Source organism: Pectinatus sottacetonis, from assembly GCF_015732155.1.
GTDB classification, from domain to species: domain Bacteria; phylum Bacillota; class Negativicutes; order Selenomonadales; family Selenomonadaceae; genus Pectinatus; species Pectinatus sottacetonis.
Genome location: NZ_WIQK01000001.1, coordinates 173,015 through 280,000, shown reverse-complemented (window position 1 = coordinate 280,000; position 106,986 = coordinate 173,015). Strand labels below are relative to the sequence as shown.

General features: G+C 35.3%; 92 protein-coding genes, 1 pseudogene and 5 riboswitches (2 of these 98 only partly in view). Of the genes and pseudogenes, 42 read left to right on the top strand and 51 right to left on the bottom strand.

Features of this window, described 5'->3' with window-relative positions:
* A protein-coding gene (locus I6760_RS01195) for a DUF1847 domain-containing protein (RefSeq protein ID WP_196592715.1) crosses the window boundary here: on the top strand, nucleotides 1-219 show its 3' portion. Its footprint begins 387 nt before the window's first position; only the last 219 of its 606 coding nucleotides appear in the window; its start codon lies beyond the left edge, outside the window; its stop codon occupies nucleotides 217-219.
* A gap of 7 nt (nucleotides 220-226) precedes the next feature.
* On the opposite strand, the gene I6760_RS01190 is transcribed toward I6760_RS01195, so the two are convergent.
* The 16 genes from I6760_RS01190 to ileS all read right to left on the bottom strand — a co-directional run bounded on the left by I6760_RS01190 (nucleotide 227) and on the right by ileS (nucleotide 20,487).
* Nucleotides 227-1,393: a YibE/F family protein gene (locus I6760_RS01190; protein WP_196592713.1), complete on the bottom strand. Its 1,167-nt coding sequence runs from the start codon at nucleotides 1,391-1,393 to the stop codon at nucleotides 227-229.
* A 93-nt stretch (nucleotides 1,394-1,486) separates the two neighbouring features.
* A complete protein-coding gene (locus tag I6760_RS01185; RefSeq protein WP_196592712.1) occupies nucleotides 1,487-3,040 on the bottom strand; it encodes a purple acid phosphatase family protein in 1,554 nt (517 codons plus the stop codon).
* A 91-nt stretch (nucleotides 3,041-3,131) separates the two neighbouring features.
* Nucleotides 3,132-3,629: a folate family ECF transporter S component gene (locus tag I6760_RS01180; protein WP_196592711.1), complete on the bottom strand. Its 498-nt coding sequence runs from the start codon at nucleotides 3,627-3,629 to the stop codon at nucleotides 3,132-3,134.
* A 63-nt stretch (nucleotides 3,630-3,692) separates the two neighbouring features.
* Nucleotides 3,693-3,794, bottom strand: a riboswitch (THF riboswitch).
* A 51-nt stretch (nucleotides 3,795-3,845) separates the two neighbouring features.
* The gene (locus tag I6760_RS01175; protein ID WP_196592710.1) at nucleotides 3,846-4,328 is read right to left on the bottom strand and encodes a Mini-ribonuclease 3; all 483 of its coding nucleotides are present in this window, start codon (nucleotides 4,326-4,328) and stop codon (nucleotides 3,846-3,848) included.
* A complete protein-coding gene (gene cysS, locus I6760_RS01170; protein WP_196592709.1) occupies nucleotides 4,328-5,761 on the bottom strand; it encodes a cysteine--tRNA ligase in 1,434 nt (477 codons plus the stop codon). The genes I6760_RS01175 and cysS overlap by 1 nt, the downstream gene beginning before the upstream one ends.
* Nucleotides 5,762-5,768: 7 nt before the next feature.
* Nucleotides 5,769-6,494, bottom strand: a complete 726-nt coding sequence (gene cysE / locus I6760_RS01165) for a serine O-acetyltransferase (RefSeq protein WP_196592708.1) — start codon at nucleotides 6,492-6,494, stop codon at nucleotides 5,769-5,771.
* 86 nt (nucleotides 6,495-6,580) lie between these two features.
* A complete protein-coding gene (gltX, locus tag I6760_RS01160; RefSeq protein WP_196592707.1) occupies nucleotides 6,581-8,044 on the bottom strand; it encodes a glutamate--tRNA ligase in 1,464 nt (487 codons plus the stop codon).
* Between the two features lie 87 nt (nucleotides 8,045-8,131).
* Nucleotides 8,132-8,605, bottom strand: a complete 474-nt coding sequence (ispF, locus tag I6760_RS01155; RefSeq protein WP_196594708.1) for a 2-C-methyl-D-erythritol 2,4-cyclodiphosphate synthase — start codon at nucleotides 8,603-8,605, stop codon at nucleotides 8,132-8,134.
* A complete protein-coding gene (gene ispD / locus I6760_RS01150; protein ID WP_196592706.1) occupies nucleotides 8,605-9,372 on the bottom strand; it encodes a 2-C-methyl-D-erythritol 4-phosphate cytidylyltransferase in 768 nt (255 codons plus the stop codon). Before ispD ends, ispF begins: the two co-directional genes overlap by 1 nt.
* Before the next feature lie 224 nt (nucleotides 9,373-9,596).
* Nucleotides 9,597-10,712, bottom strand: a complete 1,116-nt coding sequence (locus I6760_RS01145; protein ID WP_196592704.1) for a PIN/TRAM domain-containing protein — start codon at nucleotides 10,710-10,712, stop codon at nucleotides 9,597-9,599.
* A gap of 313 nt (nucleotides 10,713-11,025) precedes the next feature.
* Nucleotides 11,026-12,393, bottom strand: a complete 1,368-nt coding sequence (gene radA, locus I6760_RS01140; RefSeq protein WP_196592703.1) for a DNA repair protein RadA — start codon at nucleotides 12,391-12,393, stop codon at nucleotides 11,026-11,028.
* A gap of 150 nt (nucleotides 12,394-12,543) precedes the next feature.
* Entirely contained in the window at nucleotides 12,544-15,087 is a 2,544-nt protein-coding gene (locus I6760_RS01135; RefSeq protein ID WP_196592702.1) for an ATP-dependent Clp protease ATP-binding subunit, read from the bottom strand.
* Nucleotides 15,088-15,092: 5 nt separating this feature from the next.
* The gene (locus I6760_RS01130) at nucleotides 15,093-16,166 is read right to left on the bottom strand and encodes a protein arginine kinase (RefSeq protein WP_231036025.1); all 1,074 of its coding nucleotides are present in this window, start codon (nucleotides 16,164-16,166) and stop codon (nucleotides 15,093-15,095) included.
* Nucleotides 16,166-16,714 carry a UvrB/UvrC motif-containing protein gene (locus I6760_RS01125; RefSeq protein WP_196592701.1) on the bottom strand — a complete coding sequence of 183 codons (549 nt, stop codon included), beginning with the start codon at nucleotides 16,712-16,714 and terminating at the stop codon, nucleotides 16,166-16,168. Before I6760_RS01125 ends, I6760_RS01130 begins: the two co-directional genes overlap by 1 nt.
* A 2-nt stretch (nucleotides 16,715-16,716) precedes the next feature.
* Nucleotides 16,717-17,172: a CtsR family transcriptional regulator gene (locus tag I6760_RS01120; protein ID WP_196592700.1), complete on the bottom strand. Its 456-nt coding sequence runs from the start codon at nucleotides 17,170-17,172 to the stop codon at nucleotides 16,717-16,719.
* 204 nt (nucleotides 17,173-17,376) lie between these two features.
* Nucleotides 17,377-20,487 carry an isoleucine--tRNA ligase gene (ileS, locus tag I6760_RS01115; RefSeq protein ID WP_196592698.1) on the bottom strand — a complete coding sequence of 1,037 codons (3,111 nt, stop codon included), beginning with the start codon at nucleotides 20,485-20,487 and terminating at the stop codon, nucleotides 17,377-17,379.
* A gap of 583 nt (nucleotides 20,488-21,070) precedes the next feature.
* Nucleotides 21,071-21,203: riboswitch (cyclic di-AMP (ydaO/yuaA leader) on the top strand.
* A gap of 44 nt (nucleotides 21,204-21,247) precedes the next feature.
* On the opposite strand from ileS, the gene I6760_RS01110 reads away from it, so the two are divergent.
* The 4 genes from I6760_RS01110 to I6760_RS01095 all read left to right on the top strand — a co-directional run bounded on the left by I6760_RS01110 (nucleotide 21,248) and on the right by I6760_RS01095 (nucleotide 26,199).
* Nucleotides 21,248-21,877, top strand: a complete 630-nt coding sequence (locus I6760_RS01110; RefSeq protein WP_407947304.1) for a C40 family peptidase — start codon at nucleotides 21,248-21,250, stop codon at nucleotides 21,875-21,877.
* Nucleotides 21,878-22,147: 270 nt separating this feature from the next.
* Complete coding sequence (locus I6760_RS01105; RefSeq protein WP_196592696.1) at nucleotides 22,148-23,566, top strand: sensor histidine kinase; 1,419 nt, start codon at nucleotides 22,148-22,150, stop codon at nucleotides 23,564-23,566.
* 6 nt (nucleotides 23,567-23,572) lie between these two features.
* Complete coding sequence (locus tag I6760_RS01100) at nucleotides 23,573-24,157, top strand: ANTAR domain-containing response regulator (RefSeq protein ID WP_196592694.1); 585 nt, start codon at nucleotides 23,573-23,575, stop codon at nucleotides 24,155-24,157.
* Between the two features lie 581 nt (nucleotides 24,158-24,738).
* A complete protein-coding gene (locus I6760_RS01095; RefSeq protein WP_196594706.1) occupies nucleotides 24,739-26,199 on the top strand; it encodes a pyruvate carboxylase subunit B in 1,461 nt (486 codons plus the stop codon).
* Nucleotides 26,200-26,580: 381 nt separating this feature from the next.
* On the opposite strand, the gene ltrA is transcribed toward I6760_RS01095, so the two are convergent.
* The 7 genes from ltrA to I6760_RS01060 form a co-directional block, all read right to left on the bottom strand.
* On the bottom strand, nucleotides 26,581-27,963 hold the full coding sequence (ltrA, locus tag I6760_RS01090) for a group II intron reverse transcriptase/maturase (RefSeq protein WP_231036020.1): 1,383 nt from the start codon (nucleotides 27,961-27,963) through the stop codon (nucleotides 26,581-26,583).
* A 456-nt stretch (nucleotides 27,964-28,419) separates the two neighbouring features.
* The gene (ftsH, locus tag I6760_RS01085) at nucleotides 28,420-30,387 is read right to left on the bottom strand and encodes an ATP-dependent zinc metalloprotease FtsH (protein WP_196592693.1); all 1,968 of its coding nucleotides are present in this window, start codon (nucleotides 30,385-30,387) and stop codon (nucleotides 28,420-28,422) included.
* Between the two features lie 97 nt (nucleotides 30,388-30,484).
* Entirely contained in the window at nucleotides 30,485-31,021 is a 537-nt protein-coding gene (gene hpt, locus I6760_RS01080) for a hypoxanthine phosphoribosyltransferase (RefSeq protein WP_196592691.1), read from the bottom strand.
* 22 nt (nucleotides 31,022-31,043) lie between these two features.
* Complete coding sequence (tilS, locus tag I6760_RS01075; RefSeq protein ID WP_196592689.1) at nucleotides 31,044-32,429, bottom strand: tRNA lysidine(34) synthetase TilS; 1,386 nt, start codon at nucleotides 32,427-32,429, stop codon at nucleotides 31,044-31,046.
* A 69-nt stretch (nucleotides 32,430-32,498) separates the two neighbouring features.
* Nucleotides 32,499-32,954, bottom strand: a complete 456-nt coding sequence (locus I6760_RS01070) for a S1 RNA-binding domain-containing protein (RefSeq protein WP_196592684.1) — start codon at nucleotides 32,952-32,954, stop codon at nucleotides 32,499-32,501.
* A 93-nt stretch (nucleotides 32,955-33,047) separates the two neighbouring features.
* Nucleotides 33,048-33,326, bottom strand: coding sequence for an FtsB family cell division protein (locus I6760_RS01065; protein WP_196592683.1), 279 nt, complete (start codon nucleotides 33,324-33,326; stop codon nucleotides 33,048-33,050).
* Between the two features lie 304 nt (nucleotides 33,327-33,630).
* Nucleotides 33,631-34,752: an MGDG synthase family glycosyltransferase gene (locus I6760_RS01060; RefSeq protein WP_196592682.1), complete on the bottom strand. Its 1,122-nt coding sequence runs from the start codon at nucleotides 34,750-34,752 to the stop codon at nucleotides 33,631-33,633.
* Nucleotides 34,753-35,093: 341 nt separating this feature from the next.
* Here I6760_RS01060 and recJ point away from each other — a divergent pair, with 341 nt between their 5' ends.
* The 9 genes from recJ (at nucleotide 35,094) to I6760_RS01015 (ending at nucleotide 42,321) form a co-directional block, all read left to right on the top strand.
* Entirely contained in the window at nucleotides 35,094-37,067 is a 1,974-nt protein-coding gene (gene recJ / locus I6760_RS01055) for a single-stranded-DNA-specific exonuclease RecJ (RefSeq protein ID WP_196592681.1), read from the top strand.
* Nucleotides 37,068-37,241: 174 nt separating this feature from the next.
* Complete coding sequence (locus tag I6760_RS01050) at nucleotides 37,242-37,544, top strand: FeoA family protein (RefSeq protein WP_231036278.1); 303 nt, start codon at nucleotides 37,242-37,244, stop codon at nucleotides 37,542-37,544.
* A gap of 16 nt (nucleotides 37,545-37,560) precedes the next feature.
* Nucleotides 37,561-37,782 (top strand): FeoA family protein, encoded by a 222-nt coding sequence (locus I6760_RS01045; RefSeq protein WP_196592680.1) that lies wholly within the window; start codon nucleotides 37,561-37,563, stop codon nucleotides 37,780-37,782.
* A 36-nt stretch (nucleotides 37,783-37,818) separates the two neighbouring features.
* Nucleotides 37,819-39,963, top strand: a complete 2,145-nt coding sequence (gene feoB / locus I6760_RS01040) for a ferrous iron transport protein B (RefSeq protein ID WP_196592679.1) — start codon at nucleotides 37,819-37,821, stop codon at nucleotides 39,961-39,963.
* A gap of 19 nt (nucleotides 39,964-39,982) precedes the next feature.
* Nucleotides 39,983-40,159 carry a hypothetical protein gene (locus tag I6760_RS01035; RefSeq protein ID WP_196592678.1) on the top strand — a complete coding sequence of 59 codons (177 nt, stop codon included), beginning with the start codon at nucleotides 39,983-39,985 and terminating at the stop codon, nucleotides 40,157-40,159.
* A gap of 233 nt (nucleotides 40,160-40,392) precedes the next feature.
* Nucleotides 40,393-40,773 carry a universal stress protein gene (locus tag I6760_RS01030; RefSeq protein WP_196592677.1) on the top strand — a complete coding sequence of 127 codons (381 nt, stop codon included), beginning with the start codon at nucleotides 40,393-40,395 and terminating at the stop codon, nucleotides 40,771-40,773.
* A gap of 12 nt (nucleotides 40,774-40,785) precedes the next feature.
* Nucleotides 40,786-41,352: a gamma carbonic anhydrase family protein gene (locus I6760_RS01025; RefSeq protein WP_231036023.1), complete on the top strand. Its 567-nt coding sequence runs from the start codon at nucleotides 40,786-40,788 to the stop codon at nucleotides 41,350-41,352.
* Nucleotides 41,318-41,740 carry a nucleoside-diphosphate kinase gene (ndk, locus tag I6760_RS01020; protein ID WP_196592676.1) on the top strand — a complete coding sequence of 141 codons (423 nt, stop codon included), beginning with the start codon at nucleotides 41,318-41,320 and terminating at the stop codon, nucleotides 41,738-41,740. The genes I6760_RS01025 and ndk overlap by 35 nt, the downstream gene beginning before the upstream one ends.
* An 86-nt stretch (nucleotides 41,741-41,826) precedes the next feature.
* On the top strand, nucleotides 41,827-42,321 hold the full coding sequence (locus tag I6760_RS01015) for a cob(I)yrinic acid a,c-diamide adenosyltransferase (RefSeq protein ID WP_196592675.1): 495 nt from the start codon (nucleotides 41,827-41,829) through the stop codon (nucleotides 42,319-42,321).
* Nucleotides 42,322-42,389: 68 nt separating this feature from the next.
* On the opposite strand, the gene I6760_RS01010 is transcribed toward I6760_RS01015, so the two are convergent.
* A complete protein-coding gene (locus I6760_RS01010; RefSeq protein ID WP_196592674.1) occupies nucleotides 42,390-43,145 on the bottom strand; it encodes a tRNA threonylcarbamoyladenosine dehydratase in 756 nt (251 codons plus the stop codon).
* Nucleotides 43,146-43,425: 280 nt separating this feature from the next.
* Here I6760_RS01010 and trhA point away from each other — a divergent pair, with 280 nt between their 5' ends.
* Nucleotides 43,426-44,079 (top strand): PAQR family membrane homeostasis protein TrhA, encoded by a 654-nt coding sequence (trhA, locus tag I6760_RS01005; RefSeq protein WP_196592673.1) that lies wholly within the window; start codon nucleotides 43,426-43,428, stop codon nucleotides 44,077-44,079.
* 113 nt (nucleotides 44,080-44,192) lie between these two features.
* On the opposite strand, the gene I6760_RS01000 is transcribed toward trhA, so the two are convergent.
* From I6760_RS01000 to I6760_RS00975, 6 genes are all read right to left on the bottom strand, one after another.
* Nucleotides 44,193-47,861, bottom strand: coding sequence for a dynamin family protein (locus I6760_RS01000; protein ID WP_196592672.1), 3,669 nt, complete (start codon nucleotides 47,859-47,861; stop codon nucleotides 44,193-44,195).
* A 261-nt stretch (nucleotides 47,862-48,122) separates the two neighbouring features.
* Nucleotides 48,123-48,329 (bottom strand): hypothetical protein, encoded by a 207-nt coding sequence (locus I6760_RS00995; RefSeq protein ID WP_196592671.1) that lies wholly within the window; start codon nucleotides 48,327-48,329, stop codon nucleotides 48,123-48,125.
* 417 nt (nucleotides 48,330-48,746) lie between these two features.
* Nucleotides 48,747-49,964, bottom strand: coding sequence for an ABC transporter permease (locus I6760_RS00990; protein WP_196592670.1), 1,218 nt, complete (start codon nucleotides 49,962-49,964; stop codon nucleotides 48,747-48,749).
* Nucleotides 49,954-50,652, bottom strand: a complete 699-nt coding sequence (locus tag I6760_RS00985; protein ID WP_196592669.1) for an ABC transporter ATP-binding protein — start codon at nucleotides 50,650-50,652, stop codon at nucleotides 49,954-49,956. The genes I6760_RS00990 and I6760_RS00985 overlap by 11 nt, the downstream gene beginning before the upstream one ends.
* A gap of 77 nt (nucleotides 50,653-50,729) precedes the next feature.
* Complete coding sequence (locus tag I6760_RS00980; protein ID WP_196594703.1) at nucleotides 50,730-51,860, bottom strand: efflux RND transporter periplasmic adaptor subunit; 1,131 nt, start codon at nucleotides 51,858-51,860, stop codon at nucleotides 50,730-50,732.
* A 36-nt stretch (nucleotides 51,861-51,896) separates the two neighbouring features.
* Nucleotides 51,897-53,183, bottom strand: a complete 1,287-nt coding sequence (locus I6760_RS00975; protein WP_196592668.1) for a TolC family protein — start codon at nucleotides 53,181-53,183, stop codon at nucleotides 51,897-51,899.
* Nucleotides 53,184-53,612: 429 nt separating this feature from the next.
* Here I6760_RS00975 and I6760_RS00970 point away from each other — a divergent pair, with 429 nt between their 5' ends.
* Together I6760_RS00970 and thiT are read left to right on the top strand one after the other, a co-directional pair.
* Nucleotides 53,613-55,574 carry a methyl-accepting chemotaxis protein gene (locus I6760_RS00970; protein WP_196592667.1) on the top strand — a complete coding sequence of 654 codons (1,962 nt, stop codon included), beginning with the start codon at nucleotides 53,613-53,615 and terminating at the stop codon, nucleotides 55,572-55,574.
* A 141-nt stretch (nucleotides 55,575-55,715) separates the two neighbouring features.
* A riboswitch (TPP riboswitch) is annotated at nucleotides 55,716-55,819 on the top strand.
* 53 nt (nucleotides 55,820-55,872) lie between these two features.
* Nucleotides 55,873-56,493 (top strand): energy-coupled thiamine transporter ThiT, encoded by a 621-nt coding sequence (gene thiT / locus I6760_RS00965; protein ID WP_196592666.1) that lies wholly within the window; start codon nucleotides 55,873-55,875, stop codon nucleotides 56,491-56,493.
* 69 nt (nucleotides 56,494-56,562) lie between these two features.
* Here thiT and I6760_RS00960 read toward each other — a convergent pair whose 3' ends face one another.
* Entirely contained in the window at nucleotides 56,563-57,036 is a 474-nt protein-coding gene (locus tag I6760_RS00960; RefSeq protein ID WP_196592665.1) for a DUF4870 family protein, read from the bottom strand.
* 267 nt (nucleotides 57,037-57,303) lie between these two features.
* On the opposite strand from I6760_RS00960, the gene I6760_RS00955 reads away from it, so the two are divergent.
* Nucleotides 57,304-58,035: a gamma-glutamyl-gamma-aminobutyrate hydrolase family protein gene (locus I6760_RS00955; protein ID WP_196592664.1), complete on the top strand. Its 732-nt coding sequence runs from the start codon at nucleotides 57,304-57,306 to the stop codon at nucleotides 58,033-58,035.
* Nucleotides 58,036-58,040: 5 nt separating this feature from the next.
* Nucleotides 58,041-59,354 (top strand): APC family permease, encoded by a 1,314-nt coding sequence (locus I6760_RS00950; protein WP_196592663.1) that lies wholly within the window; start codon nucleotides 58,041-58,043, stop codon nucleotides 59,352-59,354.
* Nucleotides 59,355-59,453: 99 nt separating this feature from the next.
* On the opposite strand, the gene I6760_RS00945 is transcribed toward I6760_RS00950, so the two are convergent.
* Nucleotides 59,454-60,701, bottom strand: a complete 1,248-nt coding sequence (locus I6760_RS00945; RefSeq protein WP_196592662.1) for an aminotransferase class I/II-fold pyridoxal phosphate-dependent enzyme — start codon at nucleotides 60,699-60,701, stop codon at nucleotides 59,454-59,456.
* Between the two features lie 25 nt (nucleotides 60,702-60,726).
* Complete coding sequence (locus I6760_RS00940) at nucleotides 60,727-61,041, bottom strand: DMT family transporter (RefSeq protein ID WP_196592661.1); 315 nt, start codon at nucleotides 61,039-61,041, stop codon at nucleotides 60,727-60,729.
* 561 nt (nucleotides 61,042-61,602) lie between these two features.
* Here I6760_RS00940 and brnQ point away from each other — a divergent pair.
* The 6 genes from brnQ (at nucleotide 61,603) to I6760_RS00910 (ending at nucleotide 71,435) form a co-directional block, all read left to right on the top strand.
* Nucleotides 61,603-62,952: a branched-chain amino acid transport system II carrier protein gene (gene brnQ / locus I6760_RS00935; protein WP_330997976.1), complete on the top strand. Its 1,350-nt coding sequence runs from the start codon at nucleotides 61,603-61,605 to the stop codon at nucleotides 62,950-62,952.
* 445 nt (nucleotides 62,953-63,397) lie between these two features.
* Nucleotides 63,398-63,572: riboswitch (cobalamin riboswitch) on the top strand.
* On the top strand, nucleotides 63,532-63,714 hold the full coding sequence (locus I6760_RS00930) for a hypothetical protein (protein ID WP_196592659.1): 183 nt from the start codon (nucleotides 63,532-63,534) through the stop codon (nucleotides 63,712-63,714). Its footprint overlaps the riboswitch before it by 41 nt.
* Nucleotides 63,715-63,880: 166 nt before the next feature.
* A riboswitch (cobalamin riboswitch) is annotated at nucleotides 63,881-64,062 on the top strand.
* Between the two features lie 197 nt (nucleotides 64,063-64,259).
* A complete protein-coding gene (locus I6760_RS00925; protein ID WP_196592658.1) occupies nucleotides 64,260-64,694 on the top strand; it encodes a hypothetical protein in 435 nt (144 codons plus the stop codon).
* A 268-nt stretch (nucleotides 64,695-64,962) separates the two neighbouring features.
* Entirely contained in the window at nucleotides 64,963-66,360 is a 1,398-nt protein-coding gene (locus I6760_RS00920; protein ID WP_196592657.1) for a hypothetical protein, read from the top strand.
* A gap of 79 nt (nucleotides 66,361-66,439) precedes the next feature.
* Nucleotides 66,440-70,810 carry a TonB-dependent receptor domain-containing protein gene (locus I6760_RS00915; RefSeq protein WP_196592656.1) on the top strand — a complete coding sequence of 1,457 codons (4,371 nt, stop codon included), beginning with the start codon at nucleotides 66,440-66,442 and terminating at the stop codon, nucleotides 70,808-70,810.
* Between the two features lie 37 nt (nucleotides 70,811-70,847).
* Nucleotides 70,848-71,435: a hypothetical protein gene (locus I6760_RS00910; protein WP_196592655.1), complete on the top strand. Its 588-nt coding sequence runs from the start codon at nucleotides 70,848-70,850 to the stop codon at nucleotides 71,433-71,435.
* Between the two features lie 95 nt (nucleotides 71,436-71,530).
* Here the strand turns inward: I6760_RS00910 and I6760_RS00905 are convergent, their stop codons facing one another.
* From I6760_RS00905 to I6760_RS00895, 3 genes are all read right to left on the bottom strand, one after another.
* Nucleotides 71,531-73,009 (bottom strand): family 1 glycosylhydrolase, encoded by a 1,479-nt coding sequence (locus I6760_RS00905; protein ID WP_196592654.1) that lies wholly within the window; start codon nucleotides 73,007-73,009, stop codon nucleotides 71,531-71,533.
* A gap of 20 nt (nucleotides 73,010-73,029) precedes the next feature.
* Complete coding sequence (locus I6760_RS00900) at nucleotides 73,030-74,850, bottom strand: beta-glucoside-specific PTS transporter subunit IIABC (RefSeq protein ID WP_196592653.1); 1,821 nt, start codon at nucleotides 74,848-74,850, stop codon at nucleotides 73,030-73,032.
* A gap of 90 nt (nucleotides 74,851-74,940) precedes the next feature.
* Nucleotides 74,941-75,906: a LacI family DNA-binding transcriptional regulator gene (locus I6760_RS00895; RefSeq protein WP_196592652.1), complete on the bottom strand. Its 966-nt coding sequence runs from the start codon at nucleotides 75,904-75,906 to the stop codon at nucleotides 74,941-74,943.
* A gap of 103 nt (nucleotides 75,907-76,009) precedes the next feature.
* Here I6760_RS00895 and I6760_RS00890 point away from each other — a divergent pair, with 103 nt between their 5' ends.
* From I6760_RS00890 to I6760_RS00875, 4 genes are all read left to right on the top strand, one after another.
* Complete coding sequence (locus tag I6760_RS00890; protein ID WP_196592651.1) at nucleotides 76,010-76,567, top strand: TetR/AcrR family transcriptional regulator; 558 nt, start codon at nucleotides 76,010-76,012, stop codon at nucleotides 76,565-76,567.
* Nucleotides 76,564-76,890 (top strand): DMT family transporter, encoded by a 327-nt coding sequence (locus I6760_RS00885; protein ID WP_196592650.1) that lies wholly within the window; start codon nucleotides 76,564-76,566, stop codon nucleotides 76,888-76,890. Before I6760_RS00890 ends, I6760_RS00885 begins: the two co-directional genes overlap by 4 nt.
* Before the next feature lie 545 nt (nucleotides 76,891-77,435).
* On the top strand, nucleotides 77,436-78,023 hold the full coding sequence (locus tag I6760_RS00880; RefSeq protein WP_196592649.1) for a helix-turn-helix domain-containing protein: 588 nt from the start codon (nucleotides 77,436-77,438) through the stop codon (nucleotides 78,021-78,023).
* Between the two features lie 224 nt (nucleotides 78,024-78,247).
* Nucleotides 78,248-78,490: a hypothetical protein gene (locus tag I6760_RS00875; RefSeq protein WP_196592648.1), complete on the top strand. Its 243-nt coding sequence runs from the start codon at nucleotides 78,248-78,250 to the stop codon at nucleotides 78,488-78,490.
* A gap of 493 nt (nucleotides 78,491-78,983) precedes the next feature.
* Here the strand turns inward: I6760_RS00875 and I6760_RS00870 are convergent, their stop codons facing one another.
* The 3 genes from I6760_RS00870 to I6760_RS00860 are packed head-to-tail and all read right to left on the bottom strand — an operon-like array spanning nucleotide 78,984 to nucleotide 82,461.
* Nucleotides 78,984-80,279: a hybrid sensor histidine kinase/response regulator gene (locus tag I6760_RS00870; protein WP_196592647.1), complete on the bottom strand. Its 1,296-nt coding sequence runs from the start codon at nucleotides 80,277-80,279 to the stop codon at nucleotides 78,984-78,986.
* Nucleotides 80,276-81,328, bottom strand: a complete 1,053-nt coding sequence (locus I6760_RS00865; RefSeq protein ID WP_196592646.1) for a sensor histidine kinase — start codon at nucleotides 81,326-81,328, stop codon at nucleotides 80,276-80,278. The genes I6760_RS00870 and I6760_RS00865 overlap by 4 nt, the downstream gene beginning before the upstream one ends.
* Nucleotides 81,325-82,461, bottom strand: coding sequence for an FIST signal transduction protein (locus tag I6760_RS00860; protein ID WP_196592645.1), 1,137 nt, complete (start codon nucleotides 82,459-82,461; stop codon nucleotides 81,325-81,327). Before I6760_RS00860 ends, I6760_RS00865 begins: the two co-directional genes overlap by 4 nt.
* Nucleotides 82,462-82,654: 193 nt before the next feature.
* On the opposite strand from I6760_RS00860, the gene I6760_RS00855 reads away from it, so the two are divergent.
* From I6760_RS00855 to I6760_RS00845, 3 genes are all read left to right on the top strand, one after another.
* Nucleotides 82,655-83,023 carry a response regulator gene (locus I6760_RS00855; protein ID WP_196592644.1) on the top strand — a complete coding sequence of 123 codons (369 nt, stop codon included), beginning with the start codon at nucleotides 82,655-82,657 and terminating at the stop codon, nucleotides 83,021-83,023.
* A gap of 571 nt (nucleotides 83,024-83,594) precedes the next feature.
* Entirely contained in the window at nucleotides 83,595-84,704 is a 1,110-nt protein-coding gene (gene tnpB / locus I6760_RS00850; protein WP_196592643.1) for an IS200/IS605 family element RNA-guided endonuclease TnpB, read from the top strand.
* Nucleotides 84,705-84,853: 149 nt separating this feature from the next.
* On the top strand, nucleotides 84,854-85,510 hold the full coding sequence (locus tag I6760_RS00845) for a hypothetical protein (RefSeq protein ID WP_196592642.1): 657 nt from the start codon (nucleotides 84,854-84,856) through the stop codon (nucleotides 85,508-85,510).
* A 169-nt stretch (nucleotides 85,511-85,679) separates the two neighbouring features.
* On the opposite strand, the gene I6760_RS00840 is transcribed toward I6760_RS00845, so the two are convergent.
* Nucleotides 85,680-88,016, bottom strand: a complete 2,337-nt coding sequence (locus tag I6760_RS00840; RefSeq protein ID WP_196592641.1) for a phospholipase C — start codon at nucleotides 88,014-88,016, stop codon at nucleotides 85,680-85,682.
* A gap of 329 nt (nucleotides 88,017-88,345) precedes the next feature.
* On the opposite strand from I6760_RS00840, the gene I6760_RS00835 reads away from it, so the two are divergent.
* A complete protein-coding gene (locus I6760_RS00835; RefSeq protein ID WP_196592640.1) occupies nucleotides 88,346-89,494 on the top strand; it encodes a TAT (twin-arginine translocation) pathway signal sequence in 1,149 nt (382 codons plus the stop codon).
* Here I6760_RS00835 and I6760_RS00830 read toward each other — a convergent pair.
* Nucleotides 89,455-89,757: a helix-turn-helix domain-containing protein gene (locus tag I6760_RS00830; protein ID WP_196592639.1), complete on the bottom strand. Its 303-nt coding sequence runs from the start codon at nucleotides 89,755-89,757 to the stop codon at nucleotides 89,455-89,457. The two genes, I6760_RS00835 and I6760_RS00830, sit on opposite strands and share 40 nt — an antisense overlap.
* Nucleotides 89,758-90,119: 362 nt before the next feature.
* Here I6760_RS00830 and I6760_RS00825 point away from each other — a divergent pair, with 362 nt between their 5' ends.
* Nucleotides 90,120-91,028, top strand: coding sequence for a carbon-nitrogen hydrolase family protein (locus I6760_RS00825; protein ID WP_196592638.1), 909 nt, complete (start codon nucleotides 90,120-90,122; stop codon nucleotides 91,026-91,028).
* A 288-nt stretch (nucleotides 91,029-91,316) separates the two neighbouring features.
* On the opposite strand, the gene I6760_RS00820 is transcribed toward I6760_RS00825, so the two are convergent.
* Complete coding sequence (locus I6760_RS00820; protein WP_196592637.1) at nucleotides 91,317-91,856, bottom strand: HipA domain-containing protein; 540 nt, start codon at nucleotides 91,854-91,856, stop codon at nucleotides 91,317-91,319.
* A 420-nt stretch (nucleotides 91,857-92,276) separates the two neighbouring features.
* On the opposite strand from I6760_RS00820, the gene I6760_RS13010 reads away from it, so the two are divergent.
* Both I6760_RS13010 and I6760_RS00815 read left to right on the top strand, forming a co-directional pair.
* Nucleotides 92,277-92,396: a putative holin-like toxin gene (locus I6760_RS13010; protein WP_407947288.1), complete on the top strand. Its 120-nt coding sequence runs from the start codon at nucleotides 92,277-92,279 to the stop codon at nucleotides 92,394-92,396.
* A gap of 245 nt (nucleotides 92,397-92,641) precedes the next feature.
* Entirely contained in the window at nucleotides 92,642-92,980 is a 339-nt protein-coding gene (locus I6760_RS00815) for a helix-turn-helix domain-containing protein (protein ID WP_196592636.1), read from the top strand.
* Between the two features lie 383 nt (nucleotides 92,981-93,363).
* On the opposite strand, the gene I6760_RS00810 is transcribed toward I6760_RS00815, so the two are convergent.
* Nucleotides 93,364-93,906, bottom strand: a complete 543-nt coding sequence (locus tag I6760_RS00810; protein WP_196592635.1) for a DUF4865 family protein — start codon at nucleotides 93,904-93,906, stop codon at nucleotides 93,364-93,366.
* Between the two features lie 114 nt (nucleotides 93,907-94,020).
* Between I6760_RS00810 and I6760_RS00805 the strand changes: the two genes are divergently transcribed.
* Nucleotides 94,021-94,863, top strand: a complete 843-nt coding sequence (locus I6760_RS00805) for a LysR family transcriptional regulator (protein WP_196592634.1) — start codon at nucleotides 94,021-94,023, stop codon at nucleotides 94,861-94,863.
* A 154-nt stretch (nucleotides 94,864-95,017) separates the two neighbouring features.
* On the opposite strand, the pseudogene I6760_RS12650 reads toward I6760_RS00805, so the two are convergent.
* A pseudogene (locus tag I6760_RS12650) lies at nucleotides 95,018-95,314 on the bottom strand (IS66 family transposase).
* A 72-nt stretch (nucleotides 95,315-95,386) separates the two neighbouring features.
* Here I6760_RS12650 and I6760_RS13005 point away from each other — a divergent pair.
* Genes I6760_RS13005 through I6760_RS13000 form a run of 3 tightly spaced genes read left to right on the top strand, consistent with a single transcriptional unit; the run spans nucleotide 95,387 to nucleotide 95,868 of the window.
* Complete coding sequence (locus I6760_RS13005) at nucleotides 95,387-95,530, top strand: transposase (RefSeq protein ID WP_196592633.1); 144 nt, start codon at nucleotides 95,387-95,389, stop codon at nucleotides 95,528-95,530.
* Between the two features lie 14 nt (nucleotides 95,531-95,544).
* Nucleotides 95,545-95,673 (top strand): hypothetical protein, encoded by a 129-nt coding sequence (locus I6760_RS12800; RefSeq protein WP_269140267.1) that lies wholly within the window; start codon nucleotides 95,545-95,547, stop codon nucleotides 95,671-95,673.
* Nucleotides 95,674-95,691: 18 nt separating this feature from the next.
* A complete protein-coding gene (locus tag I6760_RS13000) occupies nucleotides 95,692-95,868 on the top strand; it encodes a transposase (protein ID WP_196594700.1) in 177 nt (58 codons plus the stop codon).
* Nucleotides 95,869-96,608: 740 nt separating this feature from the next.
* Here I6760_RS13000 and I6760_RS00780 read toward each other — a convergent pair.
* On the bottom strand, nucleotides 96,609-100,553 hold the full coding sequence (locus I6760_RS00780) for a P-loop NTPase (protein WP_196592632.1): 3,945 nt from the start codon (nucleotides 100,551-100,553) through the stop codon (nucleotides 96,609-96,611).
* Between the two features lie 352 nt (nucleotides 100,554-100,905).
* On the opposite strand from I6760_RS00780, the gene I6760_RS00775 reads away from it, so the two are divergent.
* Entirely contained in the window at nucleotides 100,906-102,189 is a 1,284-nt protein-coding gene (locus tag I6760_RS00775; protein ID WP_231036021.1) for an IS110 family RNA-guided transposase, read from the top strand.
* Nucleotides 102,190-102,291: 102 nt separating this feature from the next.
* On the opposite strand, the gene I6760_RS00770 is transcribed toward I6760_RS00775, so the two are convergent.
* The 3 genes from I6760_RS00770 to I6760_RS00760 form a co-directional block, all read right to left on the bottom strand.
* Nucleotides 102,292-102,489 carry a hypothetical protein gene (locus tag I6760_RS00770; protein ID WP_196592631.1) on the bottom strand — a complete coding sequence of 66 codons (198 nt, stop codon included), beginning with the start codon at nucleotides 102,487-102,489 and terminating at the stop codon, nucleotides 102,292-102,294.
* A gap of 10 nt (nucleotides 102,490-102,499) precedes the next feature.
* The gene (locus I6760_RS00765) at nucleotides 102,500-103,669 is read right to left on the bottom strand and encodes an SIR2 family protein (RefSeq protein ID WP_196592630.1); all 1,170 of its coding nucleotides are present in this window, start codon (nucleotides 103,667-103,669) and stop codon (nucleotides 102,500-102,502) included.
* Between the two features lie 66 nt (nucleotides 103,670-103,735).
* Nucleotides 103,736-104,791, bottom strand: coding sequence for a hypothetical protein (locus I6760_RS00760; RefSeq protein WP_196592629.1), 1,056 nt, complete (start codon nucleotides 104,789-104,791; stop codon nucleotides 103,736-103,738).
* Between the two features lie 179 nt (nucleotides 104,792-104,970).
* Between I6760_RS00760 and I6760_RS00755 the strand changes: the two genes are divergently transcribed.
* The gene (locus I6760_RS00755; protein WP_196592628.1) at nucleotides 104,971-105,537 is read left to right on the top strand and encodes a hypothetical protein; all 567 of its coding nucleotides are present in this window, start codon (nucleotides 104,971-104,973) and stop codon (nucleotides 105,535-105,537) included.
* Nucleotides 105,538-105,554: 17 nt separating this feature from the next.
* Here I6760_RS00755 and I6760_RS00750 read toward each other — a convergent pair whose 3' ends face one another.
* The 3 genes from I6760_RS00750 to I6760_RS00740 all read right to left on the bottom strand — a co-directional run.
* On the bottom strand, nucleotides 105,555-106,376 hold the full coding sequence (locus tag I6760_RS00750) for an IS3 family transposase (protein ID WP_196592627.1): 822 nt from the start codon (nucleotides 106,374-106,376) through the stop codon (nucleotides 105,555-105,557).
* Nucleotides 106,366-106,713 (bottom strand): transposase, encoded by a 348-nt coding sequence (locus I6760_RS00745; protein WP_196592626.1) that lies wholly within the window; start codon nucleotides 106,711-106,713, stop codon nucleotides 106,366-106,368. The genes I6760_RS00750 and I6760_RS00745 overlap by 11 nt, the downstream gene beginning before the upstream one ends.
* Before the next feature lie 248 nt (nucleotides 106,714-106,961).
* Nucleotides 106,962-106,986 carry the final stretch of a KAP family P-loop NTPase fold protein gene (locus tag I6760_RS00740; protein WP_196592625.1) on the bottom strand. It continues 1,487 nt past the right edge of the window, so only the last 25 of its 1,512 coding nucleotides appear in the window; its start codon lies off the right edge, out of view; its stop codon occupies nucleotides 106,962-106,964.

Genomic DNA, 106,986 nt, shown 5'->3' with positions numbered 1-106,986 from the left:
CCTAAATTTCAAGCTAAATTTTTAGCGGAAAATAATGTGGAACTTTATATTTCATGTGGATTATGTGTAGGTCATGATACAATTTTTAATAAAAATTGTCCAGGACCTGTTACTACACTGGTGGTAAAAGATCGATTATTAGCCCATAATCCATTAGGTGCTATTTATTCACGTTATTGGAAAAGAAAATTAGGTATTATGGATGATGGTGAGGTTTAAAATAAATTTATTTATGCCGTAATATAGAGAAAATTTTTATATTAAAAAAATTTTTAGTCTGCCATTGTTTGATATAAACAGGAAACCAAGCTGAAAAAACTGCTGTTATTGGTACTGTTAAAATAACACCAAAGCTTCCTGACAAGCCCTGCATCAGTTCAATTCCTATGGCATTGGAATTGATTAATTGCAAATAGGGAAGGGCATATACATAGTCAAGTACCCACATACCTAATGAGCTGCCAAAAAATGCCAGAATCAGGGTTGAAGACATTGTTCCCATTACATCCCTGCCTACATTCATGCCACTGGTAAAAAGCGTATACGGAGTCATTCCTTTATTATGACGGCTTAATTCAAAGACTGCAGAAGATATGTCCATGGCTATATCCATGACGGCTCCCAAACTAGCGAATAATATTCCAGCAAATAATAATTCACCTACATTTATAGGTGTGTTTTGCTCAATAAAAAGCAGTGATTCTATATTTGAAACATTGTAACCTGATAAAGAAGCACTCCAGCCGAACAATAAAGCGGCTATGCATGCTGTTGAAATACCACAGAAAGAAGCTGCTACAGCTACCAGAGATTTTATAGTAGGACCATTTATTAAGTAAATGGTCGAAATAAGAATGATAAAAGAAGTTAGCACTGCTGCCATAATGGGGCGTACTCCATGCATTAGCATGGGAAAAAATAAGAATATAAAACAGGTAAAGGTAAAAATCAAGGCAATAGATGATTTGATTCCCTTTCTTCCGCCGATAAGGCAGAGCAATAGTAAGAATACACCAATAAATAAAAATAATGGTTTAGATCTATCCATACTATAAACTGTATGAATAGCAGTATTTCCGATATAGCTGGAAATTACCACTACTTCCATATTGGGGTGACAGATTGTACCAAATAACATTCCATTGGGACAGTTAGCTTTAATAATGTTACCGTTATTTAATTTTAAAAGTACAATTTGATCACCAATGCGGCTGCCATTTTCCTGAATATTATCACGCAGGATTTTTATTACAGAAGCTTTTTCAAAAGTTCTTCCGTTGGTATTTACTAAGTGCGGTCTTTTAACCTGACCATAAGTGTATATATTTAAAGCTGTTATTGCTAATAAAATTATTAGCAGAAAGCGATATAAGAATTTACGGTTTTTTTTCATAAATAAACTTGTTATCCTTTACCAGATTATTTTTTGTAAAAGTAAATACGGAAAGAAATTATTTTCTTTCCGTATTTTAAAATGGAGCTTTGTTCAATCTTTGATAATGCTGTATGTTTTGTCAATCGGAGTGCCGGTCATGGCATCATAAGTATTGATGGTGAATTTATCTGCAGTTACATTAATTACAGAATAAGTTGGACGCCAGGTCTGGCTGCGGGCAGCTATATAGTCCTGCTGTAATGGCAGGAGATTATAGTATTTTGATCCTGTAGCTGAGTTTGAAGACATATAAAAAGTTCCCTTAGGGTTAACTAACGTACCCTGTTGCATATCTTTTATAGTATAGCATTTATTTTCTGCCAGATAATTTTGTTTTATATTTTTATCTTTTAAGGCTTCATTTAATATTTCGTGGCTTTGTCCGCTTTGACCCATTTTAAATTTTGCGAAATCAGGAATCTGTTGTCCATTGCTGCTGAGTTGGTATGTTCTGGCATAGGTATGATCATGCCCCTGGAGAACAACATCAATATGGTTGGCATCATAGATCGGGGTTAATTGGGTACGCAGAAGCATTCCGTCTGAATCAGAGTGATCAAGGCCGCTTCCGTATATATCCTGATGCATAACAACGATGCGCCATTTTTTATTTGGGTATGCAGCAATAGCTTTTTTAATAAGGGCTTCATGGTCGGCAGCATTGTAATTATTAGCGTTAATAACCATAAACAAGACATTTCCATATGTATAATAATATCCATGGCCTGCTTTTGTGGGACTGCTTTCTTCCATAAAAGGATTTGGGACATTAAAGTGATTTTTATAACCAGTGGTCATGCTGTCGTGGTTGCCAATGCTTGTTGCTTCTGGTAAATTACGTAAAACAGCAGCCGATAAATAACCAGCATATTGATATTCCTGTAGTTGAATTTTTTTAGGGTCATTATCAGCTGCAGGTTCATTTATCTGGTCACCGGGAGAAACTAGAAAGTTTATTTCAGGGTGCTGTCTTATAGCAGAATTCAGAGTTTTATTCCAATTGTAAGAATCATTTCTTGCGGCCAGATCCTGTGTCTGGAAGGTGCCTTCAGCTGAAGTCTGTTTTTTAGAGGCACCTATTTGCGGATCACCGACATACATGAAGGAAAAATTATTGGGATTACCGGTTTTGTATTCTTGGGGAGATTTCCACTGATCATCAATTTTTACTTGATACCAGTACTTCTGTTCTGGTTTAAGTCCGGTGACTTCAACTTTGTTAGTATAATATTGCTGATCATTTATTATAGTACCTTTTTCGCAGGTACCATAAAAATTTTTAGCATCAGCCATGTTTTTATTTTTGCTGACACGTACTTGAGCAGTATTTGTACTATTCTTGGAATACCAGCCAAAGTTTAGACGTGATGCATCTGCACCTGGAGCAAAAGATACTTGTTCATAATCTGTTTTGATCTTGTCCCAGTTATTTTTCCACAGCTGCCAGTCTGTTTTATTACTCAGCTGGGTTTTTACTATCTGGGCGGGAGTCAGAGAGGCATCATTCCAGTGGTTTGTTGCAGCAAGACCTATACCAGTTGAAGTAACGCATAGAGCAGCCAGAGAATATGCTAAGAGCATGTTCTTTTTTCCCATAATTTTCATAAAAAAACTCCTTATATAATATATTATGATAATCTCAAGTTTAATATATCATATAAGGAATTTTTTTTGTTAGTGTTTTATTAAGGTTATGTTATTTTATATATGGCTTCATAGTTTTATATATAAGGTAACATAGGAAACTGTGGATTGGTAAAAATATAATACTTTTAATAAGGCGCCCCCAGATAAATGCAGAAGCAGCCTTGTTGTAAAGTATAGACAGCCACAATGTATTAAGGATAGTGTCTATAAGAAGAAAAGTAATAAAAAAACATAAGAATATTTTTTTTAAGGTAAGGTTTTTTTTGTGTAGGAAAAAACCTAGTATTAAACCGTTAAAGAAACTGCTTATAGTGAATCCTGGGAAATATAATCCTGGAACTAATAGTATACAGCCTAATATATCAGCGACAGCTGCCATTAATGCACAATGTATTGGACCAAGAATCATAGCGTATACTGCAATGGGAAGGAAACCAAAATCAATACGGATAAAAGGAGTCTGAATAGCAAAAATATGCGTAAAAATAATTGTTAGCGCAATAAAAACACCAGTTAAAACAAGTGTTTTTGTTGAAAAATGACGCATAAAAAACACCTCCATATGCTTAGCAATACGTTGCTACATATGGAGAGGTATTCTCTTATATGCAGCAGCGGGATGCAGTGGCTGTATCGCAAACTTTTTAAGTTTTTCGTTCAGATGTCAACTCCCCGTACATCTGACACTTAACGCACAGTCACTTACTCTGCTAAATATTATATTTTATTTTATTTAATAACACAGCTGGAACATGATATAAAATCATATTTTTTGTTCATCATGAATTATTTTTATGATGATTTGAAAAGTTTTTTCACATATTTCATTTAAGCGTGTCGTATTTTCATTCAACTGCAGATGACCGATGATTGCTTCAAATCCGGTACTTGTATGATAGTCAGCTACACTTGATGCACGTGGGGCATGAGATTTTGCATTATAGCCGCGGTGAAATATTTTTTGTTCCTCTGGTGTCAAATATTTTTTCAAAGATTTATAAGCTTTTGCCTGATAAGTGGCAGAAACTATCTTTGCACTGAAATCATTTAACACTTGCACTTTGTTTTGTTCAAAAGAAAGCAACCGTGTACGCACAAATAAATGGAAATATGCATCACCGATATAAGCCAATATTAACAAGGGTAGTTTATCGGTGATAATTTTATCATAATGTGGTTTGATATTGCCGGTAGCATCTGTTTCAAATATATGACTGCATAGGTATTGATAATGAGCAAAACGCATTAATTTTTCCACCTGGCACCAGTAGGTGAATCTTCTATTGTTATGCCGATATTTTTTAATTCGTCTCGTATTTTATCAGAAATATTCCAGTTTTTATTTTCCCGAGCATCCTGTCTGACTGATATTATTATGTCCATTAGTTTATTAATAAGTTGGGAATTTTCCTGTTGTCTGGAAGGGGAATTTTGTAAAATACCGAGAATATCTGTCATTTCATTAAAAATAGTGATTATTTTAGTAATATTAGCCTTATCAGGTGTAATTTCTCCAGTAACTACGGCTTGATAATATATATTTATTTTTTTTGTCAGGTCAAACATATTAGCAAGAGCCAGAGCTGTATTGAAATCATCATTCATGGCATCATAAAAGTTTTTCTTTGCTTCACAGGCGTAGGAAAATAATGATGCCGCAGTGTTATTGTTTTCTTGTGCAGTTTTGCTGAGCTCATCTAATGTTTCCCTAGCATTATTTAATCGCGCTAAGCTTGTTTGGGCTTCGTTTAAACGTTCATCACTGAAGTCAAGCGGACTGCGGTAATGAGTGGCTACGAGAAAATAACGTAATACTTCAGCAGGATATTTTTTCAAAATATCTTTGACAGTGAAAAAATTATTTAAGGATTTACTCATTTTTTCCTGATTTATCGTTATGAAACCGTTATGAAGCCAGTATTGCGCAAAAGAATGATCATCACAGCAGTAAGCCTGTGACTGGGCTATTTCATTTTCATGGTGTGGAAATATAAGGTCACTGCCGCCACCGTGAAAATCAAATTTTTTGCCTAGATATTTTAAGGACATAGTAGAACATTCTATATGCCAGCCAGGGCGACCTTTACCCCAGGGACTGTCCCATGAAGGTTCGTCTGGTTTAGCACTTTTCCATAAGGCAAAATCCATTGGATGATGTTTGCGTTTATCTACTTCAATCCTAGCACCGGCCTGCATATCGTCCAGTTTACGACCACTGAGTTTGCCATAACCGGGAAATTTTTCTACACTGAAGTATACATCACCGTCTATTGTATAAGCAAATCCTTTATCAATAAGACCTTTAACCATATTAATAATATCGGGCATAGTTTCAGATACGCGCGGATATATATCAGCATGTATGATATTGAGTTTGTCCATCACTTCAAAATATCCTTTAATATACTTATCAGAAATATCTTTCCATGTTAAGTGTTTTTGGTTGGCTGTACGGATTATTTTATCATCAATATCTGTGAAATTTTGGACGTGTTTGACTTTGTAACCAAGTTTACGCAAAAAGCGTTTAATGACATCCCAGGTGACGAAAGGTCTAGCATTACCTATATGAGGGTCATTATATGGAGTTATGCCGCAGACGTAAATACTAGCTTGTCCAGGAATAACAGGATGGAATTCTTCCTTTTTTTTAGTTAGAGTATTATAAACTTTAAGCATTGTATCCTCATTTCTTTTCTAAATTTGCTACTTTTTCTTCTAAGTCCTTAACTTTTGTTAGAAGACCCTTTATCATATCAAGTTCTGGATCGGGAAGTTTATCATGAGCCAAATCAACATCAAGCTCTTCAGCCAGTTCTTTTTTTAAAGCATCAGAATAAACTTTATTTTTTAATGTTTCATCGGGAATAGAAGGTTTATTTATCCGCTTGCCTTTCATTAGAACAACTCGGCCCGGAATACCTACGACAGTAGCATAAGCAGGTACTTCTTTTAAAACTACGGAACCAGCACCTATTTTGGCGTGGTTGCCCACGCTGAATGATCCAAGGATCTTAGCTCCAGAGGAAACGACGACATTGTTGCCAATAGTAGGATGCCGTTTGCCTTTTTCTTTACCGGTGCCGCCTAAAGTTACACCCTGGTATAAAGTTACATTACATCCCAGCTCAGCTGTTTCTCCGATAACAATACCAGTGCCGTGGTCTATAAATAAACCTGGGCCGATTTTAGCACCAGGATGGATTTCTATTCCTGTTAAAAAGCGGGCAAAGTTGGATATTAAACGGGGCAGCAAAATAAATTTATGCTGGTAAAACCAATGGGCAATGCGATATAACCATATAGCATGCAGCCCTTGATAACAGAGAATGACTTCCAAAATGCTTCTGGCGGCAGGATCACGCTCAAAAACTACTCGGATATCTTTTTTTAACATATGTAATAATTTCATAGCATTCTCCTAAAGAAAAAGATGTGTAAAAAAACATTATAAATTGTTTTAAAACACACCTTTAATTTCCAGTAAATAATTCTTAATTATAGTGTGGGCATGGTTTTTTGGATACGTTTTAAAACACGATCATGTCCGAGAACTTCTATTATTCCAGCAAGATCAGGTCCGTGCATTTGTCCGGTTATAGTAATACGGAGAGGCATATAGACCTTTTTTCCGCTAATTTTAAGTTCTTTGGTTATTTGTTTAAATATGGGCTGGATGTGTACAGCATCAAATCCGTCGATAGTATCAAGTTTCTGTTTGAAAAGTTCTATTACAGATGGTACGGTTTCGTCATTTAGTGTTTTTTTCATTTCATCATCAGTAACCAGAATATTATCATTAAAATATAAATCCGCAAAATCAAGAAATTGGGCACCATAACTTAAATGGTCACGGATAATTTCCGTAAAACGTACTAATTTCGCCATTTCTTCAGTTGGCACGGCAGTTTTTAAATAACCTTTTTCAACGAGATGGGGAATAGCCATCATAGTAATTTTTTCCGGGCTGAGTTTTTTCATATATTGTGCATTAAGCCAGTTTAATTTATCAATATCAAATACAGCTGGATTTTTAGCTACATGATCCATTGAAAAAACTTTAATTAGTTCATCTAAAGAAAAAATTTCTTTTTCGTCTTGTGGCGACCAACCTAGCAGAGCTAAAAAGTTGACAAGTGCTTCCGGCAGATATCCTAAATTTTTATATTGTTCGACTGAAGTAGCACCGTGGCGTTTGCTCATTTTAGAATGGTCTTTCCCTAGAATAAGTGATATGTGGGCAAAGATAGGAACTTTAAAACCCAGTGCATGATAGATTACGACTTGACGTGGTGTATTGGAAAGATGTTCTTCCGCCCGTACAACATGCGATATTTTCATGAGAGCATCATCTATAACTACGGCAAAATTATATACAGGTATGCCATCGGCTTTTACTATAACGAAATCCCCAATGCCATTGGAATCAAATTCCATATGACCGCGAACCATATCATCAAATTCCACCGTTTGATTTTCTGGTGTGCGAAAACGTATGGTAGGTTTTCGTCCTTCTGCCTTGTATTTTGCTATTTGTTCCTGAGTTAGGTTACGACAATGACCTTGATAAATGGGCATTTTATTTTCCTTCATCAAAGTTTCGCGTTCTTTTGCTATTTCTTCTTCTGTACAGTAACAGTAGTAAGCTTTTCCCTCATCGAGCAGTTTTTGGGCATATTTTTTATAAATATCAAGGCGTTCCATTTGATGATATGGACCATATTCGCCTCCGACATCGACACCCTCATCCCAAGTTAAACCAAGCCATTTCAGAGCCTCCTTGATGTTTTCCTCCGATTCCTTACTGGATCTTACTCTATCGGTGTCCTCTATGCGTAAAATAAATTTACCTTCTGGATATTTTCTGGCAAGCAGCCAATTAAAAAGAGCGCTGCGGGCTCCACCGATGTGGAATGGACCGGTTGGGCTGGGAGCGAAACGAACTCTGATTTGTTCTGACATTTATTTATTACCTCCAATAATACGTGTAAAGTATATTTTATCAGAAATAGACTTATACTACAATGATTAATCATATATATAACCGTTTTAGTTGTCAATAAGTGCCACTGCTTTAGCAGCGATGCCTTCACCTCGGCCAGTGAAACCCAGACTTTCCTCGGTAGTAGCCTTTATATTTATCTGTTCTATATTTATGGATAAAGCCATGGCAGTATTTTCCCGCATAGCCATGATATAAGGTGCCATTTTTGGCTTTTGGGCAATTATGGTAGCATCAATATTAATTATTTTATAATTATGTTGCTGTAGTTGTTCATTTACTTTTGTTAAAAGAATCATACTGGAAATATCTTTGTATTTATCATCTGTATCGGGAAAATGCTGCCCTATATCGCCTAAAGCTGCTGCTCCCAGGAGAGCGTCAGCTATAGCGTGTAATAGTACATCAGCATCAGAGTGTCCCAGAAGTCCCTGGGAAAAAGGAATATCGACACCGCCAATTATTAATCTGCGGTTAAAAGCTAATTTATGAACATCATAACCTGAACCTATTCTCATTATTACAGCCTCGTTCTTAATAATTTTGTTTTCATATCTTCAAAAGCATTAGATATAGCACTGGAAAGTTCGGATTTTACCTTGGATACGGCTTTTTTACCTAAAATAGCCTCAGCAAATATTAAATCATCTGGAGAAGTAATTTTTATATTTTTATAATCACCCATGACAATTTTTACAGGATGATGAATATGTTCTATTAGACTGGCATCATCTGTTCCTAAAAAATTATCACTGCGAGCCTGTTCATATGCTTTCATAAGCAAATCTTTAGAAAATCCCTGTGGGGTTTGCATCATCCATAAAGTTTTGCGGTCAGGTGTATTAATAACGAAATTTTCGTTGTTAATTACTTTTATCGTATTTGTAACTGGGACAGCAGCTACAGCTGCTTCAGAACGTTTAACTTCATCAATGACATTCTTTATAACGGCAGGACTGATGAGCGGGCGGGCAGCGTCGTGGACTAAGATAATGTCAGCAGCAGCAGGAACGGACATAAGTCCGTTATATACAGAGTACTGTCGTTCTGTGCCACCGATAACAACTTTACAGGGCTTAATGCCTGGAATGGCTTTTAATACTTTACTGACTGCTTCTGCTTCCTCAGGAGCAGCTACTACAACAAAGTTATCAACAAGACTGCAACGGGAAAAACTTACCAGCGTGTGAATTAAAATAGGTTTATCAGATAAGGCGGCAAAAACTTTATTAAAAGAAGCGCCCATGCGCTTGCCTTTTCCAGCAGCCGGGAAAATAGCTGTAATCAATTTATAATGTTCCTCCGTGTATTTTCAAAAAGCTGCGATATCAACTATCGCAGCATATTAGTTTCTTGATAAAACTTTTATTAAAATCAAGAAATTTTAATAAAAGTTTTATTTGTCAGTTTTATAATAATATTTGCAGCAAAATATCATCGCTTATTTTAGATAATTCATTTTATTATATCGTGTAGAGAACAAACTATATAAATGGTATATTAAAAATATTATTATTTAGGTTTAGCAAAAATCATACGTCCGGCTGCCGTCTGTAACACAGAAGTAACGGCAACCGGCAGAGTTGTATTAATGAATTTTCTGCCACCCTCAACGACAATCATTGTTCCATCATCAAGATAAGCTACACCTTGGCCTTGCTCCTTACCATCTTTTACGATAGTAACAGTCATTGTTTCTCCCGGAATAACAACTGGTTTTAATGCATTAGCAAGTTCGTTTATATTTAAGACAGGAACACCTTGTAAATCAGCTACTTTATTCAGATTATAATCATTAGTTATAATTTTTCCATTAACTACCTGAGCCAGCTTGATAAGTTTAGAATCGACTTCTGTAATATCATCAAAGTCACGTTCATCAATTTGTACAAACATGTCAAATTCAGTTTGAATCCTTTTTAATACATCAAGTCCGCGGCGTCCTCGGGTTCGTTTTAATAAATCAGATGAATCAGCTATATGCTGCAGTTCCTCCAGGACAAAAACCGGGATTAGTAAAATCCCCTCAATAAAGCCACTTTGGCATATATCAGCTATGCGTCCATCGATTATTACGCTGGTATCAAGCAGCTTATAAGCCTTTTTTTCTGTTATGCTTTCTGGAATATTTTTTTTCTCACGTGATTGTTCACGAAAAAGGCGGGGAAATAAAGCTACTATTTCATCACGTTTTTTTATTGTTATATGAATACCGAGATAACCAAGTACGATACTGAACACAATAGGCAGATAACTGCCTACTATAGGAACACCGGAAAAAGCAGCTCCCAGCAGATTAGCGATTATAAGTCCTATTGCCAGGCCGCATACTCCGGCAATGACATCATGAATTTTCATTTTGTTAAGCTGGATCTCTACCCAGTTAGAGAATTTTTTTAATAAAATTATAAGATACGGAGAAACTATATAACCGATGATTGCACCAATGATAATACCCAATAAACCAATTATAAGGTGGGCAAGCGTAATACCAAAAATGCTTAAATCGATGTTAAGGTATTCTGTACTTATAACAAGGGCAATTAAAGGACTTATTAATTGGACAATAGCCAGTCCAAAAATAGCAGCTAGAATTATTATAGAAACGCGTAATATTTTTTCTAACACAGACTCATCTCCAAAGTTAAATAATATAGGATAAATATAATATAATTGCGTATAATAAAAATGATTTAATATATTCCACCTTTAGCATTATAAAGATAAAACATAGAAATACATAGAAATACATAGAAATACATAGAAATATAATACTAAATGGGAAGTGTTTTGTCAAAAAAGAAAAGAAACTGTCACACTAAGTTTTATACTTTTAACAAGTAGAGGATGATATTTTCCTGACAGCATATACTTGAATAAATATAATGCTGTTACATTAGCTGTGACAGTTTTTATTACTTTTTATGATAAAATTTATTCATTATTGAAAAACTATTTTTAAAGCTTCCTTTATGTTTTTTACGCCATAAATAGCTACATGGGGGATTTTTCCAATAGTCATAAGATTTTTCTGGGGAACGATAACATTTGTAAATCCTAATTTGCAGGCTTCTTTTACGCGGATATCAGCGCTATTTACAGCTCTTATTTCACCGGATAAGCCAACTTCACCAAATACTATTGTTTTGGGTTTTACTATTTTATTAGTAAAACTTGATGTAAGAGCTATACATAATGCTAGGTCACATGCTGGTTCATCAATTTTTATCCCACCGGCTATTTTCACATAAACATCACATGCTCCCATACTGAGATTAACTCTTTTTTCCAATACAGCCAATAATAGCTGTATTTTTTTTATGTCAACTGAATCTGAAGTCCGTCGTGGTGGGATATAAGGAGTAGCAGTGACCAGAGCCTGAATTTCTACAAGCAGAGGACGTGTACCTTCTACAGTAGGAGTTATGATGATACCCGAATCAAGGATTGTTTCTGATAGGAATAATTTGGAAGCATCAGGAACATCAATAAGGCCAATATCACGCATTTCAAACAGACCTATTTCATTGGTGCTGCCAAAGCGATTTTTGATTGCCCGTAGAATGCGGAACTGAGCATTGCGTTCTCCCTCAAAATAAAGAACTGTATCAACGATATGTTCCAGAACACGTGGCCCGGCCAGAGTACCATCTTTAGTAACATGTCCGATTATAAATACTGCAACCCCATTTGTTTTGGCTATTCGTAAAAGTTCAACAGCACATTCGCGTACCTGACTGACACTGCCAGGAGCACTTTGGATATCAGGTCGGAATATAGTTTGGATGGAGTCAATGACCAGCAGATCAGGCTTATTGGTTGTTACATTATCATTAATGTATTCCATATTGGTTTCGCTCAAAACCATCATTGTATCGGAAAGTGCATGTATTCTGTCTGCCCGCATACGGATCTGCTGTAAGCTTTCTTCTCCAGTAATATAAAGAACTTTTTTCCCTTGAGATACATATGAACATACCCGCAGGTTTAGGCTTGATTTACCAACACCGGGATCTCCTACCATTAATACCATACTACCGGGAATAATTCCCCCCCCGAGTACTCGGTCAAGTTCGCTTGAACCAGTGGTGAAACGAGGTGATTTTGCCAAAGAGATTGCTGATAAAAGCTGGGGCTTTTGCATTTCTCCCTTGTTCAGTCCTAGCGATAAGCCATGTTTTGCCGTAGTTTTTGCAGTTTCTTCGACCATAGTGTTCCAGGCACCGCAGCCGGGACATTTTCCCATCCATTTAGGAGCATTATAACCGCATTCCTGACACACAAAAAGGGTTTTCTTTTTTACTGGCAATACAATCATCGCTCCTTATTTTTCTGGATAAATTGAAAAAATAGTTTATAAAAAGAACGTATCAACCAAAATGCAGCTGCAAAAAAATTGAGAAAAAAATTGAGAAGTTTTTTTAATACTGAATCATTGCGTGATAACAGATCTTTTTGGTTATTCATTGTTTTTTAAATCAACAGCAGGTTTATTAGCTGTTGTTTCTGCATCAGGTTGATTTTTGCTGGAAGCATTGGTATTGATTGTTTTTTCCTTATGAAGAGAAAAAGTTAAATTATCATTTTTCTTATTATAAGATATATCTATTGTATTTCCTGCTGTGAAATTTTTATTTAAAATATTTTCTGCCAATTCATCTTCTAAATATTTTTGTATGGACCGTTTCAGTGGCCTTGCGCCAAATTTAGTATCAGTTCCCTTATTTAATAAATATTGTTTTGCCGTTTTATCAACAATAATTTTAATGCCAATATTTTCGATACGCTTTTTGACATCCAGCAATAAAATATCCACTATTTTCAATAGACTGTCTTTATCCAGCGGTTTGAATACGATAAGTTCATCAATACGATTTAAAAATTCTGGTTTAAATAATTTTTTCACTTCTTCCATTATTTTCTTAGAACCGGATGAAAAATCGTTATCTTTGTCATTACCAGTATTAAAGCCCATTGTGGAAGAATTTCTTAAAAATTGAGCGCCAACATTTGAAGTCATTATGATAACAGTATTTTTGAAATTAACAGTACGGCCTTGTCCATCAGTTAATCGTCCGTCTTCCAATATTTGCAGAAGAAGATTAAAAACATCAGGATGAGCTTTTTCTATTTCATCCAGTAATATTACTGAATATGGTTTTCTTCTGACAATATCAGTAAGCTGTCCGCCTTCTTCATAGCCTACATATCCCGGAGGTGCTCCAACCATGCGTGAAACAGTATATTTTTCCATATACTCCGACATATCAAAACGTATCATGGCATTTTCATCACCAAACAATACTTCAGCTAATGAACGTGCCAGTTCTGTTTTTCCTACCCCTGTGGGGCCGAGAAACATGAATGAGCCTATAGGCCTTTTAGGATCTTTCAGACCGGCCCGTGCCCGGCGGATTGCCTTAGATACAGCAGTGACAGCTGTATCTTGTCCAACAATACGTTTGTGGATAATATCTTCCATGTGCAAAAGGCGCTTTGCTTCTTTATCAGCCAGGCGTTTTGCCGGAATGCCAGTCCAAGATGCCACAACGTCAGCTATATCATCAGCAGTTACTACAATTTCTTTTTCCTCCTTTTTTTTAAGTTCTTCTAACGCTGATTTTAATGATTGTTTTATTTTGCTTTCTGTGTCGCGAATACTGGCTGCATGTTCAAAGTCCTGGGAATTAATAGCATTTTTTTTATCGACATTAAGTTTATCAAGCTGTTCCTTAAGTTGTTTTAATTCAGTAGGATAAGAAATAGTAGATAATCTGACCTTAGAAGCCGCTTCATCCATAAGATCAATGGCCTTGTCGGGTAAATAGCGGTCAGTTATATAGCGTACTGATAATTTTACAGCTGCTTTTATGGCATCATCAGTTATTTTTGCCTGATGGAATTGTTCATATTTGCTGCGGATACCAAATAAAATATTTATCGCATCTTCTTCATTAGGTTCATCAAGCAAAATTGGTTGGAAACGTCTTTCTAAGGCAGAGTCTTTTTCGATGTATTTTTTATATTCATTTAAAGTCGTTGCTCCGATTACTTGAATTTCTCCGCGCGATAAAGCTGGTTTTAAAATATTGGCAGCATCAATCGAGCCTTCCGCGGCTCCTGCGCCGATCAGCGTATGCAGCTCATCTATAAATAAAATAATGTTGCCTGCCTGTGTAATTTCATCAATGATATTTTTCAGCCGTTCTTCAAATTCACCCCGATATTTGGCACCAGCAACGATTGAAGTCATACTTAGACTCATTATACGCTTGCTTGCCAGTGATTTAGGCATTATACCTTCAAGCATGCGCTGGGCCAGCCCTTCAGCTACAGCTGTTTTTCCTACGCCGGGTTCACCAATCAGCACAGGATTATTTTTAGTACGCCGTAGCAGTATTTGAATGACACGTTCTATTTCCTTGTTACGCCCGATTACAGGATCAATTTTATTTTTTAGTACAAGATCTTTTAGATCACGGCAGTAACGATTTAAAAAGGGAGTCTTTTTTACCGATGATGTATTACTGTCAGGAGTAAGTTCCTCATTAGAATTCAAATCATGCAGGCCATCACCAATCATATCCATAATTGTTGCGCGGATTACATCCAGTTCTGCTCCAAGAGAAATAAGCACCTTGGCAGCAATAGCATCTTTTTGTCCGACGATCCCTAGTAGGATATGTTCCGTTCCTATATAATCTTGTCCCAGTGTATGGGATTCTTCTTCGGCTAGACTCATGACAAGTTTGGCAAGCGGTGTATATGTTAAAGGGGAGCTTGATAATATAGGCGGAATGATAATAATATTATTGAGGCGGCTTTTTACCATATCACGTGTTATGCCTAAAGATGCTAATGCCTTGGCAGCTACTCCTTTATTTTCTTTGGTAAGTCCGAGTAGTATATGTTCAGTACCAATATAGCCGCATCTTTGTTTATTAGCTTCATAGCTAGCTAGTTCAAGTACCTTCTCAGCACTGAATGTTAATTTGTTATTCATAAAAATCACTCCCTTATAGAGTTACTTGATATTATCTCACGGGTTATGTCAGCTCTTTTTTTATCAAGTTCACGTTGTGACATAGTTTCTTTTTCTTGTAAATTGGCAAGATAATTATTTCGTCCCGCAATAATTAATTTATTAAAAACAGCTGCGTCGACATTAGTGATTATTTTTTCATCTATGCCAATACGCACATTGCTTGCCAAAGATAGTAATTCTCTAGCAGAAAGACTGCGGGCATATTTTAATATACCTAGAGCCCGCCATGCTTGGTCACATACCTTATCTTCAGCATAAGATAAAAGAGCCTTTCGTGCTTCCCGTTCATGGGAAACAATTTCCTGCACAGTTCTTGTCAGATTTTCGATTAATTCCTTTTCACTAAATCCCAGTGTTAATTGGTTGGAAACCTGAAATAAATTTCCATAAGCAGTATTGCCAAATAAACCGCGTACTGCTAACCCCAGCTGAGGTGAAATATTGATTATTTTGCCAATTTGGTTAGTAGTAGTAAGTCCGGGGAGATGCAGTGTTACAGAAGCCCGGAGTCCTGTGCCAAGATTAGTAGGATAAGCTGTGAGATAGCCCATATTATCATCAAAAGCGATATCATATTTTTTTTCAATGGCGTCATCTATATTAAACACAAGCTTAAGTGAATCAGTAAGATCAAGGCCGCTTTTCATAGATTGTATACGCAGGTGATCATCATCATTGATGGCTATAGCAACATTATTGTCAGCACTAACAATAAGAGATCTTGCCTCATTATGTTTTATAAAATTACTGCTTATGAATTGTTTTTCTACAAGAACATTTTTTTTCAAATTTGTAATCTTATCCATATCTATACAGACAAAATTTGTTTTTGCTGCAGCAGAAATATCGTCAAGAGTATTAAGAACTCTTGTTTTAGCTTCTGTCAATTGGGTACTAGAGGCTCTATTGGGAAATGGGAGATTTTTAAAATTACGGGAAAGACGTATGCGGCTTGATAAAATAATATCACTGTCAAGGCCATGACCGTCCATCCAGGATACATTATTATCGGTAAAAATATTTTGTAGCAGCATCATTAAGCCCCCTGTTTGTTTTTAAGTTCTTTTTCTAAGCGGTGTATGCAGTCACGCACCTGAGCTGCTTTTTCATACTCTTCATTGGCAATATACTGCTGTATCTGTTTACGTAGTAAAGACAGTTCCTGCTGCATATTCAAGGTCTTACCGGCCCGATGAGGAATTTTGCCCGTATGTTTGCTTGAACCGTGAATACGGCGAAGCAATGGTTCTAATCTGGCCCTAAAAGTATCATAGCATACACTACAGCCAATTTTTCCGGTTTGGGCAAAATCAGCGTAAGTCATGCCACAGGCAGGACAGGCATATTCTTCATTGTCAGCAGTTTCCTGTTCATTTTCAGCAGCAGGAGGTGTATTGTGGAAAATTCCTGAAAGAAAATCATTGATGGAGAAAAATTCAGGTTGATTTTCTGATTCTTCCTGCATGATGAAATCACCATAGCGGGCTGCACATTCTTCACAAAGATAATGATCTATTTTTTTATTGCCGTTTATTTGCGTGATATGGATACAAGCTTCATTCTTTTTACAGTTATCACATAACATTGTTATTCCTCCTCCGCGAAGTCAGCCAGAGTCACAAATATAGAGCGTAATAGTTCAACTCTGTCTGGTGGTGAAAATTTATCATAAATATTATCAAAAAATTGGAGGAGCAAAGCCGCTTCCCGATTTTTTATCATACTATGTCTTAACATATAATCTATCATATTATGCAAGTCTTTTACAGTAGTATCAGTATTTATTTTATCAATCAGATTACTGTAGACTAAATCCTGCAATGGTACACGTGTGATTCTTATAAATCCTCCTAGTCCTCTTCGTGATTCAACTGTGAATCCTTTGTCTGAAGTAAAGCGGGTATTTAATACATAACTAATTTGCGAAGGAGCACATTCTATATCATTGGCAATATCGGCACGTTTTAAAATTATATTGCGGTTTTGCTGTGCGGCTAAACGCTGTAATATATAGCTTTCAATTAGATCGGCTATGTTACTCATACAAATCACCTTCATATCATACTTTTATTATATTATATTTGACTTTTTGACTTTTTTCAAGTAATTTATAATAAATAATAAAAAACTATTGCAAAATGAAAATTTATTTATGGCAGGATTTTGTAAAATCTGTAATATTATAAATAAAAAATAAAACTGTCGTAGTAAATTTTTTACCACGACAGTTTATTCACATGAAGATAGTTATTTTATTCCAAGAGTGACTCTTTCACCATTTATATTCCATTCTTTAGTAAAACCATCGATTTCATTTATTTTTATAGAATTGGCAAGAACGATTTTACCTATTTCAGTCTTATTGTTAGCTGCTATATCAGCGAGTTTATTATTACCATTAACATAGACTGTTATGCGGTCGGTTACTTCAAAACCATTTTCTTTACGCATAGTTTGAATTTTACTGATTATTTCTCGAACAAATCCTTCCTCGATAAGTTCAGCAGAAAGTGTTGTCTGTAAGGCTACAGTCACGTTATTGTAACTTTCTGTAGCAAAACCTTCAGTTTGAGTTACTGATATTTCCACATCTTCACGTGCCAGAGTAAAATCACCGGAAGACAGTGTTATCTTTAAGGTGCCATTTTTATCAAGTTCATCTTTAGCAGCATGTCCATTGAGGCTGCCAAGGACTTTTTTTATTTCATTTATTTTTCGGCCGGCTTTTGGTCCTAAAATTTTAAACTGGGGTTTAAAGCTATATGATAGATATTGTTCCATATCATCCTGGAAATCAACATTTTTTATGTTAAGTTCATCAGCAACAATAGCTTTATAAAAATCATTTAATACAAAAGGTGCTTTTACAAACATCTGTCCAATAGGCTGACGATTTTTGATATTAGCTGTATTGCGTGCGGCTCGTCCCAGAGATACTATTTCTAATACCAATTCCATGTTTGTTTCCAGTTCTTTATCGATATATTCTTCCTTAGCAGCAGGAAAATCACATAGATGGACACTTTCCTTGGCATCAGGATAAGAATTTCTTACCAGATTTTGGTAAATAGTATCCGTGATAAAAGGAATCATAGGTGCAGCGAGCTTAATAAATGTAGCCAATGCCGTATAAAGTGTCATGTAGGCATTTATTTTATCCTGAGTCATATCTTTGCCCCAAAAGCGTTCGCGACTGCGGCGTACATACCAGTTAGAAAGCTCATCAACAAATTTCTGTAATGCCTTAGCTGTTTCTGTTACGCGATAAGCAGATAAATCATCATCAACGATTTTAATAAGGCTGTTTAGTCTTGACAAGAGCCATTTGTCCATGACGGAAAGCTTTTTATATTCCAATGTATAGTCAGCCGGATTGAATTTATCAATATTGGCATACAAAATGAAGAAAGCATATGTATTCCACAATGTTCCTAAAAATTTACGCTGACCTTCCTGGACAGCGTCATCGTGGAAACGGTTAGGCAGCCAGGGAGCACTATTTTCATAAAAATACCAGCGGATAGCATCTGCTCCATGTTTTTGTAATGCTTCCATTGGTTCTACAGCATTTCCCTTTGATTTACTCATTTTTTGGCCATTTTTATCTTGCACATGGCCAAGAACGATTACATTTTTATAAGCAGGTTTATCAAATAACAACGTAGAAATTGCGATTAGAGAATAGAACCAGCCGCGTGTTTGATCTACTGCCTCTGATATAAAATCAGCGGGAAAAGTTTTTTCAAATATAGCCTTGTTTTCAAAAGGATAATGCCATTGGGCAAATGGCATAGCACCAGAATCAAACCAGCAGTCGATAACTTCTGGTACACGATGCATCTGTTTACCACAGTGAGGGCATTTTATAGTAACACTGTCAAGAAACGGGCGGTGCAATTCAATATCATCAGGACAATTGTCAGACATTTGTTTTAATTCTTCGATAGAGCCTATAGAATGCTGATGTCCACATTCACATTCCCAGATATTAAGCGGTGTACCCCAATAACGATTACGGCTGATACCCCAGTCCTGGACATGTTCTATCCAGTCGCCGAAACGTCCCTTGCCGATTGTTGGGGGAATCCAGTTGACCATATTGTTATTTTTTATTAATTTGTCACGCACAGCAGTCATTTTAATAAACCACGATTCACGGGCGTAATAAATAAGCGGGGTGTCACAGCGCCAGCAGTGGGGGTAACTATGTTCAAAGACAGGGGCATCAAATAAAAGCCCTTTTTCTTTGAGATCCTTTAAAATAAGAGGATCGGCTTTTTTTACAAAAACTCCAGGCCAGTCAGTATCTGCTGTTAAGCAGCCTTTAGAATCAACAAACTGGACAAAATCAATACCATATTTGTGGCATACACGGGAGTCATCTTCACCAAAAGCAGGAGCCATATGAACTATGCCGGTACCATCTTCAGTTGTAACATAATCATCACAAGTAACATAAAAACATTTTTTTGTTACTTTACCGACAGCATAGGGATATAGAGGTTCATATTCCCTGTATTCCAGATCTTTACCAGTAAAATGATCTAAAATGACAGCATCTTCGCCTAAGACTTTTGTTACTAATGGCTCCGCCATATAATATGTATATTCGTCATGCTTTACCTTTACATAAGAAACACTAGGATTAACACATAAAGCCAGGTTCGAAGGCAGTGTCCAGGGAGTTGTAGTCCAAGCAAGAAAATAGGCATTTTCTCCTTTGACTTTAAAACGGACGATGGCAGAACGTTCTTTTACATCCTTATAGCCTTGTGCTACTTCATGGGAAGACAATGGTGTGCCACAGCGCGGGCAGTAGGGTACGATTTTATGGCCTTCATATAGCAATCCCTTTTCCCAGATCGTTTTCAGTGCCCACCACACAGATTCTATGTATTTATTGTCATAAGTTACATATGGGTTATCCATATCTGCCCAGTAGCCTACAGTGCGGGAAAACTGTTCCCACATACCTTTATATTTCCAGACACTTTCCTTGCATTTTTCTACAAAAGGTTCAATACCATATTTTTCTATTTGGTCTTTACCATCAAGACCGAGGGCCTTTTCTACTTCTAGTTCTACGGGCAGACCATGCGTATCCCAGCCAGCTTTACGTATAGTTTTATGTCCCTTCATTGCCTGAAAACGGGGTATCATATCCTTGATTACACGTGTCAGGACATGTCCGATATGGGGTTTGCCATTTGCTGTAGGCGGGCCGTCATAAAATGTAAATATATCAGATGTATCACGCTGATCGATGCTTTTTTGGAAAATTTTATTATCATTCCAAAATTTTTCAATATTTTTTTCACGTTGTACAAAATTTAAACTGGTTTCTACCTTTTCGTACATAATTAGTCCCCCAATTAAAAATTACCTGCAGTTTTGTGGAAATAAAAAAGCCCTCATCCAAAACAGGATGAAAGCTTAGCTTGTCATTGACCACCTATTTCACATACTAACATATGCAACCCATTTAACGGTGGGAACCGATCCAGCTTACTAAAACCATAAGTGCAGTTGATTCAGCCGACAGCTCAGAAGTGATTTAAAAAAATATATACTGGCACCGATCTCACACTATCATCGGCTCGCTGGAGCGTTCTATTATTTCTTTTGTCTTCGTCAAAGCATTTCATTTTTTAAACTATGATTGATATAATAACACAAAATTATTTTAAATTCAAACAAAATTCATGTTATCATTGTAGGAATGTCAAGGATATTCCTACTTATGTTTAAAATAAATAAAGCAGCTAATTTATGAAATTTTCTAAAATTAAAATTATGGAAGAAAATATTTTTCGATGATATTGGATATAGCTTAGTACAGCATAATTAATTTTTATAATAAAATTAAATAATCAGATAAATTAATAAATTTGAAAATTCAGCTTGATTTTTCTTCTTTTTCCTAGTAAAATATAGAGCATGAGTAAATTAAAAACCGAATCCAACTCAGGAACGGGGGAACCAATTTAGGGGTGAATGTTGTTTTTTACAAGGGCCGGTTTCTTCTTCTGTCCCTAATCCGACAGCTAACCTCGTAGGTAATAAAAAAAAAGAGAGGAGTGACCTTTTGAGTAAGATAATACGCTTAGTAGCATTATCTATGCTGTTTATGTGCTGGTTTTCCGTTGCCAGTGCGGATGCTTTCCGTACAGGTGATCAGGGAAATCAGGTAGCAGAGATTCAAGGGGAACTTGCAAATTTAGGTTATGATGTTGTAGCGGATGGTGATTTTGGTCCAGCTACGAAAGAAGCAGTAAGGGAATTTCAAATTTCGGCAGGATTACCTGCAGATGGATTGGTAGGCCCTCAAACTTATCAGGCATTAATGGGAAGAACTATGCCGGAAGTAAGTCGTGGCTCGAATTATTATGCACGCCGGATAATTCAGACTTCACTTCAGTACATAGGAGTTCCGTATGTATTTGGCGGAACCACGCCGAATGGTTTTGACTGCTCTGGATTTACTCGTTATGTATTTGCTAATGCCGGTATTTCCTTGCCGCGCACTGCTGATGCACAGTATGAAATGGGGTCACCGGTATCGTATGATGACTTAATTGCTGGCGATTTAGTATTTTTCTCCACATATGCTTATGGTGCATCTCATGTAGGTATATATATGGGTGAGGGTAAATTTATTGATGCGTCCACTAGCCGTGGTGTAACGATTGACAGATTGGGCAGCGGATATTGGAGTGCTCACTATATAGGAGCTCGCAGAATTATATAATATGTTTTGTTGTACAGGGGGAAACGCAGTGTTTCCTCTTTTTTTATTTGCTATAAGTGGAATGTTTTTGTTATAATATGTAAAATAAATTAAATTAATACTTAATATATATAATAAAAGTTATCTGATAATGATATATGCTGATAATGGAATGTTTATATTAGTGTAAATTAATTTCATTATTGGATTTAAACTAATAATAATGGTGTACAGCAGGTGAATGCACTTTGTTTTGTGGAAATAGGATAATTTTGTGGAGTTGGGGGCAATATGGAGAATAATATATTAGATCTATGCCGTAGTAATACGAATCTCACAGCAATGCGTATAAACCTTCTGCAGCGGATAAGTACGACACTGCCATTTATAGCAGATTTAATAATGGCTAATATAGGCTTATATGTGCCGGCAAAAGAAAAAGATAAATTTTTAATAGTAGACTATGTCAAGCCACATACAGCATATACTCCTTTTCATCGCAACAGAACTGGGGTGATGCGAAAAAGTCAGGAAGAACCCTTGATAAAGTATACAATGAGTACAGGTAGGAGTATGAGCGGCAGGCGGGAATGGAGTTGGGGGAAATTTATTGAAATGCATACAGAACCAATTTTGGATTCATTAGGTGTTGCTGCAGTCGTAAGCTTTGAAATGGAACCTTCTGTTACAAAAATAGATGGATATTCTTATTTATACCGTACAGCCTGTTCTTTGCTTTCCTATTCGCATAGGGAATTGGACAGTTATATGTTTAGGCCACTTGCAGCCAGCGATGGTATTATAATTGCGGATAAGAATAACCGGATAGTTTTTGCTAATGCAGCAGCTATACGTATTTATAATATACTCGGCGTTATAAATCTTATCGGGTATCATTTATTTGACCATCAACTGTCAAGCCGGATAATAAAAGAAACAATTTCTAGTAATAAACCTTATGAAAAAGAACTTACTTCAGACAGTATAACAATAGTAAGAAGAGATATCCCTATAAAGCAAGGGGGAAGTTTATTGTGTCGTATAGTTATAGTGTCTGATGTTACTGAAGTCAGGAAAAAAGATAAGGAAATATTGATAAAATCTGCAGTTATACAGGAAATACATCATCGGGTAAAAAATAATCTTCAAACAATTGCCAGTCTGCTGCGCTTGCAGGCCAGAAGAAGCCAGTCTCAGGAAGTAAAAGATGCTTTAAGAGAAAGTGTCAATAGAATTTTAAGCATTTCAGTTGTACATGAATTTCTGTCACAGCAACAGGAAGAAATGATAGATGTCACCAAGGTGACACGTAATATATTGAATCTTATTGCCCAGAATATGCTGCGGCCTGGTTTCAAGCTGACTACAGAATTTTCGGGAGGAACAGTAATATTACCATCACAACAGGCTAGCAATCTGGCACTTATTGTAAATGAGCTGATCTTAAATTCTCTGGAACATGCTTTTGTAAACAAGGATGAAGGGCTGATAGGCCTTAATATTATTCATACAGAAGCAGATTATATTATTGAGTTATATGATGATGGATCAGGCCTGCCCAAAGGATTTGAAACAAAAAAATCTAAATCATTGGGATTGCAGATAGTAAAAACATTAATAGAAGATGATATGAATGGTAGATTTGAATTGTATAATAATAAAGGGACACATGCCAGAATAACTATTCCACGTAATATTAGAGGTGAATAAAAATTTATGGATAAATTGAAAATAATTATAGCTGATAATGAATCAATTATAAGAATGGATCTTAAAGAAATTCTGGAAGAGGCAGGCCATGAAGTGGTAGGAGAGGCAGTTAATGGTAAAAAGGCTGTTGATCTGACCCGAAAGTGTCAGCCTGACTTGGTTATTATGGACATAAAAATGCCAGAAATGGACGGCATAACTGCAGCTAAAATAATAGGTGATGAAAAAATAGCGCCGGTCCTTTTATTGACAGCCTTTAGCCAGTCTGATATTGTGGAAAAAGCAAAACATTCAGGTGTATTGGCATATCTTGTAAAACCAGTGCGGGAAGATAATTTATTTCCTGCTATAGAAATTGCTTTGACTCGATTTAAAGAAATTCAAACACTGGAATTAGAATTAAGTGATGTCAAAAATTCATTGGAAATGCGAAAAATATTAGACAGGGCAAAGGGAATTTTGATGGATGCATATAATTTGAATGAATCAGAAGCTTATCGTCGTATTCAGCAGTATAGCATGGCTAAACGTCGGACAATAAAAGATGTTGCTGAAGCCATAATTCGTTCTGCTTTGAAAAATAAACCATGAATATTGGTTTAAGTTATCTTTTAAAGGAAAATAATAAACAATATTTATTATAACAATAAATATTGTTAAAAAATATTGTTAACCAATTGACAATACAAATAATAAAATTTATACTATAATTATATTGGTTCATGAAAATGCATAGGGTTATAGTAGCGATATTTTTGCGGATAGATAAAAATGTAGCATTACTAAATTACCCATAAAACTGTTGCCTTTAGCATGGTAATAGCGGGTAAATGATTGTATCTTTTCGCATAAACTAAATATATGGGCAGGGCATTGTCCATTGCAGAGAGAGCTTGTAAAACCTGCTATTTAGAGGGTATAGCTCATTAATATCTCAGAATCCTTAGGGAATATGTCAAATTTTTATGATACGGCGGTATTGTTCAGTTGTTTTTAGGTAAGGGACAATCGCTACAAAATATCTACCGTAGAAACTACGGAATGTTACGCCTATGGAGAGAACCAGACAAACTTTGTTAAAACAAAGACAATGTGATCTCAATGAATTAGGAATCCCACACTTGTGTGGGAGGTTTTCAATGCATATCATAAAAGGAGTTGTTTTATTAATTATGGCAAAGGTTAAGATTACTGAAACAGTACTACGTGATGGTCATCAATCTCTTTTAGCTACAAGGATGAGGCTTTCACAGATGCTCCCCCAGTTGGAAGCACTTGATGCAATTGGCTATAAATCTCTTGAAGCATGGGGCGGGGCAACTTTTGACAGCTGTCTGCGTTTTCTTGATGAAGATCCATGGGAACGTCTTGATACTCTAAAAGCACATTTGAAAACTCCTATTCAAATGTTGCTGCGCGGTCAGAATATTTTAGGTTATAATCATTATCCCGATGATGTTGTTCGTGCTTTTGTAAAAAAAGCAGCTCAGCATGGTATTGGTGTATTTCGTATTTTTGATGCGCTGAATGATACACGCAATCTTAAAACAGCTATTGATGCAGCTAAAAAGGCAAAAGATGAAGTTGAACATTCTGTAGAAGTACAAGGCTGCCTTGTTTATACAATTGGCGGACCGCATACAACTAAAGAATTTGCTAAGCTGGCTAAGGAACTTGATAAAATGGGTGTAGACTCTATCTGTATTAAAGATATGTCAGGTCTCTTAAAACCATTTACAGCTACTGAACTGGTAAAAGAACTCAAAGCTGCCACTAAGTTGCCGATCCAGCTGCATACACATTGTACAAGCGGTTTTGGTTGCATGACTTATTTAAAAGCAATTGAAGCTGGTGTAGATGTTGTTGACTGTGCATTGTCACCATTCTCAATGGATACTTCACAGCCTTGTACAGAAACAATGGTTGCTACTTTAGAAGATACCGAATATGATACAGGTCTTGATCGTAAGGCTATGACTCCTATTGCTAAATATTTCCTTGGAGTTAAGAAAGACATAATAAAAGAATTTGGTCTTAAAGGCTATTTTGATGTTAACCCGAATGTTCTTGATTTCCAGATTCCAGGTGGTATGCTTTCAAATCTTGTAAATCAGCTTAAAGAACAAGGCATGGAAGATAAATATCAGGATTTGCTTGATGAAATGCCACGTGTGCGTGCTGATGCCGGATATCCGCCGCTTGTTACTCCGTCCAGTCAAATTGTTGGCACTATGGCAACGATGAATGTTATGACTGGAGAACGTTATAAAATGGTTCCAAAAGAATTTAAAGATCTTATCAGAGGTAAATTTGGTCGTACACCAGCTCCTGTAAGCGAAGAATTGCTGAAAAAGATTGGTATCAAGAAAGAAGATATGATTACTGATCGCCCTGCAGATCATCTTGAACCAGGCATGGAAAAGTTCAAAAAAGAACTTGCTGAAAAAGGTTATCCTAATGCCAGTGAAGAAGATGTTTTGTCTTATGCATTGTTCCCACAGGTTGCAGAAGAATTTTTCAAAAAACGTACTATTAAGAAACTGGCAGCTCTTGGTCGTGCAAACGCTAGTGATGAAGATGTACTTTTGTATAACCTTAATAATACAATCGCAGAAAAGTTTTTTAAAGGTTAATAATATTATAATATAAGCGAGAATTTTTCCACATCTTATGTTGTATTGAATTGCCGTAGAAAAAGACTAACCAACGTATTCACGGGGTTAGTCTTTTTTCGTATAAGTATAAAGTTATATTGAAACAAGAAGCACTTTAAAAGAATTGGTTCTCGACAGTATAAGATATAACACAATGTATTGACAGGCATATCAACATAGGAGAAAAATCATAAGACTTGAATTGATGTAACATTCGTTATATTTTTTGTACCATTAGCACAATGCGAATGGTATATTAAAATATTAATAGATAAAATCGAGTAGGAGGTCACTCATTAATTGAATGACCGACCTCTCACACCACCGTACTTACTGTTCAGTATACGGCGGTTCAATAATTTAACGTGAATGAAACATCTCATATTTCTTGGCTATATTCATATAACCAAGCGACTCAAGATATTTATCTGTTAGTGTTTTGCCTAATATTGGACTGTTTGCGATGCGCCAGTACCCCAGTCTTGTATTGGCATACTCCCACGCCTTGCCTTTGTACAATCCTAATCGATTCAGATTTTTAAATCTCGCGGAAATTTTCTTCCACTGTTTCCACAGATACATTCTCAATCTACGCCTAATCCACTGGTTTAAATCTTGTATTCTGCTGCGCATATCGCTTATGGAAAAGTAATTAAGCCAGCCTATTGTATAATTTTTTAATTCAAGCAAGATGCTTTCTATTGACCGGCCGCGACTGCGGCCGGTTATTTCTTTCACCTTTTGCTTGAATTTCCGGATTACATTTTGGTGTGGCCTGATTCCTATTTTCCCTACTACTTTGTGCAGAGAAAATCCTAAAAACTTTTCCCGCAATGGGCTGCCTATTTTACTTTTCTTCCGGTTGACTTTTAGTTTCAGTTTTCCTTCAAGATAGTTTATACAGCTCTCCATTACACGTTTTGCCGCTCTTGGCGTTTTTACATAGATGTTACAGTCATCGGCGTATCTTACAAATTTATGTCCCCTGCTTTCTAGCAGTTTGTCAAATTTTGTAAGATAGATGTTAGACAGTAATGGTGACAGGTTTCCTCCCTGCGGCGTTCCTGCCATTGTCGGGCTTATTATTCCGCCTTCCATTACTCCGCTCTTTAAATATTTTCGGATGAGTGCTATTGCGCGCTCATCCTGTATTTCTTCTCGGAGCATGTTTATGAGCATGTCATGATTTACCGTGTCAAAGTACTGTGCAAGGTCAAGGTCCACTATTTTAGTGTATCCTTCTTTATAATAGGCTTCCGCCTGTTTTATGGCCAGGTGCGCACTCTTTCCCGGTCTGAATCCATAACTGTTGTCTGAGAATGTCTGTTCGAAAATTGGCTGTAGTACCTGCATTATTGCTTGTTGTATTACTCTGTCCAGTACTGTTGGTATGCCAAGCTTTCTTTTCCCTCCGTCTGGCTTAGGTATTTCTACCCGCCGTACCGGCTGTGGTTTATATTTCCCGTTCTTTAGCGATTCAAGGAATTCTTCCTTATGTTCTTTTAACCATCCGTACATTTCGTCAACTTTCATGCCATCTACTCCGGCTGCGCCTTTCTTTCGCTTTACCCTGAGATAGGCTTCATTGAGATTTGCCGGACTTAGGATTATTTCTAACAGGTTCACACGGTTCTTTGTTGCAGTTCCCAGCGATGTCATGCTCTGCGCTCCCTTGCTACTATCTGTTTCCAACATACCCTTACAAGGGCAGTCCATTTTATTGGTTTTCTGCTTTCTTTGCATGACTTCTCCTCCCTCTGCCCAAGAACGCTATTATTGTTCGGTCCTTCCTGGATTTCTTCCAGTACTATGACCTCAGCTGACTTCTCACGATAAATCTTATTTCAACCATGTTTCAATTTTATTTCTGCATGTCCGCGAGACCTCCCCGGGTAAGAACGCAGTCTTTCTCTCCATCCATCTGCCACATTTACAGGATTGGCCTCGAATAGTTTTGGGCTTTGGTTTGTCTAGCAACCTTACCCGGTTACTCCTGCCTTATATGTGATTTCTGTTCGTCAGACCAGAGATTTGCCGCTGGCTTCCTTTAGATTCCACCTCGCGATGGACACCCTTGCCTTAAGCTATGTGCTTGGCACTATTAACCTGCACTCGGGACTTTCACCCGTTAGACTGCGCCCATGCCGGGCACACTAGAAAAATGACCCTGCTGTTATTTTATCAGCAGGGTCATAACTTTTATTTATTATTTACTGTAAGATTATAATCAAATTTAGGCTTATTGTTGATAGTAGTATCTTTTGATTCATTAGACTTATCCGAAGTAGTAGTTTCTTTTGGTGATTCAGGTGTAAAAGTATCTGCTCCATGACTGTTAGAATCATTATTATCATCATCTTCACGAAGTCTGCCGGTTTCCATAAGTTCTTTTAATTGTTCAGCTGATAATGTTTCATGTTCAATAAGTTTTGCTGCGAGTAAATGAAGCTTATCTATATTTTCTACGATAAGAGTGCGACATTCTTCGTAGGCTTCTTCAATGTAATGGCGTACTTCCTTATCAATTTCACAAGCAATTTCTTCACTATAATTGCGTTGATTATTAAAATCACGTCCTAAAAAGACTTGATGATCATTGCCCTCACCAAATGATATAGGACCAAGAACATCACTCATGCCATATTGCATAATCATGTCACGAACAATACGGGAAGCTTGTTTAATATCATTTTGTGCGCCTGTACTGATTTCTTTCAAGATTACTTCTTCAGCCACGCGCCCGCCTAATGTAACTTTTAATTGATCCATAAGTTCACTGCGTGTATGATAGGAACGATCTTCTTTAGGAAGACTTAATGTATACCCGCCGGCACGGCCACGAGGAATAATAGTTACCTTATGCACCGGGTCCGCCTTTGGCAGCAATAGTCCAGCTAATGCATGTCCGCCTTCGTGATAGGCCGTAAGGCGTTTGTCTTCATCACTTATCACTTTAGATTTCCTTTCAGGTCCAACCATAACACGTTCTATGGATTCTTCAAGTTCATTCATGCCAATGGTTTTCTTATTGCGTCGGGCTGATAACAAAGCTCCTTCATTTATCAGGTTGCTTAAATCCGCTCCGGTAAAACCGGGTGTTTGTCGGGCAAGAATACCTAAATCTACATTTTTGTCTATAGGTTTATTTCTTGCATGTACTTCTAATATAGCTGTACGGCCCTTTATATCTGGGCGGTCAACTACTATTTGCCGGTCAAAACGACCTGGACGCAAAAGCGCCGGGTCAAGAATATCAGGACGATTAGTGGCAGCTATTATAATGATACCTTCATTAGCAGCAAATCCATCCATTTCAACCAAAAGCTGGTTTAATGTTTGTTCACGTTCGTCGTGTCCACCGCCAAGACCAGCACCACGCTGACGGCCGACAGCATCAATTTCATCAATAAATACTATGCATGGGGCATTCTTTTTTGCCTGGTCAAATAAATCACGTACACGCGAAGCACCAACGCCCACAAACATTTCCACGAAGTCAGAACCACTTATAGTAAAGAAAGGAACACCTGCTTCACCGGCTACAGCTTTTGCCAGTAAAGTTTTACCTGTACCTGGAGGGCCAAATAATAGTACACCCTTTGGAATACGTGCTCCCAGATCATTGAATTTTTTAGGATGTTTCAAAAATTCAACAACTTCTTCCAGATCCTGCTTTGCCTCATCTGCGCCTGCAACATCGTTGAAAGTAACCTTTACTTTATTACTGTTCATTTTGGCCCGGCTTTTACCAAAGGACATTACACGATTGCCGCCGCCCTGTGTCTGCTGCATGATAAAAAACCATACACCGATAAGCAGAAGAATAGGTAAAATAGACGTAAAGATTGTTGTCCACCATGGTGGATCGGGTGGATTTTCAGCTTTTATTTCTACACCATTTGCCTGTAATTTTTCCAATAACAAATTATCGCTGTTGGGATAAGTAGGAGCAATAGTAGTAAACTTTGTTCCATCAGTTAATGTGCCGCTTATGGTATTCTCAACAATAGTAATTCTCGAAACTCTTTTTTCATTTACTTGCTGCAGAAATTGCGTATAATTAATTTCTGGCTTTTTGGTCGAAGTAGTATGAAAATAATCTATTAACGAAACTGCTATTAATATAATTAGTACATAAAAACCGGCATTTCGCAGAAACTTATTCAATATTTAATCCTCCTTAATGTAGCTTATTATATATAAAGCTTACGAAACAACATTATATCATTAATTCCTGAATTTCTCAATTGCCAGAAATCTGAACTCAGGAATAGATTTCTTTTTTCAAGACACCAATGTATGGCAGATTACGATATTTGCTGGCATAATCCAGACCATATCCGACGATGAATTCATCTGGAACATCAAAGCCAATATAGTCTCCTTTTATATCCGTTCTTCTACCATCAGGTTTATTAAGCATGGCACATAATTTTACACTGGCAGCCTTTCTATGTTCAAAATTTTCTTTTAAATATTTTAAAGTAAGACCGGAATCAATAATATCTTCAACAATTATTACATGTTTATTCTCTATATCTGTATCAATATCCTTTAATATTCTTACAGTTCCACTTGTCTTCGTGCTGGCACCATAACTGGAAGCTGCCATAAAATCGAATTTTACGGGAATTTTGATTTCACGTATCAAATCAGAGAAAAATACAATTGCACCTTTTAAAATTCCAACTGTTACTATTTCTTTGCCAGCATAGTCTTTTGTGATTTGTTTTCCTAATTCTTTGACACGTATTGATATTTGCTTTTCGGTAAATAAAATTTTTTCTAAATCGCTGTGCATAAGGAACCGCCTTTCGTTTAATTCATTTGCTGTTTTGGGTGTTAAGAGTTAGCTGAATAATGTTAGTGCTACTAGATTGAGGAAAATAGCGTTGATCCTGTTGGATACCGACTACCCATATAATGCCCTTTTGATCACATAGAAGAGGAATTTTGCTGCGTTGTTCACGGGGTATTTTATTATCAATCAATAAATTTTTGATTTTTTTACGACCATTTAGGCCTTTAGGATAAAAAAAATCGCCATTTTTTCGTGACCGTATAATGAGTTTGCCACATATTTTATCAGTATCTATATAGCAAAGCCGACGGTCTTTTTGCCCTTCATATGAATTAACTGTTATAGCCGATATACTGCCCAGTAGAAAAGGTAGAGTTGTTGTCCCAGCAGTATTTATGGATATAGGTTCTATTTCCATTTTCTGAGAAGATTTTTCCGCAATTGTCAAGACTAAATTATTATATTCGATAATAACAATTATGTTATGGGGCAGATTTAAGGAGGAACCAGTTTTAGCTTTTGCAGCTAGGGATAATATGTTGTCAATATGAATATTTTCTATATCAATTGTATTATTGCATAAATCACTTATGGCTGCACGCAGCGTCTGGCGCTTTATAGCTATATGCTGTTTGGTAAATTCAGGCAATGGCAGGAGTAATCTATTATTTTTTTTTATAACAATAGATTTATAAACATCGTCAGCATAAGTTGTAATAAAGTCATTTTCTTCCGCAATGAGGGAAGCAGTTCGGCATAATGTTTCTTCTATATTAGGATTATATTTATGTAAAAAAGGAAGTAGTTTCAAACGAATACTGTTACGTGTATAGTTAGTATCATAATTTGTAGTATCTGTCCGAAAAACTAAATTATATTGACTACAATATGATTTAATCTGGCTGCGGGTACAATTGAGTAAAGGACGTATGATATTATTTGTGCGGGGATTTATACCGGAAAGTCCTTTGGTGCCGGCTCCCCGTATCATATGCATCAAAATTGTTTCAGCCTGGTCTCCGCGGTGATGAGCTATTGCTATCGATGTACAGTGCAGTACTGTTGCTGTTTGTTGTAAAAATGAATAACGCAAAATACGGGCCGCAGCTTCAACAGAAAGCTTATTTTTCTCTGCATAAGAAATAGCATTAACTTTTTTCAAATAAAATGGAAGATTATTTTTTTGACAGAAATCCTTAACAAATGCAGCATCCTGAACAGATGCCCGGCCGCGTATGCCATGTTCAACATGAGCAACAGATACTGTTAGATTATAAGCAGCTGCCAGTCTTATAAATATATGAACCATGCACAAAGAGTCAGGACCGCCTGAACATGCTAAAAGAATATGATCATTATAAGAAAAAAGTCTATGTTTTTGGCAAAAAGCAACTATCTGTTTTAACATATTTACCTCTAATATATAGATACATACAAAAAGCACCCTTTTCATAGAGTGCTTTTGGAAAATTATAAATTATTCATAATGGCGTGAACCGCGGCCGCCACGCTTTGAATCAGTTTTTTTCCGCAAGTCCGTTAGTTTTTCGTCACTGTCTTTTAAAAACTTGGAAAGCTTATCTTCAAAAGAAGCAGGTCCTGGATTGTTTTGTCTGCGACGGTCATTAGTAAATGATTTCCGTGGAACAAATTTAGGAGCAACAGCATTATTTTTTGGTGTAATGGCCTGGGGAGGTTTTTTTTCTTGAAGTTGCTTTATAGAAAGTCCAATTTTATTGCCGTCTATTGTTAAAACTTTAACTTTTACTTTATCGCGTTCTTTAAGAAAATCTTTTACGTCCTTAACATATACATCGGCAACTTCCGATATATGAACCAGACCTACTTTACCTCCGGGCAATTCGATAAATGCACCAAAATTCGTTATTCCCGTTACTGTACCTTCAAGTATACTGCCAACTTCAATTGACATAAAATTACTGAATCCTCCTTAAAATAAAGCCATTTTAATGGTATTATAACCTTAGAATATTAATAGTGTCAAGATAATAAAAGATAAATATACCTATTTCTTGCTAGATGCTATATATGGAATTTCCCCCTTTTTTGTCATACCCAGTTCATTGCGGGCAATTTTTTCGATATATTTCGGATCCTGTAATGACTTTTTTTCAGCAGAAAGTTTACGATTTTCAGCCAAAACAGTATCTAACTGTTGTTGTATCATAGACTGTTCAGAAGAAATATTATTTATATAGATTTGCTGTTTTATGGCAATATATGAAAAATAACCAATAACAGCTGCAAAAATAAGAATAAAAAAATTAAAATGACGTTTTTTCATAATAGTCACTTCCCAATATACAATAATACAATTATAAAATAGATTACCATAATATATTTCTACCACTTAATATCTATGTATCTGAAGTGGCAGTTTAGTTGATATAACTAATATTATAAGTGTAAGTTAGTCTAGACCTGGCTTTACCATTCATCGGTCACTTGTAATATCATTTAGGCAAGGAAGTTATACCCTGTTAGTTAAAGTATACCAAATATATATACTACTATAATTATAGCAGGAAAAGAGAAATAAATGCATATTAAAAAATAATTTTAGTAGATTTTAATAAAATAATTCACTTTTACATAAAACTATTGCTGATTATATTTACAATATCTGCTGCGGCATGAGGTTTTTTTATACATTGGGCTTTTTTCTTCATCCACATCAAGCGTTCTTTATCCGTTAAAAGGTTTTTGACAGTTTCACTGAGATATTCCGGTTTTTGGATTGATATTGCAGCACCGTTATCAGATAAATATGCCGCATTTTGGGCTTCCGGTCCAGGAATAGGGGCATGCAGTATCATTGGCAGTTCCATAGCCATAGCTTCACTAATAGTTAAGGCGCCTGGTTTACTTATAAGCAGAGAAGAAACAGACATAAGTTCATTTATAGTGTGGGAATAGCCCCACACCCTTATTAAATGACGTGAGTGGATAAGGTAATTGTTTACTTCTGACCATAAAGAAACATTAGCTCCGGCTACTACGAGAATTTGAATTGGCATTGTTAAAGTTTCTAAAGCTTCCAAGGCATATTTAACGCCGCCTAATCCTAGACCACCCCCCATTATAAGGATGATAGGCATATTATTTTTTAGTTCAAATTTTTTAAGCAAAGCTTTTTTATCATAGACTTCACTAAAACATTTATTAATCGGAATACCAGTAACGGCAATATGGTCATTGTTTATACCACGTTCATTAAGTTCTTCCCGCATTTTTTCATGGGCAACGAAATACATATCGACATTTTTATATATCCAGATTTGGTGCAGACAAAAGTCCGTAATTATTGTAAACAATCGGGTATTTATTTTTTGTTTTTCCTTTAAATAAGAAGCAGCTGCACAAGGAAAAGGATGGGTACAAATAATAATGTCTGGTTGATATTTTTTTACAATAGATGTCATATTGCGTTTCATAAAATGAGCCAGCAGCACTTGTACAGAAGAACCTTTTAAACGTCCGGCTGTAAAATTATAAAGAAATTTATACAATGTTGGGACAAAATCAAGCATCTTCAAGTATATTTCCTTTAACAAATCGTTTAAATATGCTGTTTCTGGTGACATAAAATCAACGATATTGACATTTATTTCGGGATATTTCGCTTTTAATTCGTTGCTTACAGCCGCTGCAGCTTTATTATGCCCTGATCCAATAGATGCCGTAATAATAAGAACATTTTTTTGTGTCATGGATGACTTTTCCTCCAACCTGCTGATATTGAAAAGCAGAATTGACGTTATATTATAATATCTAAAAATTGAAAATAAAATTTTTCAAAAACATATTAATAAAGCGAAGATTTTCTTCGCTGTTATTCTCTGCTAATGAATTAAACAAGAATAATAGAATGCATCGAACCATATTATTCTAATACGTAGTTTGTATTTTATCATATAGTTTTGTTCATGTAAAATATTTATGGTATAAATTAATATGTTATAATAGTTATACTACAAAGATATAAATAAAATCAGCAGAATAGTGAGAGATTTTCCTGATAATATTGTGCTTGAGGAGATTAATTGATTAAATGGTTAAAAGATGGCATATTGTAAGTAATAATCAACAAAGTTGTGGTGAATTTGCTAAAGTGTTGAATATATCACCTATTATAGCAGCAATTCTGTTGAATAAAAATTTAACACAGGAAGAAGCAGAGATTTTTCTACATACAGAACAGCAGAAATTTTATGATCCTTTGCTTTTACCTAACATGCGGGCAGCTGTGGCTCGTATAATAGCTGCCATTTATAAAAAAGAACATATAACGATATTTGGTGATTATGATGTTGATGGAATAACGGCTACTACATTACTATATAAGACGCTAAAAAAGTTAGGAGCAGATGCAGCATATTATCTGCCAGACCGGCAGACAGAAGGATATGGAGTGCATAAGGAAGCTGTAGATAAATTCATTGGGAAAACCAATCTGCTTATAACAGTGGATTGTGGCATAAGATCAATAGATGAATTGAGATATGCGGGAGATTATATGGATGTAATTGTTACAGACCATCATTTACCAGGTGAAACATTGCCAGAAGCAGTAGCTGTTATTGATCCCCAAAGAGCTGATAGTGATTATCCAGATAAAAATTTGGCTGGTGTCGGAGTAGCTTTTAAACTTTGTCAGGCATTATGGCAGTCGATAAAAAAGGAACCATTTGAACAGTATCTTGATGTTGCTGCTTTGGGAACAGTCGCAGATATTGTACCGCTTATCGGGGAGAACAGGAAAATTGTAAAAATGGGCTTGGCATCCATAACTAATATGGGAATATTAAAATTAATTGAAGTATGCAATTTGTCCAGGGATAAAATAACAGCCGGACATATTGGATTTGTATTAGGTCCCAGGCTTAATGCAGCAGGAAGGCTCAAACATGCGAGTATGGGAGTGGAACTGTTACTGAGTGAAGATGCAGATGAAGCATATAAATTGGCACTTGAGCTTGACAAGGAAAACAAAATACGGCAAGAGCTTGTTGAAACTGCTTTTAAAGAAGCGGTAAAAATAATAGAAAAAAATAAATACCAAAATGAAGCAGCAATAGTTGTAGCAGCCAGAAATTGGCACCAGGGAATAATCGGTATAGCAGCGTCACGTATAGTTGATGCATATTACCGACCGACAGTTGTGATAAGCCTGGATGAAGATGGTATGGGAAAGGGATCATGCAGAAGCATAAAGGAATTTAATATTTGTGAGGCCTTAGAAAAATGCAGTGACTGCTTAGCAGCTTTCGGCGGCCATGCAATGGCTGCCGGATTGTCGCTTAAAGAAGAAAACATAAATGAATTTCGCAGAACTTTTACCCATTACGCAGAAATGATATTAACAAATGATGATATGCAGCCAATTGTGGAGATCGCTCAGGTAGTGCAGCCGGAATTAATTAATAAAAAAATGATAGCAGATTTATCTTTATTAGAACCTTTTGGCATGGGAAATCCGGCTCCCAGCTTTTTATGTGGTGGAATACAGCCTTATAATGTAAAAAAGATAGGAAAAACGAAACAGCATTTAAAATTTAATTTCACGGCGCAGAATAAACAGTATACTGCTCTTGGCTGGAATATAGGAGAATATGCGGACATTATAGAAACAAAAAAAGTTGACTTAGTGTTTCAGCCGGAAATTAACGTATGGAATGATAGAGAATACATACAATTAAAAATAAAGGATATAAAAATAAGTGCAGCTGGGAAAAAATATCCGTCCCATGATATGATAGCAGCAGTTTATCTTTTTCTTAAAAAAAAGATAAACGAAAATGGCGGAAAATGGTTTTTTAATGAGCAAAAAATGATTAGTACTTATTTGAATGAAGAAATATATAATATTAGTGAAGAAAATATTATATATTGTCTTAAAGTTTTATGTGAAATTCAGGTAATATTGTTTGATAAAAAGAATATGGCATGCACTTTGCCAGTAGGTCTGAAAGAAAAAAAAGATATTAATACATCGGTAACTTTTTTGGAGCGGTATACAAATTAAGAAGTTGGAAACTCATGCTGCTGCGGCAATAAAAATAAATATAGTAAGAGATAAAAAAACTGTATTTAGAAAAAAAAATACAGTTTTTTGTTGAAATGTTATTGACAATCATTATCATTATCGGTATTATATTAATGTAATGATAATAAATATCAATAATAAAACACAGAGGTGATGATGATGGCGATTGCTGTTAGAGAAGAAAGTTTACAGCTTAATAGAACATCATGTGACGAGTGTGAAAATTTTACAAAAAAGGAGCAGACCATGCCACTACTAATGGTAGATCGGGGCAAACCTGTAATTATCCGCAAAATAACAGGACGTGATAATGTAAGGCAACATTTAGCTGAACTGGGACTCACAGTTGATAGTAAAGTAACTGTAATGAATTCTATAGGGGGAAACCTTATATTACAGGTAAAGGACAGCCGTATTGCTTTAGACAGAAAAATGGCTGGACATATTATGGTATGAATAGGGAGGCTAATATATGAAATGTCTTAGTGATGCAAAAGTAGGCGAAACTGTAAAAGTTGTTAAATTAGAAGGCAAAGGACCTACTAAAAGAAGAATTATGGATATGGGAATAACTAAAGGAACGTCCATATATATACGTAAGGTAGCTCCTCTGGGAGATCCAGTTGAACTCAATGTGCGCGGTTATGAACTTTCAGTACGCAAAACAGAAGCAGATACTATTCAGGTAGAATAGGCATTATCGTAAATACAGAGGAGGAAGATGCATATCATGGGAATTACTATTGCCCTTGCCGGCAATCCCAACTGCGGAAAAACTACTTTATTTAATACTTTGACTGGCGGAACCGAATATGTCGGAAACTGGCCGGGGGTTACAGTAGAAAAGAAAGATGGTATATTAAAGAATCATCGTGATGTTATAATTCAGGATCTTCCAGGTATTTATTCCTTATCTCCATATAGTTTAGAAGAAACTGTTACGAGAAATTATTTAGTAAAACAGCGCCCGGATGTTATTATTAATATTGTTGACGGGACTAATATAGAAAGAAATTTATATCTTACAACACAGCTTATTGAGCTGGGAATACCCGTAATAGTAGCAATAAATATGGTTGATGTTGTAAGGAAAAAGGGCGATAAAATTGATATTGGCAGGCTTAGTGAAGCACTTAACTGTGAAGTCGTGACTATTAGCGCCTTGAAAAAAGAAGGCTGTCCGGAACTTACGGAAAAAGCAATTGCTCTGGCTGGAAAAACTGATCATATGGAGCTGCCGCATGTATATACGGGTAGTGTAGAACATGCGTTGGCACATATTGAAGAATCTATTGCAAATTATGTTTATAAGAACAGTCTGCGCTGGTATGCAATCAAAGTTTTTGAACGTGACGAAAAAGTCAGGAAAGCCTTAAATTTAAAACCAGAACTACTGGAACATTTGGAATTGCATATTACTGATTGTGAAAAGGAATTAGATGATGATGCTGAAAGCATTATCGTAAATCAGCGCTATGCATATATTGCAAAAGTTGTGGATACAGCCGTACAAAGAAAAGCACCTCAGGGCAGCCTTACTGTTTCAGATAAAATTGACCGAATTGTCACAAACAGAATTTTAGCACTGCCTATTTTTGCTGTTGTTATGACATTAATGTATTATATTTCTATTACTACTGTTGGTGCTGCTGCCACTGATTGGGTTAATGATACGTTTTTTGGTGATATTGTTACAAACGCAGCAACTGCCGGGCTGAATTCTATAGCTGCACCGGCATGGCTTTCCAGTCTGATAATCGATGGTATTATCGGTGGTGTCGGTACGGTACTGGGATTCGTTCCGCAGATTGTGCTTATTTTCCTATTCCTGTCCATATTGGAGGATTCAGGGTATATGGCACGTGTCGCTTTTATCATGGATCGTATTTTCCGCAGGTTTGGTTTATCGGGAAAATCATTTATTCCTGTTTTGATAGGTACTGGATGTGGTGTTCCGGCTATTATGGCAGCCCGTACGATTGAAGATGAAAAAGACAGGCGTATGACAATCATGCTGAGTACATTTATTCCCTGTACAGCTAAAACTGTAATTATTGGCATGATAACAGCTACCTTTTTCCCTGATACAGTCCTTATCGCTCCTGCAATGTATTTCCTGGGAATTGCCATTATCGTCGGTTCAGGAATCATACTGAAAAAGACAAGTTATTTTGGCGGGGATCCAGCACCGTTTGTAATGGAACTTCCTGCTTATCATGTTCCATCAGTAAAAGGTGTGCTAATTCACATGTGGGAACGTGCTAAATATTTTATTATTAAAGCTGGTACCATTATTTTTACGGCATGTATGGTGATCTGGTTCTTGTCTAAATTCAATTGGATGTTGGGAATGGTTGATAATATAGAAACGAGTATGCTGGCTGGTATCGGCAGCCTTGTTGGATGGATTTTTGCTCCGCTTGGGTTTGGTGATTGGAAGGGAGCAGTAGCTGTTATAAGTGCTGAAATGGCAAAAGAACAAGCTATTGGCACACTAGCGATATTGAGCAATGTATCAGATCCCCAAAATGATATGCTGGTTATGCAAGGAATACGATCCATGTTCACACCTATGGCAGCATTTTCTTATATGATACTTAATCTGTTTGATCCGCCTTGCATAGTAGCTATTGCAACTATTGCTCGGGAAATGAACAGCAAAAAATGGGCGGCGGCAGCAGTTGGTTACCAGATTGTCGTAGGCTATATATTGGCATTTATTTGCTATCAATTGGGAATGTATTTGTTTTATGGTGCTATATTTGGAACAGGACAGATAGTTGCCCTGGTATTCACAGCCTTGATAATATTTTTGCTTATGCGTCCGGGAACTGATTCCAAATCCAAAGCACTTCATTCGTTAGAAAATTCTTAAAAAAATAGGAGTGAGTTTTATGAACTTAGCATCTATTATTGTAGCAGCTATTATAATTGCTTTATTTATTGTTGCGGTGCGTTATTCGCTAAAAAGCCGTGGATGTCCTAGCTGCAATCATTGTACAGGAACCTGTGGGCATTGCAGCAGTAATATTTCCAGTTCAAAACCAGTTAAACATATAAATAAAACTTAAATAAAATTGCAGTAACAATATAAATAAAGAAAGAAAAATAAAAGGCTGTCATTAGGCTGCTTGTCGATAAAATGGATTCTATAAATAAAGAGTTTATTTTTAGCGCAAAAAGCTTTTCTGGCAGCTTTTTATTTTGCAATTTGTAAAAATCATTTGATAATAAAAAGGATTTTTACAAATTGGCAACGAAGATAAAGATTGTACAAACAATAATTTACTTAGGAGGGGCCATTATGGAAAAAATCAATAAAATATTAGTAGCAGCTGATGGCTCAGTAGATGGATGCAAGGCAGTAGATAAAGCTATTGATCTGGCACAACGGAGCGGGGCACAGCTCGATTTTGTCTATGTTTCTAGTCATATTAATAAAGATATACCAAGTGATCTGATTTTTAATAGTATATGGGCTAAACTGCCTGAAGGAGTAAAGGCAGTAAAACATGTGGAAAAAGGATCAGTCCATAAAATTATTGTAGAAATGGCAAAACGAGAAAAAGCTGACTTAATTATTATGGGAAGTCGTGGATTAGGACTTTTCAAAGGAGCACTTATCGGTAGCAAAAGCCAGAAGGTAGTGGAATATTCGGAAGTTCCTGTAATGGTAGTTAAGTAAGGAGGAATAAGAATGCCTGTTGTTCCTTATAAAGGTAAAATCCCATCTATTGGTAAAAATGTGTTTATAGCACCATCGGCTTATATAATCGGTGATGTTACAATAGGTGATAATTCTAGTATATGGTATAATGCAGTATTGCGCGGTGATATGAATGCTATTATTGTCGGGAGATATACCAATATACAGGATAATACTACTATTCATGTAATGGGATGTAAACCAACTGTGATTGGCAGTTATGTTACGATAGGACATAATGTAGTTCTGCACTGTGACAATATAGGCGATAATTCACTTATTGGCATGGGAAGCATAATGCTGGGGATGGGGAGTCTTGGCAGTAACAGTTTGATTGGTGCTGGCTCACTTGTTCCACATAATACAATACTTCCTTCTAATTCGATGATTTTGGGATCACCATGCAAGATAAAAAGAAAACTGCATGATGATGAAATTGAAGCAATACATCAATCAGCTATAAATTATCATTTATTGGCCCAAAATTATCAGGGAAAGGAAACAGGAGAGATAATATTTGAATATGGAAGAAAAAACACTGATTTTAATAAAACCTGATGCAGTAAAAGCAAAAAGCATAGGAAAAATATTAGAAATATATGAAAATAATAATTTTAAAATTATTGCTATGAAAATGCTTTGTATGACGGAAAGATTGGCTGCCAAGCACTATAACGAACATATAGGTAAGAATTTTTATAGTGGATTAGTTGAGTTTATGGTGTCAGGACCATTAATAGCTGCAGTTCTCCAAGGGGAAGATGTCATAAACAAAGTGCGGATACTTCACGGAGCTACTGATCCAGATAAAGCTGCTGAAGGAACGATACGCAATTTATTTGCAGAAAGTAAAGAGCATAACGCTGTTCATGCATCAGATAGCGTTGCTAGTGCAGACAGAGAGATACATGTGTTCTTTTCTGAAGCAGAAATTTTCGATATTTAGATAAATAGGCAGGATGTTTCTGCTTAAATACTGTATGTGTTATAAGAGGGGTATATCATATAATTCAAATGAAGGAGGGAACAATAATGTCGATTTCTACTAAAACCGGTGATAAGGGGGAAACAAGCTTATATACCGGACAAAGAGTAGATAAGAATTCGCCGCGGGTTGAAGCTTATGGCTCTGTAGATGAAATAAATTCTGCATTGGCACTAGCTCGGTCAGTATGCCAGAAGGAAGAAGTAAAGAAAAATATAAAATTTCTCCAAAAACTTAATATGTCTTTAATGACAGATCTGGCCAGCATAAATACGCAGCCAATTATAAGACAGAAAGAAGTCAGTATGTTAGAAGATCTTATCCATGATATAGAAAACAGACTGCCGGTGCTTAAAGAATTTATTGTACCAGGAAACACATTAGCCGGGGCTTTTCTGGATATGGCAAGATCTACGACAAGGCGTGCAGAGCGCCGGGTACTTGCTCTTGCGCAAAAAGAAGTAGTTTTTGATCAGGATAGACTGTATTTGAATAGATTATCAGATTTGTGTTTTTTGTTGATGCGTTTGGAAGAAGCGTAAAAACGATACTTTTATAAACGCATTAAAAAGGCTGTTGATGAAATGTTTTATTACATCAACAGCCTTTTTTAATTAGAAAGCAGCTCATTGATTATTTCTCCAGCCATAATGAGACCGGCAATAGGCGGAATGAAAGAATTACTGGCAGGTATCTGCCGTTTTTGCGTGCATTTCCGAGCTGTTCCCGGAGGACATATACAATGGGTTTTACAGCTTGCAGCCAGATCATTTACTGGTACTTTGGGTTTTTCTTTAGAATATATTACTTTAAGAGCTTTTACATGATGTTTTTTTAATTCTCTGCGCATGACTCTGGCCAGAGGGCACATAGAAGTTTTATATATATCAGTTACTTCAAAAGCAAGTGGATCAGTTTTGTTGCCAGCACCCATAGCACTTATTATCTTAGTGCCGCTTATCTGTGCTTGAACAGCAAGTTCTATTTTTCCACTTACAGTGTCTATAGCATCTACGATATAGTCAAATTTAGTGAAATTAAATTGCGCAGATGTTTCTGGAGAATAAAAAATTTTTCTTGTATTAACACGACATTTAGGATTTATTTGCATAATACGTTCTGCTGCGACATCTGTTTTATATTTTCCTATAGTAGTATGCAGCGCATATATTTGCCGATTTATGTTAGTTAAGCAGATTTTATCATCGTCAATAAGTTCAAGCTGACCAATGCCGCTTCGTGCTAAAGCTTCCACAGTATAGCCGCCTACACCGCCTAAACCAAAGACAGCTATTTTTTTCTCCATCAATAAATTAAGGGCATCTTTGCCATATAGCAATTCTGTTCGGGAAAATTCATTTAACATTTATTAATTCATCCTTTTACATATTTAAAATTAGGTAAAAATGAGAATAAATCTCAAAAACATGGTAGTTATCTTTATGATTCAGCAGTATTCATAGATATTTGCCAGAAATTTATTTAATAATATGTGCTATAATATAGAAAATAATCTTTACTGTATGACATTATTAATTTAATCATAATTATTAGTAATGTGCTGATTATCTTCAGCATAAAGATTATTTACCGTTTAGGTATTTCATGTAGTATTTATATTAATAGGAGAAAGGTAATAAGTAAAAATGTCTAAACTAAAAATAAATTTTGCATTAGAAGAAAAAATTAATGCAATTACGCATGGTATAGGGACTTTTTTGGCTGTGATTGGACTGATAATTCTCGTTGTCAGAGCCTATATAGATGGAGGAAAATGGCAGATGATTGCAGCTGTAGTATATGGTGTATCACTGGTGCTTTTATATCTGGCTTCAACTCTCTATCATAGTTTCAGCCGCAAACGGGTAAAAGATGTCCTGAAAATATTTGATCATTCAGCTATATATGTTTTAATAGCGGGGAATTATACACCATTTGCCTTATTATCACTGCATGGTACATTAGGCTGGGTATTGTTTGCTGTGGTATGGAGTCTGGCAGCAATAGGGATAGTATTTAAAATATTTTTTGTTAAAAGATTTAGGTTCTTTTCTACAATATGCTATTTATTAATGGGGTGGCTGGCTGTAATCGTGGTAAAACCCTTGCTTGCTGTATTACCAAGTGCGGCAATATACTGGCTTATTATTGGTGGTGTTTTATACACTATCGGAACAGTATTTTATCTTGATAAGAAGATTCCTTACAACCACGCTGTCTGGCATTTATTTGTAATTGGCGGAAGTATCGCTCATTTTATAAGTGTATTTAAATATGTAATGCCATTATCGGTTATTTAATTAAATGGCACAAAGGTTGGTTTCCTTTCTGAGAGGCAAAGCTGGGTAACACATATCTATGCTGACCATGTTTATTGCTATTATTAGCAGTATGCATGGTTTTTTTATTTTTATCAGATATTCAGATCGGTGAATTTATGGTGTATTTTTGTTAACTCATCTATAGAAATTTCACCTGTTAAGACAGTTAACAGACTGAGATAGAAGTTTTCTACCTGTTCAGTGGCCGTAGTAGTAAATCTGGTAAATTCATTAGTAATGAGTTCATCATAGAATTTATTCAGACGATTTTGCTGCTGCCCAATATATTCGGCAGCATATAATTTTAATTGTCCATGCAGTGCATTATTCATTAACTGGCTGCCACCTTTTTCAAAAAATGATTTTGGGTTTTTGAAATAGAGCATTGACTGGGAAAATGCTTTATATGGAATATAAGTAAAAGCTGTTTCAAAATCCAGCTGTTTATTGTTTTTTAGAGAAAAAGCAGTAAATGATATTTCAGGATTGACCTTGTTTATTTCAGCAGCAAGTTCTGTCTGTCGATCAGTAAATATTTTTTTTATGAAATTATCAAGGCGAATTGTTGTAGCACGCATTTCCTGGGCAAAATCAAAACCAAGAGATTCCAATAATTCAACTAAAGCAGCCTTCACAGCTTGTTTTAAATCACGACCGTCATCACGCAGGACTGAGGGATTGAATGATTCCCGGAAAAAATTATTGAAGCGTAGAAATACCCGCTGATTCACATAATATAGTAATTCTTCCATTTCCTGGGACAAACGGTTCTTTATGTTCTCTGCAGTCTGGGTATGAATTGTTGCCAGCAGTGTATTTTTTTCTTTTTCCATTAATAATTTTTTTGCCGTTTTTTCAGCTGTATCTTTCTGTGTATTGACAATGAGTTTTTCCAGTAGTCTATTAATACGGACAAGTTCCTTTTCCGATGAAGAAACAGCCATATCAGCAAGATCATGTGTAATAAAATAATAAAAAGCAGTTTCAAATACAGCCATCCCTGAGCAATTATTGTTTGTTCCTGTTTTCTTTTCTCTGAGGGCATTTATACTTGAAACAGGAGATATACAAGGATTTTTTATACCGTGCGATAATAACTGTCGGCGAACATAGTCAATGACAATTGATTCTTCTGTTTCGTTTTCCGCTAAGTCGATAGCATTTATTATAAAAAACATTTTATCTAATTGAAATGTTTCTTTAACACGACCGAGCTGAAGTAAAAATTCTCTGTCAGCTTTAGAAAAAGCATGATTGTAATATGTAATGAATAAAACGGCATCGGAATTCTTAATATACTGAAAAGCCACTCCTGTATGACGGGCATTTATAGAATCAGCTCCAGGAGTATCTACAAGTGTGATACCCTGGCGTGTCAAAGGACAGTCAAAATAGATATCTATGTATTCGACAAAACAAGCCTTTTCTTCCTGTGCTGCATAATCCTGAAAATCGTCAGCAGATGCTGTTAATGCTGAGTTAAGCTTATGGGAAAATATATCATATCCGCAGCTGAAAGCCTGAAGAAATGAATAGTTTGTCTTAGCTTTAACATTACCTTGCAGGATAGTATTGTCAATTGTCTTGATTTTAGTTATAGCATCAGGAAGAGAATCTGCCAGCAGATTGAATGAACTTAAAGCATTATTTATATCCTTTAACAAGAGTTCTTCTGATTTTATCTTGATAATGACACTTTTATGGGGGTGGTTCCTGTCAATGGGTTTTATATTATTTATAGCTGCTGTCATCGGATTAGGTGACACTGGTAAAACGCCAGCTCCGAGTAGTGCGTTGGCAAAAGAAGATTTTCCAGCACTGAAAGCACCAAATAAAGCAACGGTAAAACCCTTGTTTTGCAATCGTTCAGATTTTTTCCGCAGCAGAGCAGCTGTTTTGGTAAAACCGGGCAGATGGTGAATAAGTTCAGCTATTTTCTTCAATTTTTTGGCAGTCAAATCAATTTTATTAATCTTTTTTTGTGAAACTGAAGTAAAAGTATTTGACATTATTGGTATAGGTACAGGCTGGTTTTTAATATCTGCTAGTATTTTTTCAGGAGATTTCTTAACAGATGACCTGATTATTTCAAAATCACATTCTTTTTTATCGAACAAATGAAATTTATCATTAGTAAAGCTATATGATGAAGTAAGAAGTGCAGCAGTTTCTTTTTTATAATTGGAAATAATAGAATCTCGCTGTTGGATATATTCCAGTGAAGAAAGGTATTGTTTCAGTCCTGCTACTTTTTCCTGTGTTTTTTCCTGTGCAGTAAGGATTATTTTATCAGTAGCAGTTAAAATAGCTGTTTTTAACGGAACTATAAGTTTTTTTGCAGTCTGTTTTATTGCTGCAGCTACGTTATCTGTATAAGTTGAAACATAATCATCTGAAACACGCGCACCTGTTTGTACTGCAGTCATAGGAATATCAATAGAAAAATCTAGAGTAAGTGCCTCAATTTGTTTAGTTAAATTTTTGTTAACTATTTTGTTATTTTTTAGATAAGTAAATAAATAGCTGCGTACATGCCATTCTATTTGTTCATTTGCTTTTTTTTTGGCAGCCTGGTAAAAAATATTCAAACGCTGCTCCTGTTCTGCCAGCGTTTTTTTCTTGGTAAAAAACAGACCTACCTTGAATCCTGGTTCACGTGATTTTAAATAAGCCTTAGCTAATTCTCTTATTTCAAAGGGCATTAAATAAGCATTATCCAGAATTTTAGTTATACTATTGTCAAAATCATTTTTTAAAGTTTTTTCCCGCTTAGTTAAGTTGTTTTTTTGCTGCAGCAGTTCCTTATATTTACTTATTAATGATTCCTGCTGTTCAGCTGATAAATCATTTAGTTTATCAGTAAAGGGCTTGAATTTGGAATTAATTTGTCCGATAAATGATGTCAGATGATCCTGTATTATTTTTTCCAAAGATTTTTCTACTGATTGAAGCAAAAGCCTGCTTTTGTCTTTTAAGCGTGTATTAAGAAATATTTTTAATTGAGAAAATTGGTTATATTTATGTTCTGGTATTTTCATAGAAGTATAAAATATTCCGGCAGGTTTAACGCCCCAGGAAGCAAAAGATGCCGCTGTTTCCTGTTGAAACTTATTAAAAGATATTTCCTGCTCAGAATGTTTATCTATCTGGTTAACTATAAGGTAAACTTCCTTGCCTGATTCAATCAGTTCTTTGGTAAATTTAAAATTCAACTCAGATTGCACATGATTGTAATCCATCACATAAAATATTATATCTGCAAGATGAAGTGCTGACCGAGTGGCAAGTCTATGGGCATCATCAGTGGAATCTACACCGGGAGTATCCATTATAACGACATCACCAGGCAGTTTCAAATTATTATGGTTTATTTCTATATAATCTATTTTTTTACTATCTGTGCAGTGCTTTTTTATTAAGTCATAGTCGTAAGGAGCCAGATATAAGCGTGCTCTGCCTTCTTTAAAAAATACTTTGGCAGAATCTTTTCCTGATTTTACCTTTACCAGATTAGCACTTGTAGGAATAGGACTGGAAGGTAAAAGTTCACCGTCAACAAGACAGTTTATCATTTTTGACTTTCCAGCGGAAAAATGGCCGCAAAAAGCAATAGTAAATTCATTAGTAGATAATTTATCAGCTAACTGAATTATTTTTTTTCTGTTTTCGTTATCATTATGTTCAGTAAAATATTCATAAACAGCAGAAAGTTTTCCCTGTAAAGATTGGATGCAGTCCAGTGTATTAGTATTTTGAAACATAAATAAAGTTCACCTCGTACTATATTAGTCCATATTTCAGCTGGACATGGACTATATTCCATTTTATACTATTAAGGTATAAATTGGCAACGATTATATGCATATTAATTAAAATACAAGGTATGGACTGCCTTGGAAAATCTGGAACAACAAGCTGGACATAAAAACTTAGGAGGGATAGCAGGCAGTAAAAAAATACTGTATAAGAGGCTGTTTTGGTAATACAAAACGGCCTCTTATACAGTAGATAAAATTTAAATTTTAATTCCAACAGGTATCATGATCATCACGGTCATGATGCCCATTTCCATAATAGCCGCCGCAGAAATGGGCGCCATTTTCTTCTTGAACACCAACTGCTGCCTTATTTGGTGTGTTATCCGGGAAAGCATTAGCGGCAGCAAAAGCAGTGAGCGAAGCTGCACTTATTGCCAGTACGGCAGCTAATGTAATAAATAATTTCTTCATAGTAAAAATCTCCTCTATAATTTTTTAAATCAACTAACAGGCTAACAGGGAGTAGAAGTTATAGATATGGAAAATATACTCCTTATTATTAATATAATATCAATAAAATATGATAAAAATATGACAAAAAGTCCATAAAGTAAAAAAATTGCAGATATTGAATATATTCTAACCATATAATATTTCTATTTTTGCTCATAATAATAGGGCTATACCTGTTTTATCTTAGTGGTTATAAAATTACAGCCGTTCTCTAGAATAAGTTTCACTTACTAAAAAAATATATATGCATAATAATAACAGACTTATTTTCCACAAACAAGTCTGTTATCTGATTAGTAAAAAAACATATTTCTACATGGTGAAAAATAATGAATGTTTTTAGCCTTATTGCTGCCGGTAAAAAATGTTAGGTAATTATTCATAACGCAAAGCTTCAATAGGATCTAACTTGGCAGCTTTTCTTGCAGGGTAAATACCAAAAAACAAACCAATTCCCACAGAAAATAAAAATGATAATATTATTGGCAGCATAGTAATCACTGTATTAAATCCACCAAACTTAGCAATAGCCAGGGAAATTGTACAACCGAGAACTATACCTATTAAACCGCCAATTACACTTACTACTATGGATTCAATAAGGAATTGCATCATTATATTATGGAAAGTAGCACCAAGTGCTTTTCTTATACCGATTTCCCGCGTGCGCTCTGTAACAGATACCATCATTATATTCATTATTCCAATGCCGCCGACTATCAATGAAATAGCAGCTATACTGCCTAATAGAAGTGTTATCATAGTGGTCGTTTTAGTCATTGTTTCCATTATGCTGGTCAAATTTCTTACTTGAAAATCATCATTGTCAGGGTTAGTTATCCTGTGCCTTTGACGCAGCAAAACCTCTATCTCATTTTGTACCTGGTCAATTTTATCTGCTGATGAAACCTGTATATTTATAGTACGGATACTTTTTAGTGCCATTAATCTTTCCATGGCAGTGGTAATAGGGATAAGAACACAGTCATCCTGATCCTGCCCCATTGAGGATTGCCCTTTGCTTGTCAAAACACCGATGATTTTATAAGGATCGTTATGAATTCGTATATTTTTCCCCACAGGATTATCACTGCCAAAAAGATTAGCTGCAACAGTTGCACCAATAACTGCCACACGTGAACGGGTATTCATATCGTTATTGCTGATAAAAGAACCACTGGCAACAGTGAGAGAGCGGATAGACATGTATTCTGGGGTTATTCCGTAGACAGTAGTATTCCAGTTTTGTCTGCCATAAACTATTTGATATGAATTTTGTACAGTGGGTGCCACATAGTCGATATTTTTAATTTTTTTTCTTATGGCATTAGAATCGTCAAGCTTTAAATTCTCCCCACTGCCGGCAGCCTGACGTACACCATTGACTCTGGGAGCACCGGCCTGAACTATTATCATATTACTGCCGAGGCTGGCTATTGAATCCTGTACATTTTTTCTTACGCCCATTCCTATTGATACCATGGCTATTACAGCAGCTACACCGATAATTATTCCCAGCATAGTAAGAATAGAGCGGAGTTTGTTAGAAAATAAAGCAGTCAGGGCGATAGTAATGCTTTCCTTAAACAACATCCATTATTTCCCCCCTACCAGCATCACGAGTTATTTTGCCATCACGGACTAATAGTTGTCTTGATGCACAAGCTGCAATTTCCGGTTCATGCGTTACAAGAATAATAGTTTTTCCCTGTTCATGCAAATTAATGAATATATTCATTATTTCCTTAGTTGACTTTGTGTCAAGATTTCCTGTAGGTTCATCGGCCATTATGATACTTGGGTCATTGACTAATGCTCTGGCAATGGCAACTCGTTGTTTTTGTCCGCCTGATAATTCGTTAGGCTGATGATCTGCACGGGTATCAAGACCAACTGCTTTTAAAAAGTGAAAGGCCTTTTCCTTTCTTTCCTTATAGTTGATTCCAGCGTAAATAAGTGGCAGAGCAACATTGTCTAAAGCACTTATCCGTGATAGTAAATTAAAATTTTGAAAAACAAAACCAATTTTTTTATTTCTGGTTTTTGCTAATTCATCATCACTTAAATGAGCAACTTCCTTACCATCAAGTTTATATGAACCAACAGTAGGTTTGTCAAGACAGCCAAGAATATTCATAAGTGTTGACTTACCAGAACCAGAAGGACCCATTAACGCGGTAAAATCACCTTCATCTATATGGAGATCAATGCCATTTAGTGCAGCAACTTCCTGTGTACCTATTTGATAAATTTTTTTTATTCCTTTAAGATAAATACTCATAATGTACCTACTTTCATTAGGGAATTCTATATAATCACACAATACTATTATATACAAATGGGATACTGGATACAATTTTAGAAAGGCGGTGGACCTCCGGTATTTTTATTAGAGGAAGTTGTAGATGAAGCCTTGGCTGTGTAAGCTGTGGAAATTTTTTCTCCAGCATTGACGCCACTGGTAATTTCCACATAATCATCACTATATATCCCTGTTTTAACAGGACGATTTTCTGTTTTACCGTTATTGTTAATAACAATAACATAGGAACCGTTAGTATTAGTATGCAAGGCTGAAAGGGGTACAGCTAGAACATTGGTTTTGTTTGCAGTATTTATTTCGACACGAGCAGTCATACCGGGTTTCAACAGGCTCGAAGTATCATCTATATTAATTGTTACATAGTAATATATCACTGAAGATGAAGAGGAAGATGATGAAGATGACGAGGATGATGAAGATGAGTCACTTGATGATGTATCCCAGCTGTTATTGACATCCGTTTGGGAAATTTTTGTTACTTTTCCTGTGAATTTTTTATTTGTATAAGCATCAACAGTAAAAACAGCTGTTTGACCTATTTTTATGTTACCAATATCAGTTTCATCGACCTTGGTTAGAATTTGTTTTTGAGCTAGATCAGCTATGCGCATTATAACAGTGGGATTACTTGTTCCTTGTACGGCCATAGTACCAGATGTTTTAGGTTCACCAACTACTATTCCGTTTATAGGGGAAGTGATAACAGTTTCATCTAAATCAGATTTAGTAACTTCTAGATCACTTTTTGCTGTTTCATAGTTATATTCGGCATCTTCTAAATCTTCCTTTGATTTTGCTCCTATAGAATATAAATATTTCATGCGGTTATATTTTGATAAAGTATTGTCTACTGTTTCCTGTGCTTTAATATTTTCATTTTTTAAATCCTTGCCATCAAGAATGGCAACTGTTTGTCCGGCTTTTACCTGCTGGTTTTCTTTTACGAGAACACTTTTTATGCGTGCGGTTATTTTTGAGCTTACTTCGACAGCTTCTACTGGTTTTATAGTACCTGTAGCTGATACCGTAGATTTTAGGTTCATTGGTTTTATAATATATACATTTTGCGTTAAATCAGAAGGTTTTGTTTTATGGGTTTGCCAGTATTTATAGCTGATAAAACTGACAGCTAATAATAAGGCTACTATTATAGCAATACTTTTCATAGATATATGTTTTATAGATATATGTTTCATTTATTGTTAAATATCCTCCTTATTCATACCCATACTGTTTTGGAGTTCAGTTTTATAGCGGGCATAATCATATTGGGCACTTATGTGATTCAGTCTTGCCGTTGACAAAGCGAGCTGGGCATCGATTATATCCAGGATAATACCAGCACCAACTTTATATTTTTCCTGGGCGATAAATAGATCTTCTTCTGCCTGGGCAATAGTAGTCTGAGTGGATTTGAATCTTTTTTCTGCCTCACGCATATTAAAGTATGCTTGGCGTACTTCTAAATCTATAGAGTCATTTTTTTGCTGGAGTGTAAGCTGTGCTTGTTCTAATTCTGCTTCGGAAGCCTTTATATTAGCTTTAGTTAGTCCATTGTCAAAAACATTCCAGTCAGCTGAAATTCCTACTGTATAATCGTGGTCGTTTTCACTAGGCATGACTTGTTTACTCCAGCCCGTGCTTACAGAAGCACTTACTGTAGGTTTATAATCTGCCTTGGACAGATCTATATTCTTTTGGGCGATAAGGTAATCTATTTTTGCTTCCTTCAGATCATTTCGATGGATAGTAGCATATTCCAGGCAGTATGGCAGAGCTTTATTGAAAACTGTATATTTAAAATCATCGGTGAGTAAGAGTGGTTCGTCACGATTCATTTTTATAATATTTTTTAATGTTATTATATCAATATTATAAGTGTTTTTTGCTTTTATCAAGGTCTGAGTGGCATTAGATAAAGCCACTTGGGAACGAAGTAGATCGGATTTGGGAACACTGCCGGCACTATATAATTGATTTACATTATTTAAATGTTTCTGGTAATTATCAACAGATTCCTTATCTACATCAACAGTTTTTTGTGCTTCTAAAACATCATAATAAGCCTTGATAGTATCATTTTTTATATTTTCAGCAGTGCGTATAGTATTTAGTTTGCTTTGATGTAAAGCTTGTTCTTTAATGTTTGTATTGATTTTATCTTTTCCGGCAGAATACAAAGGATAATTAGCTGATAAACTGGTGGTATTATCTCTTTCAAATTCTTTTTGTATACCATCCGTAATACCGTCAGATATGGAAAAATTACTTCCCAAAGATATAGTTACCCCGTATTGTGATTTGGTTCCTGATAATTCAGCAAGAGCCTGGTCTTCTTTTCTGGCAGCTATTTTTATATCGAGATTATTTTGCAAAGCCATTTTAACGGCTTCCTGTATGGAAAGACTTTGACAGTAGCCGGAAGGACTATAAAAAAATACTGTGGCAAACAAAAGAAGTGGTAAAATAAGCAAATGATTCTGTTTCATGGCAAGTGTCCTTTCTTTTTATGAGATTAAAATGATGAAATAATTTTAGTAGTTTATATTAATTAGCACAATACAAGCAAATATTATGTAATAGCAGAGAATTTAAATAGCTTTATATTAGTATCATATAAAGTTATGGCAAAACTATGACAAAATTATAATAAAATGTTTTTGTTGTAGTTTATATAAATGAAGACAATTATTTATAAGCTTTTATGAAATATTAATTATTAATAATAAGTTAAAGATGCATGAAATGATTTTACTAATACTTGCCTATGCAAAAGAAAACTAGTAATATATATATTGGCATTATTAGAGAAAATATTATTAAGGAGGTTTATAGCTTTATAAATATTCATGTTATATTAAATTAGACTCTATTTATTTTAATATAACATGAATAAATATATATAAGGAGTAGATTATATGAAAGATAGCTTAAAGAGAAAGTTAGTTGCTTTAATGGTACTATTTGCATGTATCCCGTTAATTGTTCTTTCAGTTATTAACAGCGTTACGACAATGAATAATATGAAACAAAATGTATTACAGTCAGATTCCCAGCTTAATAAGGAAGTAGCAGTGGAAATACAGCGAATTCTTAATACGAATAAAGGTATTAATGAAAGTATCGCTGCTATGCCAGCAGTGGAATCGATGAATGCAGACAATATGCAGCAGGCACTTATAAATATTAAAAATAAAAATCCGCAGATAGAACTTATTGCGGTACTTGATACTGCTGGAGAGCAAATTGCCCGTTCCAGTGGTAAAATTGCAAATCGTGCAGATCGTCCTTATTTTAAAAAAGCGATGGCAGGAAATACATTTATTACACCGGCGTATATCTCTGCCTCAACGAAAGCCCTTTGCGTTACGATATCTACACCGGTGAAAAACGCTAGTGGTAATATTGTAGGAGTAGTGGCATCGGATATTTCACTTAAAACGCTGTGGGAAATAGCGGATAATATTCATTTTGGGACTTCTGGTTATGTAGATATTGTAGATGAAAATGGGAATGTACTCGCTCATCCCGATAAAAGTGCCATAGAAAAGAAAATGAATTTGTCAGGCCTCAGTTATGTAGCTTCTGTTATGAAAGGACAGGCTGGTAATATAACCGATGTATCATCGAATAAACAGAAAAGTATAATCACCTATATACCGGTAAAAGGCTACAATTGGGGAGTAATTACCTATCAGCCAATGTCCGATCTTTATCATACCCTTTTTTATAATATAGGAATTACACTTATGCTGATATTGATTTTTGCCCTTATCAGTGTTTTTATTGCTTTTAAAGTAGCGGCGGGTATTATTAATCCATTGAAAAAATTAATGACAGCTGCGCAGAAGATAGCTGCCGGTGATCTGCGGCAGAAAATTGAGATGGAAGGTGCCGTGGAACTTCAGGAGCTGGGCAGTCATTTCAATACCATGACTTCAAGTTTGAAAAAAGTAATTACAGAAACAGCTACAGCGAGTGAAACTGTTTCTGCAGCATCCGAAGAACTTTCCTCATCTATTGATTCAGTAGGGGACTTGACTAAAAATATTCAGGATACAGTAAAAAACACAGTAAAAAATACCAAAGAAAAAATGTCCCTGTCAGAACATTCTATAAATATGGTTGCTAATATGGTAGAGCATGTAGAAAAGACAGCCCAGTTTGCTGATACAATAGCGAAGTCTGTCCAAAATAGTAAAACTATTATTGATAATGGCTCTAAGCAATCAGATGATGTAGTACGTAAGATCACTGACATAAAATTAGATGTGGATAAAACTACTGATGTAATATCTGTATTGGGAGAAAAATCACAGCAGATAGGGCAAATTGTCGATACAATAACTGGAATAGCTGGACAAACTAATTTGCTGGCACTGAACGCAGCTATTGAGGCAGCCCGGGCAGGTGAACATGGGAAGGGATTCTCGGTAGTTGCCGAGGAAGTTTCTAAACTGGCATCCCAGTCGGAAGAAGCGGCTAAAGAAATAGCCAGTATAGTAAATGAAGTAAAAGCTGATACTACAAAAGCTATTGATACCATGGAAAAAAACCGTCATACAGTACAAACCGGAGTGGAATCAGTACAGAAGACAGTGGCAGTATTTAAGCAGATATATGATGTCATCGAAGAATTAAACAAGCAGCTGCAAAAAATATTGACAATATCAAAGAAACAAAAAGCTAACAGTTGCGAAGTTAATTCTTCTATACAGGAATTGAGTGTATTTCTTAAGGATAATATGACCAGTGTTGAGCATATAGCTTCCTCGGGAGCCTCACAGGCTAATTCCATGCAGGAAATAAAGACAGCAGCTAATTCATTGGCTCAGATGGCTGTGCAATTAAGTGAGATAATAAATAAATTTTCTATATAAAAAACGAAGAATAATACCAGGATAGTAATATATTCAGCAGCAAAACAATAAATTGCAAAAATCTGTCAGCTATAAAAGAAATTATGCCAGCTAATGATTATATGTACTTGACAGCATGGATGTATTTATCTAAAATAAAATTGTTAATATTAGGGGTGCCGTTATGGCTGAGAATGAAATGGATTTTCATAACCCTTTGACCTGATCTGGATAATGCCAGCGAAGGGAAACGATAAAAAACACCGTTTTCCCTATAAATAATAGGAAGACGGTGTTTTTCTTGAAATGGGGATAAAAAATGATAACAATTTTTTCTAAGCATGTAATGTCTGTTTTAGCTTCACCGATAAGTATTTTTGCCTTGATAGGATTATTTTTATTAATTGCGGCATTTATTTATATAAAGAAAATAAAAATTAATACGCGGATGGTTATAAATATTTCATTAATGGTGGCATTGACAGTGATACTGCATATATTCCGCCTTTATCATATGCCGCAGGGAGGCAGTATTACTCTGGGCGGTATGGTGCCGCTTTTATTTATTGCTTTTCGTTACGGACCAGCTGTGGGATATCTGGCGGGATTTACATATGGACTTATTAATCTTATCCAGGATCCGTTTATTCTTCACCCTGTGCAGGTATTATTCGATTATCCTCTGCCATATATGGCAATTGGTTTGGCCGGTTATTTTAAAGACAGGATATATCTGGGAACATTTGTTGGTATATTGGGAAGATTTAGCTGTCATTTTATATCAGGGGTTGTATTTTTTGGCAGTTATGCACCGGCGGGAATGTCACCATATTGGTATTCGATAGTCTTTAATGCCAGTTATCTCGTGCCGGAGCTTATTATATGTTTGATTGTTCTGCGGCTGTTGCCGACACAGCGCCTATTGCAAATGATGAAATAAAAAATAGTATTCTCATAAATTTATTTTTGTCCCTTTACAAAATATGTTAAGCAATAAATTTTAGGTGGATTAAAAGAATGTATAATCCATAGGTTTGTTTTCATTAAGGGATAATATACCCTTGATGTTTCTGTATAATAGCCAAATACCATCAAGTATTAAAATGAACAAACCTATTATGAAAAACGAGGTAATAGCTCCAACAACTCCGAGAAGCAGTCCAATCCAAAAGGTCTTTATCTGCCAGGCAAAATGGCTTTCAAGCCAGGTCCCTGACATATCATCTCTTTTAATATAATTTATAATAATGGCAGCAAAAGGCGTGATAAAGAAGAAAACTCCCAGCAGATGAAGAACATAAACTAACAAAGTCAGATTTTTATCTGATGAATTACGTACTGGTATATAACTATCAGACGAATCACTATAGGAATTTTCTTTAAGATCATTGGATAATTCCGTTTTAGTGATTTTTTCGCCACATTTTGTACAAAAACAAGCATCATCGTTTAATGGCGCACCACATTTTGGACAGTAAATCATTTTATCATCCTTTCAAATACACTATTTCATAACAATAATAAATAAAATAAATAACCTTGTCAATGAAAAGTTATAGTTTTTAATATGATGTGTTGCCGTAAAAATATAAAATGTCTATAATTTTTTCTTTTCTTTGTAAATTAAATATTATATAATAAATATAAATTAGAAATAGCTTTAGCTATAAGCATTATAAATTATTACCATTATAATAATGATTGATAACGCTGAAGACGTCAGAAAAAATTATAGAAAAAGAGGCAGAATATGAGAAAACCAATAATAGGTATTTCCGGTAGTATTTTAGCTGATGATAGTGGAGTATTCCGCGGCTATCCCCGTGCTTATGTAAATTCGGATTATGTTCGTTCCGTAGAGGATGCAGGAGGGGTGCCTGTAATTATTCCTTTTGAAGCAGATGAAGCTAACATTAAAGCAACAATAGAGCTTTGCGATGGACTTATATTGAGTGGTGGACAGGATGTTTCTCCATTGAATTATGGCGAGGAACCTTTGCAGGGAATAGGTGATGTTTTTCCGGAACGTGATAAATTCGATTTTTCCCTAATAAGGGCAGCAATGGATAGACTGCTGCCTGTTTTAGCCATTTGCCGGGGGCATCAGATAATTAATGTTTATAACGGCGGAACATTATACCAGGATTTGTCTTATGATAAGAACTGCACGATTAAACATTTGCAAAACCAAAGACCTGAGCTGGGTACGCATACAATTATTTTAGAAAAAAACAGCCGCCTGGCTGATATTATCGGAAAGACTGAAATTATAACAAATTCATTTCATCATCAGACAATAAAAACAGCAGGAAGCGGATTGGAAATTACCGGACGAGCTAAAGACGGTACTATTGAAGCATTTGAACACAATAATTATCCGTGGCTTATCAGTATACAGTTCCATCCAGAAATGATGTCGGCAGTAAATGAAGACATGAAAAAAATATTTGTGGCTTTGATAACAGCTGCGAAAAAGAGGTGATTATTATGGACAATGGGCAAAAAAGTAAATTTGGGTTCTGGAGCATAGTACTCTTAGGAATAAACAGTATTATCGGTACAGGTATTTTCCTTTTGCCTAACAAAGCTTACGCGTTAGTAGGTTCAGCAAGTATCGGTGTCATTATTTTAGATGCTGTACTTGCGGGAAGTATAGCACTTTGTTTTGCTGAGGCTGCTGGTTTTTTTACACGTAATGGCGGACCATATCTTTATGCCAAGTATTCTTTGGGAAATTTTCTTGGTTTTGAAGTAGGCGTATTAAAATGGGCTGTAGTTATAATTGCCTGGGCAACAATGGCCGTGGGTTTTGCCACTGCTTTGGGAGCCGCTGTACCGGCACTTGCCAGTGAGTATATGCGGGAGATCATAGCCACTATCGTAATCGTAGTTTTTACCATTGTAAATATTGCTGGTGTACAGGCAACTAAGATGCTCAATAACCTGATTACTATATCCAAACTTATTCCTCTATTGGTTTTTATAGCTATTGGCATATTTTTTATTAATGGCGGTCATTTTGTACCGGTATTTCCCCATGGTGTCTATCAGGCTGGTTCGTTCAGCCATGCAGCTGTCCTAATGTTTTTTGCCTATACCGGATTTGAAGCAATTGCCATTGCGGCAGAAGATATGGAAAATCCGAAAAAGAATTTACCGCGGGCAATTATTACCGTAATGATCATAGTATCATTGATGTACATTTTAATACTTGGTGTTTGCATTGGCATTCTGGGGACAGATCTGGCAGGAGAAAAAGCACCTATTCAGGCTGCTTTTGGCTATATTCTTGGGCCGGCAGGAGCATTGTTTGTTCTTGCGGGAACACTGCTTTCCATGGGGGGGATTAATATGGCAGAATCTATCCTAGGTCCCCGTGTATGCACTGCTTTGGCAGAAGATGGAATGCTGCCGGGATTTCTGGCAAAACGTACTGCATGGAATACCCCGTATATGGCATCTATTGTGACTGCGCTGCTTAGTATAGCCGTTGCCTGGAGCGGCAGCTTTACCTTTTTAGCAGCTATAAGTGCAGTTTCACGGTTTACCCAGTATTTGCCGACCTGTATAGCAGTCATAATATTTCGCAGAAAATGGGCAGACAAACATCGTCCCTATAAAATTCCCTTTGGTTTGACTATTCCGATTATAGCTGTATTCATCAGCTTATGGATGTTGGCGCAGGCCAGACAGGAACAGCTTATCTGGGGTTTTGGCGGTTTTATAATAGCAATACCGTTTTACTTTCTATATTTATATAAAAAGAAAAATGGTAAAATAAAAACAAATAATGAATTATAAATAAGATTAGTCTAATTAAAACTATTATTTATATTGAAATTTTTTGCATATCCGGCGGCATTACTTTCTGAAACAGAAATAATGCCGCCGGATATTTTGTTAAAAATTATATTTTTTCTGTAATCGTTCAAGTACATGAATAAATGAATCTATCTGCGCTGGAGTATGGTGGGCATTGAGCATAATGCGTATTAGTGCATGATCAGGTTTAACAGCTGGATAGCGGAACATAGGAACTATCATTTTTTCCTGTAAAAATTCCTTATAAACATTTACGGCCTTTTCATCCTGACCGATAATTATTGATATGATATAAGAAGAGTCAGGATTTAGGAGAAAATTCTTGTCCAATAATCTTTTTCGTAAAGTTAGTGAACGATTAAGATATTCATCCATGATTTTTGGCTGCTTTGTCAGTTTTTCCATTATGTAAGTTATTGTGCTGGCTGTAGGAGGCTGTATAGCCGCAGTAAAAAGCGATGTTCCTGAAAGAACTTCAAAAGCATGGATGAATTTTTCCGGACCGGATATGGCACCGCCTTCCATACCGACAGCCTTAGAAAAGGAAACCATATTAAAAGTAGCCCGGCCAATTTGAGAAAATTCTTCTGAAAATAAACGCTGTTTCGAACCATAAATCAAAAATCCGTTGGCATCATCAACATAAGTCAGGGTATTATAGGCTTCACAGATGTCAAAAATCTTTTTCATTGGGGCGATAGAACCATCGGCTGAATATACACTTTCAAAAACAACAATAATTTTTTTGTGTACAGGAGATAGTCTTTGCAGTAATTTTTTTAGATCGGCTGTATCGTTATGGCGAAAGGCAAAAAGCTGACTGCCAAATTTAAGATGGGAAGCTGCTTTCCATAGACTCCAATGACAGTCGCGGTCAAAAACAAAGACAGCATCATCATTATTGATATTACAGGTCGGGCTGAAGTGGAACTTACATGACATAGCATTGATAAAACCAATATTAGCCAATAAACCGCTGGCAAAAGATATAGCACGTTCCTTTCCGGTAATTTGGCAGAGCTTTGCTTCCATTTCCTTGTGGGCTTTGCATATGCCCTGTGTTACCCGCGAACCACCTGTAGTTAAACCATAAATATCAGCTGCCCGGTGAAAATGATCCATCACATCGGAGGTTTGATGCAGGTCAAGTATGTTGATACTGGCAAAATTAATATACTCCTCATCATCATATGTAATTGTTGGGCCAACAGGTCTGGTTGTTGTTAGTACATCGTGGAAAAATCCTTCCGATATTGCTGCATTAGTAAAATTATTAAATCCCCATAAATTCAAGTTATTCTTTTGTTCAGTAAGAGCATTTCCCATATAAATACCATCTCCAAATAATAAATTAAAAATTAATTTTTAAACCGATAACTCCCAAAATAATTAATAAAATACAAAAAAAACGGCCTGTTTCCCGGGGTTCCCCGAGGAAGGCCATGCCTATAAGAGCTGTTCCCGCGGCACCGATACCTGTCCAGACAGCATAAGCTGTACCTATGGGAATCGTTTTTATAGATATATCAAGCAGATATATACTGCCGAGCATAGCAGCACCAGTGATTAAAGAAGGCCATAGACAAGTAAAACCTTCTGTATATTTCAGTGCAACTGCCCATGTGATTTCCAAAAAACCAGCGGCTATTAAATATATCCATTCCAATTTTGCTCACCTGCTTTATAAAATTTACCTTATCCTATCTATTTTATTTTCCTAATATGAAATTAATATGAAAATTGGCTGTAAAATAAAAAATATATATAAATTCTTATTGTACTGGCAAAAGTATATAGGTATCTGTTGCGGACAACGGATACCCAAACTGCGTTTATATTCCTGATAAAATATATTCCATAATATAAAATTAAATTTGTTTCGCCAAAAAAGATTTAACTTGCCCGTAACTGGAAGAGCATGTTCCGTATTAGTGATATGAATAAAAAGACTAAAGAAGAATTACTTGCATTATTTGTTTGTAGCAGTCAGAAAATAATATCAGGATTGCACCATAATAAAAAGTATAAAAAAACAAAGTCTTTTTATACTTTTACATATTTTCTGCATAAATAATTATATTTTATAATAAATTTACTTTAATTTCTTAAAATATTAAGGTATAATTAACATATAAAAGTCTTGTAAACGCTTTTATTTTATGGGACTTTTAATTTTTTTGCTATTTTATAATAATGTTTATCATAATATTAAATGAACGGAATCGGAGTGGAATATTTGAAAAGAACAGAAATAATATCTATTGGGTTCATGATGTTTTCTATTTATTTTGGTGCGGGTAACTTGATCTTCCCACCAGCAGTGGGACAAGCGGCAGGAACTAACTTGCTGCCTGCTATAGCAGGCTTTTTACTTACCGGAGTTGGACTGCCTTTTTTAGGCATCGTTGCTATCGCTTTCCAGGGAGGTCACTACACAGAATTTATTTCCAAGCATGTTCATCCCAAATTTGCCTTTATTTTGCTGGGGCTGTTATATCTTACCATTGGACCTTTATTTGCAATTCCACGGACAGCCGCTGTTGCTTTTGAAATCGGTGTACGTCCTTTTATATCTATACATAGCATGGTATGGAGTCAGCTTCTATATACAGCTGCTTTCTTCATAGCAACGTATCTGCTGGCTTTGAATCCCCATAAAATTATCGACCGCATTGGCAAAATACTTACGCCTATATTGCTGTTTTTTCTTATTGTCTTATTTGCCAGATCATATATTTCTCCATTGGGAGCCGTTTCAGCTGCTGTTGGAACATATATAACAGCTCCTTTTGCCCAGGGATTCCAAAATGGTTATCTGACTATGGACCTGCTCGCATCATTGGCTGTTGGTGCTATTGTAGTAAATACAGTACGGATGCGCGGTGTAAAAGAAAAACGGAGAATTGGCCGCGTATGTATTGCTGGCGGTCTTATTTCCATAATACTTATGAGTGGCGTATATATATCACTGGCTTATATCGGAGCTACGAGTGCAGGTTCCTTCGGCCCATTTAATAATGGTGCCGTATTATTGGCTAATGCAGCCAGTGTGTTTTTCGGTCCGCTGGGCAATATCCTTTTAGCAGTAATTATGACTATAGCGTGTCTTACTACCAGCTGTGGTATAGCATCAGCATGCGCCTGGTATTTTAACAAGGCATCGCAAAACAGGGTATCCTATCAGCGTATTCTGCTTTACTGCATTTTATTTAGTTTTGTAGCTGCAAACATTGGTCTTACAAAATTGATTCAAATATCTGTGCCATTTCTCACAGCAATGTATCCTGTTGTTATAGTTCTGGTGATTTTGTCATTATTTTCCAGGGTGTGGAAGGAACGCAGCAGTGTATACCGCTGGAGCCTGGGGTTTACCTTATTTTTTAGTATTTTTGATGGAATAAATGCAGCAGGTATACAAATAACAGGGATAAATTTCTTATTTAATAAATATATTCCTTTTTATCCTGTTCATCTTGGCTGGGTTATTCCGGCGTTATTAGGAATAATCATTGGTTATGGCATATCATGTTTTGAAAAAGGGACAGAAAGCTTGACTTATACAGCTGATGATAAATGATTCTTTAGTGTAGTAAGAAAGTTTTGTTTCCATTTTGAACTGTCCGTATATAGTTTAGATTATAAAAGCCTGTCTAATATAAATGCTTTTGTCCGCTCTTTTAAGGGCGGGCAAAGGGTTGTTTTTATATGAATTTGAATGAGATTGTTATACTGCATTGCTAAACCATATACACTTATTTAATATTTCATAAAACATGCTAAAAAATTTATTTATCTTAGAAGTGCATCCAGTATTATAAAAAAAATTCTGTGGCATAAAGTTATAGCAGTAAGGCATTGTCAGGGTTTATATACTGTATACATGAAAATATGAGTTGACAAAGATAAATACGGGTGGTACTTTATAAGTAAAGCTATTTAATGACCATCAGTCAATAAATAAATATGTATAGCTTTTATTAGAAAATCATTAATCGTTATTTTGCCATTATAATAAAATAATAGAATTTTTTATAAAATCAGGTATCCGTCTTTGGGGCGGATTTAAAAGGGAAGTCCGGTGCAAGTCCGGCGCTGTCTCGCAACTGTGAAGGTGAATCATGTTTCTGTTTTCCTCTTACCAGGGAGAAATATGATAATGAGCCTTAGTCAGGGTACTGCCTGCTTTATTTATCCGTATCGCCTGCGATGTACAGGTCGGGGATTGAAGACACACACTCACAGGCCGCAGATGGTTTATACTGTATTGGTTGTGATTATTCAGGTCGCATATTTTGACTGGAAGTGTGTATTTGATGACCCGGTAAGCAGGCCGCTTTAGAGAATAGAGCGTCAATTGTTCCGCCGGGCGGGATGGTTGGCGCTTTTTTTGCAGCTGAGTATCAAAGCTATATATTTTTTTGGCTGTTTTTATCGTAGTGTGATAGCAGGCTGCGCAGCATTGGTTAAATGAGAGTTGTACACTCTGTTTTTTCAGTACAGACAAAACTTAATATAGAGAAACAGGTGCCCTTCGGGGCTTAATAGGGAAGTCCGGTGAAAAGCCGGCACGGTCCCGCCACTGTAACGGGGAGCAATCCGCAAAATACGTCACTGAAGCAGCTGCTTTGGGAAGGCGCGGTAAGCTATGAACCGAAGTCAGGAGAACTGCCTGTTTAACGATCACCGCTTGACCTGCGAGGCATGGGGAGGAGATTACGTGGAACAGTTTTTTCTGTGAGCGCAATTACTCCCGCAAGGGAGTTTTTTTATTGCCGGTATTTATTGCCATAGAATTTTAGTATCCCGCACCAGTATATTTGCGGGAGATTAGCAATACTGGTATAAATAAATAATAATTATTAAATTATAGATAAGAGGGAAAATATGAGAAAAATAACAGACACCATTTCCATTATGGCGGCAATGTTTCTGGCCTTGGGAATACTCATGCCGCTTTCAGTGCGCGCAGCTCCGGCAGAAAAAATTGCCATAGTAGATATACAGCAGGTTACAGCCAGCTATCCGGGCATTGATGCTATTTTGCAGAAACTGGAAAATATGCGCAAGGCTGCCCAGAATGACTATAACCAGCGCAGTAAAGGCATGGCAGCAGATAAACGCCGGGAACTCAGTATTTCTATCGGACGGGAAGAAAGCGCAAAAGAAGATGTTTTGCTGAAACCCGTGCGGGAAAAAATACAGAAAGCCGTAAAAGCAGCCGCGGCAGACGCAGGTGTGGCTGTCGTGCTTGAGGCTGCAGTAACGACTTACAGCAGTACAGATATTACGGCGGCTGTTATTCAGAAAGTAAAACAGTAGTTTTCACTTAAGTATTTTGCCTTTAACCGTTCTGTTCAGGAGGCTGGAGGATAAAATAAAAGTTTCAGGAGTTCAATTTCACCAGATGTTTTTTATAAACCACAATGCTGTTGTCAAGGAAAAAGGGGGGATAAAAATTTTATTGCAAATGATATTTTTTGTCCACGAGGGAAAGGAGCAGTGAAAAAATATTATAGTGAAAAATGATTCATGTTTCAATGTTAGAACAGTCAAATTTTAGTTGTTTATGTAGAAAGAAGGGTCTTTTATGTCTACTTCAACTGTAGTGGCAACATTTTATAATTTTGCTACATCACTGTCAAACAAGGGGCGTCTGCGCCTGATTACTTCCAGCAGCACCAGCACACCGGCGTATACTCCTGTATCAGGGAGCGGGACTGAGTTCACTAATACCGATCCTATCGCCTTTTACTTTAACGGCGGCAGCGGCACCGGTATCAGGGTGCTGCTGGTAGAAAGAAATTATGATTCAAGCTATCAACAGACTTTTTGTACGCTTTCCGTGTATGATCCCAGCAGTTGGACAAAAACAGTCGCGGAAAATTCGTCGGCTTATGAATACAATGATGGTACTCCGCTGCTCAATATCTACAGCATCAATTCACCGGGCGGGACTGATGCCGGCACACTTTACGGTGCTGACTATACCGGAGTGAACAATGATAACGGACGTATATTCAAGCTTATTCACGATGTCAGCGGCGGAGCCGAAACCCTGACATTGGACAGCCATGATTATCAGTTTGTACCGACAACATCAGGAGCAAAAGCCCATAGTGTCGACTCGGTATTTAATACTGAATCAGGCACTGACTACGTTTATGCCGCAGCCCAGCAGTATAGTCTGTCCGGTTCGCCATCTAATCCGGCGAACTATACTTACTATAACAGTATCATTGTCAAGCTCGATCCCGGCACGCTGACACCGGTCAGCGGCGGCGGTCCGAGTGCCAGCCTGGCACCGAATGTCTTTGATTTGCAGTACTATGGCGGCAGCTTCTATGTGACGGCTCTGGGCGGTGCGCAGTGGAACCAGACTTCGTGGAAATGGAACTATACTTCACGTATTCAAAAGGTCACCACCGGCCTTACCGTGACTGATCTCGTTCGGCCGGCCAATTCAACAGAAACTGATTCAAAATACGATAATGATAAATTTGATATCCGTTCACTGGCCATTCTTGAGGATGGTACGGCTTATATCATAAATGGTTCTTACGACAGCAATTTTGCTTTCACCGGTCATTTATGGCATGCCAATATAGCCGATTTGACGGGTGATGATTTATTGTACAATACAGCTACATTGATTAGTAATGTCAGCATATCAACTGTCAACGGTTATCTGTGGGCATTATTGCCGGCCGACGAATTGGGCAAGGTCTGGGGCATGCTGGGTGATACACTGGGTGTCTATGATGCCAGCGGTATTTCCGGCAGCGCTATCGATGCCGCTACGGCCTCTGGCTGGACAGATGGTACTCCGGCCTTTAATGCAATCTCCTTGGCGATGCCGGCCGTTACCCGCCGCGGCAGTCGTGCTATTAAGTCTGTCCGTGGTTTTGTCCATCCGGTATTGGTATCCCGTGCCGGGATGAGCCAGGATGAATATGATGATTTTATAAGTTCCTATGCCGGCAAATAACCGGGTCACTGACTGAATGCAGGGGCAAAGGATTTGTCCCTGCTTATTTTTATAATAATAACAATAAGGAAGAAATATTTTGAAAAGGAATAATAAATATATAGTATTATATCCCCTGGCTCTTTTTTTGCTTACTTATACCGCACCATGTGAGGCATGGAATCAGCTGGTAATAAATGGAGAAAATGCCAATTACATAAATTGGGGAATAAATGCCGACCCAAGCGGAACTTATGATATCACGAGTGGAGGTAATTATACTACCTATGCCAGAAATACACAGACCGGCGGACCACCGGTTTCCAGATATAACGAACCTATTAATATTTTAAATGGGGGAATATGGCGTCCGCTGGATGCTAAGTCTGCAATTTATGCGAGTGCTTTAACCATGCATTCCGGTTCCATGATAGACCTGGCATATAAATACAGTGCTGCCAACGGTTATACTCAGGAAAACGGCTATGATCCCTGGTCGGCAGCAACCTCTTCCTCTTTTAATACAGAGCGAGATTTGTCATTAGATAATGGTAAATTTGAAGGCAATATTGCTTTTCGGCTTAATATGGGAACAGCTGTTTTTGATATGTATCATAGGATGGGTGGTAATGATCTTATAGATTTGGATGCGCCGCAGATAATTAATTCAGCTGAATATCCAACCGTAAATGTTACACTGCATTATATCATCGGCAATCATTTTGGTGAAGGAATGGTTGGATCTAATTGTTACTATCCATGGGATCACCAGACAGCAGCCATGCTGAAGAACAGAATACCTGGTATCTTTTCTATAGGCAATTCAGATACTGCCACAATGGATAAATTTAATGTGTCGGGCAGCGGCGAGTACCATCTTGACGGTGCCATCAATAAATATCTGCTGCAGACGCAGGTGCAGCAAGATGAAACTAATCCGCAAGTAGATTATACTACACATAGAGTGTGGAGCCTGGTCTGGACAGCCCGGCGGCAGAATTATCTTTCCCAGGGGGCTTACTCGGCGGCCAATGCGGCACTGGCCAGCCGCAATATGTGGCGTATCGAAGATGATGTACTATGGAAGCACGGTGACGATATCCGCTTTGCCGACCGTACCGGCAGTAAGTCACCGGAAGGTTTTTATGTCAATAACTGGCATGGCAAATATAATTTTGGCGGTATTCAGGGTTCTAGCTTTAACCAGAGTTACAGCGGCCTTCAGGTCGGCTATGATAAGCTGCGCCGCCGTAAGCTGTTTAATGGCAGGGTACATACAGGGGTATTTGTCAGCAAGCTTAATTCCGGGGCTGATTTCAGTGCCCAGAATGCCGGCGGTGCCGACTATAACAGCGGCTCCGGCAATGTAAGCAGCCTCGGTTTTGGTGCTTATATGCTCTGGGAAGGGCAGAAGGGACATTACCTTGATACCATGCTGCGCTGGAGCAAGGTCGACAACAACTACGCCTATACCGATTCCTATGATAATACCTATACCAAGGACTTTATCAGCAAGAGCTACGGCATCGGTGCCCGCTATGGCCGCTATATAACAAGAAATAACGGCTGGTTCATGGAACCGCAGATCGGGCTGTCCTATGGCGTCACACGGGCCTATAATTTCCGTACGGCCAATGACCTTGAATACATGCAGGACAAGACTGGTATGCTGACCGGGCATGCCGGGATAACCCTGGGCAAAAAATACGGACAGGGCAGCCACAGTGGTGAAGCCTACCTTAAGTTGGCAGCCAACCATGACTTTAACAGCAATGATGCCATGTTTTATGCCATGCAGCCTGAGTCAATAAAACTGGAAATTGGGGCAGATCCCGTTCTTGCTTCGCAGAAAATCAATAATCTTGAAGGCCGGGACACCTGGTATGATGTGTCCCTGGGCAGTAATTTTAAAATGGGCAATAGCCATGACGGCTGGGTCGGCGTTACTAAATCATTTGGTGGTAAAGTCAATACTGACTGGCAGGTAAATGGTGGTATAACATGGCATTGGGGCGGCCCGCCCAGCCGGAAAAAACAGGGAACTGTACCAGCTGCTTTTACGGCACCGGTGAAAACTACTGGTGCCACAGCTGAGTCTGTAAAACCTGCGCAGACCGGCAGCAGAAAAGATGCTACGGCAGAAAATACCATTGCAGGAACAACAGCCAATAGCAAAGTTAATACTGCAGGCAGTAAACAAACGGCTGGCTCGGTTTCTAAAATCAGTCCACCAGCCGCGGCCGCAGATGTAGTACAGCCGGTCAAAGGAACAGCTCCGGCAGCAGTGACAGCAAAAACAGCAGGACAGGCAGTAACAAATAATAGACCGGTCGATGAAACCGTTTCGGCAGGAAAAAATGCGTCTGAATTTGCCTTGACGCCGACCGTAGTCGAATCAGGCCGTCCTGACTGGGAAAAGAAGCTGTCACCGGGAACAGTATCCGTTATAGATGTGCCTAAATATAAAGGCGAACAAAAAACACTGGCCGACTTACTACAGACTGTACCGGGAGTATATATTGACCGCATGTCAGGCGGCGGTACCGGCCATTATAGCACGGTGCGGGTGCGCGGCTCCTCTGCCAGCGAGGTGAGTATATATATAGATGGTGTATTAGTCAATACTGGCAGCGAGTCAGCAGTTAATTTGGAAAATATCAATATTGATAATGTTGAACGCATTGAGGTCTACCGCGGCTATATACCGGCGCGTTTTGCCGGGGCAGCGATGGGCGGAGCCATCAATATCGTAACGAAGAAACCCACTAAGACCGGCGGGAAGATAAGCTATGGACTCCGTTCCTTCGGCGGCCAGAAGTTCAATCTGGAAACCACTGCGCCTGTTGGTGATGGCAGCCTGCTGCTGGCACTTAACAAAGAACAAGCCGAAGGTGATTTTAAGTATAATCTGTTTCCTAATACTTATGGTTTTGATCGGCCAACTGGTATACCTAGTAAACGCTGGCGCCAGAATAATGGCTATAGTGATAAGAACATGCTGGCAAAATGGCAGGATAAGAATTGGTTTGTAAAAGTGGCATATACTGATAATTCTACTCATAAACCAGAGTCAATAAATCCTCGTTGGCCTCTGGTAGATTCGCCGGAAGAGAAGCGGCAGTATGGCATCATTTGGAGTTCAACAAAAGCGTTCCTGGATGGTGTTATAGATACAAGAAAAACAGAACTATCGTTTGGGCGCCGCCAGCAGGCCGGTAATCTGGAATGGGGCTGGAAACTGGGAATGATCCACCAGAACAAAAAATCACTGTATTGCCGTGGGGTGCCTAATGGGCTTATGTTTGGCACCAATACATTTAAAAATGATATTTACAATGCTTCTGTCGATGGTACATGGAAGATGGGCAATCATCTGCTGGAATTCCTGCTGAGCGGCAGCAGGGAAACCATGAATGTAAAATTTGATACTGATAATGAGTTTTCTTCTGGTTATGCCAAAGATCTATACAAAGATTGGTTTTTACCTAAATATAATATGAGTAATTATTATCTCCAGCTGCAGGATACGATGAAGCTGGATGATTCCGGCAGCCTGACCTTTACGCCATTGGTGCGGTCGCAGCGTGCTAGTATCGGTATCCCGGTACGTGAAGGCAAGGGCTGGCTCAACAGCTATAATCTTGCCCTGAAGAAACAGTTTGATAAGCATTTTACAGCTTGGGCAACTTATGGGACTTATTACCGTATGCCTAACTGGTATGAAGTGTTTGGCGATGGGCTTTATCAGGTATCCAGATGGTTTGAATTCAATTCTATTGCAGCATGGGGTCCAGAGGTATTTGCCGAACATGGGCAGAATTGGGATGTATCACTCAACTGGAAAGGCAGGCTGCTGGGAGCAGATGATGATACGACACTGACCTATTTCCACCGCAATTCGGAAAATACTATGACGTTGATGTTCAATCCTATATGGGGTGATACCTGGTACGCCAACTACGGAGCCGGTGAAGTGCATGGTGTGGAATTCAACAATAAGCTGCACTGGCACCGCTATGATTTATTATTGGCGGCCACATGGCAGAACTCATTGGTAAAGCAGGGTTATACGCCGAGAGCCAATATGAGTTATACGACATGGCAGGGACAGCCGCTATCATGGACACCAGCCTGGACAGTCAATGCTCGGCTTGATTACCGCTTCCCGGGTGATAAGCTCAGCATCTTCGGCGAATATTACTGGGTAGATAAACTGTCATGGTTTAATAATGCTGGAGAAGCTACTTATTATACACCATTAGGATTGCTGAATGTTGGCATAAAGTACAAGGTTAATAAACAGCTAAAATTAATTACGGGCATTAATGATGTAGGCAATAGGGGTCCTGAACAAAGACAGCGTTATAACTGGTGGAAAGCTGGACCTGGAACAACACCAGAAGCTGATAGTACTGTGCCTTATCCGCAGCAAGGCCGGACATATTATATGACACTGGAATATTCATTCTAATGTAAAGGCTGTATATAAAAATATAAGGGATGATTTTATGGATGGACAGCGAAAACTGCTGATAATAAAAATGGATGCTCTTGATGAGCTGCATGAGGCTGACAAAGTTGCGCAGGTAGTCGGGCAGGCAGGAGCCGGCAGAGTGGTGGCACATACTGTCGTGTGCGAACAGCCGGCAGAAGCCATTGCTGCTGCTGAAACAATAATGCCGGATTGGATACATCTTATTGGGCGCAGTGATAAACACCAGCTTATTTTTTCCCGTGGAGAAGAGATAACTGGCCAGTGCAGCCGGATTTCTCTGCTGAAAAAACTGCGTGAAGCTGCTGTGCCGCTCACTCTGGTTACATTGAATAGTAAGCTCGATGACAGTGATCTGGGGAACATGGGTCGTCTTTATGCGGTAATTGGCATGGAGAAGGGCTACAATCCTGTGGCATCACGCTTGTTTATGCCCCGCTTTTACGATAATATCTGCCGGGGACAGACTTTATCGGATGCTGCTACGATAGCCATTGAAAATATGCAGCAGGAAGTGGTGCAGCATGGTGGCATGCCGTCCTTGTGTTTTAATCACATTATCAATCCAGAAACCTTTATGTTTTTACCGGAAATAGTACAATAATAAGAAAATAGTAATATAAATAAAGTGCGTAGACCGTTATTATGGTTTACGCACTTTATTTGCATATGGAGATTTTTTATTGCTGGTATTTGAATTTATGCTAGATTTGCACCATTTGATTCAATTACCTTTTTGTACCAATAAAATGAATCTTTTTTAATTCGTTTGTTTGTCCCTTTTCCGTTATCCTGGCGGTCTACATAAATAAATCCGTATCTTTTAGACATTTCACCGGTAGAATTAGCTATAATATCTATTGGCCCCCATGTTGTATAACCTAATAGTTCAATTCCATCCTCAATAGCTAAGCCCATTTGTTCAATATGTTCCCGCATATATTTTATTCTATAAGTATCATGGATTTTTCCATCACTGGTGACTTCATCCCGTTCACCCAGGCCATTCTCAACGACCATTAGTGGTTTTTGGTAGCGATCATACAAATCATTAAGCAGATATCTTAATCCTACAGGGTCGATTGCCCAGCCCCATTCACTTGATTCTAAATATGGATTAATTACTGCATTGGAAGAATCCCAGGTTACAACCCCACCATCATTATGTGAGCTCCGGGCTGAAAAATTACCTGCTGTTTTACGATTTTTTATTTTAGTATCTGTCGAAATATTACTTGAGGAATAATAACTAAAGGAAACAAAATCAACTGTTCCTTCTTTAAGAATTTCAGCATCACCTGCTTCAGCAGCAATAATAATATTATTTTTTTCAAAAAACTTTTTGGCATAAAGTGGATAATAGCCTCTTGCCTGTATATCAGGGAAGAAATAAGATCTTCTTGTAGTTTCCTGTGCTTCTAATGCATCCAGAGGATAAGGGGTATTAGGATAATTTACAACGCCAGCAATCATACTGCCTATTTTGAATTTTGGATTGGTCTTATGTCCAGATTTAACAACTTCAGCAGATGCTACCAGCTGATGATGTGCTGCCTGATATCTTGCCTGCAGCGAATTTTCACATTTAGAAATATCGATACCGCCAGCAAATAATGGGTAATTAAGCAGTGCATTAATTTCATTGAAAGTTATCCAATATTTAATTTTATCTTTATAACGGTTAAACAATGTCTGGGCTAATTTTACATATTCTGCAATCATTTTTCTGTCAACCCAGCCATTAAAATTTTTTGTAGCCCATAATGGCGTGTCAAAATGGTCTATAGTCATTATAATATCCATTCCTAGTTTTCTGGCTTTATCTATTACCTTGTCATAAAATTCCAGACCACTTTCATTAGCTTCATCCATACCATATTCAGGAAATATGCGTGGCCATGAAACTGACATCCTGTAAACTGAAAATCCCATATCCGCGAATAATTCTAAATCTTCTTCCCAATGATTATATCCGTCTACACTCTCACGGGCCGGATAAAAACCATAATCCTTTTTAGCAGCTTCCAGAGGATGTTCCAAAGCCCATTTCCTTCCGTTGCCTGATAGCGGCAGTATATCTGATACAGACAGAGATTTGCCATCGGCATTAAATGCGCCTTCATATTGATCAGCAGCAGTTGCACCACCCCATAAAAATTCTTTTGGAAAATTACTCATGATTTTATCTCCTTTAATATTTATAATTTACTAATTTCAATTGCAATTGTGCTTTCTTTATTATAATTTTCGGCAATATTATATTCATTACTGTTTAATATGATCAATATTACAGTTGTGTCATAACCTTCCTGTAATATACTATTATTGTCAAATTCTATTAATTTTTGTCCTTGTTTTATTTTATCGCCCTTTTTTGCAAAGTATTTAAAATACTTTCCTTGTAAATTGACGGTATCAATACCGACATGAATAAGTATTTGTGTTCCTAATTCATCAGTAATGCCAATTGCATGTTTAGAATCAAATGTAGCTGTAACTTCACCTGATACTGGTGCTAATATTTCATTGCTGTTGGGCCTAATAGCTATGCCTTGCCCCATTTGTCCAGAAGAAAAGACTTTATCCTTAACTTCCGAAAGAGGTAATTTTTCTCCTTCAACTGGTATTATCAGTTTTTCAGTTATTTTTTTAGTAGTGGAATCAACATTCTTTGCGGGCAATCCAAATAGATAGGTTAATACTGCTGCTAAGATAAAGCTTACAAGTAAACCTGCAATTTCGCCTAAAAAACCATGTCCCAGATAAGTAGGAATTGATAAAATACTAGGAAAAGCAAATGCATGCGCATAAACACCAGACATTCCTATTATGGCACCACCTATAGCACTGCTGCCTATTGCAATATAAAATGGTTTTTTGAATTTTAACGTTACACCATATAATGTTGGTTCTGTAATGCCAAAAATCGCTGCTACAAAAGCAGAACCTGAAACCTGTCGCATTTTCTTATCTTTAGTCCTGAAAAAAACGCCAAGTGCTGCGCCAGCCTGTGATAAAACTGCTGCGCAAGCAATAGGAAATATTGGATCTTGTCCCATTTTAGCTATATTGCTCATAATTAAAGGTAATATCATCCAGTGAAAACCAAAGATGACAATTACCTGCCATAAACCACCGATGAATATACCTGCAAATATTGCTGCATGATCATAAATTCCCATAATTGAACCTGCAAGCATATTAGAAATAGTTGATCCGATAGGGCCTACCACAATTAATGTCAGGGGAACCATTATTACCAATTCTATTAATGCAACAAACACATACTTTAAATTATTAGGAATTATTTTATTTAAGAAAACATCTAGATAAGATAATACCCAGATTGCTAAAATTATTGGTATTACAGAAGAAGTATAGGCCATTGGAATTACTGGTATACCAAAAAAACTTAACGTTATATGGTCTGTGGCTAATTTTATTATTGAAGGATAAACCAATACTCCCGCTATAGAAATACTAACAAAACGGTCTACTTTCAATTGTTTAGCGGCAGTGAAAGCAATAAAAATTGGTAGAAAGTAAAATAGGGAATCACTGGCAGCATTTAACAAAATATAACCGCCGCTCTTGGGATTCAGCCAGTTCATCGTAATACAAAGTGCCAGTATTCCTTTTAGTACACCGGCACCACATATAGCTCCAAGAAAAGGCATAAATAAGCTTGATATAAATGCTATGAATTTATTGATTAATCCAAAAATTCCTTTTTGTTTTTTATTGTTTTCCTGGTTTGGCTCATTACCGTCTTTAATATTTAAAATTCCCATTAACTCATGATAAACACTACCTACCTGTGTTCCAATAACTATTTGCCATTGTTCATGTCCAAATATTACCTGTATGACTCCGTCGAGTTCTTCAAGTTTATCTTTGTTTACCTTAGAATCGTCAACTAAATTAAATCTAAGCCTGGTAGCGCAATGCCAAACTTTTTTTACATTTCCATCTCCTCCCATGTAATTTAAAATATTTGATGCCAAACTATGATACTGCATAATTACAACCTCCCATCTTTTATATCATTTTCTATGATACAAATATCATAGTTTGTGGGAATATTCCCATGTCAAGTAAAAAAATATTTTTTAACATGTTTTTCTAATAACCAGTTTAGGTATGATATTTATCTCCTGAAATTTTTTGTTTTCAATACGACTGATTATATAATTTATCCCATTTTCTGCCTGTAATTTCAAAAAAGTATCAACCGTTGAAATTTGCATATACTTTCCGTAATCACTATTATCAAAGCCAAATACTTTAACATTATTAGGAACCTCATATCCGTGGTCCGATAATGTTGAAATAAATTCTGCTGCTACATAATCGGAATACGCTATAATTACTTGTGGTTTATCTTTAAGCGTTATGAACTTTTCGGCCGCGTTTTTACCAGCTCTGCTTTGTTCAGGATAAAAAGACTGCCAGCCATTTATTAATGAGCGGTATTTTTTACTAATATCTTTAATAGCCTTGATTCTTGCTTTTGTATTATTTTTGTTTTTACTGTTTAAAATATGTCCTATATTAACTTCTCCATATTTATTTAATACATAATTCAATATTTGCTTATACAATGGATAATGGTCTATATATGACGAATAAATATGCTGGTTATATAGTCTTCTCCATGTAACGATTGGACCATATTGTGCAAATTTTTCTATGACTGACCATTCATTCCTGTTTGCCACAAAATAAATTCCATCATAAGCATGCATTTTAAACAAATTTAATAATCTTAGTTCATCTTCTTTATTCTTGGTAAAATAAACACTTATATTATATCCATGTTTTTTTATTAAGTGAGTAATATAATTTATTAATTCTCCTACCGATGGATAATATGTTTTAGCTATAAAAGCGATAGTTTTAGTACTTTGTCGTCTTAATTGCCGTGCTAATATAGAGGGGATATATCCCAATTCATTAGCGGCCAACAATATTTTCTCCCTGCTGTTTTCAGAAACATATCCATTGCCGCTGAATACTCTTGATACTGTAGATTTAGATACTCCTGCCAGTTTGGCAACATCAAAAATATTTGTCATAAAGCACCTCCACATTTATTATATAATCATTTTTTATGTTTGTTTATATAAATATTTACTGTACCGACTGGACGGTATATAATGAATAGCATGGAGGTAATTTATGGGAAAGCATACTAAAAATGTTAATAATACGCGACAAAAAATATTGCAAGCTGCTGGAAGAGTTATCAATTCTAAAGGAATAACTGCACTAACATTAGCAGCAGTTGCAAAAGAGGCAGGGGTAAGTAAAGGTGGATTATTATATCATTTTGCTAGTAAAGATGAACTAATAAAAGGTATAAACGATTTTTTTATGCAGAATTTTATTAGTGATGTGGAACATACTGCAGATAATGATGTTTACAATGCTGGTAGGTGGACAAGAGCTTATATTAAAAATACATTCAAGCAATTGGATAATGAATTTGAAATAAATACGGCTCTATTATCAGTAGCTGCGACAAAACCTAATTTAGTAAAATCTACAGCTAATTATTTAAAAACAGTTCAAAACCATATTGAAAATGATCATATAAATCCTATTCTTTCAACAGTGATTCGACTTGCTGTTGATGGGATATATTATAATCAGCTATTCGGAATGAATTTGGAAAAAGATAATTGGGAACAAATAGCAAATTATTTACTTTTACTAACTAAAGAGGATATAAAATGAAGGGGTATGTACTTTTATGTATAGCTATTGTATGTGAAGTGTTTTCTACATCAATGCTAAAAAGTTCAGTTGGTTTTTCGAGATTATTTCCCAGTATTATTTTTATAATGGGAATGGGAACTTCATTTTATATGTTTTCCCAATCATTGATTTATATTCCACTCAATATTGCTTATGCTATTTGGTCTGGTTTGGGAACAGTTTTTACATTATTAATAGCTATTATATTTTGGAAAGAAAATTTTAATATATATACCTTTATAGGAATAAGTTTAATTATTATTGGTGTATTAATTCTTAATTTAAAAAATCCAGCACACTAATTATCAAGATATAAGAAAATAAAAGTAAAAACATTTTGAATAATAATTATGAAAAAGCCTTGCTTAAAATGGGAGCTGTACACTCGTGGCTTTAATTGTGAGTTAGACGACTAAACTAGTCAGTATGTATAGAAATGTGTATATGACATTCAGAATTAATACTGACCCAGATACTATTGTCCATTTTGCATGGCAGGCTTTTCCGCAAAGCCAATTAATGTCATACTTGCTATGAGGCAGATACATCCGACCCACTGCTGAAAAGTGGCTGTTTCATTCAAAAGGGGCATCATTTGGATAAACTCCTTTTAGGATATGGGCATTTAGAACCTGCGGCTATAAAAAAAGGAATAGACATTTTATCTTATGTGATAAGAACATGTTATAGATAATTTTAGATGAATAAATAAAGCAGGCAGCATATAATAAATATAAGCTCATTTATTTGTTAGTGGTTTTCCACTATAAAATTAGCTATTCTACGGATAGTTTATTGAATATTTGGCAAAATTTTTATACAATTTGAAATATGGAGGTATAAAATAATGCAAAATAATAAAGTGGGAAATGTCATACGTATGTTACGTCAGGAACATAATATGACACAAAAACAACTTGCGGACAAAATGAATATCAGTGATAAAACTGTTTCTAAATGGGAACGAGGGCTGGGCTGTCCCGATATTTCATTTATTCCAGAACTTTCAGACATTTTAAGAGTAGATGCACAAAATTTATTAGTTGGCGATATAACTCCAAATGATTTTGTCGGAGGAAATATGAAAAATACAAAATATTATATCTGTCCAATATGCAATAATATTTCTATCTGTACTGGTGAAGCCGAAATTTCTTGTTGTGGAAAAAAATTAACTGCCCAGACATTAAAGAAGGTAACAGAAAATGAAAAGCTATCTGTTCAGGTAATAGAAGATGAATGGTATATTACAAGTACTCATCCCATGACCAAGACACATTATATTTCTTTTATCGCTTTTGTTACTGGAGATCGTATCCATCTAGTCAAACAATATCCTGAGTGGAATTTAAATGTACGTATTCCTAAAAAAGGACATGGAATGTTGCTATCATACTGTACAGAGCATGGTCTATTCTATCAATCTTACTTATAAGAATATTCATTATAGAAAGAGGAGATATTGCTTTAATGAATCAGGAAAAATTATGGACTAAAGAATTTATCAGCATGAGCAGCAGCAATTTTTTTCAGTTTTTATTCCAATACATTAAGATAACCATTATTTCCCATCCTTTTTATAAAATGTCACACTTTTGCCATATATTACAATATAGATAGTGATATAATCAAAATAATTTATAGAAAGAAGGAATTATAATGGTTAATTCTAAATTAAAAAGATTATCAGCTTTATTGATCGGTGCAGCTATGATGGTTGGTACATTAGGTATTACGGTAGTAAGTGCTGCACCCCGGGAACAAGTTCCTAATCAAACTACTAGTCAAATCCAGGAACCTGCTCCTAATCATCAGCAAATACATCAAAAGCATCACAAAAAGCATCACAAGGAACATCATGAAAAACAACCTGTTTCTAATCAAATGCTGCCTCAGCAATAATATGTTTGTAAATTAAATGTAATATTATAAATGGACTTTATCTATTAGTAGATAAGGTCCATTTATTTTAGGCATAAATATAGAAATATATTCTTTTGCTGTTTTCAAGGATAGATGATAATCATTAGCAATGACCTTGCTTTTCTAAAGCCTGCATGTTAATTATAAAATAATCAGGCAATGATATTGTAAAGATAAAAAGAAAAGTGAGCAATCATGGAAAAAGCCTTCAAATTGCAAAAATTAATATAAAATATGAGCTATAACGTATCCAACAAAACTTCCTGTAATAACACCTATAAAACCAGGAATAATAAAACTATGATTTATAACATACTTACCAATGCGTGTAGTTCCTAAAATTCTTTGTATTCCTTTTTAAAATCAAAGTCCATTTAAAAACAAATAAGAAAATATTACATCTTTATGAATGAAAATGCTATATGCAGCAGCGGTTTTTATATTAAGGGGAAATAATGCCAAATAAAAAGACCTAGTATTTATGTTCCTTGGGCAGTTTTATGGTAAAAGTCGTTCCTTCGCTGAGTTTGCTGGTTGCACTTAATGATCCATTGTGTTTTTTTACGACAATATCATAGGCTACGCTAAGTCCCAGACCAACGCCATGACCTACGTCTTTAGTTGTAAAAAAAGGATCAAAAATGCGGCTGAGATCTTCTTCTTTTATTCCAGAACCGGTATCACTTATAATACAGAAAATATATTCAGCTGAGTCATAAGCCTTTATAGTGATTTTTCCTTTACCAACAGAAGTAGTTTTTATAGCATAGATAGAATTTAGCAGGATATTGAGGATCACCTGTCCAATTTCTCCCTTATTGCAGGAAAGGTAGAGATTTTTTTGCAGCTGTCTATCGATTTCTGCTGCTGATTTTATGTCATGTTTTATTATTAACAGACATTCGTCAATAATCTGGTTGAAATTGTTATGGGTCATTTTATCTTCTGTGCCAGTTTTAGCAAATTCCTGCATGCTTCCAACTATTTTACTTATACGTGCAGTGCCCTCTAAAGATTCAGCAATTATGGCATCAAGATCGTCCATAATAAAGTCTATTTTTTGTTCTTTTTCCCTGCTGATAATATTATTTTTAGCCTCAATAAGTCTATTTGACAGAGTAGTTTCATTGCTAACGGTCTGAAAAAACTCTTTGTATTGATAACGTATTTCTTTAATTTTTCGCATATAGCTATTCATTGTTGTCAGATTGCTCGCAATAAATCCGATTGGATTATTAATTTCATGTGCAATACCGGCAGCAATTTCACCCAGAGCAGCAAGTTTTTCTTTTTGCAACAGACTGAACTGGGTATTTTTTAATTCCTGTGTCATCGTGCGTAATTTTTTATATTGTCCCGTTATGGTTTTGTTGAGTTTTATTAGTGAGAGAATGGATTTTCTCGCTTTTATGGAGGCTTTCACTCGGGCAATAAATTCTATGAAATTAATGGGTTTATTTATGTAGTCATTAGCACCGTTTTCAAAACAAGCTTTAAAGCTTTCTCTATCTTTGATACCCGTAAACATTATGATCTGAATATCTTTGTATTCATTTTGACTGCGGATGATTTTTAATAGTTCAATGCCGGTTATGCCCGGCATAATTATATCCAATAAAATAATGTCTATATCGTGGGCAGCTAATTCTGTAAGGGTTTTGTCAGGGATACTGCAAAGAAAGACACTACAATCTGTAATGTTGTTTTTTATAAGATCTTCGGCTATTTTTAAATTAAATCTATCATCATCCACAACTAGTATATTCATGATGCCACCTCTTTCCCTTCTTTGATAGGAAGACTGATAATAAAGGTAGTACCTTTTCCTAGCTCACTTTCTGCATTTATTTTACCGTGATGTTTATTGACAATAATATCATAGGCGATGCTGAGTCCGAGTCCTGTCCCAACACCAACAGGTTTTGTTGTGAAAAAGGGAGTAAAAATACTATTAAGATTTTCTTTAGCTATACCAGTACCATTATCAGTTACTGAGCAATAAATAAAGTTGTTTTTTTTGTAAGTTTTAATTGTAAGTATCCCCTCATGAGCAGTTCCTTTTATAGCATGGACAGCATTTACGATAAGATTTAAAAGAACTTGGTTGATTGTTCCTCCAGCTGCTCTTATATAAGGGATTTTTCCTAATTCCTTGATAACTTTTGTTGTGTATTTTATTTCATTATGGGCTACAGCCAACGTGTCTTCTATACCCTTATTTAAGTCATAGTCCTCAAATTCCATGCTGCTGGCGCGGGAAAAGCCCAAAAGACTTTTGACAATTTTTTCAATGCGGTTTAAACCAACGACAGATTCATCTATAATGTCATCTAAATCATCAATAATTAAATTTATTTTATTATCGGCCATGGATTTTTGGATCATTTGCCATAGTTGTTCTATGGCAATATTGTCAGGATTTGTTTTGGTATCATTTTCAAGAGTAGTCAATGTATCCAGAAAAGTCTTTATTTTTTCCAGATATTTTTTTAATGTTTCTAAGTTACTTTGAGTATACCCTAGTGGATTATTTATTTCATGTGCCACTCCGGCTGAAAGTTGTCCTATTCCAGCCATCTTTTCCTGTTGTACAAGCTGGCTGTGCAGTGTACGTATTTTTTGCATATTTTCATTATATTCCCGGGAGCTGATATCAATACTTCGTTCTAATAATAAACGTTCCTTATCATAGGTCATGTAAGATTCATTTATTGCATTTATAAAGGATTCCAATTCGGAATTAGGTTCAGTATTTTTTAAGCAGTTATGCAGTTGCCTTTTTAACAGACGATGCAGGTTATTCATAGTATCTGTCATACCTCCGTGATCAGAGTAATCGTCATTGTTTGATTATGCAGTTCGCATAATTTATTTTTGGCTGATGAAGAAATTTCGCCATAAGAATAAAAACCGGCAAAAGTAGTGTCAAGCCCCAGAATATCTCTGGCAGCTTCAATTTCTTCACCTGTCATTTGGTCTAAAACAAGTTTCCTGCCGACACAGCTTATTAGAATGGCCAAGTCTGCTTTATTCACATCAAGTGAGGACAAGCTTATTTTTGCTGCCTGCTGTGAACCGTGGATGAGATCATCAAGATTTGTACGCATTAATTTAGCATAGTAGCCCTGGGGAACATCACCGGAAAAAATTAATGTTTTTTGTTGTTCGTTAACCCGCTGAATCGTGCGGATAAAAGTATGATTATCCTTTGCTGAACGTACCATCAGTGGAAAGTACAGGCCAGCAGCTGGCAATTCATCAGCATATTCACCTAAGTATTCTTTATATAGATCCAACGCTGATTTTTCATCAAATTCATATAGAACATTATCATGGGCTTTGGTAATAGTGCGTTCAATACCGAAGGGAGCCCATCCCCCAATGGAAGCACAACTTAAATGGATATTATTACCATAAAATCCTACGGCAGCAAGACGATTTTGCGCAGGTTGCTCGTTGGCAATGACAAAAGTACTTTTATAATGTTTTCCATCGCCGGCCAAACCACCTGATACGGTGACATTCGGCGGCATTATTTTGTTTAGCCCGTCTATAAGTTTACTTCCATTGATGTTTATTCCCTCGGAAATAACAAGAATATGTTTTAGCCCTTTTACCGGAAATTTATCGATTAGTTTGGCAGCAGCCTTGATATAATTATTGTTTTCAATGGTAACAGCAGCAAATTTTACAGGTGTTTTTTCCATATAAACTGCTGTGGCCGATACGGTGTTTTCTGTAGCAGTATCATCATGTATTTCACCGGCGGTCGTTGCCCCTATTATATATGATTTAGGATATATGTACCGTATTTTATTGTAGATATCATTGTTTAAAAGAAGATTTTTACTGCCAAAAACCATAACGAATTGAGCTTTATCTGTTAGTTTGCAGTCAGTACTGTCTGAACGAGCTGCGGTACGGTCATAAAGTAATTGTTCTGTTTTCATAGTGATGTCCCCTTTTAATAAAATATATTTATTATTATTTCTGTTTAATATAAACAATTCCTGCTAGAAATATATACCAGTAATTTAAGAAAAGAAAAGGATAGTTGTACAATAATGTCGAATTTTTAATAATAATTTGAATATATATATTGAATAAAGGTATTTTAATTTTTATGAGATTTGAGGTGACAGCATGGATCAGGATAAAGTATTATTCGTTGACGATGAAGCAAGTGTTTTAAGAGCAATAAAAAGAGCTGTTATGGATGAAAAATTCACGCCATTTTTTGCTAATAGCGGTGAAGAGGCACTGGAAATTATGGAGAAAAATGAAATCAGTGTTATTATTACTGATATGCGGATGCCGAAAATGGACGGACTGGCTTTATTAAAAATTGTAAAGGAAAAATATCCCCGGACAGTGCGTGTTGTTTTATCAGGATATACACAATTATCCCAATTGCTTGTGACCATAAATCAAGGCGAGATTTTTAAGTTTATAACCAAGCCATGGACAACTGATAGTGAACTTTTGCCAGTTATTAAGCAGTCAATTGATTAAATGGGAGCCGCACACTCGTGACATTAGTCGTGAGTTAGGCGACCAAACTAGTCAGTATGTATAGAAATATGCATATAGAGATTGGCAAAGACCAATCCAATACTGCCTGAAATGCTGGAAACTCCTAAAGACAGCATAGCCACAACGCTAAGATGAAACAAGCTCAAACGTGACGGCGACGAAAGTAAAAAAAATATGCTGTATGGTGCAAGGTTAAACCCTAAACACTAAGAAAATGGACAATCAGCAGGAAAGCTCCGAACAGGAGAATCCCCAACGACTATTCCTCTTGAGGGAAGTACAGCCAAGCGGCTGGAAGTGGGCAGACCTTAACGGATAATGCCGAAGGACAAGATATAGTCTGTGCTTTATGGAAACATAAAGGAGTTCATAAGAGAACCGCATAGGAAGCAGCGAGCCCGTGTGAACGACACCTCCCCCATACGACTAAAAAAGAACTTACGACTCTTATATATGTTACTGCAAAGAACTTGCTTTTCTAAAGCCTGCATGTTAAGTTTAAAATAATCAGGCAATAATCTTGTAAAGATAAAAAGAAAAGTGAGCAATCATGGAAAAAGCCTTCAAATTTAGGATATACCCCAACAAAACACAGGAACTACTGCTGCAAAAAACATTTGGCTGCGTAAGATATGTTTTTAATCACTATCTCGACATGCGAATCAAAGCATACAATAATGATAAAACCACACTTACCTATACCAAATGTTCCAGTAATTTAACGCAGTTGAAAAAAGAAAACACCTGGTTAAAAGAACCAGATAAATGTTCCTTACAAAACGCGTTAAAAGACCTCGATACAGCTTACCAGAACTTCTTTAAACATAAAAAAGTTGGCTTTCCTAAATTCAAGACCAAAAAAAACAGGCATAAATCTTACAAAACAAACTTTACCAATAGCAACATTGAATTTCTGGGAACAAAAATAAAACTTCCCAAACTAGGTAAAGTAAAAATAAGAGATAAGCAAGTACCGCAGGGCAGAATCTTAAACGCAGTAATATCACAAACCCCTGATGGTAAATACTTTGTATCCCTATGCTGTACAGAAATAGAAAAACCTGTTTTTAATCGTACTGACAACTATGTCGGTATCGACCTTGGCCTAAAAGAATTTGCAATCACCTCCGATGGCGATAAACATCCCCATCACAAATACCTGAAACAGTCACTACGAAAACTTGCCAAACTGCAAAAAAGCTTGTCCCGAAAAACAAAGGGAAGTATAAACAGAAATAAAGCAAGAATCAAAGTAGCCAGGCTGCAGGCACGTATTGCAAATCAGCGAAAAGATATGCTGCATAAACTATCTCATAAACTTATAGAAAACTACGATGTTATCTGCTTAGAAGACTTACAAATAAATAACATGCTGAAAAACCACAAACTTGCCCGAAGTATTATAGATGCCAGCTGGTCAGAATTTACCCGCCAGCTAAAATATAAAGCTCAGTGGTATGGCAAAGAAATAGTACAAATAGACAAATTCTATCCATCAAGCCAGCTGTGCCATAATTGTGGTTACCAGAACAAAGAAATAAAAGACCTTACTATAAGGAAATGGGAATGTCCTAACTGTAAAGCCCAGCATGACAGAGATATAAATGCCGCCATAAACATTCGCAATGAAGGACTAAGAATATTAAACATAACAGCGTAATAACATATATAAGAACCGTAGGAACTACGGGGATAGCCTGTGGAGATAATATAAGACGTGCTTTTGGCGCAACTATCTATGAAGCAGGAACCCCGCGACTTTAGTCGTGGGAGGTTCAGTATTATGATCTTCAGGTTGAGCGGGATACTTTGAATGAAAAGCTAAAAAGAAAAAATGCGGCATACCAAAATATTTTCAAAACTATAGAAACAAGAAAAGATCAGGAAAAAAAAGAAATGCGGCATTTGTATAAGACTAGTGTACTGCTGTTTTCGGCTTTGCGAAAAAATATCGTAGGACTTGATAAAAAATCAACAGCGCAGGAAATAGAACAAAATAAGCTGCTTCATACAGCAGAGGTCGTATATCTTACATATTTAAGCCAGTTGCCAGCTGTAATAGATATATGTCCCTTAACAAAATTGGTTGATGATATTACTGCCGGCTGTGATAATCGTATTATTATTGATAATAAAATAGAGGAAGATATAGAAACAAAGGGTAATCATAAGTATATTAAGATAATATTTAAAATACTGGTTCATATTTTACAGGGAAAACGTGAAAAACTACGTTGTGTTCTAAGTGGTAGGCAGGAAGAAACTAAAACGGCAGAGCTGTTGTTTAATATTGATATGCAGCAGGAACAGATTTCACAGGAGGATGAAAATCAGCTTAGGGCAGCTTGTGTCCTGCTTAATAGGATAGCTGCTTTTTACGATATGGGAACGGCAGTTGAATATGCCGAAGATAAACTAAAAGGTGTTCGTATCAGCTGGCTGCTGAAAAATTATCATAATGCATAATAGGTTTTTTATTAAAGAAGTATAGCTTTGTAATTTCATAATACCGCCATTCTGCAAAATATAAAAGACTGCTGTAAGAAAACTGCTCTCCATAAGTTAGTTAAACTAATTTATGGAGAGCAGTTAAGCTCAGCAGTTTTTTTATTTTATAATATTATTTTACAAAGATTCAGCTGAATATGCTTATTTCATTTTTATAACCAGCTCTGGTTATATCAGCAGAGTCAGTAATGACAATATTGTCATTATCATATGCATCCCAATTTGTAGGGGCATCAGATACAGTGTAAGTGATATTGGCTTTGCCGTCAGCATTAAGTTTTACAGCAACTGGAGTTTTGCCGATTTTTTCTCCATTTACTGTAAGAGTGCCTTTTGTGTCGATAGTACCAGTAGAAAAGGAAATATATACAGTACGGTTTTTCATTGCAGGAGCTTTTATTGCCAAATCGTATTTCTGTCCTTTTTGGGCACCATTGATAATTTGATTTACCAAAATGCTGTTTTTACTAGTTGAAGGAACTTCAATAGGGCTGCCAATGGATAATAAGTTTTTATTATTATTTTCTTCGATTGATAATTTGGCGGTGGAAATATTCTTTTCATAATTTACTGTTCTGGCTCTTGTGTTATATTTTTCTGAAAAACTATTTGTATTATCGGCTGCTTTCTGCCTGAATAGTATTTCATTTGATTTATATTCTACCGGTGTAATGTTTAAGGCTTTAGATAAATTACTTAATGGCAGATAAATGACATTATGCTTGCTGAGAATTTTTCCTTCTAAATCTATATTAGCCATATCAACTTTTATGCTGTTTCCCTTGTGAGGAATTTCAACTAAATGATTATTGTACATAAACCATGTATGATCCTTTTTTTCGTGTGGCAGTACATTAAGACTTTGGGTTAAGTCTTGTAAAGACATGTAAAGATGACCATTTTCTTTAAAAGGTTTTAGCTGAGTAACTGGTTCTCCGGTAGCGGGATCAAGAAATACCGGCTGGTTAGAATAGCCCGGTGTAAAATCAAACATATTATCAAGAGAACTAGCCATAGTATCAAAGGAACCATTGCCAATACGACCTAAATTCCAGTTATCTTCAACAAATTTTAATACAGATGATTGATCTGCTATAGTATGGATAACAGCATTATGCTTAGCATAAGGTGAAACTACAATCATTGGCATACGAGGTCCATATCCTAAACGATCTTGATAGCCGTTTAAAGGCATATTATCGCCAACATTTTTCCCTTTTCCTTCCATGGCGTCAACATCAGGATCCTGTGAGTGATTCATAATTGGCGGCATTACATGATCATACCAACCATCTGAATCATCATAGGTCACAAAGATAGCAGTGTTTTTCCAAGTAGGTAGGGATTCAAGTTTATTGATGGTTTCTACGAGCCAGCGTTGTTCATCTATGGGATCGGAATAAGAAGGATGACCGTCCTGATAAGCCGGGGCTTTTAAAAATGAATAATTAGGAAGATGCCCAGATTCAGCAGCAGCCCAGAAATCAGTAATATCATATTGATGGTTTGCTCGATCTGTGTGTCCAATCATAGCGACTGATACAGGACGTACGTGTTTAATATTGGAAGTAGCACCATAATATTGAAATGGTTCGTGATGTGGTATGTAATCAATAATTTTTTCACCAGCAATATTTTTATGGATTGCCTTTGGATCATCATAGCCGCCGAAGAAACATCCCCAGGTCAAGCCTTTTCTATTCATCAGGTCACCAATATTTCTGCCGGACATAGATGCTGTACTTCTCTTGGAAGCATAATCATAGTAGGGATCTATATCACCGTATAGTGTACCGTTCTTGGTAACTGCCTTCCGCGGGAAGTTTTTATCATTGGGATTCATTTTTGTAGTACTTAAAGTTGCATTAGCTGTATATACTGTTGCACCATGTGTATTTCCTGATACTACATTAATAGCTCCAGGAGTTGATGGTCCAAGGTTAGCACCAAAATAATTATCATTCATGGAAAAATGCTGTGCCAGATTCCACAGAGCAGTAACTGTATTTCCATCGTAATAATCCATGACTTCCGCATTTCCGTGTCCATCATTTTGGACAAATTTATCCATTAATCCGCCATCAAATGATTTTTGTTCAGATGTATAGCCATGATCAAAATCCTGTGTATGTGCCATACTTCTTGGTAAACGCTGCGGATCGGCCGAGTTGGGATTATGCATCAGCAATGCCGGAGTCAAACCGTTTATAGCTGGTGTACCTGGCGATGCAAAAAATAATGGTTCACCGCTAGTATTTTTGGCAAAGGGATATGTACCAAAATAATGGTCAAAAGATTCATTTTCATCGAAAATAACTACTACATATTTTATAGGTGTATTTGCCTGAAGTGTCTTTGCAGAACTAGCAAAGACCGGAGAAACATTTCCTGCTGAAATTAAAGCTGTGCATGCTGCAATTGTCGATAATGAAACAAGAGTTTTTTTTAATCTTCTTTTTTTCACTAAATTACCCCCTAGGTTTTAAATCCTGTAGATTAATGACCGGCTCATTCCGTTTATTAATAAAGCATCATCGTGCTTTATTAACCAGATACCAGCACAATAGCATGTTAAAACATACTTTCTATAAGTTGCTTAATAAAGCATCTTATATAGTAATACACCTTATGAGCTTAATTAGTTTTAAGATTTTGTTATGTTTTAGTTAAATTAAATTTAATGAAATATTTAAAATTAGCTAACATTTTAAATGACTTTTTATTTTATAATGGGATAAATTAAGGAATAAATTTTTTAGAAAATCATATTTTATTATAAAAGGGGATACTATTATGATGGATTCATATTCGGAAGGATTGTCACGGCGGAATTTTTTACGTATTTCTGTGGGAGCAGCAGCTGGGCTTGCTGTTTTAAATATGCCACACGTTTCTTTTGCTTCAGAAAATAAGGTAACAGTGATGAAATTTGCCGATTGTCCTGCTCTTCCGCAGGATATTGTGAAGAAATCCCAAATGGTCAATGCAGGGTGGAAAAAACTCTTAGAAGCTGCTAATAGTATTAGTGATAAAACTATCGGAAAAAAGATTAAAAATATTTTGTATAATCCGGCGCCTACTTTTATGCAGCAGTATAGTTCCTCTGCTGATATGGAACAGGTATATAACAAGCTTTTGGATAAAGGGCTGGTAAATAGTACTAAAATATCAGCAAAAATGCTTTTCCCCCCGCTCAAAAGTTCACAGCAGGCACCACAGCCATTTATTACAGCACCCGGAAGCGGTTATGACAGCCATCATGCATATCCTGGTGGTTTGGTAATGCATACACTAAATAATGTTACTATACTACAGGGAATATGTAATTCCTACAAACATGTATTTTTTTATGATGTGAATTATGATATAGCAGTTGCCGGTGAATTACTGCATGATATTGGCAAACCTTGGGTATTCCAATGGAAAAATAATGGAGAATCGCTTACAGAGATGACTATTGCTAAAACAGGAGCACATCATATATTCAGTATAGCAGAGTCTATTTATAGAGATTTTCCCTCGGATATTATAGTTGCTCTGGCCTGCGCCCATGAAAATCCCGGAACGGCTGCGGGTGAATCTTTGGTAATAGGATGGATCAAGGCAGCAGCATTAATGGCAGGAAAAGATCCGGTGAAAATAGGACTACTTGATAATGGAGGCAGAACTCTTCCCATGCCGCATAAACAGGAAGGTTTTATAGTACATTTAGGTGACCATGATTATGTTTTGAGTGGACCGGCTTCACAAAAAAGTGTGATTATACTTAAGAAGATAGCTGTTAAAGAATATGGTATAAGGCCTGATAATGCAGTAGAATTTAATAAATTTCGCAATTATATAGGTTCTCAGGTAAGTTTTATGCATATCTATCATACAATGTCTCAAGGGGGAAATCCTTATCAAAATGTCCTAGGACTTGTAAAAAAGATTATTTTATAAATTTTATGCCGGCAAATATCAAGATTTCGTTTATATTTGCCGGGTGTCATATTAGTATATTGTTTAAATAAACGGCGAAAATAATCAACATTAGCATACCCAAGGCGGTCACTGATTTCGTAAGTTTTATATTTCCCTTTGCGCAATAAATACTTAGCATGTTCCATTTTCATTTTTGTTAAATATTCATTAAAATTAACACCGATTTTTTGCTTGAAATATTTACCTGTATAATCACGGCTAAGGGAAAATTCCTGTGCCAAAGTGTCTAAAGTGATATTTTCTTCAATATGGTCAATGATGAAACGACATATTTGAGTAGCAATGCCATCGCCATCGCTTGAAGTTCATATCATTTTACAATACAGTGCGTATTCATAGTCATTGCAATTATATGTTACCGGACGAATACGAAAAATTATATCAGCAGTATCAGGAAAAAGATACATCATTGGCAAGTTAAATTGAGGATATACTTCTCATTTTATTTTGTACTAAATCTTGACATAGGACCAGTTTATATATTGACATTTGTAGATGGAAATTCTATATTATAAGAGTAAGACAAAGGTGTCATAAGGCATCTTTGTCTTTATTTTTTTAATTAATTTAAGAGGTGTTACTTATGGATAGGGATATTATAACAATTGGCGTTGCTACATTTAATGCATTTTGGGGAGAAAAAGAAAAAAATTTAAACCGGATTAAGGGATATATTGAAGCAGGTGCTAAACGTGGCTGTGATTTCATTGTATTCCCTGAAATGGCTTTAACAAGCTATGATGATGAACCTAATAAGGCAAAACAAGATAAAATGCAGAGTAAGTTGGCAGAAACCATACCTGGACCAGCTACTAATGAAGTTGCTGCCTTAACAAAAAAATTAGGTGTTTATGCTGTGTTCGGAATGCCTGAACAAGATCCAGAAAAAACAGATATAATTTATAATTCCTTGGCAATTTTTTCACCACAAGGCTTGGAAGGTTCTTATCGTAAAATGCATTTACCGGATCCAGAACCAAACTGGGCAAGCAGAGGTGAAAAACCTTTCATATTAAAAACACCGTGGGGACCTATTGGATATAATATTTGTTATGATTCATATTGTTTCCCTGAAATGGTTCGTTATTATGCAGCTATGGGATGTAGATTATATGTAAACTGCACAGCATTAGCAAAGTGTCATGGCGGATTAGGTAGTGTGACTTTAGAAGCTAGTGTACTTCGTGAAGGTGTATATATTGCAGTTGCTAATCTTGGTGGACTAGATGTTGACAATTATTTCTGGGGTGGAAGTTGTATTATTGGTCCAAGTCAAAAAACTTGGGAACCTTATTATTATGCGGGGCATAAATTTAAAGATGAAATAGCAGATGAAAGTGAATTTTTTATTGCTACTATAGATTTATCACTAGCGAAAAGAGGCCTTTACCAATATAATTCAAAAGTAAACGGAACTGATTTTCGACCAGATAAATATATTGAAATGTATAAACAAATCTTAGGCAATCCTAATTTTGGTAAAAAAGAATAAAATTATTTTAGATATTAAAAAAACCGGTAGGAAAATCCTATCGGCTATGGGGCTATGAATAAAAGTCTGTAAATAAGGTCTTCTATGATAGTTAATAAAGCATTAATAAATCGTCATTTTGCTAGAACAATGAATATATGAAATATTACAACGAAAAACGGCTGCATCAAAGCCTGAATTATAATACCCCACAGGAAATATATTTCACATCTGGCAGGTGATATTTATAAAATTTAATTTTCAAAAACCTAACTTATTTTTATAAAAAATCTGTCTTGACAAAGGGGTTCACTTTACATATTCACATCCATAGACAGGTGCAATTTTAAATTCTTGCAAATCCTCATTTGCTAAAATCCCCCAATTGCTATCATTCCGATCAAAATTTCCTAGCAATGCATCAACAATATACATATCCCAATAAAATTCATTTAACATGACAGAATTAATCATTTTCTGTTCTTTAATTGCATTCAATGTGCTTAACAATGATTTATTTTTTCTCGAAGCAGTTATGCATGTATTTTTTATTTTAAAAAATTCTTGTAACCTATATCTATTAATATTGAAATCTTCACACGCAACTGCTGAATATATTTTATTATTACATTCATATTCACCTAAAATAGTAGTTTGTGCCTCAATCCCAAGTAATTTGAAAATATGACAACCAATATATTCATTAACAGCCGAACTAGCTATATCTGTATCTTTTAATATTTTAACCATATAGGGCTTATTACTGTCATCATTCATACAAATTTTATACCCAGTTCTCCCACCATAAAAGCGATAATTATTAATTTGCCAATCATTAAATCTCACCATTTTATTTCTCCTATTTTTTATAAGCTAAATATATTACTACTAGGCAATATATTATTTTCGTTATTATCCTTTTTATCTCCCGCTCAAATACAATATTTTCTAGAATTGTTTAATTATATTCCTGACTACTCTCAGAATTTTTATGCGCTAAAAGGTAAATTAAAAAGCCCCCAGCAAGTGCTGAGAGCCCTAATATTATCAGTTATACGTTATGCTCTGTAGTTGTTTCTGTGACATATGGCATAGACTTTGAAGTATCTTCTTTACATTCCTTCTATTTTACTCATAATAATCATTACTTTATTAAAAACTTCCCCCAAATTATAGCAGGACCTATTTTTCTAAGTTATGTTTTCTTATATACTGACATAATAGCTTTAATATTTAGCATATGTTATAATAATCCGCATGGGATAGTTGATGTTTCGGTTTTTCCTCTTCGGAGGAGGTGGTGCTGTGAGTACATTTCAAGTCTTATCTTTAATGATAAGCTTTGGCTTACTTATAGTAGCCATTATTTCATGCACTAAAATGAAATAAACCGACTCACGTTAGTAAGCCGGCTTTCTTTCAAACACGTTAGTATACGAGGAAAGCCGAGCCACTACGCATCAACTATCCTTTTATGTATCTAATTATAACATAGATTACTTAAAAATCAATTACCTCTAGTGTTCTATTAAGTATTGCTAAAGTTCTTCAACTATAAATAATTGAAGAATTTTGGTAGTTTTTATAATATCATCCTATGCTAATATATAATTATCATAAAAGGAGTGATATAAATGAACCTACTATCAGTAAAAGATGTAAATAAACAATTTTTTGATGATAAATATTCTAGCTCTGCAATATTAAATCTAGCTTGGCGTGGAATTTTGCCTTCTATGAAAATTGGACGCCGAGTATGGTTTGATCAAAATGAATTGGAAAAATATATAAATTCTTTAAAATCAACCACTACTACTATACCACCTACTAATATTTCAACAAACCTCGCAGACAATACCTCTTCTATAGGTCCTGATATTATTTTTCAAACTGCTCAAGTTCAACATAAAAATGATAAAACATCTAAAGAATGTGAAAATGTCAATTTGGCCGTGACAGTACTTGATTGCTAATAATTTCTAGGAACTTCTTTATAGTTTTGATAAACCTTCAAGCTGATATAATATAAAAATCAGTTTGAAGGTTTTATTTATTATATAAATCAATTTCCATTGCGGTTCTTATTTAGCTATATTACCAACTATATCCATGCAGATTTTGTGCAGGTTTACTCCTCTCAAAATGGTACTTAATTCTCCACATATTTTTATTACTTATTTAAACTTATCATATTTCATAGTTTAATTCGTTTCTTCTAGCTTATTTGGGGTCTTATAATTCGAGAAGTGTGCAATTTTTCGTGATTATGTATTTTCCAACATTAATCCATGAAGTTTACACAGAATTGATTACACGCTCACTTTTGCAGATATTATATTCTTTTGTAACTTATTTATTAACCAAGAGATATGTGTAATATTTCATAAATTGTACCTAAATCATGAAGTTGATAAGGTGTTTCTTTAAAAAAATATATTTTACTAAAACCCCATTTATCTGGATTATAGATACAAGTTTCTCCAAGAATTTCATAGTTAGTTTTTAAATCTGATTGTCGTTCTTTAAAAGTAGTTAAACTTGCGCTTTCATGTATTGTTCCTGTTATTTCAAGAACGTGTGTACTGTCAGTGAAATTTGACTTTATCTTGGTGTATAATGGAATCCCAATATTAATCTGTTGCCAACCAAAAGAATTAATAATATTATCATAATACCCGTCAAAGAGAAATTTATTCATGCCAATATTAGTATTCCAAATATAAAATGGAGAATATGAATTATATAAATTTTTATTTTTATTTTTTTCAGTAATTAGATACGCTTTAAATTGTAAATCTAAAAATTCATCTGTCTTAAAACCATTATCCTTTACCCTTTTTCTAATGATGTTCATGTCGTAATCCATAGGCAGTGTGACTTTATATTGCATACCAATCATAATTATTCCTCATTTCTATTTTATAAGTTTAATTTACTCCTAAGTTAGAATTAAGTAAAATAACTATAAATTATTCTAGATATCATTTATAATGATACCTAGGAGGGATAAGCAATGGAGATAAATGATTTAGCTATATTCATTAAAACAGCAGAATTAGGATCTATTTCAAAGGCAGCTGAACAACTGGGGTATGTTCAGCCCAATATAACTAGTCGATTAAAAATATTAGAAAGTGAATTAAATAAGCCGCTTTTTAAAAGAACTAATAAAGGCGTAATCTTACTCCCAGATGGAGAGATATTATTTGACTATGCAGCAAAGATAATCAATTTAGTAGATGAAGCAAAGAGAAAAATATCCAATTGTAATCCTTTATTAAAAATAGGTGCTACACAAACCATTACAAAAAATTATCTCTCTAATCTGCTAATAAATGATGAACTTAAGTTTTCTTTGTATACTCGTTCTAGCAAAGAACTGTTATTTCTCATAAAGACATCTAAAATTGACGTCGTGTTAATAAATAAAGAATGGCAAAACAGTAAAATAGAGTTATTGCAATCTTTTCATGAGAAGATCGGATGCTTAGGTTCAAAAAAAATGTTATTAAATGATTTTAAAAATGTATCCGTCTTAGTAAATAGAGATAAAGAGTGCCCTTATAGGAAAGCTACGTTCAATTTTCTTGACAAAGTAAAAAACAACTGGAACGTTATTGAAATAGACTCTCTTGATTTAATCCTATCCATGCTTGAATCTGGAAAAGGAATTGCTATTCTACCTCAAAAAATGTGTACTGATAAAATTATAGAGTATCATATAAAAGGACTAACACTGGAAGACGTGAAAATCCACTTGTATAAAAATAAATACAATAATAAAGTGTTTAATATAGATTTTAGAGAATTTTTCGTAAGCAAACAACCAAATAATGTACAGCAAAAATGCCGCTAATCCTGTATTGTAATTACAAGGATTAGCGGCATTTATATAGGTTTAAGATTACTAGATGCAGCTGTTTTTTATTTCGTCCCTCCATGGCAGATAATTTTCTATCAGCTCAGGATTCTGAATAATTGGCTGGTTAGGCATGTTTTTAAATATATATTCAAGATATATAAGCATCTATTTTATTTGCTTTACAGGTTTCTATTATGCTGTATACCGTGGCGCTTGCTTTGGCTCCTTTGGGCGAACCGGAAAACAGCCAGTTTTTTCGACCTATGGTAAATGGACATATGCTGTTTGCTGCTAGGTTATTAGATATGTCACAATGACCATCTTCTAAGTAGGTCTACAATTTTTGCTGGTTATTAAGAGCATAATTTATTGCTTTTCCTAGTTTGGATTTTGGCAATATTTTATCTTTGTTTATTTTTAGATATGACCAATAATAGGCCTCCAGAAGCGATTTTTCTTGCTGGAGACGTTCTTTTTGCCTGTTTTGTATGTATGATGGACATAAAGATGTTTTGGCATGTATGTTGGTGAAAATGAAAGTGCAAAGTATTGGCTGTCCATAATGAACGGGTTAAAAAGCCGTGGAGTAGAAGATGTTCTAATAGCTTGTGTTGACGGTCTTAGCGACTTCCCACAAGCTATTGAAGCAGTATACCCATAAACCGAAATACAGCAGTGTATAATTCATCAGATTATGTATCGTATAAAGATATAAAATCCCTGATGGCAGATTTAAAGCTCGTATATGCTGCACCAACAGAGAAAACAGCATTAGCTGAACTTGATCATTTTAAAGAAGTATAGGATAGTAAATATCCTAAAATTTATAAATCCTGGCATGAAAAACAGGCTGTTTTAGCAACATATTTTAAATATCCACTCGCTGTCAGACGGCTTATTTATCCCACAAATACCATAGAAGGATTTAATCGGCAGCTTAGGAAAGTCATTAAATCCAAGACAAGCATCACTTTTATAAGCAATGCCATTCAAATATAGTACTATTAAATTTATATCAGCTTTTAGCATTTACACAAAACTTAAAGAACTCTCTAATAATCATTAAAATTTACTTTTATTATAAACCTTAGTTATTTTATACGCAAATAACTAAATACAAGAATTGCTCAACATTTCATATAACTTTTCCTTTTATCGATTTACATCGCAAAAATAGCTATCATAACAAAAAACGTATCATATAATAGGAAAATACAAATTACTAAAAAAAATTAATCTTGAAATACATCAACTAGATAATATATTATTTTTCCAGTATCCTATTTGTTTTCCCACCAAATAATATTATCAAACCATATGTCTCAATATCCCCATTATTCTCAAAGAAGCACCTCCATGCTAACTGTGAGTAACGGCCTAATTCCCAAATCACTATAAATAACACTATTTTATAGTTTATATATTCCACTGTTCTCATTATATTGCCCCAAATTTTTCCCAAGCGTCCTAAAAAAGCCAAAAAAAACTTCCAGCAAAACGCTGGAAGCCTTGATTTTACTATGGTGCGCCAAGCAGGAGTCGAACCTGCGACACACGGCTTAGAAGTTTTTCGGATATAGATCAACTATAAATATAATATCTTATACATGTTAATTATATTTATAAAATGTACATTTTATCCCAAATTTTTTATTAAATCCAAATAATTATTTTTATTATTGGTTTACATATTGGTTTACCACAAACAAATAAACTATTTCATACCTTATTTAGCTTTTTTATTTTGAAGTATATTTTAATAATTGTGCAATCATTTTATTAATCTTAGTATCATCAAATATTTCACCATTATACACATCATCACAACATTTGCAGATTGCATGATAAACCTCGTCTGGAACACTATCCCTATATTGTAAAAGTCTTTGTTGAATATTTTCTTTATATTGTCCTAATAAAAATTCCCTATATTCTTTATCCGATTCATTATCTAATTTAATTGCAACTTTAGAATATTCCCAGAGAAATTCTAAAATATTTATCATAGCTGAATAGTCTTGTTGTTTATTATTTACAATTATATAATTATTATTAAACGCTGCTAAAATTTCTTTTGATAATTGTATTGGAATTGGAAAACTTGTTTTTTCAAGCAAGCTATCATTATTAGAATTAATTACTTCTTTTAATGATTTCAAAAAAACTTTTGATATCCTAAATCCATTTGGCTGAACTATATTTTCTGAATCTATAATGCCAACAATCAAAAAGTCCATTTTTGTATCTATGAACCCTATACACCCACATAAAAATTTCATAAGTTGCTCTACATTTGAGAAATCTAAATTTTTGCATAAAATTGGATAGTTAAAAAAAATATCTTTATAAAATCCATATTTACAATCTATTACTTCAATATTTGGATTTGATTCTCTTAACTCTATGCATGCCTTAATAAATCTTGTTTTATTCTCTTTGTATTTTTCTTTGCACCAGGGTTTTATCTGATATTTACTAAAATATTGATTTGGTTCATGTTCTATAGAATATTCACATACATCCATCATAGTAGCAATAATTTTTTTTTCAGTCTCACATAGTCTTTTATGATTTTCAGCTTGTCCCTTATCTATCACTCTCTCAAAAAAATCTTGAATAATTGGCAATTCCTGATTCATTGATAGAATGTTAATCTGACACAATTGCGATATCTTTTGATTATTATTAATTAGCTCCATAACTTGATTTACAAATGCCTTGAATGAGGGAAAATATTTGTTCTGAATTTTTTCATATTCTTCACTATATTCGGCTCTATCCTTAAATGGCCTATCCTGTTTTGGCATTCTATTTTGTTGTGATAATTTTTTTTGAAGTTCTAATGCTTTATTAAAACATTGTTGTTTAAGACTTTTTGAAGTTTTTCCTCTTAATACTGTATATATTAAATCTCGAATCTTTTCTAAACATAATACTATATCCATCCTGATATTTAACCAAAATTCTTGCCAATCATTTATCGAATCAAATTCATAATTGCTTAAAAGTGTTTTATTCCACAATTTTGCAAATTCTTTATGAAAAGGAAGAATAACATTTCTAATAGGCATTTCTTTATGAGCATCATCTGGCATATCATATAAAAATGAGTATATATCTAATTTAGGCCTATATGCATCTGTATTATATACTTCAAAAATTGGCAGTATTTTACAAATAACTTCTATTCTTGATACACTTTTTTCATTTGCCTTATTTATATCGTTTATTTCTAAAAAATATTTTATATAAATATTTTTTTTATCCTGATAACTTATTTCTAACGAATTTGTTTTTCTTTTTAAATATTGTATTATTTTTACTATATTTTTATCCACATAATCAATATATTTACTTTTATTTCCACAAAAGCATGTATACATTAGCAATGCTAATGATTCTAGAGAATAACTTGCACTATGAGCCCAAATTACATCTAAATCAATTTTTGATGTTAAATCAAATTCAGATGAAATATTTATTAACCAATATAAAATTTGTACATAGTTATCTATATCCTCTATAGTTTGAGGCAACCTTTTATTGTTTAATTCTCCAAACATTGCATTACTTAATAAATAAATGTCGCTGTTTTTTAATTCTGCTTTCTTCATAGAATCTCTCACAGTGCATAGATATTGTAACTTCTTATTATTTGGTTCTAGCTTTAATAACTCATCCAACGTTTGTACCTTAATATCAAACTCATCAAATTTTGCAAATGGATTCACTTCATAAATAATTAATCCTAATCCACCATGTTCATTAATATCATCAAAATTTTTTTTATTTTCATTATAATATTCCATTACACTATATGAAAACACACCTTGTAACATAGATATATAATACGAAAAATTATTCCAATCAAATTTTTTCATTAAAACATCTGAATAAAAGCCCAATTTATTATTAATATATTTTGGTAAATATGAATATAATATAGGAATATATTCTTCATTTGCCAGCAAAGCTACTTTCAGTGCTGTTTTCTCAATCCCAGCATATTCATGCAATATTTCTAGCATATGCTGAGATCTAACGGGATGTAGTCCTTCAAGTTGTGCTCCTTCTTGATTAATTCTAATAAGGAATTCATTTTCCATACTTTTCAATATTTCGCCAACATCTCTATCTGTTAACTTTTCTGCTTCTATGTATATTTTATCCAACGATAAACTTATTCCACAAACATCCGCTAATGCTATTTTTCTAAGTATATCACACTTAACTTTTCCTGTATTAGTAATACTTACTGCTTTTATCTGCTCTTTTATTCGTTCCGATATCATAATTCCGTGCGTCAATAAATATACATATTCTATCAATAGTTGCCGTTCTGATACCTTGTACCAGGAATTTTTCCAATCTATAATTGATGGATGTAATTTATTTGCTTCTTTTAAATTTTCGTATATTTCTTTGGCTTCATTTTCACATAAGTTTATGTTTATAACATTCAAAGAATGTATTTTACTTAGATCTCCTGCATAATCATACCAATCATTTTCTCTTGAAGTAATTAATATCTTATAATGATAGATAGCTTCTTCTTGCAATCTTTGTGCTAGCAAAGACCATTCTTTTACATATCCATTTAAATCATCAATAAAAATTAATAATTTTTCACCTACAATTATTCTTGACTTAAAATATTGAATAATATGATCGAGTTCCTTTGCCTCATTGCACCATTCCATTTTATATACAACATATTCATTTTTTAATGTACATGCGGTTTGTAAACCTAATGTTGTCTTTCCTTGACCACTAGATGCCTTTATAACAGTTATTGTATTATTCATAATTGAATCTACTACTTTTTTTTCCAATTCTAGACGTTTAACTGGTATTTCTGATGTTATATCTTGTATAGTAGGCTTTTTACCTTCATAATATCCTGAATGAGAATTATCATCTTCTTCCGATGTCTTAAACATCAATCGCTTGATCCACTTATGTGCTGGATTTCGAATTCCTTTTGCAACATCATCTTTAACATTACAAATAAGTTTGTCTATTTCATTCTTACAAATATTTTTCCTTTTCTCCATTGAATGCCACACAAACGCTTCAATTGCATTAACAAAAAGTATAATATTGTCTGTTGTAATTTCATAACGTTGAATGATTTCTTTTATTATTAGTTCAGATAATTCTTCTTTTTTTATATTTTTAAATAATAAGCTCTCCATGAATTTTTCAAATATATATTTTTCCCAATTCCAGTTAGGATTTGCTTCTTTTATTTCATTAATAATTTTTTCCCAATACTCTTTTGATTTTTTATTTTTATATAAATCATTATTTATTAAGTTACTAAAATGGCCTTTTGCAACTGGAAAATCATAAACTAATTGGAACATCCTTGTATTATCAATTAAATATGCTTCAAGATAATTTTTTAATACATCACGTAAAAAACTTGCATCTTGTTTATCCTTTGAATATTTAAGTTGAATATGTACAATTTTATTTTGCTCTATTTTATCAATATCTTCAATTCCTTCAAGTTTAAATTGTATCTTAGCATCAATATTAGATATTAATAAATAACATGTATATAGTGATTGAAATGAAAAACCACGCAAAGCAATCTGTCCTCCATCTCGTGTTTGTTCTAATTCCTGAATTGAATTTTTAGACGGTTTAGTATTTATTTTTCGTTCCTTATTTTTTTTCATTACAATTTCTCCTCGTATAATAAGTTTTGTAAGCAGATATCCGCCAGTTTACAAAGCTTATTTTTTTATTTTATGTTATAAAGGTTATCCTGATGCTACAATAATTTTAGTGATTTGTAGCAAAGGTTACGTCTTTTTTCTCCTTCAGCACTTAGGTGACTGCTTAAAAAGCTTGACGCCTGCCTTATTCGTCAAATACCGCTTACACAGATGTTTCATCCCTGGGCGAGAGTTTACCAGCAAATTTCAGCTCTCACAGGTGAATGCTAATTTGCGAGGGTGCGGTCAGCGTTTAAGATCAGGATATTCCTTTTCTACCTATCCATTTTTAGCCGGAAAGGTGGTGATTTTTATGAAGAAGGCGGATCTTCTTTCTACTTTGTTTGTTGGGATTGATATTAGTTCCCGTGAGAATGTTGTTGTTTTATTAGAATTTGAATCTAAAAAACCTTTACTTTCTTTTGCTGTTTCTAATAATTATCCCGGCGCCGCTATTTTGGCCCAAAAGCTTGCTGAATTTCTCAGTTCTCATCATGAACTATCTAGCATTATAATAGCCTTAGAATCTACATCTTTCTATGGCATTCATATTGCTAACTATCTGTCATCTTGCCAGCTTTTGATGCCTTTTAATACAGCCGTTTATTGTGTAAATCCTAAAATGATTGCCAATTACAAGAAATCTTTTATTGACCTTGGCAAAAATGATTATATTGATGCTTTTGTCATTGCTGATTTTGCTCGTGTTGGCAGAATTACTATTAAGCCATGGCGTGGCAGTCAATTTCTTGCCCTTCAACGTTTAACACGTCATCGCCTTCATTTAGCAAAAGCTCTTACTAGAGAAAAAACTTATATGCTTTCTAACATTTTCCTCAAATTTAGTGAATTTTCTATGCTTGAAGAAGAACAACAGCCCTTTTCTGATAACTTTGGTGCAACGGCAACTTCGGTGCTTACCGATTTTCTCTCTACTGAAGAGATTATTAACATGCCGATAGATGCACTTATAAGTTATGTATGTGAAAAAGGACATAATCGTTTTTCTAATCCAGAAAATACAGCTAAACTTTTAAAACAAGCTGCCCGTAATTCTTATCGGCTGGATAAATGTTTATATGAACCTTTAACAATTGCCATTGCTTCTTCTTTCAATCTTATTACTACCTACACTAAAGAAATGAAAGCTGTAAATGCTGCAATTGAAAAAACTCTTAAAGGGCTTAATCCCAATGCCTACCAATCTCTTTTATCTATTCCGGGAATTGGTCCCGTTATGTCTGCAGGTATCCTTGCTGAAATTGGCTGTATTGATGCCTTTAAATCTCAAGATGCCCTTGCCAAATATGCAGGTCTTGTCTGGCGAGAAAACCAGTCTGGACAATTTAAAGCCGATGATACAACTCTTTCTAAGGCAGGTAATGCATATTTAATATACTACCTTATTGAAGCAGTTAGTCATATAAAAAAGCATTGCAATGAATTTGCTGTATATTACCAAAAGAAATTCGATGAAGTAAAACTTCATCAACATAAACGCGCACTCGTACTCACAGCCCGTAAATTTGTTCGGTTGATTTTTGGATTGCTGGCCAAAAATCAACTCTACTCTTCTTCCAGAGTAGACCAAATTTAATATCTCAATTAACCTCTTTTTGAAAAAATTCAAAAAGGTTTGTTGAATGCACTCTTTTTTACTGAATTGCTTACAATATTTTATTTTTATGGGCTTGACATATTACCAGATTGCTTCTATTTTACCTATAATATTATTATATCCTTTGGGAATTTTTATAAAGCCCCCTACTGAGACATTTTTAATAATTTGTCCTTGGTACACCAAGATATGGCTATTTCTATTTTCAAATACACGTATCAAAATTCTTTGCCCGCTTACTTTTATAACCTTTCCAATCTTATAAAAATCGTTCAACATATTTTTACCTCTATGAGTGTATACTACTCAAAATTTCATTAAATTTCTTTATTGTCAACTGATTATCTTTTATATATACATAAGAAATATTATTATTTTTTAATTCACCAAAGAGTTTTTGGTATTCAGAAATTTGCTGCTTCTCATAGCAAAATATAATTAATTTTAATGAAGGATTAACCAAAGATCTTTTTGTTAAATCAAGGATATGTTCATCCTTAAAAGAAAATCCAAACGTAACGAGTAAACTATTTTCTTTTTCTAGCTCATTTGTATACATTCTAAGTAATTCATAATAGTTCTTATTCAACAAAGTGCTACTAAATTTTTCTTTTGTTGGATTTACAATTAAAATATTATTTGCATAATCATCAAGCATGTCTACATACCTACTCACATCATTTACCATAGGTAATAAAACAGATCCCGCTATTATAGAATCCACTTTATTTACTGCATTATCTGCAGTAACACCACTGAACAATGTCTTTAATTTTTGCACAATTATATCATCAAATAACGCATTATACTTTTCTTCAAATTTATTAAGTCCATTTTTATAATCCTGATATTCTACAGATTCATTTGCACTATTTCTTTTCCACGTGACAGATCCATGAATTTTCATTAAATTTACCGAGGGAATTTCTGCTTTCCTATTTGAAAACAATGCCTCTCGAAAGTATATTTTAGAAAAATTATCCGTAGAAAATAGTGGATTTATTCTACCTTCAAAACCATCATTGCAAATACATAAAGAATAATCAAAAGCAATTTCATTAATGGGATCATAATTGGTTGTAAATATATTACACTGTCTATTAAGTACAGGATTACCTTTTTCAGATAAAATTGTATGTATATTATTTGCAAATATAACGAACTCATTAATATCTTTTTTAGATAATATCTTTTTAGTTATTGGATATACACATTCTTGAAAAAATGCCCAAAACATATATGCCTTTAAAATCTTATACTTGTTCTTATTTTCATCGCCAGCTGCTACATAACTTCTAATTCCCTCTAAAATATACTCATAATTCCCAAGCATACCAAGTACACTATGAGAAAATCCTGCTCCGAGCAAAAAATTTATATGACAACCAGAAAATAAATCTTTAAATTTTTCTACAACATTAGATTTATCAGAATTTGTGAACTCATATATACTTTCCATGTATCTTCTCCCTAACTTATATATGTTATATTTAAAATACAATTTATTTCTTTCTCTTTAATATTTTCAAACATTATTACGAAATTTTTCCCATTCAACTCGATTTGAAACCATAAAGTATAATATATTACTTAAAGTTTCATCTAAATTCGCACAAATATTTCCGTATATCCAATTTTCTATACTGTATTCAAATTCATCATACCAAACTTCCTGCATAAATTCTTCTTTATATTGTTTTAATAATATAGTAACTGCTTTATAATCACCATGCGCTATCTTGTTTCTCAACCTTCTCATAATTTCAGTAAAATAATTTTTTTTAGTTCTCTCTATTGTATGCGGTAAAAAAAAGGGCAATTTTCTTTCTAGTTCTCCATGTGTTTTTCCCTTATTATTCGATTTTATTATAAGCATTTCTATTAATGACATTACTTTGAAAATATGATATGCGCTCCACTGTTCTAAGTCTGAAATAACATTTGTTATGTAATCAAATAACCAAAACTTTTGGGTTGATACCAAAAATTCATCAATCATTTTCCCCATTTGCTTTAATGTTTTTATACTACTATCATTATACTGATTTATAGAAAACGAGCCCTTTAACATGTACCATTTTAACTTACTCAGTATTTGTCTTCTACAATTATATTCCCTAGAATCATATATTATATCAGGCATATATTTTTTTCTCATTACATTCGATAAAAAAGTACTAGAAGATAGAATCTGACATAAAATAATAAATTTTTTTGCATATTGTATTTCACATGTAGGACTACCCATATATGAGTTTTTCAATTTCAACATTGAATTATTAAAATTTAATACATCAATTTCTACTAAATGCTCTGCTATTATTTGTTTATTGTATTTTCCAAATTCCCCCCAATGAAATTTTTTTATCATACTGTCTAAATCATTCCAACCATCATTTTTTTCAATATCATTTTTTTTATTTTTTAAACCATCTATTTTATATTTATTTATAATGATCTCTTCTTCAAACATCTCTAGCACTTCTTCAATCCCATCTGAATCAAGATTACAAATTCCTACCCCCAACTTCTTTGAAATAATTGTAGAATCTAATTTTTTGTAAATATCAATCAATATCATATTTAATCCTTTTTATCACTATTTAATCATCTGAATTATTATTTCATTTAACATAAGTTTGTTATTTAAAAAAATTTACTTTATTAATATCAAAACACTCTTTATTACATCATATTCAGACTTACTGCATAATTATATGCCCAGCTTTACGGCCGGGCTTTTATCTAAGGAAGAATAAAATGTTTGAAATACTTGAATGGCTAACAAAATACAAAAAAGATATAATCTATATCGTGATTATCCTCATAATTCTTCTTATAGGCTTTTTTCTGTACAAGACAACCCATAAGGCACAAACCATAACAATCGAATCACAATCGCAGGCAGAAACGCCAGCAGGAATAGAATTAGCCGCTAAAAATGCTCAAATAAAAATGCAACAAGAACAGATTACCGAATCAGCTAAACAGATTGCTGAATTAAAAAATAAACCGCCTGAAAAAGTTATTCAGACGGTTGTGAAAGAAGTCCCTACAGTTGTAAAAGAACAGCAAGAAAAATCCGGCGCTGACTTTGCAATTGTTACAGACAAAGACAATCCTGATCAAGAATATAATTTCAGCAACGCGGATCCAAACGAAGCTGTTAATCTCAATCAGTATAATGTCTTTGCCTATAAAAAAGTATTGCACACTGTATCATATGCTCCTAACTCATTAAAAGATTGGGAGCCTAAACAAATTGGCGCATCTGTAGCCAAGAAAATAACCAAGTATAATGGCTCACTTGTCAAGACAGAAATCTAAAGATTTTATAATGAACCTTAAGCCGTGGCATAGTCTATCAGCATTGCTGGATAGTACAGCGTAGCTGGCACCTGATAATCAATTGCTGAATGATGCCGTTTAAAATTGTAGGTATAGATATACTTCTTAATTGCTTGACGCGCCTCTTTTAGGTTGGCATATTGGGTCAGATAAGCTTCTTCATACTTGAAACTTCGAAACCAACGTTCAATCATAATATTGTCAGCCCATCGTCTCTTCCCATCCATGCTTTGACGGATATTATTCCCCTTGAGAAATTCAATATATTCATTGCTGGTGAATTGACACCCCTGATCTGAATTTAAAATTAGTGGCTTGGCAACTCTAAAAGCTTTTCCAAGTGCATGAATGACCATTCTTGTATCCAATGTATCATCTACTTTCCAGCCAACAATACATCGGCTATACCAATCGATGACAGCAGTCAAATAAAGGAATCCTCGCTTGATGGGAATATAGGTGATGTCTATTGACCAGGCTTGATTTGGCCGAGATATTACGGCATTACGCATTAAGTAAGGACATACCTTTGCCTGCTGCATGCGCTTTGAAAGATTCATCTTCGGATATATCGCGTCAATTCCCATTTCCGTCATATATCGGCGTGCTTTCCTGCGCCCTACTAAATAACCGAGGTTTTTAAGTTGAGATGATATTTGACGTGCGCCCCAAGCGGGATTATCCGTATGAATACGGTCTATAATGGCCTTACATGCAAGCTCTTCTTCTGAAACTGGCGTTCCTTTGTAATAAATGCTAGTACGATTTACTTCAAGTAATTCAGCGCCTTTTTGAGCTGGAAGTTCCTTAGTCGTCAAAAGGTTTCGGACTAAATTTACTTTCGTAGTCAGGTCCAAGGAGTTCTGTAGATTTTTTTTTCAACCAGTCCACCTGCATGGTGAGCTGGCCAACCTTTTTCGCATATTCTTCTTTCTCTTTGCGTTCCTCATCAAGCTTTTCTCTGATATTCTCCTCACGGGAATCATCGAATACAACAGAGGCTTTATCAAGAAATTCCTTTTTCCAGTTTCGCAAAAGATTTGGCTGTATGCTATTTTCGGTAGCTACCGAGTTGAGATCTTTCTCACCCTTGAGCAGTTCAAGAACAAGATCCGATTTGAATTTTGCTGTGAAATTTCTTCTTTTCCGAGACATAAATGAACCTTCTTTCGAGTGTTATCTACAGTATATCAGGTTCATTATAAACGTGTTCAGAAAATGTCTTAATTTATGAGACCATTATAAAGGATGGTAAATACCTTGGGGCGGGAATAGATTACAACTTTGATGATGATCGAGCAATAGTAAAAATGGAATATACTTGGTAAAATATTTGCAATAATAAAAGTCGGCACTGTAAAGTACCGGCTTTTACACTCTCTATATTAACAAACCAATTAATATTATAAATACAATTCTGCCATTGCA

Bases quoted from the DNA above. Each gene is read 5' to 3' on its own strand.
- feoB (WP_196592679.1), top strand. From the start codon at position 37,819: ATGGGAATTACTATTGCCCTTGCCGGCAATCCCAACTGCGGAAAAACT.
- I6760_RS00990 (WP_196592670.1), bottom strand. From the start codon at position 49,964: ATGTTGTTTAAGGAAAGCATTACTATCGCCCTGACTGCTTTATTTTCT.
- I6760_RS00815 (WP_196592636.1), top strand. From the start codon at position 92,642: ATGAACCTACTATCAGTAAAAGATGTAAATAAACAATTTTTTGATGAT.
- I6760_RS00760 (WP_196592629.1), bottom strand. From the start codon at position 104,791: ATGATATTGATTGATATTTACAAAAAATTAGATTCTACAATTATTTCA.
- I6760_RS01095 (WP_196594706.1), top strand. From the start codon at position 24,739: ATGGCAAAGGTTAAGATTACTGAAACAGTACTACGTGATGGTCATCAA.
- I6760_RS00835 (WP_196592640.1), top strand. From the start codon at position 88,346: ATGATGGATTCATATTCGGAAGGATTGTCACGGCGGAATTTTTTACGT.
- I6760_RS01180 (WP_196592711.1), bottom strand. From the start codon at position 3,629: ATGCGTCATTTTTCAACAAAAACACTTGTTTTAACTGGTGTTTTTATT.
- I6760_RS01135 (WP_196592702.1), bottom strand. From the start codon at position 15,087: ATGAATAACAAATTAACATTCAGTGCTGAGAAGGTACTTGAACTAGCT.
- I6760_RS01100 (WP_196592694.1), top strand. From the start codon at position 23,573: ATGGATAAATTGAAAATAATTATAGCTGATAATGAATCAATTATAAGA.
- I6760_RS01035 (WP_196592678.1), top strand. From the start codon at position 39,983: ATGAACTTAGCATCTATTATTGTAGCAGCTATTATAATTGCTTTATTT.
- I6760_RS00770 (WP_196592631.1), bottom strand. From the start codon at position 102,489: ATGTTGAACGATTTTTATAAGATTGGAAAGGTTATAAAAGTAAGCGGG.
- I6760_RS01065 (WP_196592683.1), bottom strand. From the start codon at position 33,326: ATGAAAAAACGTCATTTTAATTTTTTTATTCTTATTTTTGCAGCTGTT.
- I6760_RS00805 (WP_196592634.1), top strand. From the start codon at position 94,021: ATGGAGATAAATGATTTAGCTATATTCATTAAAACAGCAGAATTAGGA.
- I6760_RS00765 (WP_196592630.1), bottom strand. From the start codon at position 103,669: ATGGAAAGTATATATGAGTTCACAAATTCTGATAAATCTAATGTTGTA.
- I6760_RS00930 (WP_196592659.1), top strand. From the start codon at position 63,532: ATGAGCCTTAGTCAGGGTACTGCCTGCTTTATTTATCCGTATCGCCTG.
- I6760_RS00820 (WP_196592637.1), bottom strand. From the start codon at position 91,856: ATGGTGAGATTTAATGATTGGCAAATTAATAATTATCGCTTTTATGGT.
- I6760_RS01175 (WP_196592710.1), bottom strand. From the start codon at position 4,328: ATGCGTTTTGCTCATTATCAATACCTATGCAGTCATATATTTGAAACA.
- I6760_RS00885 (WP_196592650.1), top strand. From the start codon at position 76,564: ATGAAGGGGTATGTACTTTTATGTATAGCTATTGTATGTGAAGTGTTT.
- I6760_RS01015 (WP_196592675.1), top strand. From the start codon at position 41,827: ATGTCGATTTCTACTAAAACCGGTGATAAGGGGGAAACAAGCTTATAT.
- I6760_RS00890 (WP_196592651.1), top strand. From the start codon at position 76,010: ATGGGAAAGCATACTAAAAATGTTAATAATACGCGACAAAAAATATTG.
- I6760_RS01185 (WP_196592712.1), bottom strand. From the start codon at position 3,040: ATGAAAATTATGGGAAAAAAGAACATGCTCTTAGCATATTCTCTGGCT.
- I6760_RS00905 (WP_196592654.1), bottom strand. From the start codon at position 73,009: ATGAGTAATTTTCCAAAAGAATTTTTATGGGGTGGTGCAACTGCTGCT.
- I6760_RS00985 (WP_196592669.1), bottom strand. From the start codon at position 50,652: ATGAGTATTTATCTTAAAGGAATAAAAAAAATTTATCAAATAGGTACA.
- I6760_RS01120 (WP_196592700.1), bottom strand. From the start codon at position 17,172: ATGAGTAACATAGCCGATCTAATTGAAAGCTATATATTACAGCGTTTA.
- I6760_RS01045 (WP_196592680.1), top strand. From the start codon at position 37,561: ATGAAATGTCTTAGTGATGCAAAAGTAGGCGAAACTGTAAAAGTTGTT.
- I6760_RS00880 (WP_196592649.1), top strand. From the start codon at position 77,436: ATGCAAAATAATAAAGTGGGAAATGTCATACGTATGTTACGTCAGGAA.
- cysS (WP_196592709.1), bottom strand. From the start codon at position 5,761: ATGCTTAAAGTTTATAATACTCTAACTAAAAAAAAGGAAGAATTCCAT.
- cysE (WP_196592708.1), bottom strand. From the start codon at position 6,494: ATGAAATTATTACATATGTTAAAAAAAGATATCCGAGTAGTTTTTGAG.
- I6760_RS01070 (WP_196592684.1), bottom strand. From the start codon at position 32,954: ATGTCAATTGAAGTTGGCAGTATACTTGAAGGTACAGTAACGGGAATA.
- I6760_RS01050 (WP_231036278.1), top strand. From the start codon at position 37,242: ATGATGATGGCGATTGCTGTTAGAGAAGAAAGTTTACAGCTTAATAGA.
- I6760_RS00920 (WP_196592657.1), top strand. From the start codon at position 64,963: ATGTCTACTTCAACTGTAGTGGCAACATTTTATAATTTTGCTACATCA.
- I6760_RS00945 (WP_196592662.1), bottom strand. From the start codon at position 60,701: ATGGGAAATGCTCTTACTGAACAAAAGAATAACTTGAATTTATGGGGA.
- I6760_RS00825 (WP_196592638.1), top strand. From the start codon at position 90,120: ATGGATAGGGATATTATAACAATTGGCGTTGCTACATTTAATGCATTT.
- I6760_RS00925 (WP_196592658.1), top strand. From the start codon at position 64,260: ATGAGAAAAATAACAGACACCATTTCCATTATGGCGGCAATGTTTCTG.
- tilS (WP_196592689.1), bottom strand. From the start codon at position 32,429: ATGTTAAAACAGATAGTTGCTTTTTGCCAAAAACATAGACTTTTTTCT.
- I6760_RS00860 (WP_196592645.1), bottom strand. From the start codon at position 82,461: ATGAAAACAGAACAATTACTTTATGACCGTACCGCAGCTCGTTCAGAC.
- thiT (WP_196592666.1), top strand. From the start codon at position 55,873: ATGATAACAATTTTTTCTAAGCATGTAATGTCTGTTTTAGCTTCACCG.
- I6760_RS13005 (WP_196592633.1), top strand. From the start codon at position 95,387: ATGTATGTTGGTGAAAATGAAAGTGCAAAGTATTGGCTGTCCATAATG.
- I6760_RS00810 (WP_196592635.1), bottom strand. From the start codon at position 93,906: ATGATTGGTATGCAATATAAAGTCACACTGCCTATGGATTACGACATG.
- I6760_RS00855 (WP_196592644.1), top strand. From the start codon at position 82,655: ATGGATCAGGATAAAGTATTATTCGTTGACGATGAAGCAAGTGTTTTA.
- I6760_RS00895 (WP_196592652.1), bottom strand. From the start codon at position 75,906: ATGACAAATATTTTTGATGTTGCCAAACTGGCAGGAGTATCTAAATCT.
- recJ (WP_196592681.1), top strand. From the start codon at position 35,094: ATGGTTAAAAGATGGCATATTGTAAGTAATAATCAACAAAGTTGTGGT.
- I6760_RS00970 (WP_196592667.1), top strand. From the start codon at position 53,613: ATGAAAGATAGCTTAAAGAGAAAGTTAGTTGCTTTAATGGTACTATTT.
- tnpB (WP_196592643.1), top strand. From the start codon at position 83,595: ATGGAAAAAGCCTTCAAATTTAGGATATACCCCAACAAAACACAGGAA.
- I6760_RS01125 (WP_196592701.1), bottom strand. From the start codon at position 16,714: ATGTTATGTGATAACTGTAAAAAGAATGAAGCTTGTATCCATATCACG.
- ndk (WP_196592676.1), top strand. From the start codon at position 41,318: ATGGAAGAAAAAACACTGATTTTAATAAAACCTGATGCAGTAAAAGCA.
- I6760_RS01110 (WP_407947304.1), top strand. From the start codon at position 21,248: ATGCTGTTTATGTGCTGGTTTTCCGTTGCCAGTGCGGATGCTTTCCGT.
- I6760_RS00900 (WP_196592653.1), bottom strand. From the start codon at position 74,850: ATGCAGTATCATAGTTTGGCATCAAATATTTTAAATTACATGGGAGGA.
- I6760_RS00910 (WP_196592655.1), top strand. From the start codon at position 70,848: ATGGATGGACAGCGAAAACTGCTGATAATAAAAATGGATGCTCTTGAT.
- I6760_RS01190 (WP_196592713.1), bottom strand. From the start codon at position 1,393: ATGAAAAAAAACCGTAAATTCTTATATCGCTTTCTGCTAATAATTTTA.
- ltrA (WP_231036020.1), bottom strand. From the start codon at position 27,963: ATGCAAAGAAAGCAGAAAACCAATAAAATGGACTGCCCTTGTAAGGGT.
- I6760_RS00745 (WP_196592626.1), bottom strand. From the start codon at position 106,713: ATGTCTCGGAAAAGAAGAAATTTCACAGCAAAATTCAAATCGGATCTT.
- I6760_RS00995 (WP_196592671.1), bottom strand. From the start codon at position 48,329: ATGAAGAAATTATTTATTACATTAGCTGCCGTACTGGCAATAAGTGCA.
- I6760_RS00950 (WP_196592663.1), top strand. From the start codon at position 58,041: ATGGACAATGGGCAAAAAAGTAAATTTGGGTTCTGGAGCATAGTACTC.
- I6760_RS01105 (WP_196592696.1), top strand. From the start codon at position 22,148: ATGGAGAATAATATATTAGATCTATGCCGTAGTAATACGAATCTCACA.
- I6760_RS00865 (WP_196592646.1), bottom strand. From the start codon at position 81,328: ATGACAGATACTATGAATAACCTGCATCGTCTGTTAAAAAGGCAACTG.
- gltX (WP_196592707.1), bottom strand. From the start codon at position 8,044: ATGTCAGAACAAATCAGAGTTCGTTTCGCTCCCAGCCCAACCGGTCCA.
- I6760_RS01000 (WP_196592672.1), bottom strand. From the start codon at position 47,861: ATGTTTCAAAATACTAATACACTGGACTGCATCCAATCTTTACAGGGA.
- I6760_RS00955 (WP_196592664.1), top strand. From the start codon at position 57,304: ATGAGAAAACCAATAATAGGTATTTCCGGTAGTATTTTAGCTGATGAT.
- I6760_RS13010 (WP_407947288.1), top strand. From the start codon at position 92,277: ATGTTTCGGTTTTTCCTCTTCGGAGGAGGTGGTGCTGTGAGTACATTT.
- I6760_RS00875 (WP_196592648.1), top strand. From the start codon at position 78,248: ATGGTTAATTCTAAATTAAAAAGATTATCAGCTTTATTGATCGGTGCA.
- I6760_RS01130 (WP_231036025.1), bottom strand. From the start codon at position 16,166: ATGATGCTGCTACAAAATATTTTTACCGATAATAATGTATCCTGGATG.
- hpt (WP_196592691.1), bottom strand. From the start codon at position 31,021: ATGCACAGCGATTTAGAAAAAATTTTATTTACCGAAAAGCAAATATCA.
- I6760_RS00975 (WP_196592668.1), bottom strand. From the start codon at position 53,183: ATGAAACAGAATCATTTGCTTATTTTACCACTTCTTTTGTTTGCCACA.
- I6760_RS01030 (WP_196592677.1), top strand. From the start codon at position 40,393: ATGGAAAAAATCAATAAAATATTAGTAGCAGCTGATGGCTCAGTAGAT.
- ileS (WP_196592698.1), bottom strand. From the start codon at position 20,487: ATGTACGAAAAGGTAGAAACCAGTTTAAATTTTGTACAACGTGAAAAA.
- I6760_RS01025 (WP_231036023.1), top strand. From the start codon at position 40,786: ATGCCTGTTGTTCCTTATAAAGGTAAAATCCCATCTATTGGTAAAAAT.
- I6760_RS00980 (WP_196594703.1), bottom strand. From the start codon at position 51,860: ATGAAAAGTATTGCTATAATAGTAGCCTTATTATTAGCTGTCAGTTTT.
- I6760_RS00960 (WP_196592665.1), bottom strand. From the start codon at position 57,036: ATGATTTACTGTCCAAAATGTGGTGCGCCATTAAACGATGATGCTTGT.
- I6760_RS01060 (WP_196592682.1), bottom strand. From the start codon at position 34,752: ATGACACAAAAAAATGTTCTTATTATTACGGCATCTATTGGATCAGGG.
- I6760_RS00870 (WP_196592647.1), bottom strand. From the start codon at position 80,279: ATGAATATACTAGTTGTGGATGATGATAGATTTAATTTAAAAATAGCC.
- I6760_RS00755 (WP_196592628.1), top strand. From the start codon at position 104,971: ATGTTTGAAATACTTGAATGGCTAACAAAATACAAAAAAGATATAATC.
- trhA (WP_196592673.1), top strand. From the start codon at position 43,426: ATGTCTAAACTAAAAATAAATTTTGCATTAGAAGAAAAAATTAATGCA.
- I6760_RS00780 (WP_196592632.1), bottom strand. From the start codon at position 100,553: ATGAAAAAAAATAAGGAACGAAAAATAAATACTAAACCGTCTAAAAAT.
- I6760_RS00775 (WP_231036021.1), top strand. From the start codon at position 100,906: ATGAAGAAGGCGGATCTTCTTTCTACTTTGTTTGTTGGGATTGATATT.
- I6760_RS01010 (WP_196592674.1), bottom strand. From the start codon at position 43,145: ATGTTAAATGAATTTTCCCGAACAGAATTGCTATATGGCAAAGATGCC.